Here is a 94,981-nt window from a genome sequence, read left to right on the forward strand (position 1 = left end):
TGAATTGTTGTCCAAATACGAATTCCCAGGCGACGACCTGCCTATCATTCAAGGTTCCGCCAAGTTGGCCCTCGAAGGCGACCAAGGTCCATTGGGCGAAGAAGCCATCATGAAACTGGCTGACGCTCTGGATACCTACATCCCAACACCAGAACGTGCTGTTGACGGCGCCTTCCTGTTGCCAGTAGAAGACGTATTCTCCATCTCCGGTCGCGGTACAGTCGTTACTGGCCGTATCGAACGCGGTATCGTCAAAGTAGGCGAAGAGATCGAAATCGTTGGTATCAAAGACACAGTCAAAACAACCTGCACAGGCGTTGAAATGTTCCGCAAACTGCTCGACCAAGGTCAGGCAGGCGACAACGTCGGCGTATTGCTGCGTGGTACCAAACGTGAAGATATCCAGCGTGGTCAAGTGTTGGCAAAACCAGGCTCCATCAAGCCTCACGCCCACTTCACAGGCGAGATCTATGTATTGTCCAAAGATGAAGGTGGTCGTCATACCCCATTCTTCAACAACTACCGTCCACAGTTCTACTTCCGTACAACGGACGTTACTGGTTCGATCGAGTTGCCGAAAGACAAAGAAATGGTCATGCCAGGTGATAACGTCTCTATCACAGTCAAACTGATCAACCCGATCGCGATGGAAGAAGGCTTGCGCTTCGCTATCCGTGAAGGCGGTCGTACTGTCGGTGCTGGTGTTGTAGCTAAAATCATCGAGTAATATCTGCCGTAATTTGTAGTATACTAGTTGGCTGTCGTATTAAATTTAATGCGGCAGCCAGTGTAGTTTTCGCTCTTTATTCAATATGCCACCGGTTCTGCCGTCAGTGGCTCGCTCTTTACAGGAATGAACATGTCCACACAAAATCAAAAAATCCGTATCCGTCTGAAGGCTTTCGATTACAAACTGATCGATCAGTCCGCTCTGGAAATCGTTGAAACAGCCAAGCGCACTGGCGCTGTTGTTAAAGGCCCGGTCCCTCTGCCTACACGTATCCAGCGTTTCGACGTACTGCGTTCCCCACACGTGAACAAAACTTCCCGTGATCAATTCGAAATCCGTACGCACCAGCGTTTGATGGACATCGTCGACCCAACTGACAAAACAGTTGATGCATTGATGAAGCTCGATCTGCCAGCTGGCGTTGACGTAGAAATCAAATTGCAATAATCCCAATTGATCGGGAAATACGAATGCAAATTTGTATTTCCAGATAAATACTGAAAATTCGACATACCACAATTTTTCGAAAATTCAAATAAATAGTCTTGTAAATAAAAAATTCGCAGGCTATAATCGAAGGCTTAGATGTAGGTCAGCTATTGCTGGCCTATTCGTTTAAGTTTTTTAAACATCAGCCTCACCCAATCGTAGGTGAGAATGGAGAAAACAATGAGCTTGGGCCTAGTTGGTCGCAAGGTTGGTATGATGCGCATCTTCACAGATGACGGGGATTCAATTCCGGTTACTGTTTTGGATGTGTCCAACAACCGCGTGACGCAAGTCAAAACTCCTGAAACAGACGGTTACTCCGCTGTTCAGGTAACTTTCGGTCAGCGCCGTGCATCCCGCGTAACAAAAGCGGCTGCCGGTCACCTCGCAAAAGCAGGTGTTGAAGCTGGTACTGTATTAAAAGAATTCCGTATTGATGCTGCTAAAGCTGCTGAAATGAAAGCAGGCGATGTCGTGCCTGTTGGCATGTTCGAAGCTGGTCAAAAAGTGGATGTGCAAGGCGTTTCTATTGGTAAAGGCTATGCCGGCACCATCAAGCGTCACCATTTCGCTTCCGGTCGCGCTTCCCACGGTAACTCCCGTTCGCATAATGTACCTGGTTCTATCGGTATGGCGCAGGATCCAGGTCGTGTATTCCCTGGTAAGCGCATGACTGGTCATCTGGGTGACGTTACTCGCACTGTGCAAAATCTGGAAATCGCTCGCGTTGATGCTGAGCGTCAGTTGTTGCTGGTGAAGGGTGCTGTACCGGGTGCAAAAAATGGTCAGGTAGTTGTATCTCCTGCTGTTAAAGTTAAAGCAAAGAAGGGAGCCTAATCCATGGAACTGAAGCTCCTAAACGAACAAGGTCAAGCAGCGTCGAACGTAGCCGCTCCTGATACTATCTTTGGTCGTGATTACAATGAAGCCTTGATTCATCAAGTCGTCGTTGCATTCCAAGCCAATGCTCGTAGCGGTAATCGCAAACAAAAAGATCGTGAAGAAGTCCATCACACAACCAAGAAGCCTTGGCGTCAAAAAGGTACTGGTCGTGCACGTGCTGGTATGTCTTCTTCTCCATTGTGGCGTGGCGGTGGTCGTATATTCCCGAATTCGCCTGATGAGAATTTCTCTCACAAAGTTAACAAGAAGATGTATCGCGCAGGTATCTGCTCGATCCTGTCTCAGTTGGCGCGTGAAGGTCGTTTGAATGTGGTCGACAATGTCGCTGTTGATGCACCTAAGACAAAATTGTTGTCCGAAAAGCTGAAGGCAATGGGTTGCCTGGATTCCGTCCTGATCATTACTGACGAATTCAATGAAAACCTGATGTTGGCAGCGCGTAACCTGGCAAACGTTTTGGTTGTTGAGCCACGTTATGCAGATCCAGTTTCTTTGGTGTTCTACAAGAAAGTGTTGATCACCAAGCCAGCACTGGCAAAGATTGAGGAGATGCTGGCATGAGCGCACCAGTCAAACATAGCGAAGAACGCCTGATGAAGGTGTTGCTGGCTCCTGTGATTTCTGAAAAAGCAACCATGGTTGCTGAAAAGAATGAGCAAGTGGTTTTCCTGGTTATGCCAGATGCAACCAAGCCAGAAATCAAAGCTGCCGTCGAATTGCTGTTTAAAGTACAAGTTGAATCCGTACAAGTGGCAAATCGTCAAGGTAAACAAAAACGTACCGGTAAATTTAATGGCCGCCGCAATCATACAAAACGCGCTTTTGTATGCTTGAAGCCAGGTCAGGAAATTAACTTTACTGAGGGGGCATAAGCATGGCACTCGTTAAGATGAAGCCAACCTCACCAGGTCGTCGTGGTATGGTGAAAGTAGTGACAGAAGGCCTGTACAAAGGTCGTCCGTTCGCTGCTTTGTTGGAAAAGAAATCCAAGACTGCTGGCCGTAATAATAACGGTCACATCACTACCCGTCATATCGGTGGTGGCCACAAGCAGCATTATCGTCTGGTTGACTTCAAACGCAACAAAGATGGTATCCCTGCAAAAGTAGAACGTATTGAATACGATCCTAACCGTACAGCACACATTGCTTTGTTGTGCTACGCGGATGGTGAACGTGCATACATCATTGCGCCTAAAGGTATGGTCGCCGGTGATCAGGTGATGAACGGTTCGCAAGCGCCGATCAAATCTGGTAACTGTTTGCCTATCCGTAACATCCCGGTCGGTACAACTATGCATTGCGTAGAAATGCTGCCAGGCAAAGGTGCTCAGATTGCACGTACAGCTGGTGCTGGCGTTGTGCTGATGGCGCGCGAAGGTACTTACGCTCAGGTTCGTCTGCGCTCCGGTGAAGTTCGCCGCATTCATATCGAATGCCGTGCGACAGTCGGTGAAGTAGGCAACGGCGAGCATAATCTGCGCAAAATCGGTAAAGCTGGTGCAATGCGTTGGCGTGGTGTTCGTCCTACCGTTCGCGGTGTGGTCATGAACCCGGTCGATCACCCGCACGGTGGTGGTGAAGGTAAAACTGCAGCCGGCCGTCACCCAGTATCACCATGGGGTCAGCAAACCAAGGGTAAGAAGACACGTCGCAACAAGCGCACTACTTCGATGATCGTCTCACGCCGTGGCAAGAAATAAGGGATAAAACATGACACGTTCATTGAAAAAAGGGCCGTTTTGCGACGCCCACCTGGTGAAGAAAGTCGAAACCGCGCAAGCGACTAAAGACAAAAAGCCAATCAAGACTTGGTCCCGTCGTTCGACAATTATGCCGGACTTCATCGGTTTGACCATTGCGGTTCATAACGGTAAGCAACACGTACCAGTTTATGTTTCCGAAAACATGGTTGGTCACAAGCTCGGCGAATTCGCGCTGACCCGTACGTTCAAGGGTCACGCTGCCGATAAAAAGGCTAAGAGATAAGGACCGATGATGGAAACTAAAGCAAATTTGCGCGGTGTGCGTCTGTCTGAGCAAAAAGGTCGCCTGGTGGCTGACCTGATTCGCGGTAAAAAAGTAGATCAGGCATTGAATATCCTGGCATTCAGCCCTAAAAAAGGTGCTGCGATCATCAAGAAAGTGTTGGAGTCTGCAATTGCAAACGCCGAACACAATGATGGCGCGGATATCGATGAGCTGAAAGTAAAGACTATCTATGTCGAAAAAGGTGCGATTTTGAAGCGTTTTACAGCACGCGCAAAAGGTCGTGGTGATCGTATCTCTAAACAATCCTGTCACATTTATGTGACTGTCGGTAACTAAGGAGTCACGATGGGACAGAAGATACATCCAACCGGTTTTCGCTTGGCAGTAACACGTAACTGGTCTTCTCGCTGGTATGCTGGCAATGGTAACTTTGCCAGCATGCTGATCGAAGATCTGAAGGTACGTGAATACCTGAAGAAGAAACTGAAAAACGCGTCTGTAGGCCGCATCGTTATCGAGCGCCCTGCCAAAAACGCACGCATTACTATTTATAGCTCCCGTCCAGGCGTTGTAATCGGTAAAAAAGGCGAAGACATTGAAGTATTGAAAGCTGAGTTGTCGAAATTGATGGGCGTGCCAGTGCACGTCAACATCGAAGAAATTCGCAAACCAGAAATCGATGCGCAATTGATCGCTGATTCTATCGCTCAACAGCTGGAAAAACGCATCATGTTCCGCCGCGCCATGAAACGTGCGATGCAGAATGCAATGCGCCTGGGTGCACAAGGTATCAAGATCATGTCTGGTGGTCGTTTGAACGGTATCGAAATTGCACGTAAAGAATGGTATCGCGAAGGCCGTGTGCCTCTGCATACTCTGCGTGCTGACATCGACTACGGCTTTGGCGAAGCATCCACAACTTACGGCATCATTGGCGTAAAAGTATGGGTCTACAAAGGCGATCGTTTGGCAAATGGCGATGCGCCTGTTATCGAATCGACACCGGAAGACGACAAAAAACGTCGTGGTCCACGTCGTGATGATGGCAAGCCAAATAGCCGTCCACGCGCCAAGCGTCCTGAAGGACAAACACCGACGACCGGCGCAGCAGCCCCGGCAGCCAAGCGCGTACGCGCAAAAGCTGACGCTGCAGCCCCGGCTGAGAAAGCAGGAGAATAATCATGCTGCAACCAGCACGCAGAAAATATCGCAAGGAACAGAAAGGCCGTAACAAGGGTATCTCGCATACTCGTGGTACAGCAGTTTCCTTCGGTGAGTTTGGCTTGAAAGCGGTTGGCCGTGGTCGTATCACAGCGCGTCAGATTGAAGCTGCGCGTCGTGCAATGACACGTCACATTAAACGCGGTGGTCGTATCTGGATCCGCATTTTCCCGGACAAGCCAATTTCCCAGAAGCCAGCGGAAGTCCGTATGGGTAATGGTAAAGGTAATCCTGAGTACTACGTTGCCGAGATTCAACCAGGCAAAATGTTGTACGAAATGGATGGTGTCGATGAGACGCTGGCACGCGAAGCGTTCCGCTTGGCTGCAGCTAAATTGCCGCTGTTGACTACGTTCGTCGTCCGTCAAGTCGGCCAATAATAGGAGTTGTAAATGAAAGTATCTGAACTCCAAGGTAAGGATCAGGCGGCTTTGACCAAAGAACTGAATGAATTGCTGAAGGCACAATTCAGCCTGCGTATGCAAATCGCTACGCAACAGCTGACTAACACTTCGCAGTTGAAAAAAGTTCGTCGTGACATCGCACGTGTAAAAACCGTCATGAACCAGAAGGATGCCAAATAATGAACGATCAAGTTAAAGTCGCACTGAAGCGCACATTGATTGGCAAGGTTGTCTCCGACAAGATGAACAAGACCGTAACAGTGGTCGTTGAACGTCACGTCAAGCATCCTTTGTATGGCAAGATCATCGTCCGTAGTGCAAAGTACCACGCGCACGATGAGGCAAACCAGGCAAAGGCCGGCGACACCGTTGAAATTCAAGAAGGTCGTCCTATCTCCAAGACTAAAGCTTGGACAGTGACACGTGTGGTTCAAGTCGCACAAGTAGTATAAATTTATTGCACAAATCGTTTTTTGGTGTAATAATAATGGGCTGTCATTTGCAAAGTAAGCGAGTGGCAGCCTAAATGTCTTTCGCAACGCCCTCCTGTTGTGAAAGTGGTTAAAAAATCGTCCACCTAATCAGTTGGCTCGTGCATTGTAGGTTATGTAGGGGTTAGCTGGCAGGACCAAGACTGACTACAAATTTGCATAGTGCAAGTTGTGTGGATTAAGTTGGGAAAGAGAACATTATGATTCAAACAGAAAGCCGGCTGGAAGTGGCTGACAATACTGGTGCGCGCGAAGTTTTGTGCATTAAAGTGTTGGGCGGTTCCAAGCGTCGTTATGCGGGTATTGGTGACGTAATCAAAGTCACTGTTAAGTCTGCTGCTCCGCGCGGTCGTGTAAAAAAAGGTGAAATTTACAACGCCGTTGTCGTGAGGACAGCTAAGGGTGTTCGTCGTCAAGATGGCTCGTTGGTCAAATTTGATGGCAATGCTGCGGTATTGTTGAATGCAAAACTTGAGCCTATCGGTACTCGTATTTTCGGCCCAGTAACACGCGAACTGCGTACTGAGCGCTTTATGAAAATCGTGTCCCTGGCTCCTGAAGTGCTGTAAGGGGTTGTGATGAACAAAATTCGTAAAAACGACGAAGTCATCGTCTTGACGGGTAAAGACAAAGGTAAGCGCGGTCAGGTGCAAACATGCATCGATAGCGATTACGTTGTTGTTGCTGGTGTTAATGTGGCCAAGAAGGCAGTTAAACCAAACCCAATGACTGGCGCAGTTGGTGGCATCGTGGATAAAGTGATGCCGATTCATGTGTCGAATGTTGCATTGTTTAATGCAGCGTCTGGCAAAGCAGACCGTGTAGGCTTCAAGGTAGTGGATGGCAAGAAAGTCCGTATCTACAAGTCGACTGGCGAAGTTGTGAAGGCATAACATCATGGCCCGTCTACAAGCTATATATAAAGATAAAATCGTTGGTGAATTGACTCAAAAGTACGCTTACAAGTCAATCATGGAAGTCCCACGTATCTTGAAAATCACCCTGAATATGGGTTTGTCTGAAGCAATCGCTGACAAAAAGATTATCGAGCATGCGGTTGGTGATCTCACCAAGATCGCTGGTCAAAAACCAGTAGTGACCAAAGCTCGCAAAGCGATCGCTGGTTTTAAAATCCGTGAAGGTTATCCAATTGGTTGTATGGTAACTTTGCGTGGCGCTCAGATGTATGAATTCCTGGATCGTTTCATCACTGTGGCTCTGCCACGTGTACGTGACTTCCGTGGCGTTTCTGGTCGTGCGTTTGATGGTCGTGGTAACTACAATATCGGTGTCAAGGAACAGATCATTTTCCCTGAAATCGAATACGACAAGATCGACGCGTTGCGTGGTATGAATATCAGTATCACTACGACAGCAAAGACCGACGACGAAGCGAAATCGCTCCTCGCCGCATTTAAATTTCCGTTCAGAAACTGAGGTCGCCATGGCAAAATTGGCACTGATTAATCGTGAGCAAAAGCGTGCAGACCTGGTGAAGAAATTCGCTGGTAAGCGCGCCGAATTGAAGGCCATCATTGATGACCAATCAAAGACAGAAGAAGAGCAGTACGCTGCTCGTCTGAAGTTGCAGGCTTTGCCACGTAATTCCAATCCGACCCGTCAGCGTAACCGCTGCGCTTTGACAGGTCGCCCACGTGGCACATTCCGTAAGTTTGGTTTGGGCCGTATTAAACTCCGTGAAGTCGCCATGCGTGGTGAAATCCCGGGTATGACTAAAGCCAGCTGGTAATAGGAGAATAAGCAATGAGTATGAGCGATCCTATCGCCGATATGCTGACCCGCATCCGTAACGCACAAGTTGTTCAAAAAACTGTCGTCGCGATGCCGTCTTCCAAAGTAAAGATCGCAATTGCGAACGTACTTAAAGACGAAGGTTACATTGAAGATTTCGCAGTTTCTGAAACTGCAGGTAAGTCCGAATTGAAAATCGGCTTGAAATATTACGCAGGACGTCCTGTTATTGAACGCTTGGAACGTGTATCACGTCCAGGTCTCCGTATTTACAAAGGTAAAGACGAGATCCCAAGTGTCATGAACGGTTTGGGAGTGGCGATCGTTTCCACACCAAAAGGCGTTATGACTGACCGCAAAGCGCGCGCAACCGGTGTCGGTGGCGAAGTGATTTGCTACGTCGCCTAAGGAGTGAAAGATGTCTCGAGTAGGTAAGATGCCAATCGCTTTGCCGGCAGGTGCTGAAGTCACCATTTCGACAGAGCAGATTACAATTAAAGGCCCACAGGGCGTGCTGTCCCAAGCATTGAATGGCTTGGTAACAGTTGCGAACGACAATGGTACTTTAAGTTTTTCCCCAGCTAATGATGGTCGTGAAGCCAATGCGATGAGCGGTACCTTGCGTGCCCTGGTCAACAATATGGTTAACGGCGTCACTAAAGGTTTCGAAAAGAAACTGAGCTTGGTCGGCGTTGGTTATAAAGCGCAAGCTCAAGGCGACAAATTGAATTTGTCTCTTGGTTTCTCGCACCCTGTTGTTCACGCAATGCCAGCTGGCGTTACATGTGCAACACCAACACCAACTGAAATCCTGATCAAAGGGATTGATAAGCAAAAAGTTGGTCAGGTTGCTGCTGAAGTTCGTGCATACCGCAGTCCAGAGCCTTATAAAGGCAAAGGCGTCCGCTATGTGGACGAAGTGGTTGTGATTAAAGAAACCAAGAAGAAGTAATAGGGGTTGACGATGGACAAGAAACAATCACGTCTGCGCCGCGCACGTCAAACCCGTGCCAAGATCGCAGAACTCAAAGTGAACCGCCTGGCCGTGCACCGCACAAACCTGCACATCTATGCAAACATCATTGGCCCAGACGCCAGAGTGTTGGCATCGGCTTCTACCGTAGAGGCAGAAGTACGTGCAGAGTTGGCTGGCAAGTCTGGTGCGGGTGGCAATGCTGCTGCAGCGAGCTTGGTCGGCAAACGTGTTGCGGAGAAGGCAATCAAAGCAGGGGTTACCGAAGTTGCGTTTGACCGCTCCGGTTTCCGTTACCACGGTCGCGTCAAGGCGCTTGCAGAAGCAGCCCGTGAAGCTGGCTTGAAGTTCTAAGGAAAATTTGTCATGGCAAAAATGCAAGCAAAAACAGCAGCCGACAAGCCGGATGATGGCATGCGCGAAAAAATGATCGCGATCAACCGCGTAACCAAAGTGGTTAAGGGTGGTCGTATCATGGGTTTCGCAGCGCTGACAGTCGTTGGTGACGGCGATGGCCGTATCGGTATGGGCAAGGGAAAATCGAAAGAAGTTCCGGTAGCCGTACAAAAAGCGATGGAAGAAGCACGTCGCAAGATGATTAAAGTGACTTTGAAGAACGGTACTTTGCAACACACCGTTACTGGCAAGCACGGCGCATCTTCCGTCATGATTTCTCCGGCAAAAGAAGGTACTGGCGTTATCGCTGGTGGTCCAATGCGCGCGATTTTTGAAGTAATGGGTATTGTGAACGTCGTGGCGAAATCCAACGGTTCCACTAACCCTTACAACATGGTTCGTGCAACTTTGAATGGTTTGGCCAAGATGAGTACTCCATCTGAAATCGCTGCAAAGCGTGGCAAAACTGTTGAAGAAATTCTCGGTTAAGGAGCACCTCATGTCTAAGACAGTAAAAGTGCAATTGGTTAAAGGTTTGATCGGCACACGCCAGGATCACCGTGCAACTGTACGTGGCCTGGGCCTGCGTCGCGTCAATTCAGTTTCTGAATTGGAAGACACACCAGCAGTACGTGGCATGATCAATAAAGTCTCGTATCTTGTGAAGGTTGTATCGTAAGCCGTTTGGTTTTCGATCGGAGCAAATTATGGAATTGAATACAATCCAGCCAGCTGATGGCGCAAAACACTACAAACGTCGTGTTGGTCGCGGTATCGGCTCAGGCTTAGGTAAAACAGCGGGCCGTGGCCATAAAGGTCAAAAGTCCCGTTCCGGCGGCTTTCATAAAGTCGGTTTTGAAGGCGGTCAGATGCCTCTGCAACGTCGTTTGCCAAAACGTGGTTTTAAATCACTGGCAACACCGTATAAAGCAGAAGTTCGCCTGACAGACCTGGAAAACCTGCCAGTGACAGACATCGACGTTTTGGCTTTGAAACAAGCCGGCGTAGTTTCTGAATTGGCACGTGTAGTCCGCGTCATTTTGTCTGGTGCAATTACCAAAAAAGTTTCTTTGAACGGTTTGATCGTCACTAAAGGCGCTAAAGCTGCAATCGAAGCTGCTGGTGGCACAATCGCTTAATTCAAAGCAGACAACCGGAGCATTAATTGGCAACATCTCCACAACAAAATAAAAGTGCCGCAAGCGGGTTTCCCTGGGGGCGACTCTGGTTCCTGCTGGCGGCACTGGTTGTCTACAGGATAGGTGCACATGTTCCTGTACCTGGCATTGATGCAAATGTGCTAGCTGAAATGTTTAAACAAAACCAGGGCGGTATTCTGGGTATGTTTAATATGTTTTCAGGCGGTGCGCTGCAGCGCTTTGCAATTTTTGCGCTCGGTATCACCCCGTATATTTCGGCTTCGATCATCATGCAGTTGATGTCGATCGTCTCTCCTCAACTGGAAGCCCTCAAAAAAGAAGGCGAATCCGGTCGTAGAAAGATTACGCAATATACGCGTTATGGCACCTTGTTGCTGGCAACTGTGCAAGCCTACTTTATTGCATTTGGTCTGGAAGGTCAGGCTAATCTGGTGATAGATCCGGGTCTCGCTTTCCGTTTTACGACGGTAGTGTCCCTGGTGACAGGTACGATGTTCCTGATGTGGCTCGGTGAGCAAATCACTGAACGCGGTCTGGGAAATGGTATCTCCATCATCATTTTCTCTGGTATTGCGGCAGGTTTGCCTGGTGGTTTGAGTAATCTGTTTGAATTGGTACGTAGCGGTCAGATAGGTAATTTCTCGGCATTGGTGATCTGTGTCCTGGTTCCGGCAGTAACGTTTGCAGTGGTGTATGTCGAGCGTGGTCAACGCAAGATTCTGGTGAATTACGCCAAGCGTCAAGTGGGTAATAAAGTGTATGGCGGGCAAAGCAGTCATTTGCCGCTGAAGTTGAATATGGCTGGTGTAATTCCTCCCATTTTTGCTTCTTCCATTATCTTGTTCCCGGCGACGATCACCAGCTGGTTTACCAAGGGTGCTGAGTCTTCAACGAGTGGTGTAGTTACCTTCCTGAAAGATTTGGCTGCGTCGATGGCGCCTGGTGAACCGATACACGCTTTGTTGTATGCAGTAGCGATCATATTCTTCTGCTTTTTCTATACCGCTTTGGTATTCAATAGCAAAGAAACCGCTGATAACTTGAAGAAAAGTGGTGCGTTTGTTCCGGGGATTCGTCCTGGTGACCAGACCGCTCGCTACATCGACAAGATTTTGATGCGCTTGACGCTGGCTGGTGCGATTTATATTACGCTGGTTTGTCTGTTGCCAGAATTTTTGGTTGCGAAGTGGAAAGTGCCATTCTATTTCGGCGGAACGTCTCTGCTGATTATCGTGGTGGTTACCATGGACTTTATGGCGCAGGTACAGAACTATGTGATGTCCCAGCAATATGATTCGCTTCTTCGTAAAGCAAATTTCAAGGGCGGGATTCCTTCACGGTAATCGCCCAGGGGACAGCAGATCGAATGGCAAAAGACGACGTTATACAGATGCAGGGCGAGATTCTGGAGAATCTTCCGAATGCAACATTTCGAGTTAAGTTGGAAAACGGGCATGTTGTACTTGGCCATATTTCCGGGAAGATGCGAATGAACTATATTCGTATTCTTCCAGGTGATAAGGTGACAGTGGAATTGACGCCTTATGATTTGAGCCGGGCGCGAATAGTGTTCCGTACCAAGTAAATTTAAAATGAACTAGAAGGAAAGAGGGCAAAAATGAAAGTTCTCGCATCAGTTAAGCGGATCTGCCGCAACTGCAAAATCATCAAGCGCAAGGGTGTTGTTCGTGTTATATGCACAGAACCACGCCATAAGCAGCGCCAAGGTTAATTAACGTTATTGAACGAGGAATAACGAATGGCACGTATCGCAGGGGTTAATATCCCAAATCATCAGCATACCGTAATCGGCTTGACAGCTATCTATGGTATTGGCCGTCCACGCGCACAGAAAATCTGTGACGCAACAGGTGTTTTGACCAATAAAAAGGTTAAAGATCTGGATGACAACGAACTCGAGAAGCTTCGCGACGAAATCGGTAAATTTATCGTCGAAGGCGACTTGCGTCGTGAACTGTCCATGAACATCAAACGCTTGATGGACTTGGGTTGCTACCGTGGTCTCCGTCATCGTAAAGGCTTGCCTTGCCGTGGCCAACGTACACGCACTAATGCGCGTACTCGTAAGGGTCCACGTAAAGCAGCGCAATCTTTGAAGAAATAATCCAGGCTAGCCCGGATCCAAGGAAAACATTATGGCAAAAGCTCAAAATAACGCTGCAGCAGCACGTGCGCGTAAGAAAGTTAAAAAGAACGTTGCAGAAGGTATTGCTCACGTTCACGCTTCTTTCAACAACACCATCATCACGATCACTGATCGTCAAGGCAATGCGTTGTCTTGGGCAACTGCCGGTGGTGCTGGTTTTAAAGGCTCACGTAAGTCTACTCCGTTTGCAGCGCAGGTTGCAGCAGAGGCAGCTGGTAAAGTGGCTGTTGAATGCGGTATCAAAAATCTGGAAGTTCGTATCAAAGGCCCAGGCCCAGGTCGCGAATCTTCAGTACGCGCCTTGAACAATCTGGGGATCAAGATCTCCCTGATTCAAGACGTTACTCCAGTGCCACATAACGGCTGCCGCCCTCCAAAGCGTCGTCGTATCTAAGCTGGAATACTAAGCGGGATTTATTCTCTGCTGGCGTTCTGACGGAATCTCCGTTAGAATGCAGACCCGCCATTTCGTTGGCGGGTTTTGTGTTGTGAAAATTTTAGAATTCACAAAGACACCGTCTTTGTTGTTAAGACCACCGTCTGATTGCAGGCAGATCAGACTAGCGTAGTGTAGAAAACATTACGTCATTTACAAGGAAAATATCGTGGCACGTTATATCGGACCAAAAGCAAAACTTTCCCGCCGCGAAGGCACGGATCTGTTCTTGAAGAGCGCACGTCGCTCCCTCGACTCCAAATGCAAACTGGACGCAAAACCAGGTCAACATGGTCGCACTTCCGGTGCTCGTACCTCTGACTACGGCAATCAATTGCGCGAAAAGCAAAAAGTTAAACGTATGTACGGCGTTTTGGAACGTCAGTTCCGCCGTTACTTCGCTGAAGCTGACCGTCAAAAAGGCAACACAGGCGAAACCCTGTTGAAATTGCTGGAATCCCGTCTGGACAACGTTGCTTACCGTATGGGCTTCGGCTCCACACGCGCTGAAGCACGTCAGTTGGTCAGCCACAAGGCATTCACAGTCAACGGTATCGTTGTCAACATCGCTTCTTACCAGGTTAAATCTGGTGACGTTATCGCTGTTCGTGAAAAAGCCAAGAAACAAGTTCGTATCGCTGAAGCGCTGTCCCTGGCAGAACAATCCGGCATGCCTTCCTGGGTAGCTGTTGATGCGAAGAAACTGGAAGGTACTTTCAAGTCCATGCCAGATCGTAGCGACATCGCTCACGATGTCAACGAATCCCTGATCGTTGAATTGTATTCTCGTTAATATTCAAGTTTCACCGCCTGCCTGTTTAGCGACAGGCAGGCTTTTTTCTTTAATGCCGTCAGCCTTATCGGTGTAACGAACCGAGGGTATTGAAAAGGACATTTCATGCAAAACAATCTGTTGAAGCCACGTATCATTGATGTGGAAATGCTGGGTGCCGGTCACGCTAAAGTCGTGATGGAACCGTTTGAACGTGGTTATGGCCATACACTGGGCAATGCGCTGCGTCGCGTGCTGTTGTCCACTATGGTTGGTTATGCACCGACTGAAGTAGTTATCGCTGGTGTGGTTCACGAATATTCTTCCCTCGATGGCGTGCAAGAAGACGTCGTTGACATCCTGTTGAACTTGAAAGGCGTCGTTTTCAAGTTGCATAACCGTGATGAAGTTACACTGACATTAAAAAAAGATGGCGAAGGCGCTGTATTGGCTTCCGACATCGATCTGCCGCATGACGTAGAACTGATCAACCCGGATCACGTGATCGCCAATCTGACAGCCGGCGGTAAGCTGGACATGCAGATCAAGGTAGAAAAAGGCCGTGGCTATGTGCCAGGTAACGTTCGCCGTCTGTCTGAAGATGCGAACAAAACCATCGGTCGTATGATACTGGATGCGTCTTTCTCTCCAGTACGTCGTGTTTCTTACGCAGTGGAATCTGCCCGCGTTGAACAACGTACCGATCTGGATAAACTGGTTATCAATATTGAAACCAACGGCGTCATCTCTCCCGAAGAAGCAATCCGTCAATCCGCTCGCGTGCTGGTTGATCAATTGAATGTCTTCGCTGCCCTGGAAGGTACTGAAGCTGCTGCTGAAGCCCCATCCCGTGCACCTGCAGTTGATCCTGTCCTGTTGCGTCCAGTCGATGATCTGGAACTGACAGTACGTTCAGCCAACTGCCTGAAAGCAGAAAACATTTACTACATTGGCGATCTGATCCAGCGTAGCGAAAATGAACTGTTGAAGACACCAAATCTGGGTCGCAAGTCCTTGAACGAAATCAAGGAAGTTCTGGCTTCCCGTGGTTTGTCTTTGGGCATGAAACTGGAAAACTGGCCACCAGCTGGCCTGGAAAAGTAATTTTGTCATAACGAGTGGGCTGAGACAGCCTGCTCGTTTTTTAACCGTAGTAAAAATAATTACCGGCCCGCGATAAGTTTGCTTATCGATAGAAGAGCTGGCATTTAAATCTGAAAGGAAATACCATGCGTCATCGTCACGGCTTACGTAAGCTGAATCGTACTTCTTCCCACCGTCTGGCAATGCTGCGCAACATGACAGTATCCCTGTTGCGTCACGAAGCCATCAAAACAACTTTGCCAAAAGCCAAAGAACTGCGCCGCGTTATCGAGCCGATTCTGACTTTGGGTAAAACAGACACACTGGCTAACAAGCGTCTGGCTTTCTCCCGTTTGCGCGACCGCGAAATGGTAGTCAAGCTGTTTGCTGAATTGGGCCCACGTTATGCAAATCGTAACGGCGGCTACCTGCGCATCCTGAAAATGGGTTTCCGCGTCGGCGACAATGCTCCTATGGCATACGTTGAACTGCTGGACCGTCCAGAAGGCGTCGATGCAGCTGATGCACCAGTTGCTGAGTAATCTCCAGTATTAGTCTCAAGTAATTAGTCGCAAGTAATGCACCGGTGGCAGCAATGCCCCAGTCTTGAAAAGCCGTTCAGTTTATACTGAACGGCTTTTTGCTTTTTGCCGTGTAATGCAAAGCACGTTGCGTCGACCAATAGCTGTCCACGGGATGAATGTGAACCAGTCCCAGGAAAAGGCTGGACCTGCAACTGTTATCAGAATGAAATTGGAGAGCCAACATGGATGCACAAAGCCTGATACTGGTATTCACCAATGTGCCTGACCACGAAACCGGCAAGCGCATGGCCAGCCAGATCGTCACGCAGAAATTGGCTGCCTGTGTGAACATTTCCTCTGATATATTGTCCATCTACAACTGGGATGGCCAGCAACAGGCAGAAACCGAAGTCCAGTTAATGATCAAGACGACACAAGCCCGTTATGCACAGCTGGAAGAATTAATAAAGAACGAGCACCCTTACGAATTACCTGAAATCATTGCCATCCCCCTGGTGGCCGGGCTGCCAGCCTATCTGGGGTGGGTAAGAAAAGAAACTGAAACGCCATGAACTCATTCCCGCTACAGCGATCTGCTGCCCCTTTTGTCGTGTTTGCCCAACTGCTACGCCTGAGTGCACTGGTTTTTGCGCTGCTGCTGACACCGTTCAGTATGGCCGAGGATTTCCTCGATCCGGAAGAGGCCTTCAAGGTGTCTGCCAAAATGGTGGAACCAGGCGTCGCTGAAGTCACGTTTACGATTGCGGATGGTTACTACCTGTATCGAGAACGTTTCAAATTCAGTTCAGATGACGCCAAGCTGGGCGAGGTTCAACTGCCTAAAGGCAAAGTCAAGTTTGATGAAACCTTCCAGAAAGACGTAGAAACCTACAGAAAGTCCGTGGTGGTCCGTGTGCCTGTACAGGCCACTGCGGATTTCACGCTTAAAGTGGGGCGTCAGGGTTGTGCTGATGCCGGTCTGTGTTACCCGCCAATGGAAACGCCGATTAAATTGCAGATCGCCACTACGGCAGCTGGATCTTCATCTGCCAGTGCAGCACCAGCAACTAGTACCGAAATAGTTGCAAATAAAGTGGTAACAGAGTCTTCCGATGATGAAAGCTCAGGCATCAGCAAGGCGCTCAAAGGTGGGAAGTTGCTGGTCATTTTGCCACTCGCCTTTATTCTCGGTCTTGGTCTGTCGTTGACGCCATGCGTCTTGCCTATGGTACCCATTCTTTCATTTATCATTGTCGGTGAAGGTACCAGCGTTACACGTAGCCGGGGGTTTTTGCTGTCGTTCGCTTATGTGCTAGGTACCACTGTTTTATACACGGGATTCGGTATTGCCGCTGCCCTGGCTGGTGAGAGCCTGGCAGCGCAACTGCAAAATGCCTGGGTACTGGGAACATTCTCACTGGTCTTGGTTGGTTTTGCTTTATCCATGTTCGATGTCTATCAGTTGCAAATGCCGGCAGCTTTGCAGACCAGGCTGACAAAAGTTTCTGAAGGTCAGACCCGTAATAATAGAGTCGGCAAATTGTTTGGTGTGTTTTTAATGGGCATCATCTCAGCATTGATTGTTGGCCCTTGTGTCACCGCCCCATTGCTCGGCGCTTTGGTCTATATAAGCCAGACACGTGACGTGCTGGTAGGTGGTGCAGCCATGTTCGTCATGGCAATCGGCATGGGTACCCCGCTGCTGTTATTGGGATTGTCGGCTGGAAGTTTGTTGCCGCGCGTAGGCGTCTGGATGGAAAGCATTAAGCACTTCATTGGTGTCCTGATGATAGCCCTGGCTTTATGGATGGTCAGTCCGGTTATCCCGGTCTGGACGCAAATGCTCGGTTGGGCCATCTTGCTGATAGTCTATGCCGTTTATCAATTATTTTTCCAGCGCAGCGGTATGCTGCTCAAAGCCGTATCGATCATTTTTATCCTGCTGGGGGCTGTGCAATTGATCGGTGTTACCACTGGTGGCCGTGATGTATTTTCCCCGCTTGCGCACCTCTACGGCGGTCAGACACATGGCGTAACTTTCACGCGTGTGCGCAATGTTGCCGAGCTGGATGCGGCACTGGCACAATCCAAAGGCAAAACCGCCATGCTGGATTTTTATGCTGACTGGTGTGTGTCCTGCAAGGAAATGGAAAAGCTGACTTTCACCGATCCCAAAGTCAAAGCCCGACTCGACACCATGCTCTTGCTGCAAGTGGATGTGACTGCCAATAATGCAGATGACAAAGCCCTGCTGAAACGCTTCAATCTGTTCGGGCCACCAGGCATTATTTTCTTTGATGGACAAGGCGCAGAGGTCCAGGGGAAACGTGTTATTGGTTACCAGGATGCAGAGAAATTTATTACTTCACTGCAACGCGTTGAAGGCAAATAAGCGGGCTGCCGTGCATATTCAGGGATAGGTATAAGCATTCAACAAAACTATCCTTGAATCGCGATGATACAGAGACTATATTCAAACTCTGGTTTCTTTTTGGAGAAAAATATGACTTTGCGTTTAGGTGACATCGCCCCTGATTTCGAGCAAGAATCCTCGATCGGGACATTGAAATTTCATGAGTGGGCAGGCAATTCCTGGGTTGTCCTGTTTTCACATCCGGCTGATTTCACACCAGTCTGCACCACCGAATTGGGCCTGACAGCAAAACTGAAACCTGAATTCGATAAACGCAATGTCAAAGCGATTGCCTTGTCTGTGGATAATGCCGAATCCCATGTGAAATGGATCAAGGACATCGAGGATACGCAAAACACCGTGGTCGGTTTCCCCATCGTTGCTGATGCCGACAAGAAAGTTGCTGCGCTGTATGACATGATCCACCCGAATCAGTCCGAGACGGTCACTGTGCGCTCGCTGTTCATCATTGATCCGAATAAAAAAATCCGCCTGATCATTACCTATCCTTTGACCACCGGCCGCAATTTTGACGAAGTCTTGCGCGTGATCGATGCACTGCAACTGACAGACGGTTATAGCGTCGCCACACCGGGCAACTGGCGTGACGGTGATGATGTCATCATTCCTTTGTCGATCAAGGATGAAGACGTCATCAAGCAAAAATATCCTAAGGGTTACACTGCACCACGCCCTTATCTGCGTATCACACCGCAGCCAAATAAATAAGCCAACCTAGCTATATCAGCGTAGTTGCGGATAAACAAAAAGCCACGAGATCTTTCGTGGCTTTTTCACTTTTACAAAACAGATGCGAATTAACGCGATGGCACTATCATTTCGGCATAGTCATATAAAGCACCCAGAATCTCTTCCGCAGCTTCATCCGCTGTTTCTGACAAAGTATCTATCTGGTTGAAATACATTTCCACCGTTCTGGCATTGCCTGCGCCATCCAGCAGGCGTGTAGCGCGGTGTTCTTCCCAGGCTTCTTGTTCTTCCGTGCTCAGGCTGTCGTAAAAATTACGGGCGCGGTAGCGGAACAGTAATTCAGTCAGGCGCGGGTCTTGAAATGAAGTGCTGGCTTTTGCCAGTTGTGCCGGTTTCATGCGCCGCAATTCATTCAGCAGGCGACGGTCACCACTGCCTACGAAACCCCCGTACAAGTCTTCGTCGACGTCGGCTGCAGCGGCTTCAGGCCGTGCATACACCTGTTCCCATATAGCAGCGATAGCAGGGCCTAGCGCAGCAGCTTTTTCTGCATGCTGCAGCATCAGGGGCATGTCGATATGCCATTTTGCGGCCATGCTTGCCGACAGGGTCTTCAGATTGCCGATGACAGTAGGTGACTTGTTGATATGTATGCTTTTGACCGGCAACCGTTGCACACCTTCGGGCAGGGCATCGGTCTTGCTGAACAGGCGCAACTGTATGGTGGCGACATCCAGCTCTGCCAGTTCGGACGGATCATAGGCCAGGTCCCAGGCGATGACTTCATTCTTGTTTTTCGGGTGCATGGCCAGTGGCCACATCACCGCCAGGCAACCACGGTCGGTCGGGAACATGCCCGACACGTGCAGGAAGGGCTTGTCCAGCAAGGGCATGCCGATTTCTGCCGCGGCCTTGTCTTTCTTATGCAGTGCAAAACAGAAGTCGAATAATTTGGGCTGGCGTTCGCGTATCAGGCGTGCCATGGCGATGGTTGCCCGCACGTCCGACAAGGCATCATGCGCAGATTCATGCGCAATGCCATTGGCGGCAGTCAACAGCTCAAGCCGGAAGCTGGGCTTGCCCTCATCATTCAGTGGCCAGTTGATGCCTTCCGGACGTAGCGCATAGCAGGTACGCACCATGTCCATGATATCCCAGCGCCCGCAATTGTTTTGCCATTCACGCGCATACGGATCTATCAGGTTACGCCAGAACATGAAGCGGGTAATTTCATCATCAAAACGGATGGTGTTGTAACCCACGCCTATGGTGCCGGTCTGGCTGAGCGCTTGCTCTATTCTGGCTGCAAATTCGTGTTCGGGCAGGCCACGTTCCAGGCAGGTCTGTGGTGTGATATGGGTAATCAGGCAAGACTGTGGGTCGGGTAAAAAATCATTCGCAGGCCGACAATACATCATGACAGGTTCGCCGATTTCATTCAGCTCTGCATCGGTGCGTATGGCAGCAAACTGGGCCGGGCGGTCACGGCGCGCAACAGCGCCAAATGTCTCATAGTCGTGCCAGAGGAAAGTATGTTCTTGCATGCTGTTTTATTTCTATATGTAGTTTCGTATTCAGTAAGCTGAAGCAGGGGCGCCGGTCTGCAATGTTCTTCGTCAAGCTATTCACGCCGCCGGCTGGCCTGGTCTTCCAGGTAGCGCTGGCTGCGGAAATAAATCAGCAACAGCACCACGATGACGGCCATGGCACCCATGGTGATCCAGAAGCCGGATGCATGTTTCAGCAGCGGCATGACTTCAAAGTTCATGCCAAAGATGCCGGTGATCAGGGTCAGGGGCATGAACAGGGCAGTGATCACGGTCAGGGTGCGCATGATTTCGCTGGTACGGTGGGCCATGGCCGCAAAGTGAATCTGTACGGCGGATTCCAGTGAGGCTTCCAGGCGGCGCGCATGATTGAGAACGCGGCTGATATGTTCCATGACATCATTGATGCGTACCAGTAGCAAATCCTTGGCGCGGCTGTTGCCATCATGGTTGTCGACGATATGATCGCGCAATTCCTGCATGGCATCGTGTTGTTCTTCACACAGATTGTCCAGCTTGCGCAATTCCACACGCGAATCCAGCAAGGCCATCCAGTTATTGAAAGGGCGGCGCGGGTCCAGCAAGGCATGCTGCCAGCGATCCAGTTGCTGGGTCAGTGGGTGGCGTAGTTCCAGGTATTGGTCGACCATGGCATTCAACAAGCGCAGCATTAATTCTTCCGGCGATGACGGCAGCCGGCCACCATGGGTGGTCGTGCTTTCTCCCTTGAACTTGTAGTCAAGCAGACGCTGCCTGGCCAGTTCCACGGTGCGGCTTTGGGTGGGCCTGACGGTTACCAGGACATTTTCCATCAGCAGAAAGGCCACCGGTGTTGTCGCCAGTTTGTTGAGTGCCGCAGGCATCTTGCGCTTGCTGCCGTTTTTTACTTCTGCCGGTTCTTCAGTCAGCGTCAGCTTGCGAAACACCACCATTTCGTAATCCTGCGTTGCATCGAAGTAGGATGGATGGCTCTGGTTTCTGACGTCTTTCAAATGCAGATCATAAATCTGTGTGCCGCTGATTTGTTCAACCAGATTGCGCCATTCTTCGGGATTGGCACAGACTTCGTCATGTGTTGCATCCAGCCACAAAAAACCACCAGTTTTCAGCAGTTGTGCATAGTCTTCAGGATTCAACAGTGTTTGGGTTTCGTTAATGTGAAAGATGTCCATGCGAATTCTTAGGTAAAAAAATGAAGCCCAATGCGCCGAGAGAAATAATGCAGGCAGCCGCGAGCAGCGCTTGCTCGGTCACTGACAGCGCATAAGAGTAAAACCAGTTGGCGCTCAGCATACTCATGAGAAAAATCGCGATCAGTCGCAGGCTTTCCGGTATCAGGTAAAAACGGCCTTTTTCAATCAGGCCACCCAGGCACCATAAGCTGAATATCAACCAGGCGGCGTAGACGCTGGCATTCAGGGCTGACATGGATTTGAAGGCCAGCAAGAAATAGGTCGCCGCCTGCAGCAGGGCAATAAATTGCAGCAGACAATAGCCGAGCGCTGCGTTGCTGACAAGTGGATCGAACAGGGGACGCGCAAGATCAAATGGTTTTGCCGGGGGCAGGGCACGCAAATCGGCAGGTCGCCAGCCTGGCGGTCGCAACCAGATCAGAAATTTATCTGCCCAATGACGGGTGTGCCAGGCATCCTGCAGGACGGCCTTATACACTTCCAGATTGGCCCACAAAGGATTCCAGCTGCGCAAGGGGCTGCGTGTGCCATACACGACAGGCTCGCTATCCTGTTCTTCGATAAAGCTGCCAAACAGACGGTCCCAGATGATCAGGATGCCACCGTAATTTTTGTCCAGATAGATGTCATTCACTGCGTGATGAACACGGTGATTTGATGGCGACACAAAGACCCTGTCAAACCAGCCCAGCTTGTTGATCTGTTCGGTATGCACCCAGAACTGATACAGTAAATCAATCAGGGCAATCACGACAAATACCTGCACTGGAAAACCGATAATCGCCAGAGGTAGATAAAACACCCAGCCGAACAACGGGCCGGTACTGGTTTGCCGCAATGCCGTGGTCAGGTTATAGGCTTCACTTTGGTGATGCACGACATGGGCGGCCCACAGCAGATTGGTTTCATGTCCCATCCTGTGCAGCCAGTAATATAAAAAATCATACAGCAGCAAACCGCTTATCCAGACCCAGACGCTGCCCGGGTCCAACTGCAGCAGCGCGAAATTACTGAATACCCAGGCATAGGCACCGACCGAAAACAGTTTCAAAAATACGCCGGTGATCTGGCTCATGACGCCCAGGCTGAGGCTGCTGATGGCATCATTGATGCGGTACAGATGCTTTTGCCGTTTTCGTGCAACCAGAAATTCGATGGCAATCAGCAAGAAAAAAACCGGACTGGCAAAAGTGATGATTTTTTCATGCATGATCCCGGCCTTAATCCTGATGTTGAGGGTGAGATGATTGAACCGAGCATGCAATCAGCCATAGCGCCAGGTAGTAACTGCCAAGGATCAGCAAGGGAGAATGCGGGATAGGTGTGTAGAATTTGTTATACGCCAGTATGGTATCTGATAACATGAAGCAGATGCCACCGCTCATTGCCATACGGCTATCGACAGTGCGCAGGCTGATGCCGCGACTGATAGCCTGCGCGCACATGGCCAGCAACAGGCAGACATAAGCAAGCACGGGTATGCGCATGGCAGGTGGCAAGCCTGGCCACAACACAAACAGATGGGCCGCGCCGAGTGCTGCCAGTGCAAAGAAGACCAGCGGTTTGGCAAAGAATCTGGCATCGCTGCAGAGTGCGCGTAAAAAACACAGATGGGCAAACAAAAAACTCAGCAGACCAAGCAAAAATCCCTGGGCCAGCACGCTGACAGGCAGCATCAGGAATATATCACCCAGCAGCGAAAACAGGATGCCGGCCAGGATCGCCTTGTGATAGCGCGCATTGATGGCCGGTTGCGCCCGCAGGGCAAGAAAAAAGATGCTGAGCGTGGTCAGCGGTTTGAATACATAGTGCAGGAATTGCGCGCCATCTATGGTACTACTGAATTCCGCACCCGCAATCGCGAGCACGGCAAACAGTACGATCAAGACAGAGCGCAGGCTGGAAGACATGGCAGCAGATCAGCCTGCGTGCTTGAGCAATCTGGCAACGTCGCGGGCAAAATAAGTCAGGATGCCATCGGCACCGGCACGTTTGAATGCCAGCATGGTTTCCATCATGGTCTTGTTATGATCCAGCCAGCCATTCTGGGCCGCTGCCTTGATCATCGCGTATTCGCCACTGACCTGATAGGCAAAGGTTGGTACCTTGAATTCATCCTTGACCCTGCGCACGATATCCAGATAAGGCAGGCCGGGTTTCACCATGACCATGTCGGCACCTTCAGCCAGATCGAGTGCGACTTCACGCAAGGCTTCGTCACTATTCGCCGGGTCCATCTGGTAGTTGGCCTTGTCGCTTTTACCCAGATTGGCAGATGAACCTACCGCGTCGCGGAAAGGGCCGTAGAAGGCCGACGCATATTTGGCTGAATACGCCATGATGCGGGTATGGATGAAGTCATTGGTTTCCAGCGCCTGGCGTATGGCACCGATACGGCCATCCATCATGTCGCTGGGAGCAACGATATCCACACCTGCTTCAGCCTGCACCAGAGCCTGACGCACCAGCATGTCTGTGGTTTCATCGTTGAGTACATAACCGGCTGCATTCAGCAAGCCATCCTGGCCATGGCTGGTGTAGGGGTCCAGCGCCACGTCAGTCAGGATACCCAGTTCAGGGAAACGACTTTTCAGTTCACGGACGGCACGCGGGATCAGGCCTTTGGGATTGGTGGCTTCAATGCCATCCGGTGTTTTCAGATGCGGGTTGATCGCCGGAAACAATGCCAGTACCGGTACACCAAGTGCGACGCAATCCTCAGCAACGCCCAGCAACAAGTCAACCGTTACCCGTTCAACACCGGGCATGGAAGCGACTTTTTCACGCTGGTTGACGCCATCAATCACAAATACCGGATAAATCAGGTCGGACGCAGTGACCATGTTTTCGCGCATCAGCGCGCGGGAAAATACGTCTTTGCGCATGCGGCGCATACGTATCGCAGGGAAGTGGGCAGGTTTGATGATAGACATAAATAAGCGCCATGGTTAGGCGACATAAAGAAATGAAAAGAATTTTATGCAGGTTAATGAAACTTTTTTCAACTTGCAACATCTTATTACACAGGTTGGGACCTGTCTCCAAGCCTACCGCTTTTCCCCCTGAGCGGGCACCGTGCGCCCCTATTCGTAACGGTGTTATTACCCCGGCACAGACCAGGCCAATACGCCCTGATGTGCCGGGGTTTTTTTATTCTGCGTCCGCCGGCCTGTCAGTGGCGGCTGCGTCTGGCGCAATGGTTTCGTTGATTGCATTGGCGGTATCAATGGCATCAATGGTGTCGACGGTATCGACGACAGGATCGCGGTCCAGCCCCACCAGATGTTGCACGGCGGCATCGGCTTCTTCTATGCCTATGCGTTTCAGTGCAGAAAACAATTGCAGGCTGAACGGGAACCGCGCGCCTTCATCATCCACGTAACTGTCAAGCACTGCTTTGGCTTTGCGCAAGGCATCAGTACATTCACTGCGATTGAGTTTGTCGGCCTTGGTCAATATGCAATGGATGGGCCTGCCGGTAGGGGCAAACCATTCCAGCATCTGGATATCGAGATCGGTAAACGGGCGCCGTGCATCCATGATCAATACCAGGGCGGCCAATTGAGTACGGCGCTGCACATACGCCCCCAGCAACTGATTCCAGTGGTGTTTGGCCGCGCCCGGTACTTCGGCATAGCCGTAGCCTGGCAAATCGACCAGCAGGGCGCGGATTTCATCGACCCGGGTTTCATCTTTGCGATGTTGGCCGACATGGGCGCCGCCAATTGAAAAATAGTTAATATGCTGGGTGCGGCCTGGTGTTTTAGAGGCAAAGCAGAGTTTTTTCTGATTGCACAGGGTATTAATTGCAGTCGATTTGCCTGCATTCGAGCGGCCAGCGAAGGCAATTTCCGGTACATGAGTACGCGGAAGATCACGGAGATGATTCACCGTGGTAAAGAAGCGGGCTTGCCAGAGGATAGACATAGAGGAAAGGAATAATGGAAAAATGCAACATCAGGCAGTAAAAACGCCCGAAAGCTATTGTACAATAAGGGGTTAGGTATTGGGCAGCGATAAAAACAATGATCCAATACCAGTTTTTGCCACATTCTGGTGTGCATTAACTTAGCAGCTATGCGTCGCCATTAGGGCAGATTTCCATTATTTAGTCTCAGGGTGTTTGAATGAACCGTGCTTTCCTGTCGTTGTCCAAGTCTTTCAGCGTCGCCGTCATGGCGGTGTCTTCTTTTGTTTCCGTCGCCTACGCCAACGAAGCAGCCAAGCCAGCCAAAGCTGACCCGGTCAAGGGTGAAGCACTGTATAGCAGCGGTGATGCTGCCCGTGGTATTACTGCATGCGTATCCTGCCATGGTGCAGCCGGTAACTCCACGATTGCTGCCAATCCTAAACTGGCAGCCCAGCATGATGCCTACCTGGTAAAGCAACTCAGTGAATTCAAGAGTGACACGCGCAAGAATGCAGTCATGTCGGTATTCGCCAAGGCCATGACAGAAGACGACATGAAAAATGTGGCTGCTTATCTGTCTACGCAAAAAGCCAAACCAGGCGCCGCAAAAAACAAGGATATCGTTGAACTGGGCAAGCAAATCTACCGTGGTGGTATTGCTGAAAAGAATGTTCCTGCCTGTGCTGGCTGTCATAGCCCGAACGGTGCCGGCATTCCTGCACAATTTCCGCGTATTGCTGGTCAGCATCAGGATTACACGATTGCACAGTTGACAGGTTTCCAGAACGCAACCCGTATGGATGGCGCAAAAATCACTGGTGCACGTGGCAATAGCGCACAGATGATGACAATCGCCAAGAAGATGTCAGAAGATGAAATGAAAGCCGTAGCAGATTATGTCGCTGGCTTGAAATAATTCAAAAGAATAAAGAAACATGGGAGGGGGTGGCAATTTGCCATCCCCTTTTTTCTTAGTGGATTTCAGGACGGTATGGACAACAAGATAGATAGCGAACAGCTAACGGATACGGGTGGCTTAAAGATTCAAACCCGGCAGGCATGGGTGGCGGAGACAGTGGAATTGCTGTCTTCCATGCGTTTTGCCATCAGTTTGCTGACCCTGATCGCCATTGCCTCAGTGATAGGCACGGTGCTTTTGCAAAACAAGCCGATGCCAGATTACGTCAACCAGTTTGGCCCTTTCTGGTTTGATATTTTCAATAAGCTCAGTTTGTATTCGGTGTATTCAGCATGGTGGTTTTTGCTGATCATGACTTTTCTGGTGTTATCGACATCGCTGTGCCTGATCCGTAATGCACCGAAGATGTTGAAAGACATGCGTAGCTGGCGTGACAATGTACGCGAGCAGTCGTTGCGCAACTTCCATCATCGTTCTGAATGGCATAGCAGTAATGCACGCACCCAGGTAATAAGTAGTATATTGGCCCATCTGGGCCGTGTCGGTTATCGCTACAAGGTCGTGGAAAAGGACGGTGCCAGCCTGATTGCTGCCAAACAGGGCGCGGCCAACAAATGGGGTTATATCTTTGCCCACAGTGCGATTGTGATTATCTGCGTAGGTGGTTTGCTTGATTCCGACTTGCCTATCCGGTTCCAGCAATGGTTCATGGGCAAGGTGCCATTTGAAGGCAGTGGCGTTATCGCCAAAATTCCCGAGCAACACAGGTTGTCGCTGGCGAACCCCAGCTTCCGTGGCAACACCATGATCCCTGAGGGGGCCAGCAGCAGCACCGCCATCTTGCCGCAGGCAACCGGGGTGCTGATTCAGGATTTGCCATTCACCATCAAGCTGAAGAAATTCACCATTGATTTTTATTCCACCGGCATGCCCAAGCTGTTTGCCAGTGATGTTGAGGTAACGGATCACGAGACTGGTAAATCATTTTCCTCCACCATCAAAGTCAATGATCCCTTGATTTACAAGGGTATAGCAGTCTATCAATCCAGCTTTGAAGATGGTGGCAGCCGCCTGAAGCTGAAGGCTTACCCTATGTCTGGCGCGTCGGCAGAGACCTTTGATCTCGCTGGTGAAGTCGGCGGCGCCACACCTTTGAAGATGGCCAGTGGTACGGATTATTCTATAGAGTGGTCGGGCTTTCGTCTTTTCAATGTCGAAAATATGGCGCGCAACGGTTCGGATGTGCGGGCAGTCAATGCGAATCAGGGATTTAACCAGCAATTCAGTGCTAATCTTGACAAGCACCTGGGTTCGGCGGCAAAAAATGCGAATAACAAAGACCTGAAAAATGTCGGCCCCAGCCTGCAATATAAGCTGCGCGACAAAACGGGACAGGCCAGGGAATTCCATAACTACATGCAGTCGGTACTGATCGATGGTGACTATATGATACTGGCCGGTACGCGAGATTCACCGTCAGAAGACTTCCGCTACCTGCGGATACCGGCGGATGATGAAGATACCGTCAAGGAGTGGATGCGCCTGCGTGCAGCGGTGAATAACCCTGAATTGCGTGAACTGGCTGCCCAGCGCTATGCCAAACGGGCTCTACCGCCGAACCTGGCGAATGCCGGGCAGGTGCAACTGCAATTGACCGAGTCGGCCAGGAAGAGTCTGAGCATTTTTGCCGGGGACGCTCAGCAGGCGGGTTTTGTGTCTATTTCCAAATTCCTGGAACAGATACCGGTAGCAGAGCAGACCAAGGCTGCCGATGTGTTCATGAAGATTTTGAATGGCAGCATGTGGGATCTATGGATGGTGGCACGCGAAAAAGACAGCTTGCCAGTGCTGGAACTGGATGAAAAGCATGCGCGCTTCTTGCAATCGGCGACGGCTGCGATATCTGATTCTTACTTCTATGGTGCACCGGTATTTTTGCAATTGACGGGTTTTGACGAGATCAAGGCGTCGGTCTTGCAAGTTACACGCTCGCCGGGCAAGAAAGTGGTTTACCTGGGATGTTTGTTCCTGGTGATGGGTGTGTTTTCCATGTTTTATATACGCGAGCGTCGCCTGTGGATCTGGATCAGGGATGATGGTATAGGTGCACATGTACTCATGGCCCTGAGTTCGCAAAGAAAGACCTTAGATTTTGAAAAAGAATTTGAGCAATTGAAAATACATTTGCGGCAACTGACAACGCGGTCTGGTCAAGAGACGCAAGCAGATAACCGAGCAAACGCAGCTTAATCGACTACACTATGAAGCACATGGCCTGCTGGCCTGGTCTCTGGGGAAAAATGATGGACATCACGCAGAATTACACGCCCTATCAGGGGTTTTTTAAACGGCTATCGATAGCCGACTGGCTGTATGCGGTGGCCCTGTGTATGGCATCTTTGCTTGCCCTGAGTCGTTTTGGCAGCTATATGGACGTATACGAAAAAGGTATCGTCTTGCTGGCTGCCCCTACGTTTGCCCTGCTGGGCTGGCACTGGAAATCGGTTCGTACCTTGATGGTGATTTTGACTGCATTGAGTTTGCTGGCCATACAGTTATATGGTGGTTCGCTAGAGATGGCAGACAAGAAATTTTTCCTGAAGTATCTGTTATCCAGTCAGTCCGCAATATTGTGGATGAGCACCTTGTTTGTCTTATCCACTCTGTTTTACTGGGGCGGTCTTATTGCCCGTTCTAATTTTGGCGCCTCTGTTGGTTCCATATTGTGCTGGGCTGCCGTGGTCATGGGTTTTACCGGCATGCTGGTGCGCTGGTATGAGTCTTACCTGATCGGTGCGGATGTCGGCCATATCCCGGTATCGAATTTGTATGAAGTGTTCATCTTGTTTTCGATGATCACTGCCTTGTTTTATTTGTACTATGAGCAGCAATACCGCACCCGGCAATTAGGTGCTTTTGTCATGTTGATTATTACTGCCGCAGTCGGGTTTCTGCTTTGGTATATGTTCAGCCGCGAAGCGGCAGAAATTCAGCCTTTGTTGCCTGCTCTACAAAGCTGGTGGATGAAAATCCATGTGCCAGCTAATTTTATCGGTTACGGTACGTTTGCACTGGCAGCCATGGTATCTGTTGCTTATTTGCTCAAATCCAAGGGTTATTTAGTCGACAGGCTGCCGGCGCTGGAAGTGCTGGATGATGTCATGTACAAAGCCATTGCAGTCGGCTTTGCTTTCTTTACTATTGCTACCATACTTGGTGCTTTGTGGGCGGCGGATGCCTGGGGTGGTTACTGGTCCTGGGATCCGAAAGAAACCTGGGCGCTAATTGTTTGGCTCAATTATGCGGCCTGGTTGCATATGCGCCTGATGAAGGGGCTGCGTGGCCAGGTTGCCGCCTGGTGGGCGCTGGTGGGTTTGGTAGTTACTACTTTCGCTTTCCTGGGGGTGAATATGTTCCTGTCTGGCCTGCATTCTTACGGCAAGCTGTAAGTTCTATTTTTAATTTGTAAGGATCAGCAGAATTCTGCGACTCATGAGAAACTAGGGCAGAACAGTGATGTCCAATCACTATTCTGCCAGTCTCAACCACGGAGTCCACCATGCTGATTAAACGTAGTCCCAATGGCATAGATCTGCCTTTTTCTTCCGAAATCACGCCACGTGCGGTGTTTGACTCGCGCCGCGAATTCATTCGCAAAATGGCAGTGGGCTCGATTGCCGGTACGGCGCTGTTTGAAATGGCTAACCGTGAAGCCTTTGCCCAGGCTGCCGGTGCCCAGAAACTGGCCGCAAACGCCAACCCTGCCTATGCCTTGATGGAAAAGAAAACCGCCTACAAGGACGCGACGACTTACAATAATTTCTATGAATTCGGTACCGATAAGGCCGACCCTGCGGTCATGGCGAATACGCTGAAACCGCGCCCCTGGAGTGTCAGCATAGAAGGGGAAGTCAAAAAGCCGATGGTGCTGGATCTGGACAGCCTGATGAAATTGGCACCATTGGAAGAGCGGATTTACCGCCTGCGTTGCGTGGAAGGCTGGTCCATGGTGATTCCGTGGATAGGCTATTCCTTGTCCAGCCTGATCAAAAAGGTGGAGCCTACCGGCAATGCACGTTACGTTGAATTTATCACCCTTGACGATAAAAAGCAGATGCCGGGTTTGCGTAGCCCAGTACTGGAATGGCCGTATGTGGAAGGCTTGCGCATGGATGAAGCCAATCATCCACTGGCCTTGCTGACTTTTGGCATGTATGGCGAAGTATTGCCGAATCAGAATGGGGCGCCGGTACGCATGGTGTTGCCGTGGAAATACGGTTTCAAATCGGCCAAATCTATTGTCAAAATCCGTTTTACCAAAGACCAGCCACGCACGGCATGGAACCTGGCGGCACCGAGTGAGTATGGTTTCTATTCCAACGTCAATCCGGATGTCGATCACCCACGCTGGTCGCAGGCGTCCGAGCGCCGCATAGGCGAAGACGGCTTCCTGGCACGCAAGCGCAAGACGCTGATGTTCAACGGTTATAGTGAAGTTGCATCCCTCTACACGGGCATGGATTTGAAGAAATTCTACTGATATGTTGATCACGAATAAGCAGGTCAGCTATGTCAAGACCACGCTGTTTATCCTGGCCTTGCTACCTTTCATACGTCTGGTGACTTTTGTATTTCTGGATAAGCTGGGGGCAAATCCAGTCGAGTTCATTACCCGCAATACCGGTGACTGGACCTTGTATTTCCTGTGCTTTACGCTGGCGGTGACGCCCTTGCGCAAGTTGCTGCACCTGCCATGGTTGCTACGTTGCCGTCGCATGCTGGGGCTGTATGCATTCTTTTATGCGCTGCTGCATTTCACGACATTCTTGTGGTTTGACCATTTCTTTGATGTCGAAGAAATGTGGAAAGATGTCATCAAGCGGCCATTCATCACGGTGGGTTTTATCGCTTTTGTTTTGCTGATCCCGTTGGCGCTGACCAGCACCAATGGCATGATCAAGCGCCTGGGTGGCAAGCGCTGGCAGCTCTTGCATAAGCTGGTGTATGTGATCGCGCCTTTGGGCGTGCTGCATTATTTCTGGATGAAATCGGGCAAGCATGATTTTTCCCAGCCGGTATTGTTTGGCCTGATCGTTGCCGGCATGCTGATGCTGCGATTGTGGTGGCGCTGGTTTGGACGTGATCCGGTAGTGGTGACGGGAGCCTGATTTTTCTATCGCATCGGTGTTGCAGGTGCACATGGAACTTGTTTTACATTGCCTGTTTCTTCGCTGCATAATCGCGGGGGTTTGGGGCATGGCCCTGTATGGCGTATGTAAAACATGACAGATTATTTACTTCAAAAGAAGACATTACCGGGGCTGACACAGCGTTTGGCACTAGGTATGTTAGGAATACTGGGCTGGCGCGTACGTTACCGCCCTTTGCCGGGGCCACGTGGCGTGATTGTGGTGTATCCACATACATCCAACTGGGATTTTCCTATCGGTGTACTGGCCAAACTGGCGATAGGCATGCCTTTCCATTTCATTGCCAAATCTTCCTTGTTTGAAGGCCTGACCGGTGCGAGCATAGGCCGCGTTGTGCGTTACCTGGGGGGCGAACCGGTGGAGCGTGGTGTTTCAACCGGTGCCATAGCGCGGCTGGCAGAAAAAATGCATGCTGCCGACTGGTACTGGATGGCGATTGCCCCGGAAGGAACGCGCAGCCTCAAACCTTATTGGCGCAGTGGCTTTTATCATATTGCCATGAGCGCCAAAGTGCCTTTAGGTTGTGCCTATTTTGATTTTGTAAAAAAAGAAGTGGCGCTGGTCGATTATCTGGACCTGAGCGGTGACCGCAAGCAGGACATGGCCAGCATACGGGCCGTATTTGAAGGCGTGCAGGGATGTCGCCCTGGATTTGCCAGCCCGATTACCTTGCGTCCGGATGAGGATAAGGCGGCGGACTGAGCAAGCCAGAACCATTCAATCGTCACCGTCAGCTTTGAATTTGCTTGAGTCTGCGCGAATCTGTGCGAATCTGTGTTACATCAGGATTGGCTTTGGGCGGGCTGCGGTGCCGGTTTGGCTGGCATGATCAAAGGACCTTTTTGGCCGCAGGCAGTGACTAAAGTCATTACGAAGAATAAGGGTATGAGTTTGCGCATCTTGCAATCCTGTAACACCGTATAGAATGGCGTTTTACTTTTAAAGACGCTGGAGTGTAGCATGACTGAATCCGAATTCCTGGTGCTGGCAGATACTTGTTTGCGACAAGTGGAGGAATTGTTTGAACAGGCTTATGAAAACGATGAGTACGATGTCGAATGCAGCCGCAGCGGCAATGTGCTGACCATAGAGTTTGTCGACAACGGTTCAAAAATCATCGTCAACAGCCAGGCACCCATGCAGGAAATGTGGGTTGCGGCGCGCAGTGGCGGTTTCCACTACAAGTTTAATGGGCAGCACTGGCTGAACACCCGTGACGGCTCGGAACTGTTTGCCACCTTGTCTGCAGTGGCGAAACAGCAGGGCTGATTATTGGCTGTGGTAACAGTCCCATTGCGGGACTGTTACGTGCCGGTCACACACGTGCCGGTCACACGTTGATGAATTACTCCTCGATGATAGTCACTGGGGTTGACAGGGTGGTGACGCCGACTCCTGGTGGATTTTCTGCATAGTAGTAATCGCCGTCCACCGCGATGACCCCCTTCGGAACCGGCCTTTCTTCAATCGGGAAATCTTTCAGGATTTTCTGCATATACCCTATCCAGATTGGCAGGGCCAGGCCACCGCCGGTTTCCTTGTTACCCAGGTTTCTTGGCTGATCAAAACCTATCCAGGCAATGCCCACGATCTTGGCCTGGTAGCCAGCGAACCAGGCATCGAAAGAATCATTCGTGGTACCAGTCTTGCCGGCAATGTCCGGACGTTTCAGCACCAGCGCCTTGGTGGCAGTCCCCATTTTGACGACATCCCGCATCATGCTGTCCATCAGGAAGGCATTGCGTTCATCAATCACGCGATTATTTTCATCCCCGGCCAGGTCGGGGTGGGTCTGTACCAGGATTTTGCCGTTGGTGTCGGTGATTTTCGAAATCAGGTAAGGATTGACCTTGTAGCCGCCGTTGGCAAACACAGCATAGGCACCAGCCATCTGCAAAGGTGTGACGGCACCGGCACCCAGTGCCAGCGTCAGGTAAGGGGGATTTTTTTCTGGCAGGAAACCAAAGCGGTTAGTGTATTCCTGACCATATTTCGCACCTATCCTGTGCAGGATGCGGATGGAAATCATGTTCTTGGATTTGGTCAGGCCTTTACGCATGGTCATCGGGCCCTCGTATTTACCATCGTAATTCTTGGGTTCCCACGCCTGGCCACCGGTCTGACCGGCATCAAAGCTGATCGGTTCGTCATTGATAATGGTCGATGGCGACAAGCCTTTTTCCAGGGAAGCAGAATAAATGAAAGGCTTGAAGCTGGAGCCAGGTTGACGCCAGGCCTGGGTCACGTGATTGAATTTATTGAGGTTGTAATCAAAACCACCTACCAGCGCGCGAATGGCGCCATCGGTGGTATTGGCAGCGACAAAGGCCGACTGTACTTCCGGCATTTGGGTGATGCTCCAAACCTTGCCATCCAGCATGACGCGCACCACGGCACCGCGCTGTATGCGCTTGTTGGCCGGGGTCTTGGCAGACAGTCCGCTGGCAGCGAAGCTTAAGCCGGTATCTTCTATGCGTATTTCTTCACCGGTGGCCAGCACGGCGCGCACCAGCTTGGGGGTTGCTTCCAGCACCATGGCAACTTGCAGGTCATCGCTGTTGGTATGGTCGGCCAGTTCTTTTTCTATGGCTTCTTCGGCGGCTTCTTTGCTTTCCGGGATGGTGATAATGGCTTCCGGTCCGCGATAGCCGTGGCGTTTTTCATAATCCATGACACCGCGTCGCAATGCCAGGTAGGCACTGTCCTGATCTGCCTTTGTGATAGTGGTGTAGACGTTCAGGCCGCGGGTATAGGTTTCTTCCTTGAATTGTTCATAGACTAACTGGCGTGCCATTTCCGTCACATATTCAGCATGGATACCAAATTCGCTACTGTCGGTCTTGGTTCTGAGTTCTTCGTTTTTAGCCTGTTCGTACTGGGCTTCGGTGATGTAGCCAAGGTTACGCATCCTTTGCAGGATGTATTGTTGCCTGGCCGCTGCACGCTTGGGGTTGACGACCGGGTTATAGGCAGATGGTGCTTTTGGCAGGCCAGCCAGCATGGCTGCTTCTGCGATGGTGACATCCTTTAAATCCTTGCCAAAGTAAATCTGGGCAGCAGAAGAGAAGCCATAGGCGCGCTGACCGAGGTAGATCTGGTTCATATAGACTTCTAGAATCTGGTCCTTGGTGAGGTTTTGTTCGATTTTCCAGGCCAGCAGAATTTCATAAATCTTGCGCTTGAAGGTCTGTTCGCTGGACAGGAAGAAGTTCCGTGCTACCTGCTGGGTGATAGTAGACGCCCCCTGTTTGGCACCGCCGGTCAGGTTGTGCACGGCGGCGCGGGTGATGCCCATATAGTCAACCCCGCCATGTTCGTAGAAGCGGTCGTCTTCAATCGCCAGTACCGCTTTTTTCATGATTTCAGGAATATCCTTGAAACGCACGACATTGCGCCTTTCTTCGCCGAATTCGCCTATCAACATGTTATCCGCAGAAAAAACCCGTAGCGGCATTTTGGGGCGATAGCTGGTAATCGAGTCCAGTTCTGGCAAATTGGGGTAAGCCACAGTCAGGGCAAAACCAATAATTAACACCCCAGCAACAGCCAATCCTAGTAAAAGACCGCCAGTCCCGAGTAAAATGCGGGCAAATAGCTTGCCAAAGGTGCGTTTTGGCGGCACCGGTTTATTGTCGGTTTCTTTTTTTTGATCAGGCATATGAGCTAATTGTAAATAAAGCAGCAGACATTATAGCCGCCTTCTATCGGCCTGAGATGGATGCAAATTGAAAGCAAATTTTCATAAAATCATCCACGCCGTGGATATTTGGCAACGAATATGGGTAGTGCTGCGTGGAAATTGCTTTACCAATGTCAGGCTTATTGCTAGGATTTCATGTAAGCTTGGATAATTGTCTCGTAAATAGCGGTTTTTAAAGAGAATTTACTCCAAGAAAGTGAATGATTTGCATATTTTTTTGTTGTGCAAATTGAAATAATGAAGTAATCGTGAGGGGATATTCTTGGCTTTAGATCTGGCGTCATTGCTTGGCAGAAAAAATCCGCCACTTATTGGTTTGGATATCAGTTCTCTCGATATCAAGCTTGTTGAACTTTCGGAAGGAAGTAACAAGAGTTATCGACTGGAGCGCTATGCCTCAGAACCACTGCCCAAAGGGGCCGTGCTGGATGGCAACATCGAGAATATTGAACAAGTCACGGATGCGGTACGCCGCCTCGTGAAGAAGAGTGGTACGTCGGCAAAGCATGTCGCGATGGCGATGCCGGCGTCTGCTGTGATTACCAAAAAAATCATATTGCCTGGCACCCTGTCGGAACAGGCATTGGAAGTGCAGGTAGAGTCCGAGGCCAGTCAGTACATACCGTTTTCCATGGATGAAGTCAGTCTGGATTTCTGTGTGCTGGGCCCGGCGGCGAATGCTTCTGATGATGTGGAAGTTATGCTGGCCGCTTCCAGAAAAGAAAAAATTGAAGATCGTGTTGCCGTCATTCAGGCCGCTGCCATGCAGGCCAAAGTCATGGATATTGAATCTTATGCAGCGCGGGCAGCGATTTCGCGTCTGGTATCACAACAGGCGGATGAGGGTAAGGACCAGATTTATGCCGTTTTCCAGATTGGTTCCAAACGTACGTATATTTTCATTATGCTCAATGGCGATGTCATTTATGAGCGCGAACAGCAATTTGGCGGTAGCCAACTGACCCAGGACATCGTTCGCAATTTTGGCTTGTCGTTGGACGAGGCGGAAGCCAAAAAGAAAAACGGTGATTTGCCAGACAGCTATGAGATGGAACTGCTGGAGCCCTTCCTTGAAAGCGCAGCATTAGAAGTGACACGTGCCATACAATTCTTCTTCACATCCACACCCTATACCAGGGTGGACCAGATTTTCCTGACGGGTGGTTGTGCCGTTATCCCCGGTCTGGTGGATATCATTGCGGAACGTACAAAAATCTCTACCGCCGTCATCAGCCCGTTCAAGGGTATGGAGCTGGGATCCAGTGTGAATGAAAAAACCCTGCGTACTGAAGCACCGGCCTTTATGGTTGCCTGCGGTTTGGCCTTGCGGAGATTTGGCTGATGATCAAGATTAATCTCCTGCCGCACAGGGAAGAAAAGCGGAAACAGCTTAAAAACGATTTTTATACCTTATTGCTGCTGTCTGCCATCATCGGCGGTTTGATTGTGGTCGTTGTGAGTACCTACTTTGGGCGTCTGCAAGCTGCACAGACCGAGCGCAATGAATTCATCAAGAAAGAAAACGTCAAACTGGATGAGAAGATTGCAGAAATTGCCACCTTGCGCCAGGAAATCGATGCATTGAAGGCGCGTCAGCAAGCGGTTGAGGATTTGCAGGGTGATCGCAATCAGCCGGTGTTCCTGCTGGATGAGTTGGTCAAATTTACGCCTGAAGGCGTGTACTTGCGCTCGCTGAAACAGGAAGGGCAGCGCATCGTCCTGACGGGTTATGCACAGTCTCAGGACCGGGTGGCTGAATACATTCGTGACCTGGGTGGCAGATCAGACTGGATGTACAAGCCTGACCTGGTAGGAATTCACACGACAGGCATAGGTACCGGACGGGATGCCAAGAAAGTGTACGATTTTACAATTAATGTGGGAATCAAGCGACCCAGGGAACGTGAAGAATCTGGATCGCAAGCCGCCGAAGGCGGCAATAAAGCCAAGTAGGCTTTGATAGTATTTTTTAGCAATGTTACGGAAAATTGTAAATGGCGATTAACCTGAATGAAATGGGCGAGTCTTTTGGCTCGCAGTTTCGAGATTTAAGTGGACTTCATCCTGGTCTGTGGCCGATAGCGCCCAGACTGGCGACCGCATTTGCGATTCTTGTCGTGGTGCTGGTCTTGGGCTGGTTCTTGCAATGGGATGGTCAGCTGGAGGCTATCGATGCGGGTAAGGCCGAAGAAGTTAAACTAAAGAATGATTACAAGCAAAAATTGACGCAGGCAGTGAATCTTGAAGGCTTGAAGGATCAGCGAAAACTGGTACTTCAATATGTGGCGACAATGGAAAAGCAATTACCTAGCCAAGCTGAGATGGCGGCTTTGCTGGCTGATATCAACCAGGCAGCAACTGGCCGTGGCTTGCAGTTTGAGTCGTTCACGCCCGGCAATGTATTCGTTAAGGATTACTACGCTGAACTGCCCATCGCAATCAAAATTTCTGGCAGTTACCATGATTTGGGGCAATTTGTCGCGGATATCGCCAAATTGCCAAGGATTGTTACCTTGAATAACCTGGGAATAACCACCGTGAAAGAGGGCGGACTTGCTTTGGAGGTTACCGCTAAAACTTTCCGTTATTTGAATAAAGATGAAGTCATGACGCAGGCGAGCTTGAAAAAGGGGCCTAAGAAATGATGAAAACTTCGTTTAGATTACCGCTTATATTAGCTATGCTGGCTTCGCTGTCAGCTTGTGGCGATAGCGAAGAGGTCGAGATCAGAGCCTGGATGGAGGCGGAGAGAAAAGAAATCAAGGTTGTGACACCTAAACTGAGTGAGCCCAAAGTGTATGTACCTATTTCTTATGAGGGAAAATCCAGTATCGATCCCTTTGATCCGGCCAAATTACTGGTTGTGCTGGCAAGATTAAAAGCGGAGTCAGCTAGTGGTCTCAAGCCTGACATGGAAAGGCGGCGCGAAGCGCTGGAAGGCTTCCCCCTGGACTCCCTGAAAATGGTTGGAACCATAGAGAAAAACAAGGTGGTGTATGCCTTGATTCAGGCAGATAAAACAGTTTATCAAGTTAAAGCAGGTGGTTACGTGGGACAGAATTTCGGCAAGATTACGAAAATTGATGAGGATGCCATAGACCTCAAGGAAATTGTTCAGGATGCTGCGGGTGACTGGGTGGAGCGCGAAGCTAAGCTAGAGTTGCAGGAGACCAAGAAATGAATGCGTTGATAAATACAAGTATAAGGGGCGCCACGATGATGCGATTTATTTTTTTGGTAATACTGGCGTTTTGCCAATCCGCTTTTGCGCAAATCAATTCTATCGAGTCGGTTACTGCTAATCAACAAGGCTCCAATGTCATCGTCAAAATTGGTTTTAAAAGCACTTTATTGAAAGCGCCAGTCGGTTTTTCGATTTCCAGTCCGGCCAGGATTGCGCTGGATTTTGCTGATATCACCAACAGTACCGGCAAGACCGCGTTCGACATCAATATCGCTGACCTGCGCACCATTAACCTGATTGAAGCCAGTGGCCGTTCGCGCCTGGTGTTCAACATGAACAAAGCCCTGAACTATGCAACGGTGATAGAAGGCAATGCATTGATCATCACCATTGATGGTTCTGGTGGTGTGGCAACAGCAGTCAATTCTCAGGGCTTACCAGCTACGCCTGATACCTCAATCGCGGGTAAAAAGAATCTCAGGGATATTGATTTCCGTCGTGGCGTAGGTGGTGAGGGGCGGGTCATTATTGATTTGCCGTTTAATCAGGTCGCGGTGGATATCCGCCAGCAAGGCCAGAAAATCGTCGTTGATTTCCTCAAGGTTGGTTTGCCAGAAGTACTCAGAAAGAGTGTGGATGTGGCTGACTTTGGCACGCCCGTTCAAAAAATTACGACCACCGCGGATGGCGAAAATGTGCACATGGTGATTGAGCCTAGTGGTTTGTGGGAACACAGTGCCTACCAGAGCGATACACAATTCGTGGTGGAAGTGAAGCCTATCAAGGAAGATCCGAATAAACTGACCCAGGGTACTCAGGGTTATCGTGGTGAAAGATTGTCATTCAACTTCCAGAATATCGAAGTGCGGGCGATTCTGCAAATCATTGCTGAAGTCAGTAACCTGAATATCATTGCCAGCGATACAGTCAACGGTACCATTACCCTGCGCCTCAAAGATGTGCCATGGGATCATGCACTCGATATCATCATGCAATCCAAAGGTCTGGATATGCGTAAAAACGGTTCAGTTATATGGATTGCACCGAAAGATGAATTACTGACCAAAGAAAAACTGGAACTGGAACAAAAAGCGCAAATTGCTGACCTGGAACCTTTGAAAACAGAAGCTTTCCAGTTGAATTATCAGAAAGCAGAAGCGTTCAAGCTGGTATTTGGTGCCGATGGTGCTAGCTCCAACCGTATTTTGTCCAAGCGTGGTAGCGCAGTGATAGAACCACGTACCAATCAACTGTTTGTCACTGATATCGCATCCAAACTGGAAGAAATCCGTAAATTGATACAGAAGACGGATATCGCTTCCAAACAGGTGTTGATCGAGGCAAGGATTGTTGAAGCAGATGATAAGTTCAGCAAAACCCTTGGTGCAAAATTGGGGTTCACTGATTTGCGTGGTCTACGTGGTGGTGATGCTGGTTATCAGTTGTCGGGTGATCAGCGGGCTGCCCTTACCGGTAATTACCTGGGTATTGGTGAACAGACAGGTCAGGCAAAAATAACTGATTCCAGCTATATTCCGAACTCACAGTTCGTGAGCTTGCCGGCGACCGGTATCAATGGTTTGAATCCAGGCAGCCTGGCGGTGAGTCTGTTCTCTTCCGCTGCCAACCGTTTCCTGAATCTGGAATTGTCTGCCTTGGAAGCAGATGGTAAAGGTAAGATCATCTCCAGTCCCAGGGTAGTCACTGCTGATCAGCTTAAGGCTTCGATAGAACAAGGTACAGAATTGCCTTATCAGATCGCTACATCCAGCGGCGCAACGGCAATTGTGTTCCGTACTGCCAGCCTGAGGCTGGAAGTGACACCACAAATCACGCCAGACGGTAATGTGATTTTGGATGTCAATGTTCATAAAGATAGCGTCGGTATTGAAACCAGAGCTGGCTTTGCAATCGACAAGAAAGAAGTAAAAACGATGGTTTTGGTGGAAAACGGAGGCACCGTTGTACTTGGTGGTATATTCCAGCAGAACGAACGTGATAGTGTTACGAAAGTACCATTCTTTGGCGATCTTCCATTATTTGGGAATTTATTCAAGACAACTGGCCGTACTAACGATAAAACAGAATTGCTAATATTCATTACGCCAAAAATTATTGCTGAAAAATTTAATAACAAGCAATAATTGCTAATGTGTACAGCTGCTAGTACCAATTTTACGAATTTGTTTAACTATAGGTGTTTCATGATGAAGTTTATTCGCGAAGTATTCGCATTATTACTGCTGGTCGGCTTGACGGCTTGTGGTGGTGGCGGTGGTTCACCCGGCAATACAAACGGAGGAGCCGCATTGTTTACGACGGCATCTAATGTCTTGACGATCGCGCCCGGTGAAACGCGTACCTATAGCATAGGTGGTGGCGTTCCTTCTTATACGGCAACAAGTAATTCAACTGCTGTTGCCGTCACTGTTAGCGGCACTACGCTGACTATTAAAGGTGGCGGCGGTGGCAAAGCTACTATCGCTGTCAAGGATGGAGCGGGAGCTACAGTCAGTATTGACGTGACAGTTGGTAGTGGTGTGGACTTGTTCACCTCGGCACCGGCTACAGGTATTGTTGTTGGTGTGGGTGAAAACTCAACTGCCTACACGATCGGTGGTGGTAGTCTTTTGTACACCGTTACCAGTAACAACACATCAATTGCAGTCGTTGCAGTGAGCAATAATACGTTTGTCGTCACTGGGGTTACAGGTGGCAAAACCACGGTAACTGTCAAGGATAGTGTTGGTGCCTTAGTTGATGTCCCAATTGTGGTTGGTTCGGTTGATCCTTTATTCACTACTGCAGCCGGTTCCATTAATGTAGGCGTGGGTGCTGCGGCGACCTACAAAGTCGGTGGCGGTAATGGACCGTATTCTGTAGGCAGCAGTAACAATGCCGTCGGTACTGCTTCCATCTCGGGAATAACCCTGACCATTACTGGTGCCTCAGTTGGTACGATTAATGTGGTCGTCAGAGATGCTTCTATTGGCACTGTCACTATCACCGTGACTGTTGGCTCGACAGCTGCATTATTTACTTCCGCTCCTGCAGCACTGACAGTCGGTATAGGCACATCGAGCCCTACTTTCACAATTGGTGGCGGTAGTCAGATTTACTCTGCGTCCAGTGGCAATACACAGATTGCAACCGTAGGTATCAATGGTAATAAATTTGTTATTAGCGGCGTTGCTCCTGGAAGCACCATCGTGACCATCAAAGACAGTCTGGGTATTCAAGTCAATATCGCTGTAACAGTCGGTTCGGGTGCAACTTTCTATACGACTGCGCCTACCTCGCTGACCCTTGCCGTTGGTGGCAGCAATACCTATGTTCTTGGCGGAGGCAGCGCACCATATACTGCTACCAGCAGCAATACCAGCGTGGTAACCGCCACTGTTTCAGGTACGAATGTGGTAATTAACGGTATTATCCCTGGCAGCGCAAATGTTATTTTGCGTGAAGCTGGCGGCGGTATTCTCAATGTTGCAGTGACAGTTGGTAGTGGTGCAGTGAACGGTGTGTTTACTACTGCTCCGGCAGCCGTCACAGTTGCTGTTGGTGCATCACCAACTTATCAAATTGGTGGTGGCACCGGGCCTTACACTGCGGCTAGCAGTAATGTAGCGATAGCAACTGCTTCGGTAAGCGGCACGACATTGACACTTACTGGTGTCGCAACAGGCAATGCCATTATTCAGGTCAAGGATGCATCGGGCACCCCAGTTACAATATCCGTCAATGTGGGTTCAGGTGCAGCAGTTGCGCTTTATACTTCTGCCCCGGCCAATTTGACCTTGTCGATTGGTGCAGCGCCGGTCTATACAATTGGTGGTGGTACAGGTCCTTATACCGCCGCGACCAGTGATTCCAGAATTGTCACGACCTTAGTCAGTGGTACTGCGCTGACACTGACTGGTGTTACTGCTGGTTCCGCCATTATTTCTGTGGTCGATAGTGTCGGTGCAAGAATTCCGATCAATGTCAGTGTGATTGGTACTACCAGCGCAACTCTGGCAGTGACACCAACTTCAAGTACAGGTTATGTTGGCGACTTGCTGGCTTTCCGCATTGATGGCGGCGCAGCACCTTACTCCATCACCTCAAATAACCAATCTATTGCCAGCGTGGCCAATGGTACGGTGTCAACCAGTGGTGGTATCTTTAACGTGAGTCTGGCGAAAGCTGGTGTTACTACACTGGTTGTTGCAGATGCTTCAGGTAATACCAGTTTGGTGACAATCACTGTCAATCCTGCGGTGACAACACTGTCTATCAGCCCTGTTGTGTTCAACATTAATGAAACGAATGTTGCGACGATTAGTTTGAATATTTCGGGTGGTAATGCACCGTTCCAGGTATTCACCAGCAGCGCTTTGTTGTCTTCTGTTTCAGGTAATAGTCCAGATCCATTGAATCCTTTGAGCTTCAATGGTCGGGTTATCAGTGTTGCCTTGGGTACCCAGGGGACACGCTGCGTCGCCGCGGATACACCTGTGACGATCACTGTCAAGGATTCTCAAAACGTTACGGCCACAAGCACGATGACGATCAAGGATCTTGCTGTTGGTGGTTGCTGATGATGAAATATTAGTCTGGCAAGTTTATTGTGATGTGTATGAAATAAGAAATAGTGTCGACTAATATTTTTCTAGTAGGCCTGATGGGCTCCGGCAAAACTACGGTTGGCCGGGCCCTGGCAAAAAAACTTAATAAGCGATTCATTGATTCTGATCACGAAGTAGAGGCACGTACTGGGGTCTCTATTCCTGTGATATTCGAGATCGAGGGCGAGGCCAGTTTTCGTCAGCGTGAAGCGGATGCCATACGTGATTTAACGGCACAGGAAAATATCGTTTTGGCTACAGGTGGCGGTGCCGTGTTAAATGCAGAAAGCAGGAAGTTTTTGCATGAGCGCGGCACCGTTATTTATTTGCGCGCAGGAATACAAAGCATATTGCAGCGTACCCGGCATGACAAGAACCGGCCTTTATTGCGTACCGGTGACCCCCGCAAAAAGCTGGAAGAGTTAGAATCCCAGCGTGACCCTTTATATCAGGAAGTTGCCCATCTGGTGGTTGAAACCGGACGGCCCAATGTCCAATTTTTAGTACAGTCCATACTCGATAAATTGCCGCCGCAATTCGGCAGTGAGACGGATGGTAGTACAAAGCAAACTATGTCTCCCGAAAATAATTCCTCAAGCACGGTCTTGAATGTCGATTTAGGTGAGCGCAGCTATCCCATTTCCATCGGTCCTTCTCTGTTGTCTGATAGCCAGTTCCTGCAATCCCAGATCAAGGGCAAGCGCATTGTCATCGTAACGAATACCGTTGTCGCCCCCATTTATCTGGCCGCACTGGAAGCAAGTCTGCGCGCCGCTGGCAAGGATGTGGTCTCCGTTGTGTTACCTGATGGTGAAGAACAGAAAAACTGGGCCAGCCTGATGCTTATTTTTGATGCCCTGCTGGAACAGAAATGTGACAGAAAAACCACCTTGCTGGCGCTGGGCGGTGGTGTGATTGGTGACATGACCGGCTTCGCCGCTTCTGCCTACATGCGTGGTGTACCGTTTATCCAGGTGCCGACTACTTTGTTGTCACAAGTCGATTCTTCTGTCGGCGGCAAGACGGGTATCAATCACCCGCTGGGCAAGAATATGATAGGCGCGTTTTACCAGCCGCAGGCAGTGATTGCCGATATTGCTACCCTGCAAACCCTGCCGGACAAGGAGTTGTCGGCCGGTCTGGCGGAAGTGATCAAGCACGGTGCGATTATCGATGCTGCCTTTTTTGACTGGATAGAAGCCAATATGGCCGCCTTGCGTGCCAAAGACGCCGAGGCTTTGACGTATGCCATTTTGCGCTCATGTGAAATCAAGGCCGATGTCGTACGCCAGGATGAACGCGAAGGCGGATTGCGCGCTATTTTGAATTTTGGTCATACCTTTGGGCATGCCATAGAGTCTGGTCTGGGATATGGCAAATGGTTGCATGGCGAAGCCGTAGGCTGCGGCATGGTGATGGCCGCAGACTTGTCCTGCCGCCTTGGATATATGGACTACGTCAGCAAGACCCGCATCAAGCAACTGGTAGAAGCAGCAGGTTTGCCTGTTGTTGCCCCAGATCTGGGAGAAGAACGCTGGCTGGAATTGATGGAAGTGGACAAGAAAAACGAAGGCGGCAAGATCAAGTTCATCTTGTTGAAACCCTTGGGGCAGGCTGTGATTACGACCGTTCCTCAGGATATCCTGCTACAAACCCTGCGTAGCTGTATTTCTCACTGACGAACATGCTCTCTGACGCTCACCTCGCTCCCTATGCAGCACAATCTGCCAGCACGCGAGGCCGGCGTCACGCTGAAGAGGCGTCCTCTTCACGCAGTGAATATCAGCGTGACCGTGATCGCATCATCCATTGCACCGCCTTTCGCCGTCTTGAGTACAAGACCCAGGTCTTCGTCAATCATGAAGGCGATTTATTTCGCAACCGCCTGACCCACAGCCTGGAAGTAGCCCAGATAGGACGTTCCATTGCCCGCAATCTGCGCCTGAACGAAGATCTGGTCGAAGCCATTTCGCTGGCGCATGATCTGGGGCATACCCCTTTCGGACATGCGGGCCAGGATGCCCTGAATGCCTGCATGAAGGCATTTGGCGGGTTTGAACATAATCTGCAAAGCCTGCGTGTGGTCGATCAACTGGAAGAGCGCTATGGCGCATTTGATGGCTTGAATCTGACTTTCGAGACCCGTGAGGGCATACTCAAGCATTGCTCCGTCACCAATGCCAGATTGCTGGGCGAAGTCGGCCTGCGTTTTATCGAAAAGAAAAGACCCAGCCTGGAAGCACAGGTAACCAACCTGGCCGATGCCATCGCCTATAATAATCATGACATCGACGATGGTTTGCGCTCCGGTTTGCTGCAGGAAACGCAATTGATGGACCTGGACATTTATGCCCGCCACCGTGCGGTTGTGGATGCCAGCTACCCCGGCATTAATGGACGGCGGGCGATTGCTGAAACCATACGGCGCATGATCAATACCCTCATCGTCGACCTGATACAGACCTCAGCGCAAAAAATCCGTGAATGTGCACCGGCCAGTATCGATGCGGTGCGTGAGATGGAAAGAATGATTGCGTTTTCCGAACCCATGTACCAGGAAGCACAGGCACTCAAGCAATTCCTGTTTGAAAACCTGTACCGGCATTATCAGGTTAATCGCATGACTTTCAAGGCCAGACGGACTATCAGTGAATTGTTTGGAGCCTTGTTCCAGGAACCGAATCTGTTGCCGCCTGATTATCAGGTAAAACAGATACAGCCTGAAGAAGAACACCTGCCATTACAGGTAAGAAAAATTGCAGACTATATTGCTGGCATGACAGATCGTTATGCCATGCGCGAGCACCGCCGTTTGTTCATGGTGGATGAAATTTGAATCTGAAACCGGGCTATCATAGCCCCCTTTTTTAGTTTGGAAAAAACATGCCCTCCCTCTCTTCCTTGTGTGCCCGTCTTGTATTCACCATTGCTGTAGCCGGTAGTGCCGGGGCGGCTTACGCGCTGTCATTGGCAGATTTAAGTAATCAGGATGCCAGTACCGGCCTGAAAGCTGCGCTGGACAAAGGCTCGGCGGCGGCAGTCAGCAAGCTGGGTGTGGAAAACGGTTTTCTGAACAATGACAAAGTCAAAATTCAATTGCCTTCGATATTGGAAAAAGCCCGCCCCATCTTGCAGATGACAGGCAAGGGACAACAACTCGATGAACTGGTGGTATCCATGAACCGTGCTGCCGAAGCCGCCGTGCCTATGGCCAAACCCTTGCTCGTGAACGCAGTCAAGTCCATGTCGCTGACTGACGCTAAAAATATCCTGACTGGTGGCGAGACTTCCGTGACAGATTTTTTCAAGGAAAAAACCGCGGCCCCTCTGAGTGCCCAATTTTTGCCCATGGTCAAAGGGGTGACGGACAAGGCAGGCTTGTCGGCCAAATACAATAGCATCATGGGACAGGCACAGAAATTCGGTGCTGTTTCCCAGCAAGAAGCAACGGTAGAAGGCTATGTCACCCAGAAAGCCATGGATGGCCTGTTCCTGATGATTGCCGAAGAAGAAAAAGCCATACGCAAGGACCCGATTGGTGCTGGCAGCAAGGCGATCAGCAAAGTGTTCAGTTTGCTCAAGTAATCGACTGCTGATGTTGCTTAGGCATATGTTGCTTACGCAATAGACATGCAATGAATGGATGAAAGAAATTCACCGGACGCATGAAAAAAATTCTTTGACCATGAATTTTTTCACGAAAGAAAATCGTTCAAAAAATGCAACATCGCCCGGCAAGCCTTGCTACGTAAGGCTCGCCGGGGAATGCTGGATTTTATTCCGCAGTGACTGGCGGTTTGATGCCCGGATGTTGCGTAGTTTTACTTAAGTAGCGTAATTTTCAACATGTTGATCACTTCCTGCTAACTTGGCACGGTAATTCATTAATTCCATTTTTGAACTACCAACCAAAAAATAATTCAGGAGACCAGCATGTCCTATAAAATCCAATCCCTAGTTGCGTCCGCATTGTTGAGCTGGGTGGCTGTTGCCCATGCCGCTGAACCGATCAAAATCGGTGTTGCCGGCCCGTTTACCGGTGGCTCTGCACCAATGGGTGTATCGATGCGTGACGGCGTCAGACTGGCCGTCAGCGAAATTAATGCCAAAGGCGGTATCCTGGGCCGTCAGTTGCAATTGATAGAGCGCGATGACGAAGCAAAAAATGAGCGTGGTGTACAGGTTGCACAAGAGCTTATCAATAAAGAAAAAGTATCTGCTACTGTCGGCTATATCAACACCGGTGTGGCACTAGCTTCCCAGCGTTTTTACCAGGAAGCCAAAATTCCGGTGATGAATAATGTGGCGACAGGTAGTGTAGTCACCAAGCAATTCCTCGCGCCGGAACACAAAGATAATTACATTTTCCGTACAGCTGCCAGTGACACCATACAGTCAGCAATGATTGTTGATGAAGCCGTTACCAAGGGCAAATTCACCAAAGTCGCCATCCTGGCCGATTCGACCAATTATGGTCAGCTTGGGCGTGAGGATCTGGAAAAAGTATTGAACGCAAAAGGCATCAAGCCAGTCGCAGTAGAAAAATTCAATGTCAAAGATGTGGATATGACAGCCCAGTTGCTGAAGGCCAAACAAGGCGGTGCGCAAGTCATCCTGACCTATGGTATCGGCCCTGAACTGGCGCAGATTGCCAACGGTATGGAAAAACTCGGCTGGAAAGTGCCGATGATAGGTAGCTGGACACTGTCCATGGGTAACTTCCTCGACAATGCCGGTAAGAATGGCGATGGTGCAATGATGCCGCAAACTTTTATTCAAGACCCGAATACACCTAAGCGTAAAGCCTTTATCGAAGCTTACCAAAAGGCATATAAATTGGAACGCATGCCGTCGGCCGTTTCTGCAGCGCAGGGCTATGATTCCATTTATCTGCTGGCAGCGGCATTCAAACAGGCTGGCAGTACAGATGGCGTGAAAGTGCGTGAAGCACTGGAAAACCTGAATGAAAAAGTCGAAGGCGTGGTTACCACTTACAACAAGCCTTTCACGCACGATGATCATGAAGCCATCAAGCCAGGCATTCCTGTCATGGGTGAAGCCAAGGGTGGTCATATTGTTCTTGCCAAATAAGGCTTAGGCACACTCTGTAGCCAACTGGTCAGCTCCACTCCGGGGCTGACCTTTTTTTCAGTCTGTCAGTTTGTTCACTGGCCCGGGTTGATCCCGGGCCGGTTGATGAACTGCACTCCATTGGATGGAAAAAATGGAAATCTTACTTCAACTTGTTTTCAGCGGTATTGCCCTGGGCATGATCTACGCGGTCATCGCCTTTGGCTACCAACTGACATTTGCCACATCAGGCACGCTCAATTTCGGTCAGGGTGAAGCGCTGATGCTGGGGGCCCTGGTTGGTCTCAGCGTAGTCGGCAATGTGCACGGTGGGCCGTATATGAATTACTGGCTGATGATACCCATCGTCATCGTTTTTGGTGCCTTGCAGGGCATGTTTGTGGAATGGATAGGCGTACGCCCGGCCATCAAGATCAAATCCGAATTTGGCTGGATCATGTCTACTATTGCACTTGCCATTATTTTTAAAAATGTCGCAGAAAATATCTGGGGCAAGGATGATCTGACCTTTCCTTCGCCGCTGTCGGCAGCGCCATTCCAGATATTCGGTGCTAATGTACAGCCCATGCAAGTAGTGGTGGTACTGGGGGCGCTGGCAATGATGCTGGCAGTAGAGTTTTTCAACCGCAAATCCATTTACGGCAAGGCAGTGGTCGCTACCTCGAATGACAGGGATGCGGCTGGCCTGATGGGCATCAATACCAGCATGGTCATTACTTTTTCCTATGCATTGTCATCGGCTACCGCGGCGATTGCCGGCGTGCTGGTCGCACCGCTGACACTGACTGGTGCCACCATGGGTTCCGCCCTTGGCCTGAAGGCATTTGCGGTGGCGATTATCGGTGGTTTGACGTCTGGTGTTGGCGCCATCGTTGGTGGACTGATATTGGGCATTTCGGAAACCACGACTGGTTACTATATCTCGACTGGTTACAAGGAAGTGCCTGGCCTGGTATTGCTGTTGCTGGTATTGGCGATCAAACCGGCGGGTCTGTTCGGCAAAGCTGCCATCAAGAAAGTATGAGGCCGTATCATGAATAAAAAGACCTTGCTCATTGCTATTGTCGGAATTGCTGCACTGGGCCTGTTCCCGGTTGTCATGCACAATCCTTATTATCTGCACCTGGTTGAAACCATACTCATCTATGCCATTTTGTTGTTTGGTCTCGATATTGTGGTTGGCTATACCGGCCAAGTATCACTCGGCCATGCCGGCCTGTTTGGCATAGGTTCCTATACTACCGGCGTGCTGGTGTTTAAACTGGGTTTGCCATTCCTGGTGGCTGTGCCCTGCAGTATCGCCGTGGCAGCGTTGTTTGGTGCCTTGCTGGCCCTGCCTGCATTGCGCGTGACCGGCCCTTACCTGGCCATGGTGACATTGGCGTTTGGTACCATCATCACCATCCTGATCAATGAGATGACTTTCCTGACGGAAGGCCCCATGGGTATCAAGCTGACCAAGCCTGTGGTGTTCGGCCACAAATTCACCGAGGTGGAGTATTACTACGTCGTCGCGGCGATGATGGTGCTGGCGCTGATTGTGGTCCATCGTATTTTGCGCTCGCACCTGGGCCGGGCATTTCAGGCTTTGCGTGATAGTCCGATTGCTTCTGACTGTATGGGGGTGTCGGTGTATCGCTATAAGGTGATTGCCTTCGTCATCAGCGCTGCTCTTGCGGGGCTGGCGGGTAGTTTGTATGCGTATTCAGAAGAATATATTTCACCGAATACCTACAACTTTGAACTGACCATCATGTTCTTGCTGGCAGTTATCATGGGGGGGCGTAAAACCCGTAGCGGTGCCTTGCTGGGTGCCCTGATCGTGGTCATGCTGCCGTCGCTGCTGGCTGATATAGAACTGTTCCGTAAAATTGCCAGTGTGGCAGCTGTCATTGCGGTGCTTGCAGGTGGTGCAGCGATAGCCAAGCAGCGCAAGACCGTACGTGAAATGCTGGTGCCGGTAGGTGCAACGGTGGCCATGGCCCTGTTTTCCTACAAGCTGGAAAACATTACAGACTGGCGTTTGACCATCTTTGGTTTGATGACCCTGTTCGTCGTGTATTACCTGCAGGATGGCATCGTCGGGTTTGCCAACAGCCTGCTCGGGAAAGGCGCACGCCATGTGGAACTGGATGCCGCCACAGTCAAAGCCAGTCACGATCTGGCCATCATGAAGGCCAGTGAAGCCAGGGTAGGTGTGTTGCTGACCGCCAGAAAAGTGTTGATGCAGTTTGGTGGCTTGAAGGCATTGAACCAGGTTGACCTGCAAATTACCAAAGGCACGGTGCATGGCTTGATTGGCCCGAACGGTTCTGGCAAGAGCACCATGATGAATGTGCTGACCGGGATCTATCAACCCACCGACGGTGTGGTGGAATTTGGTGGCCATGTCATATCCGGCAATACTCCATCGGCAATTGCTCTTGGCGGCGTGGCCCGTACTTTCCAGAACGTGCAGTTGTTTGGTGAAATGACCGCGACTGAAAATATCCTGGTTGGTCTGCACAATACCTTCCGCAGCAACGTACTGGATGTCATGTTGAATACGCCGCGTTATCAGCGTGAAGAACGCCAGGCCCGCGAGCGCTCTGCCAGCCTGCTGCATTTTGTCGGCCTTGCTGACCTGGCAAATGAAGAGGCGCGCAATCTGCCGTATGGCAAACAGCGTTTGCTGGAAATAGGACGTGCTCTTGGTTTGAATCCGCAATTGTTATTGCTGGATGAACCTGCGGCCGGCCTGACCGCGCCTGATATCAAGGAACTGATAGCCATCATTCACAAGATACGTGAACACGGCATTACCATCATCCTGATTGAACATCATATGGATGTGGTCATGTCGATCTGCGACATCGTGACCGTGCTTGATTTCGGCCAGAAAATCGCCGAAGGCAAACCGGCTGCCGTACAGGCTGACCCCAAAGTGATAGAAGCCTATCTTGGTGGCAGTGTGTCCGATACCGCCGACATCGTCGCTGCATAAGGAGAACATCATGTTGAGCATTTCAAATTTACATGCAGCCTATGGCAAGGTCGAAGTCTTGCATGGCATTTCTCTGGAAGTACCTAAGGGAAAAGTGGTGACACTGATAGGATCAAACGGCGCCGGAAAAACCACGACCATGCGCGCCATTTCTGGCATGCTGAAACCGAAAGAAGGTTCTGTCGTGTTGGCCGGCAAGGATGTGACAGGGATGGATTCACACAAGATCGCGCGCGCTGGCCTGGCCCATTCACCGGAAGGCCGGCGCGTATTTGCCACCATGTCGGTGACGGACAATCTGTTGCTGGGTGCCTTCCCGCGTTTTACCCGTAGCCGCCCGCGTGGCGACATAGAAACTGACTTGCAAAAAGCCATGGACTTGTTCCCGCGTTTGAAAGAGCGTCGTAATCAGTTGGCCGGCACCCTGTCTGGTGGTGAACAGCAGATGCTGGCGATGGCCAGGGCAGTGATGCTGAATCCAGATGTCGTCCTGCTGGATGAACCTTCCATGGGGCTGGCACCGATACTGGTGGATGAAGTCTTTCGCATCATCGTGCGACTGAAAGAGCAGGGCATTACCATGCTGCTGGTGGAACAATTTGCTGCGGCCGCTTTGGCTGTGGCAGATTATGGTTATGTGCTGGAAAATGGTCGTATCTCTGTGCATGGACTGGCTGCCAATCTGCAAAATGATCCGGCTGTGAAAGCGGCTTATCTGGGTGGTGGCGCGCATCATTGATTCATGCTGTGCGATTGTATAAAAATGGAGAGCTTGCTCTCCATTTTTTTGTCTTTTCTTGAGCAAGCCTGTATTGTTTATGTTATTTTGCATGGAATTGGCACCCGTCAGAAAAGATCGGGAATATTGAAAACTTCAAAAATTGTGCATCACTATGGCTTCGATTTTCTCGCGTCTTTGCAAAGCGTTTCTGATGTCGGCGACTTTCTTCTGTGTATCGAGCATGGCAGCACCCGTGTTACAAGAACACCATACCGAAATTGATGGGAAGCAAAGACGGTATTACCATTTTTTTGACCCCTTGGCGCTGCATCCGGGGCAAGTCATACTTCTGGTCAGCGGTTCTGGTTGCAATGATTTTTCGCTGCGCCTTCCCCTTTTTTTTGAACGGTATACAGAGCCGGTCAATGTCTATTATCTTGAAAAAACGCGTGTTGAAAAACAAGCTGACGGTAGCAAGTGTTCGCCAGAATTTCAGGCAACAGACAAATTTGAGATACGCCTTGCCGATCATTTGAAGTTTATGGAGCAGGAACCTGATCTCAAGAAAATGCCCGCGCGTTCCATCGCTGTGCTGGGTTTTTCTGAGGGCGGAGCCATTGCTCCCTATATCGCCAGGGACAGCAAGAAAGTCGGCTGGCTGGCGACTGCAGGTAGCGGTGGTTTGAAGCAGAGTGAAGAATTTTTGATTTTTGCAGATCGTGGTATCGAGCCTTATGCAAAACCTTTTTCAAGAGACTATTTTTTGCAGATGTATGACGATATCAGGCGTGATGGCAATAATCTTGAAAAAGAATTTTTTGGTCATTCATATGCTTACTGGTCCGGGTATTTGTTTTCTGATCCCTTGATCGTGTATGCACAACTGGATATCCCCATGGTGGCGGCGATGGGAGAGAAAGATGACAGTGTGCCTATAGAGTCAGGGCGTGCCTTAAGGGATTATTTCTTGAAGCATCCTGAAAAGGATTTTCAGTTTGTGGAGTTCCCCGGTGCCAGTCATGGATTGAAGACGGCTGATAGGAATGGGGCACAGGAGTTTATTGCGAGTTTGGCGGCGTGGTTTAAGGGGGATAAGAGAGCGTTTGAATTGAAGTAATTGGTGTCAGTAACGAGCGGATACAAATTTCAAATAAGGTATTTTTATTGACTCGTTCCAGCGTGGTTTTGGCACACTATTGCGTGAGCTAATTTCAGATTGTTAGTGCTTTGAACAATCTGATTTTCAATGCCAATAGACGTTAATTTTCGAATGCAGGCCGGCGGTAGACCGGTGGCTACCTAGCTTTTTGCTTCGCCAAAAAGGTAGGCCAAAAAGACCACCCAGGCGTCTTATCCACTGCGCCGCTTGCAAGCGGCTTAGATATTTGCAGCGCAAAGCATGCTTTGCGAAACCCTGCCAATATCCCCTGCGGGGTTCCCTTTGCTGCAAGTCAAAAAATGGGAAGGTCCGAAACTCGCCTGCGGCCTTGCTTTGGGAACATGCGCTTGCAAGCGCATGCCGTTGCACAGGTGAGGTGCATGCACCTCGAAACCCCTGCTACACCTCAAACATCGGCCCTTCTTTTTCCATTTTCTGTCTCGCATCAAAGGCTTCGACACATCGGAACTGCAGAAATTCAAAAGCAATCCCAACTTCAAAACCAACGACAATTCGACCTCTAGTTAAATTGCTTTGGCGGAAGTAATTTATCCCTGCAAAAAGCGCAGCGGATGTGCATGAGTAGGCCACACCTCTGAAAAGAATCCGGACACTTGCTCTGCCGTCACCTCTGCCAGCGTGGCGGGTGACCAGCGTGGTGTGTTGTCTTTGTCCACCACTAAGGCACGCACTCCTTCCAGCACTTCGCCGTGCTTGAAGCAGTGGCGCACCATGTTTCTTTCCATGCGCAGGCAATCGGATACCGTCATGCTGGCGCTGCGTCGTAGTTGCTCCAGTGTGACGGACATCAAAAGTGGGGAACGTTTTTGCATGATGGAAAATGCCTGCTGTGCAAATTCAGATGTGTCTTGCTGCAAGTGTTTGCTGATCTCGATAGCACTGTTTCCGCTGAACAGGGCATCAATGCCTGATCTGTTTGCTGCCAGTTTGCTGTTGCCGGGCAGTGCCTGATCTGCAAAAGGAGCCGCAAATTCGCGGATCGCCGCTCGCACATCCGTGGCGGTATTTTGCTCCAGAAGATGCATCAAGGCGGGCAGTTCTGATGTCGGTATAAATACATCAGCCAGCCCTGCATACAATGCATCTGCTGCGTTGATGATTTCACCGGTCAAGCCCATGTAGGTACCGATTTGCCCCGGTGCACGCGACAGGAAATAACCTCCCCCCACATCCGGGAACAGGCCGATATTCACTTCCGGCATCGCCATCTTGGTACGTTCCGTGACAATGCGCAGGCGGCAGTCATTGCCGGCCTGGGCAATGCCCATGCCACCACCCATGACTACTCCATTCATCAGCGCGATATAGGGCTTGGGGTAAAAATGGATTAAATGATTTAGTGCATATTCTTCAGTAAAAAAGTCTTCCAACAGGGCAGAGTCTCCCATGGGGGTTGCAGTACCCACGTCATAAAAGAAACGTATATCGCCCCCTGCACAAAAAGCCTTTTCGCTACTGCCGTGAATGAACACCGCACGCACATTGGCATCGTCTTGCCAATCCAGCAAAATCGTGGTGAGCGCGCGCACCATCTCCAGCGACAATGAGTTCAGCGCCTTGGGCCGGTCCAGGGTGATATAGCCTATGTTGTTCTTGACAGAAGTGAGGACAAATTCGCTCATGGTCATTGGCTATGCAGTAGAGAATGAAGCTGCTATTTTAGCTTTGTCAGCGATGCGCGTCACGGGATGTATAAGTATATGAGGAAACAGTGCAAGTAAAGCATGCTCCTTGCAGTTGCAGTTGCAGTTGCAGTTGCAGTTGCAGTTGCAGTTGCAGTTGCAGTTGCAGTTGGGTTTGACTTTGGGGTTGTTTTTGAATTTAGCAATTCCGATGTGTCGACGCCGTTTGTGCGGTACAGAAAATGGAAATAGAAGAGCCGATGTTTGAGCGTAGCGAGTTTCGGATCTTCCCATTTTTTGTACCGCACAAACGGGAACCCCGCAGGGGCGACGACGCCTCGGTCGCCTTCTTTTGCTTCCTTTTCTTGGCGAAGCAAGAAAAGGGAGTAGCTGCCGGGCTACCCCCGGCTGGCAATCTTAAATACTGTGGGTAAGTACATAAAAGCTAAACACGTAAAACAATGCCGACCTGACATTAAATCAGACCGTGGTATGCCAAACGTTGCTAGATCGCCGGCCCGCTATATTCCTGCCTACGTAGGAAGGGAAGTAATACCTGTACAGCTTGTCAGAGGGCAATCCATTTAGTGATTTGAATATATGATTTATTTCAAACCATTCACCCAACAAAAAAGGACGCTTTTCGCGTCCTTGTTTTGGATACCCGCAACCCGAAGGCAGGGGTGGTGAGTCTTATGAAGCCGATGCCGGATCAGGTATGTGCTTGATGGCGTCGTGCTGATGGTTTTGTATCTTGTCTTTGTGCTTGATGACCTGGCGATCCAGTTTGTCTACCAGCGTATCGATCGCAGCATACAGATCATGCGCCAGACTTTCTACATGAATATCTTTGCCACTGATATGCAGATTAATGTCGGCTTTGTGTCGTTTTTCCTTTTCCCGGAGCTTGTCCACCGTCAGGATGACGGCGATATCAATGACCTGGTCGAAATGTCGCCTGATACGTTCTAGTTTGGTATGTACATATTCACGAATTGCAGGAGTTACTTCGACGTGATGTCCACTGATGGTGAGATTCATACTGTGCTCCTATAGTGATGTTGCTTGCTGTAACGATAAGCTCATTGCTGTCTTATTGCCTTGAGCTAAATCATATATAGCAATTCAAACTGTGATTACAAGGACTTGCTTACAAAGATTTACGCAAACTCACTGGGGGGATTTTTAGGGCTTCACGGTATTTGGCAACTGTCCGTCGGGCAATTACCATGCCCTGTTCACCCAGCATGTCTGCAATTTTGCTATCAGAGAGTGGGCTTTTCTGGTCTTCTGCTCCTATCAACTGCTTGATGAGTGCGCGTATCGCGGTGGAAGATGCTTCTCCCCCTGTTTCCGTCGCGACATGGCTGCCGAAAAAGTATTTCAACTCAAACATGCCGTGAGGGGTCAGCATGTATTTTTGAGTTGTTACACGTGAGATAGTGCTCTCGTGTAATCCTAGTGTATCAGCAATTTCGCGCAAAACAAGGGGGCGCATGGCGACAGCACCATGTGTGAAAAAATTGCGTTGTCTTTCAACTATTGCTTGTGCAACGCGCAAAATGGTGTCGAAACGTTGCCGCATGTTCTTGATGAGCCAGCGCGCCTCTTGTAGCTGTGAGCCGAGTCCGCCTTCCCCCCGATTTTGCTTCATGATGTTGGCATACATGCTACTGACCCGCAATTTGGGCATGACATCCTGATTCAGCGTGACTTGCCAGCCATTGCCTGATTTTTTGACGATGACGTCTGGTACCACATAATCCGATTCATCGACTGCAAAGTCGATACCCGGACGGGGTTTGCACAGTCTGATGACAGTTTGTGCGTCGCGCAAATCTTCGTCGTCGCAGTCGAGAATTTTCTTGAGTTTGGTGAAGTCTCTTTGTGCAAATAAAGTCAGTTGCGTTTCGACAATCTGCAAGGCCAGCCTGCGTGTCACGAAAGCAATGTTAGGCAGGCGTTTGATTTGCAGGGCCAGGCATTCAGAAGGTGTGCGAGCGCCCACACCGGCCGGGTCGAAGCTCTGCAGCATGTTCAGGGCAAATGCCAGCTCTTCTGGCTCCACGCACAACTCCAGTGGCAGGCTGGCATGGATTTCATCCAGGGTTTCTGTCAGGTAGCCATTGTTGTCAATGGCATCAATCATCAACTCGACCAGGGCGCGGTCACGCAGCTCGCGCAGGTTAAGGCGCATTTGTTCCTGCAGATGTTCACGCAGGGTGATGTGGGCAGCACCCAGTTGCGGGCGGCCATCTTCGTCATCGCTGCTTTTGCTGCCATGATGCACATCATCAAAACTCCAGTCCTCTTCACTGGCGCTGGTGGCTTCGTTGCTGACGGCGCTATCGGCATCACCCTGAACTTCCGTGGTGCTGTTGCTTTCTTCGCGGGATGCAGGGGCTTCCATCCCTGCATCGGCGGCGGTGCTACTGGTATTGATGGCGCCATCGGCCAACAGCCGCACGGCATGGTCCAGTGGATCATCCACACGCTCCAGCATGGGATTTTCGATGAGCAGGGTTTCCAGCTCCTGGTGCAATTCCAATGTGGACAATTGCAGCAAGCGTATAGATTGCTGCAATTGAGGCGTCAATGCCAGATGCTGGGATGTGCGTAGTTGCAGGCTTTGTTTCATGATGATTCCCGTCACATCCGGAAATGTTCTCCCAGATAGACGCGACGCACGGATTCATTTTGTATGATGTCGTCTGGCTTGCCGCTGGCCAGTACAGCGCCCTGATTGATGATGTAGGCATGATCGCAGATGCCCAGGGTTTCACGCACGTTGTGGTCGGTAATCAGCACGCCGATACCGCGCTCCTTGAGGAAGCGCACAATACGCTGGATTTCAATCACGGCTATCGGGTCAACACCGGCAAAGGGTTCATCCAGCAAGACGAAGCGCGGATTAGTGGCGAGGGCGCGGGCAATTTCTACCCGCCGGCGTTCACCGCCTGATAGTGACAGCGCCTGGTTTTCCCTGATCTTTTCAATCTGCAAATCGGCCAGCAAGGCGTTGAGTCTTTTGACAATGGATTTTTCTGAAAGAAATTTTCCATTGGCATCTTTTTGCAATTCCAGTACGGCGCGGATATTGTCTTCTACCGTCAGCTTGCGAAATACAGATGCTTCCTGCGGCAGGTAAGACAAACCCAGCACGGCTCTCTGGTGTATCGGCAGTTGTGAGATATTGACGGCATCGATCGTGATGTCGCCGGCGTCGGATGGTACCAGGCCAACGATCATGTAGAAAGAAGTGGTTTTGCCAGCGCCGTTCGGGCCCAGCAAGCCAACCACTTCGCCGCTTTTCACTTCCAGTGAGACGTCGCGCACCACTTGGCGCGCACCGTAGCGTTTTTGCAATCCCTTGACGAGCAAGGTACTAGGCGTGGCAGTCATTTAATTGGTCTGTTTGGGTTGCAGGGTGATTTTGACGCGGCTAGGACCATCTACATGCTGGCCCGTGGTTGAATTGGTACCGACCGCGATATCATTTTTACTGTCATAGGACAGGTATTCCCCCTCCTGTTCCTGGGTGACTTTCTTGCCTTCCAGGTAGCGAACTTTGGCTTTGGAGATGAACTTGACGATTTCTGTCGTCTGATTGTATTCAGCACGTTCGGCTTCTCCTTCTACCCACAGATCCGTGCCGCCATCACGTTTTTGCCGGAAGCTTATTTTTTTGTTGGCACCGCCAGTCAGCACGACAAATTCATCACCGTTTGGGGCTTCGGTGACGACGGCTTTTTCTGAATTGACGATCAGGGTGCCGCGCACCAGTTGCACGCCTTTGGAGAGGACACGTACGCTGTTTTTTCCGTCTATTTCAGAATAGCCGGCTTCTATTACTGTTTCTTTGAAACTGTCAGCTTTTTCTGCACTTGCAGGCGTGTGTACTAAAGCAAAACAGGCCAGTCCCAGGCATGGGCCAAGGGAGCGTGTCAATTTCATATTTTTCATTGGCAAATATCGCTTTCTCTATTTGGATGGTGTGGAGGGCGCAGATTCACGTTTCTTCAAGTGAATTCGCACCTTGCTCAGCAGGGCCAGATGCTGGGTGGAATTGTTGGCCTCCATGCCGATGGCTGTGGTGTCCACTTTTCCTGTTTTGACGGTGACGTGTTTGTCGGTTTTGACAATATCATCGTCGGGTAATAACAATAGATAATCGGTTTCCAGTCGCATGAATTGCGAGCTGAGGCCTTCTGGCCTTTCCATACTGACATTGTCATACAGGCGCACTTCATCGTGTTCACGCTTGGGTGTGATCACCATGGATTTTTGTGATACCACGGCCAGGTCAGCCAGCAAATGCAAAGGTGGGCGATCAACATCAAAGCTATTGATTTGCGGACGCTGAATTTCTATATTGTCATTGCGTGGCAGATGTATCAGGCGCTCGCCAGTGATATGGTAATTCGCCTTGCCATTATTCGACAAACGGATGAAATTGAATTTTTCTACATAGTAATCCGGTGCCGAGCGTGCCGATGTACGGTTTTGTTCATCATTCGCATTGCGGCGTATGACTTCCATCACCCAGATAGTACCCAGGGTAATGACGCCCAGCAGTATTACTGCCAGCCAGATGCGAAAGCGGTCTATGGTCATATGATGTTTCATGACAGGTAGGCCTCGATTGCCTGTTCATATCTGCCCTGAGCGCGCAGGATGAAGTCGCAGACTTCGCGCGCTGCTCCCTTGCCACCGCTGGCAGTGGTGACGTAGTGCACTCTCTGCCTGACTTCGGCGTGGGCATTCGGTACGCTGGCAGAAAAGCCGCAGCGTGTCAGTATCGGCAAATCAATGATGTCGTCACCGATGAAGCCGCAGACATCAGCAGACAGACCCAGTTCGGTGATCAGTTGCAGGAAGGCCGATTTTTTGTCGTGTATGCCCTGGCGCACGTGGGTGATGCCAAGGTCGCTGGCGCGCTTGCTGACGATCGCCGATTGCCTGGCGCTGATGATGGCCGTGGCTATACCTGCCTGTTGCAACAGTTTGATGCCCTGGCCGTCCAGTACATTGAAGGTTTTCATCATTTCGCCTTCAGGGCCGAAATGCAGGCTGCCATCGGTAAGAATGCCATCCACGTCAAATATCATGAGCTGGATATTGCCTGCATTCTGGGCTGCAGTTTGTTTCGCCATTTCCATCAGATTACCTTGGCCCGTGTCAGGTCATGAATATGCAGGGCACCGACCAGTTTTCCCTGGTCGTCAGCCACCAGCAACTGGTTGATGCGATAAGTTTCCATAATTTCCACCGCTTCTACGGCCAGTTGTTCTGGCCGTATACGGCGCGGACTGCCGTGCATGACTTCGGCAATCTGCAACTGGGTAAAGTCGCGTGTGCCATCCATCAGGCGGCGCAGATCACCGTCAGTGAAGATGCCGACAATATACTGGTCTTTATCCACCACGGCGGTCATCGCCATACCTTTTTTGGTGATTTCCAGCAGCGCGGTTTTCAGCCTGGTATCAGGGGTCACTTGCGGGATGGCGTCGCCGGTGCGCATAACATCCCTGACATGGGTCAGCAGGCGACGGCCAAGCGAACCGCCAGGGTGGGAGCGGGCAAAGTCTTCTTCGCGAAAGCCGCGTGCATCCAGCACGGCAACTGCCAGCGCATCACCCAGTGCCAGTGTCACCGTGGTACTGGCAGTGGGTGCCAGGTTCAGCGGGCAGGCTTCTTTTGCTACATGCAGGTTCAGGTGCACATCTGCCAGTTTGCCCAGGCTGGATTCCGGGTTGCCGGTCATGGCGATCAGTTTGACCCCCAGGCGCTTGATGATGGGCAGGATGGACATCAGTTCAGATGCTTCACCAGAATAGGAAATGGCAATAAATACATCTTGCGATGTCACCATGCCAAGATCGCCATGTGCAGCTTCGGCCGGGTGGACGAAAAAGGAAGGGGTGCCGGTAGAGGCAAAAGTGGCCGCAATTTTGCGGGCGATATGGCCAGACTTGCCTATGCCAGAGACGACCACGCGTCCGTGGCAAGCTAACAACATATACACGGCTTCCGAGAAGCCGGCGGCGTCACCGTTACCCAGGCGTTTTTGCAATGCAAGCAGGGCATCGGCTTCGATTTGCAGGGTTTCGCATGCCAGTTTCAAGGCACGCTGCGTGGCTTCAGCCGTACGCACAGGTGCAGCATGGCCGTGGGAAGATAGGGCATTGAATTCGTTCATGCCCGCAGTATAAACGAAATCTGCAAAGCAAGAACTCTGCCAGTTGTAACGTAGTGAATATTGTTTGCCTTAAGGCAGGTTTCAGACGCGATAAATCGGCAATAATAGGAGACATGACAGGTCTAGACACTACATTATTATTGCTGGCAGCCGCCGTAATGGGCGTGGTCGGTTTCCGCATGCTGCAACTGCCGCCCATGCTGGGTTACCTGGTAGTTGGTATTTTAATTGGCCCATATGGCCTGGGTGTGGCGGAAGAAAGTGCCGTCACCCATGAGTTGGCCGAATTCGGCGTGGTTTTCCTGATGTTTTCCATAGGACTGGAATTTTCCCTGTCCAAACTCATGGCCATGCGCAAGGCGGTATTTGGCCTGGGCATGGCGCAGGTGCTGGTGACCATATTGACCAGCATGCTGTTTGGCTGGATCGCCAGCCGCTGGCTACCTCCCTTATTCAGGATCAGTTGGGAAGCTTCGTTTGCTCTTGGTGGTGCGCTGGCCATGTCTTCCACCGCGATTGTGTCCAAAATGCTCACGGAGCGGCTGGAGTTGGAAAGCCTGCATGGGCGGCAAATCATCAGCGTTTTGTTATTTCAGGATCTGGCTGTTGTCCCCTTGTTAATCCTGGTGCCAGCGCTGGCATCAAAGTCACCTGACCTGGTAAAAACCCTGGCGCTGGCCAGTGGTAAAGCCGTGGTGGTCTTGGTATTGCTGCTGGTGGTCGGGCAAAAAATCATGCGTACCTGGTTCAGCATTGTCGTCAAACGGCGTTCGCAAGAACTGTTCATGCTGAATCTGTTGCTGATTACCCTGGGTGCCGCCTGGCTGACAGAGAAGGCCGGCTTGTCAATGGCGCTGGGTGCGTTTGTGGCAGGCATGCTGATTTCAGAAACCGAATACCGGCATCAGGTGGAAGAAGATATCAAACCCTTTCGCGACGTGTTGCTGGGGCTGTTTTTCATCACCATCGGCATGCTGCTGAATGTGCGTCTGGTGATCGAACATTTCTGGCTGGTCCTGTTGTTATTGACTGGCCCGGTCTTATTGAAACTGATACTCATTGCTGCATTGGCCAGAATATTTGGCAATTCCACCAGTGTTGCCTTACGTACCGGCCTGGGTTTGGCGCAGGCAGGCGAATTCGGTTTTGTATTGCTGAACCAGGCCGGAGGCTTGCAACTGGTTGACCCCTTGCTGGTGCAATTGATACTGGCATCGATGGTGATTTCCATGCTGGCCTCACCTTTTATCCTGGCCAAGTCGGACGTCATCGTCATGAAATTCTCGGCCAATGAATGGATGATGCAATCCCTGGCCCTGACCCAGATTGCGGCCCGCACCATGACTACCAAGAAGCATGTGATCATTGCCGGCTTTGGTCGTAGTGGCCAGAGCCTGGCGCGTATCCTGGCGGAAGAAAATATTGATTATCATGCACTTGATCTGGACCCCGACCGTATCCGCGAAGCCCAGGCTGCCGGTGCCAACGTGTCCTATGGCGATGCGGCACGGCGCGAGAGTTTGCTGGCGGCCGGTGTCAACCGTGCAGCGGCATTGGTGGTGACGTATACCAGCACGGCATCAGCCTTGAAGATCTTGCATTTCGTGAATGAAATGAATCCTAGTTTGCCGGTCATCGTGCGTAGCCATGATGATGTCGATCTGGAAAAACTCAGGGCGGCCGGTGCCACCGAAGTGGTGCCGGAATTGATGGAGGGTAGCCTGATGCTGGCCTCCCATGCGCTGGTCATGCTGGGTGTACCCCTGCGTCGCGTGGTGCACAGGGTGCAGGCAGCCCGCGAGGCGCGGTATGAATCCCTGCGCGGTTTTTTCCATGGCGCCAGTGATGCGGCTGACAGCCCGGAAAACATGCAGATACGTTTGCACACCATATTCCTGACCGAACGTGCCAAGGCCCTGGGGCAACATCTGGCAGACTTGAAGCTGGGTGAACTGGGGGTGGACATCCAGGCCATACGGCGCGGCAAGACCAGGCTGGATCACGAGGATGCAATCGTTTTACAGAATGGCGACGTGGTGGTGGTCAGAGGAACTTCCGAAGCAGTCGCAAGAGCAGAGCAGCGGCTGTTAAAATAGCGGGTTATTTTTCAATTTGAAGGACATGCTTGATGTTTAATCCATCAGAGTACATAAAAGAACATATCCGCACTGTGGAAAACTGGCCACAGGAAGGCGTGATGTTCCGCGACATTACCCCCCTGTTGCAAAACCCCAAAGTATTTCGTGTGCTGATTGATATGTTTGTGCATCGCTACATGGACGAAAAGCTAGACGTCGTGGCTGGCCTGGACGCGCGCGGTTTCATTATCGGCTCTGTGCTGGCGTATGAACTGAACCTGGGTTTTGTGCCTATCCGCAAGAAGGGCAAGCTGCCTTTCCATACTGTTTCCGAACAATATGAGCTGGAATACGGTAGTGCCACGGTGGAATTGCATTCTGACGCCTGTAAAAAAGGCGACCGCGTGGTCCTCATTGATGACCTGATCGCTACCGGTGGCACCATGATGGCCGGCAAGAAATTGCTGGAACGCCTGGGGGCAACCGTGGTGGAAGGCGCAGTCATCGTTGATCTGCCCGAACTGGGCGGTTCAAAAATTATCCGTGACAGCGGCTTGCCCCTGTATACGGTGTGCAATTTTGATGGCCACTAAGTACTGAGCGTTTGCCAACATGCGTTTGTTTCATATTGAAGTAGCTGACCCGGCCTTGCCCGAGGCTGAGGTCTTGCTGGAAGAATTATCTGCCAGCCTGGCCAGTATCACGGGTGACAGTGGCCGCACTTCCTTTGATGTACAGGATGTGCGCGTACCCGGGGCCCTGTTTGTGCTGGCACGCGATGCCAGTGGCGTGGCGCTGGCTTGCGGTGCCTTTCGTCCCATGGACGAGGGCGTGGCTGAAGTCAAACGCATGTATGCGCGGGCAAACACGCTGGGTCTGGGTTCGGCGGTACTCGTCCATCTGGAAACTGCCGCAAGGCAATATGGTTACCGTCATTTGCGGCTGGAAACGCGCCTCATCAATCAGCGGGCCATCGCTTTTTACGAAAAACACGGCTATCAGCGCATTCCTAATTTTGGTAAATATGCAGGCAAACCGGAGGCAGTTTGTTTTGAGAAAAAGCTGGCGTAAGCAAGCCGATGTCATTTCTCACAAAACCGCTCTGGTGAAGTACGGTCGTCGGCGCAAGAAATCAGCAAAAAAGCCATAGCTGCGCTATACTTCAAGTCTTCCAAGGAGCGTTGCGACGAAACCCCAGGGTTTTTGCCAGGCTTGGAATACCCACAACTGCGCTCACGTTACTTTTTTCATAAGAAAGGAGGGCGTGATGAACGCCGTCGTTACAAGTACATCAAACACCACATCCCAGGATTTTTACGTTGCTGATCTCAGTCTGGCTGACTGGGGCCGTAAAGAAATTCGCATCGCCGAAACAGAAATGCCTGGCCTGATGGCTATCCGTGAAGAATTCGCTGCTACCCAGCCCCTGAAGGGTGCCCGTATCACCGGTTCCCTGCACATGACCATTCAGACTGCCGTGCTGATCGAAACCCTGCTGGCCCTTGGGGCAGAAGTGCGCTGGGCATCTTGCAATATCTATTCGACACAAGATCATGCAGCCGCAGCAATTGCTGCCGGCGGCACGCCAGTATTTGCTTTCAAAGGTGAAAACCTGGATGAATACTGGGATTTCACCCACCGCATTTTCGAATGGAAAGACGGCGGCTTTTCCAACATGATTCTGGATGATGGCGGCGATGCAACTCTGTTGCTGCATCTGGGCACACGTGCGGAATCTGATATTTCTGTTTTGGCCAATCCAGGCTCGGAAGAAGAAATCTGCCTGTTCAATGCCATCAAAACACACCTGGCCATTGATGGTACCTGGTATTCCAAACGTCTGGCTGCCATCAAGGGCGTGACCGAAGAAACCACCACTGGTGTACATCGCCTGTACCAGATGCATAAAGATGGCAAGCTGGCTTTCCCAGCCATCAACGTCAATGATTCCGTCACCAAGTCCAAGTTCGACAACCTGTATGGCTGCCGCGAATCCCTGGTCGATGGCATCAAACGTGCAACTGACGTCATGATCGCGGGCAAGGTTGCCGTGATTGCCGGTTACGGTGATGTAGGCAAGGGCTCTGCCCAGGCCATGCGTGCCTTGTCGGCTCAGGTTTGGGTAACAGAAATCGACCCTATCTGCGCATTGCAGGCAGCAATGGAAGGTTATCGCGTAGTGACCATGGAATATGCGGCTGAACATGGCGACATTTTCGTGACCACAACAGGCAACTACCACGTCATCAGCCATGCCCACATGCTGAAGATGAAGGACCAGGCCATCGTTTGCAACATAGGTCACTTCGATAATGAAATCGATGTTGCAGCGTTGAAGAAATACACCTGGGAAAACATCAAGCCACAAGTTGATCACGTGATTTTCCCTGACGGCAAGCGCATCATCTTGCTGGCAGAAGGTCGCCTGGTGAACCTGGGTTGCGGTACGGGTCACCCTTCGTATGTCATGAGTTCTTCTTTCGCCAACCAGACTATCGCGCAAATCGAACTGTTTGCCAATACAGCGAAATATCCAGTGGGCGTCTACACTTTGCCTAAACACCTGGACGAAAAAGTCGCCCGTCTGCAATTGAAAAAACTCAATGCACAACTGAGCGTGCTGACAGATGAACAGGCTACGTATATCGGTGTTAAAAAAGACGGCCCTTACAAGCCTGATCACTACCGTTATTAATCACCTTGAGCATCTATCCGGGTTTGCCAAAGGCAAGTCCGGATAGCTGCAATGAAGCTGTATCTGTGGCTACAGCTTCATCTATCTACAGACAGGAGCATGTATGCGTTTATTGGCAACCTGGTTGGTCAATGCGCTGGCTTTGCTGGCGATCCCTTATCTGATGTCGTCGGTGCAAATCGACAGCTTTGGCACTGCACTGGTGGTGGCCGTGGTACTGGGTCTGGTGAACACCATCATCCGCCCCGTGGTATTGATACTCACGCTGCCGGCCACGGTATTAAGCCTGGGTCTGTTTATCTTTGTCATCAACGGCCTGATGTTCTGGGGTGTGGCAAATGTGATAGATGGCTTCCACGTTACCGGCTTTTGGGCTGCAGTGGGAGGTGCCTTGTTGTACAGCGTGATTTCCTGGACACTCTCGACCTTATTGTTGCAACAGAAAAAAGATGAAAACGCCTGATTTCAGCATAGAATTTTTTCCGCCCAAGACAGCGGAAGGCACAGAAAAGCTGCGTGCAACACGGGCCAAGCTGGCCGAACTTAAACCTAAATATTTCTCTGTCACTTTCGGTGCCGGTGGTACGACGCAGCAAGGTACGCTCGACACCGTGACCGAAATCCGCCGTGAAGGCCATGATGCGGCACCGCATCTGTCCTGCGTTGGTGGCACTCGCGAATCGATACGCGCTATCCTTGACGAATTCAAGGCCAATGACATCCGCCGCCTGGTCGCCTTGCGCGGTGATTTACCCAGCGGTTATGGCATGGGTGGTGAATTCCGCTATGCCAATGAGCTGGTGGAATTTATTCGTGCCGAGACTGGTGACTGGTTCCATATCGAAGTGGCAGCGTATCCCGAAATGCATCCGCAGGCACGCTCACCGCAAGACGATCTGAATAGTTTTGTGCGCAAGATGAATGCTGGTGCAAATGCCGCCATCACTCAGTATTTTTACAATGCTGACGCTTACTTCCGCTTCGTCGAAGAAGCACGCAAGGCCGGTGTCACCGCCCCTATCGTGGCTGGTATCATGCCTATTACCAATAGCACACAGCTACAGCGTTTTTCTGAAATGTGCGGCGCAGAAATCCCGCGCTGGATACGCCTGAAACTGGCCAGCTATGGCGATGACACCGCCTCCATCAAAGCCTTTGGCCTGGATGTGGTGACTGCCATGTGTGAACGTCTGCTGGCAGGGGGCGCACCGGGTCTGCATTTCTATTCGCTGAATCAGGCGGCTGCGACTACTGCGATCTGGCAAAGACTGGTGTAGTACGGAAAAAATCAGTACTGAAAAAATCAGGGTAAGAGATTGCAAAATTATCTCTGATAAAAAATCCCCGGAAGATCTTATCTTTCGGGGATTTTTTATTGAAGAAAAAGTGAGTGCAAGCCCAGCCACAAATCAAAAAGACCAAACCCAAAGGCGCACACAGCATTGCAGCTTTATTACTAGCTAGGGCGACGGTGGCAAGCGGGCAGGATTCCTGCTGACTGGCCTTCTCTTGATCCAGCTCAAGAGACGCATTGCCAGCCTTACTACAATAGCAGCTTACACTATGGTGCTGGCGGGGATCAATTGGCAATAGAACTTTTTAATGATGGCAAACACATCTGCGTGATGTTTAATGACCTGCTGGATGACACGGCAGATCATGCTGTCCAGGCCAATCAATTCCTTGTCGTTTCTGAAGGTGAGGGGGCCTTGATTGATCCTTCCGGCAACCTGACGTATAACGCGCTATTGCTGGCAATACATAAGTATGTGCCGAAGAAAAATCTCAAATACCTGTTTGCCTCGCATCAGGACCCAGACATCATCGGCGCGCTCGACAAATGGTTAATGGGTACCGATTGCGATCTGTATGTGTCGAAACTGTGGTCACGTTTCGTGCCGCATTTTTGCAATCTGAACCGGGCGGAAGGGCGTATCGTCGGCATCCCGGATGAAGGCATGCCGGTGCGTTTGCGCGATACCATTATCTATGCCGTGCCTGCGCATTTCTTGCATGCAGAAGGTAATTTCCAGTTTTACGACAGCAAGTCAAAGATCCTGTTTTCCGGAGACGTTGGCGCTTCCATGGTGGATGCGCACGACATTGTAATGCCGATCACCACCAAGGCCCAGTTTTTAGAACATGTGCACACCATGGCCGGTTTTCATAAACGCTATATGGTATCCAACAAAGTGTGCCGGTTGTGGGTCAACATGGTCAGGCAAATGGATGTCGACATGCTGGTGCCGCAGCATGGCCGGTATTTCAAAGGCAGGGAAGCCATCACAGCGTTTCTTGACTGGATAGAAAACCTGCAATGCGGCATAGATTTGTTTACGCAAGAGCATTACCGCTTTCGTGCTTAGCGGTGACTTGCTGGTGAAAGGCAGCTTCTATTTTTCAGGACCTGGCAGTTTTCAATACGGCATAGTTGAGAGGCAGTGCGGTGGTGTTCTTGATGACTTCCATGACGAAGCTGGAACTGACATCTTGCAAGTCGGCCACTTTCACCAGCTTCTTGTATACCTGATCAAAGCCCGCCATGTCGGGTACGTGTACCTTCAACAAATAATCAATCTCACCGCTCATGCGGAAGATTTCGACGATTTCGGGAATGGCACCGACACCGGCGATAAAACGCTGCATCCACTTGTCATTATGCTGGGCAGCCTTCAGTGCCACCATCACCGTCAAACCCAGATTCAACTTGACCGGATCGCACAGCGTCACCTGTTGCAGTATGACGCCATCTTCCTGCAATTTTTGCACACGCCGCCAGCAGGGGGTGACAGACAGATGCACGGCCTGGGCCAGGTCGGTCAGTGCAATAGACGCATCTTTTTGCAAGATATTTAAAATTTCTAGATCTATTTTATCCATTTTTAATAAAAATTAGAAAATATTCCTAAAAATAGCATGAATTGGTCAAGTATTTGGTAAAAATTTTCTACCGGTGCTTGCTACGATGTTGTCATGCAGTGTGCCGGGTTGTCTTGGTATTGCCTTGATACGCAAGCCGGTGCGGGAATCAAACATGAAGAAATGGAACCGCTATGAATATCGTAGAGCCAGAATTGCAAACAGCAACCCGTCTTACCCATGCCGGGCGCAAAGGCAAGGCGCATTGTGGCCCGGTAAATCCGGCTTTGGTGCGGGCATCGACCATCCTGTTTCCGGATGTAGCGGCACTGAAAAATGCCTGCGGTACCCGACGTGCCTATGGCCGCCACGGCAATGAAACCACGCAGGCGCTGGAACAGGCCCTGTGTGCCGCTGAAGGCGCGGCTGCCTGCATGCTGACTTCCTCTGGCCTGTCTGCTGTGACCACCACGCTGCTGGCCTTGCTGCAGCCCGGTGACCATTTGCTGATGGTGGATACCGTGTATGACCCGACCCGTGATTTCTGTGATGGCCTGTTAAAGCGGATGAATATCAGCACGACGTATTACGACCCGCTGATAGGTCGCGACATCGCCGGGCTGATACAGGCGAATACCAAGGTCGTCTTTGTCGAATCGCCGGGCTCGCTGACCTTTGAAATCCAGGATATTCCGGCAATTGCTGCCCAGGCCCATGCACGTGGTGCCGTGGTGGTGTCTGACAGCACCTGGGCAACGCCGATAGGTTGGAATTCTTTTGATCTGGGGATTGATGTATCGATCCATGCCGCCACCAAATACATCGTCGGGCATTCGGATGCGCTGATGGGGGCCATTCTGACCACGGCAGCCCTGCACGAACCCATACGCAGCACTTACCGCCAGCTTGGCATGTCCATCGGTGCCGATGACGCAGCGCTGGCCCTGCGTGGCTTGCGCACCATGGCGGCGCGCCTGGCAGTACACCGTGAAAGTGCCAGGGTCGTCGCGCAATGGTTGCAGCAACAACCAGAAGTGGCTGAAGTGCTGTACCCGCCGCTTCCAGGTTGTGCGGGCCATGATTTATGGAAGCGTGATTTCAAATCTGAATATGCATGTGGCCTGATGGGCGCGGTGTTTCAGGCCGGTATCAGCGAACAGCAGGTGGCAGCCCTGATCGATAGAACCCGCCTGTTTGGCATAGGTTTTAGCTGGGGTGGTTTCGAGAGCCTGTTGCTACCGACCAGTCCGGCTGCTTATCGCACCGTGAATGCGGATAAATGGACTGCACCCATGCTGCGTCTGCATGTGGGCCTGGAAGATGTTGATGATTTGCTCAACGATCTTGCACATGGCTTTGAGGCTTTGCGCACTACAGCTGCAGTCCCGCAAGAGCGTTACCAGTTGAAGGCAGTGGTTTGATTTTCGCATACAGCCGGGAGCCTGAAAGAATCCCGGTTTTAGCTCAGCCTGCTACCCATTCATAGGCTTTTCTGAACAGGCTGGCGGGTGGCTGGCTGAATTCTTCAGCATGGTCTGCGCCAGGCTCATCCGGTTCCAGATGGCGCATCATGCTCAGGGTTTGCTGTTGGCGGATCAAGCCCTGGCGATTGATCAGGGCGATGGTGTGGGCAATTTTTTCTGCTGCCGCATCCAGATCCAGGTCATAGAAATCCTGGCCGCGTTTGCCCCGGCGATGATGCTGGAATTGTTTCAGGATTTCGTCGAGTGCCTGCCCGCAGTCTTTGGTATGCAGTTCAAAAACGCATTCGTAAGTACCAGGGATTAATTGTTGCAGATCACGATTCAGTTCCATCGCCTTGGAAACACCGGAGCGACGGGTGGCACCGATTTTATACAGGCCACTGCGCAGGCCATCGTTTTGCAAAATGTAGATGGTACCAGGAGTGCCATGCATGAATTGTGGTTCACGCGGCAGTGTCCTTTGTGTACGGTAAGAAGTAGTCATCTTGAAACCTGACATTCTGTAAAGGGATGTAGACGAGTCTACAAAATGTCGCCGGGGTTCAAGAGCCGGAATAAGAGGGTGCTTTGTGCTCTGTTCGTGGATTCGCTGTGAATCTGCTGTGAATTTGTAAGATCGTAAACACGTTCTAACAAGTTCTCCCCCTATCCTGAACCCTTCATCAGCTCAGGATTTTAGCCCGCATGCTCCCGTGCGGGCTTTTTTTTGAGGATGCTGGTGCGCAGACTTACGGTCCTGGCCGTTTGTCATAGCAATGTCATCTTCCAGCGCTACCATGCGGCCATCCTGAAAGTTTTTCCTCCAAAGGTCGGGATCTTTGCCCGCAGAATAATCTGCGGGCTTTTTTCTATTGCGCTGGTACCGGTGCTTGCGCTGGCGGTGGGCTTTCCGTCATGTCCAGGGTACGCACGCTGGCCCCGTTCAGGAATTCATTGAACATCCAGTCTCCGTCGGCATTGCTGATACCTTCAGGGACGGCGCGTTGCCCTTCGGGTTTGCCAGCCAGTGCTACCCGCATGGTATCTATCCAGATAGGCAGGGCCAGGGTGGAACCAAATTCACGCCCACCCAGTGATTTGGGGTCGTCATATCCCATCCAGGCGACTGCCACGACGTTGCCAGCATAGCCAGCAAACCAGCCATCGACGGCATCGCTGGTCGTACCGGTTTTTCCTGCCAGATCATGCCTGCCCAATTTGACAGAAGCGCTGGCACCGGTACCACTGCGTACCACTTCGCGCAACATGCTGTCGGTGATATAGGCATTGCGGGCATCGATGACCCGTGCTTCTTCCTGGGCCACGGCAGGTGGTTTGTTTTCAAACAAGACTTTACCCTTGCCATCGACCACCTTGCGGATCAACCAGGGGCTGACTGTATAGCCGCCATTGGCAAAGACGGCATAGGCTGAAACCAGTTGCAGTGGTGTTACCGAACCGGTACCCAATGCCATGGTCAGATTGGCCTGGTGCTTGTCTTTGTCAAAGCCAAAGCGTGGCAGCCAGTTTCTGGCAGTGTCCACGCCTATGGATTTTAATATCCTGACCGATACCACGTTTTTGGATTGGGCCAGGGCGGTGCGCATGCTGACGGGGCCATCATATTTGCCGTCGTCATTGCGCGGGTCCCAGCGCAAGGCATCTTCTGACGTCGCTGATAATTGAACATCATTGATCAGGGTGCCAGGATAAAACCCTTTTTCCAGTGCCGCAGAATAAATGAAGGGCTTGATACTGGAACCTGGCTGGCGCCAGGCACTGGTCACATGGTTGAATTTTTTGCGGTTGAAATCGAAACCACCCACCATGGCACGAAAGGAACCATCTTCTGCATTCAGGGCAACAAATGCACCTTCGACTTCAGGTAACTGGGTAACTGACCAATGTTTTTTGTTGTCCTTTTTGTTGTCTTGTATCACCCGGATGACCGCACCCGGACGTATCTTGAAGCCCGCTTTGGCCTTGTCTGCCAGTGCGGCTGCGGCAAAGCGCAAACCTTCGCCGGTGATTTCCACACTCTCGCCGGATTGCAATTCTGCCTTGATGATTTTGGTGGATGCCTGGGTCACCACGGCTGACAGCAATTTGTCATTGTCCGGGTACTTGCGCAAGATCTGGTCCATGACATCGTCACGCTCATCTTCATCCGCAGGCAGTTCGACAAATGTTTCCGGCCCGCGATAGCCATGCCGCTGGTCATAAGTCATCACGTTGCGACGCACTGCATCATAGGCAGCATCCTGTTCCGCCTTGTTGATGGTGGTGTAGACCCTGATACCCTTGGTGTAGGTATCTTCCTTGTATTGCGCAAAAATGCTCTGGCGTACCATCTCGGCGATATAGTCGCCTTGCGTTTCGAATTGCTGGCCTTTGACTACTTTGATATCTTCCTTGGCAGCGGCTTCCATTTGTGCCTCGGTAATGAAGCCATTTCTGACCATGCTCTTCAAGACCAGCAATTGCCTTTGTTTGGTTTTTTCAAAGTTGACGGCCGGATTATGCCTGACCGGATTTTGTGGCACACCAGCCAGCATGGCGGCTTCTGCCAGGCTGAGCTGGTCCAGTGATTTACCAAAATAAGTTCTTGCTGCGGCAGAAAAACCATGGCTGCGTTTACCCAGGAAAATCTGGTTCATATACAGTTCCAGGATCTGGTCTTTGCTGAGGGCATCTTCGATGCGGTAAGTCAGCAGAATTTCCTTGAGCTTGCGCGGTATGGATTTTTCGTTTGTCAGGAAAAAATTCCGCGCTACCTGCATGGTGATGGTGGATGCACCCTGATGAAACCCACCCCGCAAGTCAGCCAGTATGGCCCGTCCTGCACCTATGAAAGAGATGCCGCCGTGTTCATAAAAACGCGCATCTTCTATCGACAGCAGGGCATTTTTCATGACCGCCGGGATTTGTTTGATAGGTACAAAATCCCTGTGTTCTTCACCAAATTCACCGATTAATGCATTGTCTGCGGTATAGATGCGCAGCGGGATTTTTGGCTGGTAATCAGTCACCGCTTCCAGTGTCGGCAAATCGGGTACTACTACCAGATACACATAGGCTATGGTTGACAGTAAGACGGTGACGCTGGCACTGATGACAATCGTGATCCACTTCTTCATGGCTTTCCTTATTCTTCCAGGGTTTGCAACAGGTAAAGGCGTTGATAGATCCCCTGTTCCACTTGCATTAATTCTTGGTGATTACCTTGTTCCGCCAGCTTGCCGTGATTCAGCACAATGATGCGGTCGGCATCACGGATGGTGGACAGACGATGGGCGATGGCAATAATGCTGACTTTGCCACGCAATTCCGTGAGTGCGGTTTGTACTACCTGTTCAGTTTCGCTATCGATATGCGAAGTCGCCTCGTCCAGGAACAGGACGCATGGCTTGCCAGCCAGGGCACGGGCGATGGCCAGCAATTGTTTTTGTCCGGTAGACAGGCGGGCACCACCTTCACCCAGTGGGGTATCGTAGCCATTTTCCAGTTGCAGGATAAAGTCGTGCACGTGGGCCGCCCTGGCGGCAGCGATGATATCGGCTTCGCTGATGTCACGTCCCATGGCGATGTTTTCACGTGCATTTGCAGCCAGCAAAAATGGTTCTTGTGGTACCAGCCCTACCTTGTCACGAAAATGCGCATCGCTGATGCTGGCCAGTGCTTGGTCATCTATGCTGATGTGGCCAGACTGTGCCGTGTAAAAACGCAGCAAGAGACTGAGCAGCGTGGATTTACCACTGCCGGTATGACCGACGATACCGTAAAAACTGCCCGCTGGTATCTCAAGACTGAAATCATGCAAGACCGGGCGTGCCGGGTCATAACCGAAACTGACCTGTTCCAGCTTCAGCTTGCCATCGACGATGCGGGCGTCGCTGCTGGCTATCGGAACCTGGTGTTCATTGAGCAAGGTGTTGACGCGTGCTGCGGATACCACCGCCTGCTGTATCTGGCCAAACTGCAGGGTGATCTGTATCAGCGGCTCCACCACCCGCGCGATGTAGCTGACAAACGCATACAGTATACCTATCTCAACGCCAGAGAAACTGCGCTGGCTGAAACTGAAAATCACCACCACCAGCAAGATTGAATTCATCAGGTCCAGCGCCGGGCGCAGCAACCAGGCATTCGCACGCAATTCATCCAGCCGGGCTGCATAGTGCAATTGATTGGTGCTCGCAAAGCGTTCGCCAAAGCGGCGTTCGGCATTGCTGGCTTGCAGCGTACTCATGCCATTGATACTCTCTGCAACCTGGGCATTGATTTCACTGCGCAACTGACGTGCGCGGCTGACGGCAGGTGCACTCCAGCGCTGGTAAAACCAGACGATGATGATGACTGCAGGTATCAGCATGATGACGATCAGCATCAGGCGCCATTCCAGCCAGGCCATGGCGGCCAGTGCACCAATGACGACGATGGAACTGTCGAGCATCACGAACAGCACTTGTACATATAGGCTCTTGACGGCTTCGGTATCGTTGGTCACGCGGCTGACGAGCTGCCCGGTAATGGCCTTGTCAAAGAAAGCCATGGGCAGGCGCAACACATGCGCATACACTTGCTCACGCAGGCGACGCACAGAGCGCATGGCGACACCGGCCAGCCGCGTCAGTTGCAGATAGCGCAGCCAGGTCGCGCCCCAGCCGGTCAGCACATAGGCCGCCAGCAGGCCGACGACCATGCCGTTATCCAATTTGTGCGGCAACAGGTAACGGTCTATGAATGCCTTGCCCAGCAAGGGGCCGACTGCTTCCAGGCCAGCCGCCACAAACAGAAAGAATATACCTAGCCAGACATGGTGTTTTTCAGTGCTGGCGGCCTGCAGCAGCAGGCGCACTGCCTGTTTTTTCTCTGACATGGCGGCTGTTTTCTTGTTGATATCAGGCTGCATCCAGGCTTGCTTCCAGTTGTTGATAACGCCATTGCGTTGCATACCAGCCATCCAGGTCCAGCAAGGCCTGGTGATTGCCTTGTTCGACGATTTTGCCTTCGCGCAAAACCAGGATGTGACTGGCTTCCAGCACCGCACTCAGGCGATGGCTGACAATGACGGCACTGCGTTCAGGATGTTGCTGCCTCAGTTCTGCCAGGTGCTGCAGGATATGCGTCTCGGTTTGTGTATCCACCGCAGACAGGGCGTCGTCGAGCAATAGCAGGGGGCTGGCCATCAACAGGGCACGGGCGATGGCGACGCGCTGTTTTTGTCCGCCTGACAGGGTGACACCACGCTCACCTACCAGCGTGTCATAAGCGTGCGGGAAGCGTTGTATGTCATCGTCCACCGATGCCAGCCTGGCGGCCTGCATGATGTCTGCCCGGCTGGCAGCCGGGTTGCTGAGACCAATATTGTCGGCAATCGAGGCCGAGAACAAAAAAGGTTCTTGCGCCACCCAGTTGATGGACTGGCGCAAGGCCTGCAAGCGATACTCCGCCAGCGCATGCCCACCCCAGGTGACCTGGCCTTGTCCGGCTTCTATCTGACGCAGCAATAAACGGATGATGCTGGATTTGCCTGAACCTGTGGGACCGACTATACCTACCGTCTGCCCCGGCGCAATCGTCAGGCTGATGTGTTGCAGGGCAGGCCTGGCTTGTCCCGGATAGGCAAAGCTGACCTGGTCGACACGCAGATGACCCGTTGGTGGTGTCGTCAGGCTACCTTCATCATTGACGCTGAGTTCTTGTGTCAGCACCGGTTCCAGTCTGGCCCAGGCTGCCTTGCCGCGTTCCAGCAGGGACAAGACCCAGCCAGCGGCAAACATCGGCCAGATCAACTGCCCCAGATACATGGAAAAACTGGTCAGTGCGCCTATGCTCATTTCGCCATGCCAGACCAGATAACCGCCCACACCCAGGGTCAGTGCCCCGGCTGCCGTCAGGCTGATACCGACTGCCGGTTCATAGGCGGCTTCCCAGCGCTGTGCTGACAGGCTGGCGGCAGCTGCCTGTTCGGCCATGTCGGCAAACTGGGCTGCACTGCGTTGCTCCAGGCCCAGGGCACGCAGGGTACGCACGCCGGCCAGGGTTTCCTGTACATGGTCATTCAGTTTGCTGAAGCGTTCCAGCGAATCGCGCGAAGCATCGTGGATATGATGGGTAATCCGTTTGAAGGCCCAGGCCATGAAAGGGAAGGGCAGCAAGGCCGCCAGCGCCAGTCGCCAGTCCACACCCAGCAGCATCATACCTATTACCAGGGCAAAGGTCAGGCTGCCATCAAAACCGGCCAGGGCGGCTTCACCGGCCGCCAGTTCGATGGCATCGGCATCATTGGTGCCCAGGGCCATCAGGTCACCGGTTCTTTGTTGCTGGAAAAAACGCGAGCCCTGTACACTCAGTCTTTGGTAAAGCCGGGTACGTAATTGCATGCCCAGTTGATAGGACGCCGTGAATAACTGGGTGCGCCAGCCTACCCGCAAGAAATAGATGGCCAGACCCATGCCTATCAGCCATGACAATTCCCACAGCAGGCCAGTGTTGTCAAAACGACCTGCCACCATGCCATCAATGATCATGCCGACACGCCGTGGTATCAGGACAGTCATTACGGCAACGGCGAACAACATGGCACCGGCACCAAGGTAATGGCGCCAGTGCTGGCGGATAAACTGAGCAAGAAGCTGGTACAAACTCATATGTGGTTCAGACCTGAAATCAGGAAATTGGTTGCATGTACTCTGCCTGTGAGGGCGCGCGAGCATGAGCGGCAAAGCGGGAAATGATACAGCATTCGCAAATTCCATCCCCCATTCAGTCTGTCGAACTGTTATTGCGCCAGCGCAAGCATCTTTGCGCTGGCACATTAATTCATCAATACGGTGATAGTAAAAACAAGAAATAAGATAACAGTTTGCCTCATAGAAAGATTCTATAATGCCGTCTTTGTGTCAAAAATGACAATAAGGACCTTGTATGAAAAGTTGTTCACCAAACCGCTACAGCCAAATGGCGTCGCCTTGGCCTTTCCCATGGGAATTTTGTTGCGCGAAACCATGCGCTACCCGTCTGACATAGTGATAACGCGAATGGACAGGCATTAATTTAGCGTCATGATCCAAAAACAAAAGGCAGTCGGGGATGAGCGCTAGCCCAAAGCCGACTGCCTCTTATTTTTCAAACCGATTTCAAACCGATTTCAAACTGCTGCCTTTGCTGGCCGCAGCCCTGGCTTGATTAATGCACCTGATTGGCCAGGTTGTCACGCTTGAGCATATCCCACAAGAAGGTATAGATAATCGCATCCATATCGGCACGTTGAGCATTATTTGCCGCGCCACCATGGCCGCCTTCTATGTTTTCGTAGTACCAGACGTTCTTGTGGCCCTGATCCATCATCTTGGCTGCCATTTTGCGCGCATGACCAGGGTGGACACGGTCATCGCGGGTAGAGGTGATGAACAGTACATTCGGATAGGTCACGCCTGCCTTGACGTTCTGGTACGGTGAATATTTGGAGATGTAATCCCATTCCGCAGGCACATCCGGGTTGCCATATTCACCCATCCAGGAAGCACCGGCCAGCAACTGATTGAAGCGGCGCATATCCAGCAAAGGTACCTGGCTGACGACGGCATTAAACAACTCAGGGTGCTGGGTCAGGGCGACACCTGCCAGCAGGCCGCCATTACTGCCACCTCTGGCACCCAGATGTTTGGGGCTGGTGATCTTGCTGGCGATGAGGTCTTTTGCAACGGCTGCAAAATCATCATAGGCACGCTGACGGTTTTCTTTCAGGGCCAGTTGATGCCAGCGCGGGCCGAATTCGCCACCGCCACGGATATTCGCAACCACGTATACGCCACCTTTTTCCAGCCAGCTTTTACCCAGGCCGCCGGAATACAAGGGTGTCATGGAAATCTGGAAACCACCATAGCCATACAACAGGGTAGGATTGTTGCTGTCGTATTTGATATTTTTGTTGCGTATGATGAAGTAAGGAACTTTGGTGCCATCTTTGGATGTCGCAAATTTTTGCACAGTTTCATAGGCCGACGCATCGAAGAAACTGGGGGCAGATTTGAGTAATTCGCGCTTGTCATTACCTGCGTGGGCCAGCATGTACACACTGGGGGTCAGGTAGTCAGAATAACTGAGCAGGTAATCATCGGAATTTTCTGCGTCGATACCCTCGACACCGACCGTACCCAGGGTCGGTAATGTGACCTGGCGTGCAGACCATTTACCGCTATCGAATTTCCATTCCTTCAGGTTACTCTTGACGTTGTCCAGGCTTTGCAGCAGCAGGTAATTACGGGTGATGGTGGCACCGGTATAAGATGTGGTATCGCTGGGTTCAAACAAGACTGTGAATGCGCGATTGCCTTTCATGAAGGCCTCAAAGTCGATGGCCAGCACACTGCCGGATGCATACGTCTTGCCACCCACAGTCCATGCTTCACGTGGTGTGATGACGGCTTGTTTATCAAAAAAATACAGATTACTCTTGGCCGGTATATCCAGCTTGATCAGCTTCTCGCCATCTTTCAGATATTGTTCTGATGTGTAAAAAGTGATCTGGCGACTGACCAGTTCTCTGTGTACACCTTTATGTTCGCTGGAATTGGCTGCTACGGACATGTCATTTTTCTGGCCTTCGAACAAGGTCCTGGCGGTTGATAATTCTGTACCGCGCTTCCATTCCTTGACCACGCGTGCATAGCCGGAATCAGTCAGTGTGCCTGTGCCAAAATCCGTGGCAACAAACAGGGTATCTTTATCGACCCAGTCCAGGTTCATTTTTGCCTCTGGCAGGCTGAAGCCATCTTTGACAAAGGATTTGCTGGCGAGGTCGAATTCACGCGTGACAACCGCATCAGCACCGCCGCGCGACAATTCGATCAGGCAGCGGTCATAGACGGGTTCGCGGCACAGGCTGTTCTTGAAGACCCAGTTTTCGTTTTCTGTTTTGGCCAGGGCATCGACATCCAGCACCACTTCCCATTTCGGGAGGGCTTTTTTGTATTCTTCCAGACTGGTTTTACGCCAGACACCGCGCGGGTGTTCTGCATCCATCCAGAAATTGTAGACGGCGTCCCCCATTTTACGTATGGCCGGAATGCGGTCTTTGGAATCCAGCACGACTTGCAAGTCGGCCCTGAGTTTGTTGAAACCGGCATCGTTGTCGAGCTTGCTGCGCGTCAGCTTGTTCTGATCCTTGACCCAGATCAGGGGTTTTTCACCCAGAACATCTTCCAGCCACTGGAATTTGTCTTCAGCCTGGGCCAGCGCCAGACTGCTTGCACCTGCCATGCATAGCGCAGCGATCAGTTTCATTTGTGGTTTCATTGTTTTCCCTGTTGTTGGCCAGGCAGGAGTATTCGCCTGGATTGACCAGGTACCTCTATCCTGTTTCTTTGTCCTGCCTTGATCAGGCATTTTAATTCGGGATATTCCGATAGTGCGATGTGATTTTTATCACAATGCAAAACTAAGTTTTGCTTTTGATGAAAAAACTGCCGCTCACATCAGCTTGGTGTAATTTTGACTATTTTGTAGTGAGCGACCAGTGCGTCACTATTCGTCACCATTCGTCACTATTCAAGGGATGCTTTGATGTGATTGGCAAACTGCGTCATCTCTGTGCTATTCATGTCTGATACCGCTACGTAATGTACGCCAGCTACGCTCCAATGCATGAGCTGGTACCCTCGGCTTGAGCCTGTGGTTAGCGTAACCGGGGTTTTGCTGGTAGCGGTAGTATCGGTACTATCGGGATAGACATACAGATTCACGATATGCTTGCCATGCTGGTAAGCCATGGCTGCGACCTGCCTGCCCGCCAGATAATCCAGCCTGCCCCCCAGCAAAGGATAGCCTTGCGCTGTCAGGTCCACCACGGGAGGTGAGAAATCGAGCTTGCCTGCATACCAGGGCTTGACTGTATGGTGGTCGGAAGAGACGACATCAAGCAGATGCCCCGGTGCCAGCGAGCGGAAATGACTGGCAAGTACTTCGTCATTAAAAATTTGCGTTGCCGACGGCTGGTTTAAATAGAGCACAAGGGTGACGGCAAATGCCGCCGTGCTTACACCACTTAAACCCAGGTTAATCCAGGCCCAGGACCAGGTACGGAAGCGGGAAGGACGCTGGTGCGCTAAATCAGCCACGATGCGTGCGCGCAGTTTTGCAGGGGCGGTATGGTAGGTGGCATACTGCTTGACACTTGCGCTCAGTTCTTCTGCATGCGTCAGTGCGGTGCGACATGCCTCACAGCTCGCCAGGTGTTCACCCATGCCAAGGGCTGGCCCGGCATCCAGTTCCTGATCGAGATAGGCAGACATCAACTGCCTGGCCTGATTACATTCCATGTCCATCTCCCTGCTGTTCAGTCCTTAAAAATCCCAGTAACAATTTCCTGGCTCTTGCCAGTCTCGACATGACTGTTCCTATAGGGATACCAGCGACATCGGCGATTTCTTTATAGGAAAAATCATCCATCTCTTTCAATACCAGCACTTCCCTGAACACTTGTGGCAGTTTTCCCAGGGCGCGATTGACGATGTCGCGCTGGTCGCGATTTTCCAGTGCCTGCGCAGGGTCTTTGTTGAAGGCATAGGCAGAGTCTTCATTGGCGGCTTCGGCATCGCCATGTATCTCTTCATCAAAGCCAATGTCTGCGCTCATCGCCTTGCCGTCACGCAAACTGGTGTAATAGGTATTGCGGACTATGGTCATGAGCCAGACTCTGGCGTCGCCACCCCGATAACTGTCACGGAAACGGAAAGCCCGCAGATAAGCGTTCTGCACCAGATCTTCCGCATCATGGTCATTGCGCGTCAGCCAGCGCGCCAGATTGTATGCCGAGTCCAGATGCGCCAGGACGAGGGTTTCAAATTCTTTGGCAGCACGGTCTTCTCTCAAAAAAACACCCATTTTATTGATCCTTGCTATGAAGACTCAATATCAGCCAGATTTATTCCCGCTAAAAAATAAAATTCCTACAAAAAAATATCAGATTTTGGGAATAAATCCCTGTTCTTACGAGTATTTGCCTGTGTGAGGATTTTCGCAACAAGCATAAGGCTTATGAGATGAATAGTCGAACATATTTACTAATACTGGCAGTGAGTTTGGCCGGGGCGCTTGCAGCGCACACCGCACACGCGGCAGGTGATGCCAGCGTCGGACAGTTGCTATACCAGGCGAAATGTGCTGCTTGTCATTCGATTCAATACAACGGCGTTGGCCCAGCGCATCTTGGTGTTGTTGGACGCAAAGCTGGTAGCGCTGAAGCTTATACCTATTCGGCCGCGCTTAACAAATCAGACATTGTCTGGAATGAGAAGTTGCTTGACGCATGGCTGCGCAATCCCGAAAAGTTGGTGCCAGGTCAAAAAATGGGTCTGTCCATCCCTTCTGCCCACGAGCGTGCAGACCTGATTGCCTATTTAAAGACCATGAAAGCTGATCACTAATCCTCGTTTATCCCCTCTGGCATTGTTCTTCTTTTTCATCCCGATCAAGACGCACTGCCCTTTTCAGTAAAGGAAATATCATGATAGATCGTAGAAGTTTCTTGAAACTTGGTGCCGTCGGTGGTGGCGCAGTATTCATGTCGGGTTTGCATGCTTCTGTACAGGCAAATACAGAAGCAGATTTTTATTTTGTGCAATTGTCGGACATACACTGGGGCTATACCGGCGATGCCAATCCGGAAGCGAAGAACACCTTGCGCAAGGCGATAGAAAGTGTCAATGCCTTGCCACATCAACCTGACTTCATTATTTTTACCGGCGATTTGACACATACAACAGATGACCCGGTTGAACGCCGCAGGCGCATGGCAGAATTTAAAGAAATCATTGCTGGCTTGAAGGTCAGGAACATCCGTTTCATCCCTGGTGAACACGATGCCTCACTTGATTCTGGTGCTGCCTTCAAAGAATACTTTGGTGCGACCAGCTATTCCTTTGATCATAAGGGCGTGCATTTCATTGCCCTTGATAATGTGTCTGACGCGGGAGCTCGCATAGGCGAAAAACAACTGGCCTGGCTGGAGGCAGATCTGGCCGGACAGGCAAAAGACGCTCCTGTCGTGCTATTTACTCACAGGCCTTTATTTGATCTGGTACCCAAATGGGATTGGGCCACCCGCGACGGTGCGCAGGCAGTCAGCCTGTTAATGCCCTATACCAATATCACCGTGTTTTATGGCCACATTCATCAAGAGCACCATCACATGACTGGCCATATTCCGCATCATGCTGCCAAATCCCTGATATTCCCGCTGCCTGCCCCTGGTTCACAAGACAAGCGCACTCCTTTGCCATGGAAACCGGAAGCACCTTTCCAAGGGTTGGGGTTCAGGGAAGTTGACGTAGAAGGCAAGGTCGCCAGTGTGACTGAATTTCCGGTGATAAAGGCATGACGATGAATACATCAAGACGTTTTTTTTGTACGGGTATGTCGCTAACGGTTATCGGTGCGATTACCAGCATGACCCTGAGTCAAATAGCCCAGGCACAGGGAAATGTCAAAAAACGCGTTATTCCAGTCAAGGTACAAAAATTTTCTTTCGTACCCAATCGCATTGAAGCCACACCGGGGGAAATTATTGTGCTGGCATTGAGTGCGCTGGACTTTCCGCACGGTTTCAACATGCCTGATTTTAATCTTCGCATGGACCTGATGCCAGGCAAAATCATCAACGTTGAACTGAAGCCAGACAAGCCTGGCGAGTATGACTTCTTATGCGATAATTTTTGTGGCGAAGGGCACGAAGGTATGAGCGGGAAGCTCATCGTAAAATTCCAGGACTAACGTAAAGTTAGTCTTGTTTTTTTGCGATACTGTAGCTCGTCATCGGCCAAAAAAACGATGTTCCAAATTTGAACGCCTGCATCTGGCCGGGTGTCGGGCGGGTTTGATTTTGCGCAGTCATTAACAATTGCCTCTTTGCAGACTGAGTATGAAGTTTACGCCATCAGCGACATTCTGTACGTTGATGGTGCCGCCCATTTTTGCCATATAGGTTTTGGCGACAAACAGGCCCTGGCCGCGGTTGCCGTTGGCGCCTGAATCCTGCTGGTCTGATACGCCGTATTCAAAAATCTTGTCGATCAAATCGTCGGCGATGTGTGGGCCGTTATTGTGTATGGTGATAGTGGCAGCGGTTTCACTGATTTGCAGTTTGATGCTGATCGTTGTGTCGGTCTGGCGATAACGTTCTGCATTGCGCAAGACATGGGTGACGACATCTTCAAGTGAATACTCGTCTGCCTTGACCATGATGGCATCATCAGTACCCTGGTAGGCCACATTGGGTATGCCTACCAGTGGCGCATTGCTGGCGACATTTTTCAGGAAGAGCGTGATGTCGATTTCACTGACCTGCAAGACGGTGGATTGAAATGCTTCGCTGGGTGAAGCACTGCCATACAGTATGCGTATGGCTTGCTGCATGCGGCTGATGTAGCGGTTGCTTTGGTCATCCGGGCTGCCATGCAAAACCATCAGAGACTGTAAAGGCGACATGATTTCATGGCCAACAGCATGCCACATTTCTTTTTCCTGTTCCGTGCGTATGGTTTCGCGTTCTACATCTTCCTTCACCCGCCGCAGCAAATCGTGCAGGCAACTGGCGAGTACCCCCAGTTCATCCGGGCTACGCAAATCGCTGATATCGAATTGTTCCAGCTCGCCCGCACCCTTCATGGTTTTCGACAGTGATACTGCGCGTTTGGTGAGCAAGGTAATGCGTCGTATGATACTGATTTCGATCAATAGCCAGGCCAGCGTCAGCGCCAGCAACATGGCACCGACAAACCAGGATACGCGGCTGGCGACCACGCTCAGGCTTTTGCTGACGCTGCGTACGTCGCCCTTCAGCAAGACTTCATAATTCGCTAGCGGGGTATTGATGGTTTCGCGGCTTTCCAGCGGGATATCGTATTCATCTACCGGCAGGCGACGTATCAGGCGGGTGATGATGTTCCATGATTCATCGCTTTGTTCAACCGCACCGGTCAGGTTCACCAGGTCATCCTTACTGTCCTGCACATCGCGCTTGCGTATGCGCAGGGTTTCGCCAGGCAACAGATTGCCTTGCAAATCCCTGAGTGAAAACGGCGTGGCCGTTGGCGCATTCTTGCTGTCGAGCAGGGCGGTGTCAGAGTCGGGTGGCAGTACCGCCAGGCTGACTTCCATCTTGTCCAGGTCTTGCGGTGGCCAGACCGGGCGTTTCTTTTCAAACAGGGCTTCTTGCAAGACGGGTATGGGCAGGCGCAATGAGAAGAAAGTATTCTTTTGGCAGTTGGCGTCCTTGTCGTCCTGATCAGCCTGGTTGCAGATTGCCTGTTGCCAGGCCCAGCCACGAAAATCTCTGACGGGGCGCGCATTTGGTTTATTTGCTTCGCTTTCATTGAAACCTGTCCAGCGCCCACGCACGCCCTGGTTTTGCCGGGCTGGCGCGACTTCTTCCTCGAAAGGTGCGATCCAGCGATAGGTTTGGCCACGCAGGCTGACGCTGACTTTTAGCCTGTGTGCCTGTGACAGGCTGTCATTGCCACGCTTGTGCGAGACCAGTTGTGTGCTATTGAAATTGCCTGCCACATAGATGAAGCCACCGGCCCAGGGGTTATTGCCTATGCCGCTGCAAAGCGCCCCGTTATTGCCATATTGCACCAGGCAACCCGACATGGCGATGGCTTGCTGTACCTTGTTCTGGTCATCAAAATCAATCGCGGAATACGGCAGCAACAAGGGCCGTAAAGAGGCCGGCTGCTTGTCTGCCGGTGGATTGAGTAAAGCCAGTTGCCCGGCAGGATGACGCAGGGTGGCCGAAATCTGCAAACGGGTTTTATTGAAATTGCTTTGGTAATTATTGTAGCTGAGCTGTTTTTCCTGCTGTAGTACCGATAGTGCCAAGCCCACAGTTGCCAGCGCCAGCAACAGGAAGACGCCACGAAATAAAATCCGCAGCCGGTAAGTCGCCAGCAAGAACTTGCTCATCTCAGTTTCTGCCTGCGTCGTCATCTACCCATCTGAAACCACGCATGGGAACGTTTTCTATGCATTCAAAATCCGCATCAATTTCGCGGAAGGCATCGCGTATGGTAGAGACATGCTTGCGGATATTGTCGCGGTTGCGCCCGCTCTTGACGACTTCATACAAGTCTTCATACGATACCACCTGGCCACGGCGGGCAAACAGGGCCGCCAGTATGCGCTGGGCTGTCAGCGGCAGGTTGATGCGCTGGCCGCGCCAGATGGGGGTGCGCTGCCGCAAGGGATCCATGCTGAGCTGGTCGGCGACCGGTGTTTTTGCGGCTTCCTTGTAGGCTGCATTCTGGTTGCCATGCTGCTTGCGTTCTTTTACCGAGCGCAAGATTTCCAGGAAGGTTTCTATGAAGTCGGCTTCTTCAAAAGTGGCCTTTTGCAGGTAATCCCAGGCGTCCAGCGCTTTCATGATGCTGCGGTAAATAGTCGCCGGCATGGCCGATACCACCAGCACGGGCGTCGCATGCTGCTTGTTGATGGCATTGATGATGGCAACGCCGGCATGGCGCTCGCGGCCCAGTTCTATGTCCAGCACCACCAGATCATAATTCTCGCGCGCAATCGCCGCTTCGGCATCGTCGCGGCTGAACCACTGGTCTATGTGGATGCCGGGCTTTGCCGCTTCTATCCAGCTTTTTAACTGATTGCTGGTGGGCAGATCGTCTTCGATGACAGCTACTTTTACCACGTTACACTCCGGCATTTAATACGATATCAGCAGTATCCACGGTTTTTCGGCAAAAGTCATAAAGCGGCTGTGAGTTTTTCTTCACACGCGGCAAGGCTTACTCCCGGATGGGAAAAAATAGCTTGCAACAGTGATATTTCTGCCCCTGCCACAGCATTGTATGCTCCGTGAAGGGCAGCGCATGATGCGTATCAGGGAAGCAGGGCAAACGCCACTGCAAGGAACCCTGGAAAAACACCATCATTGGAGAGTTATCATGTCTGACCGTATCAAATCCCTGGTACAAGCCGTACGATCCACCCTGTCTTCCGTCTTCAGCAAAAGCGCTTCGGGACTCAAAGCCGGGGCCAGGGTTACTGCGGGGTCTGGCGTTTTTAGCAAAAGCACTTTCAACCGGCTGGTGGTGTTGAGCCTGGTGGGTGGTGCCGTGTATGCCATTAGTACCCACCCGCCGATGCAGCGTATCCCGCGTGGTGAAGTCGGTGTGCGCATCAATCAACTGACCGGCAGTGCCGAACAGGTACGTGACGGTGCCGTCATCGTTGTGCCTGGCCTGCATGAACTGCGTTTGTTCAATCTGCAAGATCAATTGTACCGCCCTACACGCAGCAGCCGTGCTGATGGCGAAGCACCTTTCCAGTCAGTAGAAGGTTTGTCACTGGGGGTGGACCTGAGCATACGGTATGCGTTTGACCCCGCCAAACTGGCGACCATGTCCAAGAACCTGCCGGAAAACATCAATGCAGAAATCGTCGAGCCGGCAGTGCAGGGCGTGATTTACAAGGCATTTACCCGCTATACGGTAAGGGAAATCTTTTCCAGCAAACGGGCAGAAATCCAGCAAATGATAGAAGCCGAATTGAAACCCAAACTGGCCGCTGACGGCATCCTTTTACGTAGCGTCATGATGGGCAAGGTGGACTTGCCGGCCGACTATAAGCGTGGCATGGAAAAACTGCTGGCGGAAGAACTGGAAAGCGAAAAAATGCGTTATACCCTGGAATTGAAAGACAAGCAGGTCAAGCAAACCGCGCTGGAGGCAGATGCCGACAAGATCAGGCGCGAGAAAGCCGCCGAAGCTGCCGGTAATGAGCAAATCATTGCTGCCAAGGCGCAGGAAGAAGCCATGAAGCATGTCCTGCCCTTCAAACAGAAGCAGATAGAGCAGCGCCAGTTTGAAGCCGAGGCAGAAAAAGTTTCGCGCATCAAGACCTCGGAAGGTACGGCCCAGGCCCGCATCATCGAAGCCCAGGGTGAAGCAGATTCTCGTCGCAAGCTGGCTGATGCAGAAGCCTACCGGCAAGACCTGGTCGGCAAGGTCGCCAGTTCACAACTGGAACGTGACGGTGCCTTGCTGACCAAGCACCCCTTGCTGATACAAAAAACCATGGCTGACAAATTGTCGGACAAGATATCGGTCATCATCGCCCCGCCACCGGCTGATGGCGGCTTCATTGGTTCGGCCTTGCTGGGTGCTGGCAAGAATGGTCGTGCCACGCAGCAAAAAGTAGCGGCTGAAGCCGAAGCAATCAATGACAACAAGGAAAGCCAATAATCATGTTTGCCACTTTAGCTGCTGTCGCCGTACTCGCCGTCGTTACCCAGGACCAGGCACAATTGCGCGCCGCCCCTAAGGATGGCGCGCAACAACAGGCCATCCTGTGGCAGGGCGACAGCCTGGAAATTCGCGGTGAGAAGCTCGACTACCTGCAAGTGTATGACCACAGACGCGAACGCGCCGGTTATATCAAGGCATCGCAGGTGCGCCTGGTATCCATGCAGCCGGATGATGCACCCGATGCCTTTGCCGTTATTCGCTTTCTGCGTGATACCCCGGGGGCAGAAGCTCTGGGTATCAGCTATACCGCTGCTTACCTGAAGGCGGCACCAGCGAATGCTATCGGTGCTGAAGCCTTTGATGCACTTGGCACCATGGCAGAACGCCTGGCCAGGCGCGCTTCCAGCAAACAGCCCAAGCAAAATGAAGCGACCATCGCAGCGCACCTGGAAGTGGTCGCCAATTACGGTATCAGCATCAAGGGTTACGAGCGTGAAGGCCGCATGCAGCTTTGCTATGACGGTGAAGCCTTTCGTCGCGTGCTGGCCATGAATGCCACGCCTGATCAAAAAGCCCGCGCCGCCCTGGCGTTGACACGCCAGGATTGCATAGACCCGACCATGCGCCCGACTGAACGTTTTGCCCTCGACCAGTGGCGTGCCGATGTGCTGGACCGCGTCAACACCACCAGCCTGCCCGAGTATCTGAAAAATCGTGTGCGCATGCGCAAGGCCAGCGTCTGGTCCAGCATCGCCTTCCAGCGTGCACGCAAAGGCGAAAAGGTGGAAGAAGCCGCTAACCGTGCATTGACCGAACTGGCCGCCGTCAACAAGGAGGAATTTGCCGATGAAGATGTGTATGCCTATGCAGAAGCCGGTGTGCGGGTAGGCACAACACGCTGGGCCGCAGAGCCCGCAGTCATCCCAAGGCCTGGCCTGAACATCATCACCGCTGCTGGCCAGCCAGGCGAAACCTGCGTCATGCTGACGGATGCCAAACATGATGTTAAAAGCCCGTTGGCAAAGCGTTGTACCTATAGCGTGGTGTGGGCGGCATCAGCGCGTGCCAATGCGCACAGCACAGCATTGACGCTGGCGGTACAACCGATGGAAAACTGGCGTGAACTCTGGCTGTTCCACCAGACCAGCCAGGGCTGGATCATCGATATCCTGCCACCGGCCAACAGTGATCCTGACCTGGGTTATGCCGAATTTGCCGGTTGGGTACCCGGCACCAACAAGATGCTGGTGGCACGTGAAGCCAAGGTCGAAGGCAGATTCAAGAAAAGTTTTGAAGTCGTCAGCATGGATAGCCTGCAAGTCGAAAACGGTGCCGACAAGCCGGGGTCTTTGAGTGTGTTCTACAAGTGGCAAGACCCGGCGTGGAAGAGACAGACGATCAGTCTGAGGTGAAAGGAGTCCACTGAGTTCAGGGGCAGTGAACAAGTCAAAGTCAGCCACGTCCTGTTCACACTCAGCAATACAAGCAAAACAAGCGTTTCCAGCACATTTATATCATTACCAGGAGTTTTCCATGAATTTCAAATCTGCGTCCATCGTTCTGTTATTTATCAATAGCATCGCTTTTGCCCAGGAGGTGACGCCCAAGATGCAATTGCCTGACTGGGCAAGCAAGCAGCTTGATGGCTTGTCTCAGCAAGAGTCACTCGAGGTGAACAGCCGTATCAATCCCTTTGTCTGGCGTGGCAATTTTTTGGGTACTGGCAAAGGAGATCTGGCGGTATTGGTCAAGGACAGCAAGAGCAAAAAAGAGGGTATCGTCTTTTTGTCTCATGGCAAAACCAAGCCAGTTATCGTCGGCGCAGGGCATGCAATTGGTAATGTTGGCAAGGGCGGTGATGATTTTTCCTGGCTGGAACTTTGGTATGTCGAAGATAAGGGATCGCGGCCGCATAGCTATCACGACAAGTCTGCCAGACTGCAGAACGATGGCATCGTGGTAGCGAAAGAAGGCTCCGCCAGCGCCTTGATTTATTTGAAGGCCGGCAAGGCGATTTGGCAGCAGCAAGGGGACTGATTTTTAAACACACATGGTGGGACTGGATTTTAAAAAGAATGCCCGGGCATCAGATCAATGTCCAGAGTATGAATGAAAGCTTTTATAGCGAATGAAATAATTCGTAACTACTTGGGATGAAGAATATGAGTACGCATTCCTAATTGTTGGCTGTCTTCAATGGTGCCGCCACATTCTGCCTTATCCAGTTTTGCATGTCTTGCCAGATACGCTGCACTTCAGTGTCTGGTGGCATCTGGGTGGCGTTGGGTAATTCTATAGTGACCACGGGGATATCTTTGTGCAGGCCGCTGTAATTGCCCAGTGAGCCTGGATAGACGCCGACGCGGTTGTAGATGAGGCGGCCAAAGCGATTCGGCGGTGTTGTGGGGCCGTCAAAGTCGAGTACACCAAAAGGTGCATGCACCGAAATGATGACATCGGGCTTGTATTTTTCTATGGTTTCATAGACCCAGCGGCTTTCGGGTTCGGAAATCGGTGCCTTGCCCGGGTAACGGCGCGGGTCGCTACGGGTGACGCGAGCCCAGTAACTGGGCGCTTCTTTTTGCCAGTTGGGGGTAGGGAAGTTGCGGTTCAGGTCTATGCCGCGGGCATTCACACGGCGTGGCTTGGGAGCCAGCAAGCCGTCGGGATTGACCACTGGGGCAATTTTCCAGTTGAATTCCAGCGGGTTTTTTTGCATGGTCTCTATCCATTTAAAGACAATGGAAGAAGCCGTCTGTTCATCACCATGTATGCCACCCAGCAACAGCACGCGTATGGCTTGCGGATGTTTGGCATCGGCTTTGATATCCCGGAACAATACCGGAAAACCATTGAGTGAATGCGCGCCTGTCGGGCTGAGCTTACTGTTCTTGCAGTCGTTCAGGCTGACTTTGGGCAGGCGTGCCACCAGTGGAGTGCACCAGTCGGTGACAGCTTTGGGTTTGGCAGGGGATGGGGCAGACAGGCTGTTTGCAGATGGCATGGACAACAGGCCAGCCATCGCAAACAAAGCACCGAGTTTTTTGCAGCGAAATGCAGTGAACTTACTTCTGAAAAAACTTACCGGCATTCTTGCTTCTACTCCCAGTGCTGCAAATGACGCATTACGACAATATGGACGATAAATTACAAACCTGCAGCAGCGCGCAAAATCGCTGACTTGTCGGTACGTTCCCAGGTGAATTCCGGTTCTTCACGACCAAAGTGGCCATAGGCTGCAGTCTTGGAATAGATAGGACGTAGCAAGTCCAGCATCTGGATGATACCTTTTGGACGCAAGTCAAAATGTTCATTCACCAGCGCGGCGATCTGGTCATCAGGGATAATGCCTGTGCCTTCAGTGTAGACCGTGACGTTCATCGGGCGTGCCACGCCAATCGCGTACGCAACCTGAATCTGGCATTGACGGGCCAGGCCGGCCGCCACGATGTTCTTGGCAACATAGCGTGCCGCATACGCTGCAGAACGGTCAACCTTGGTCGGATCTTTACCTGAGAAAGCACCGCCACCATGCGGGCAGGCACCGCCGTAGGTATCGACAATGATTTTACGGCCGGTCAGACCACAGTCGCCTTGCGGGCCGCCGATTACAAAACGGCCAGTCGGGTTGATGAGGAACTTGGTATCTTTCAGCCATTCTTTCGGCAACACCGGTTTGATGATTTCTTCGATCACGGCATCGATGAAAGACTGCTTCATCTTGGTTGCTGTTTCGCTTTGATCGGGACTATGCTGGGTGGACAGCACGACCGTGTCTATGCTGTGTGGCTTGCCATCAACATAGCGCATGGTGACCTGGCTTTTTGCATCCGGACGCAGGAAAGGCAGGCGCCCATCCTTGCGCAGTTGTGCCTGGCGCTCTACCAGCCTGTGGGCATAGTAAATCGGCGCTGGCATCAGTTCCGGCGTTTCATCGCAGGCGTAGCCAAACATCAGACCCTGGTCACCGGCACCGGTGTTCAGATGGTCGTCAGATGCCTGGTCAACACCCTGGGCGATGTCGTTGGATTGTTTGTCATAGGCAACCAGGACTGCGCAGCCCTTGTAATCGATACCGTATTCGGTATTGTCATAACCTATGCGCTTGATGGTGTCACGTGCCACCTGGATGTAATCGACATGGGCATTGGTGGTGATTTCACCGGCCAGCACGACCAGACCAGTGTTGGTCAGGGTTTCGGCGGCAACGCGGGAACGGGGGTCTTGCTCAAAAATTGCATCCAGGATTGCGTCGGAAATCTGATCAGCGACTTTGTCCGGGTGTCCCTCGGAAACTGATTCAGAAGTAAAAAGAAAATCATTTGCCATCGCAGGCTCCTATAAAAATTGACCGTAAAGATTTTGCCGCAGTCGGAAAGAGATCCTGCGACGCTTTAGCGAATTTTATTAACCGCCTCGCAAGTTGTCTGTTAACTCGGCGGTGGCTTGCTTCTTATGCGCTGTCCTACGCGCTGTCCTGCGGTTAAGCAGGTCAAAGCTAGCCAATGTGTGATATTTTACGCTCGTTCTGCTTTATCTGTCGAATATCCCCTATTTTTTCAACTGTTACTTAACTGTTATTTGAGCGGCGTCATGCTTGTCACATTGTTTCGTCTTCTTTCCATTTTTCCCTTGTCGGTCTTGCATTTTGCCGGGGCTGTACTGGGCTGGGCGGTATATTTGTTATCAGGATCATATCGTCGTCGCCTGAAAGAAAATATCGCCAGGGCCGGTTTTACCGGGCATTTGCATGAGGCCATACGCGAGGCTGGCAAGAATATCCTGGAACTGCCCTTTATCTGGTGCGCCAAGCCGGACAGAGTGTTAAAGACTGCCAGCATAGAGAACTGGGAACTGGTACAGACTGCTCTGGACGGTAAAAAAGGGGTGATTTTTCTGACGCCGCATCTTGGCTGTTTTGAGATTGTTGCCCAAAGCATTGCCGTGCGTACTCGCCTGACGGTCTTATATCGGCCTCCGCGCCAGGCTGCACTCAAGCCGCTGATCGAGGGTGCACGGGCACGTGATAATTTGTTGCTGGCACCGGCCAACCTGTCCGGCGTGCGCATCATGGCCAAGGCCCTTAAGAAGGGCGAGGCCATAGGCTTGCTGCCCGATCAGGTACCGCAAGAAGGTGAAGGTGTCTGGGCCAAGTTTTTTGAAAAACGCGCCTATACCATGACCCTGTCTGCCAAGCTGCACGGCATGACGGGCTCGCCCATCATTTTGACTTATGCAGAAAGGCTGCCATTCGGACGTGGCTACGTGATCCGTTTTGTGCCATTTGAAGAAGAACTCGGTACAGACCCGGTAGACCAGGCAAGCGCGATCAACCGTGCCATGGAAAAACTGATTGCCCGTTCGCCAGCCCAGTATTTCTGGAGTTATAACCGCTATAAAAAACCAGACGGTGTGGATGGCCCGGAATCGCGCTTCGGGCAGGGGCAGGCATGAGAGCTGTGCTGGTCTTGATGTGGCTATTGCACTGGTTGCCTTTGCCGGTATTAGGTCGTCTGGGTGAGGCCGTAGGCAGCATGCTGTTTGTCGTGATACGCAAACGCCGCCACATCACCCTGAAAAACCTGTCCCTTTGCTTGCCGCATCTCAGTGAAGCTGAAAGAGTGGCGATGGCCAGACGGCATTTCCAGGTCTATGCGCGCAGCGTGCTGGAGCGCGGCATACTCTGGTGGGCATCAGAAGCACGCCTGAAGCGATTGATACGGATCGACCCCGCCGTACCCATGGCGGCGATAACGGCTGGCCCGACCATACTGATGTGCCCGCATTTTGTCAGCCTGGATGTGGCAGGCGTGGCGGTGATGCTGGAATCCTCCCTGTGTTCCATCTATACCCGCCAACGCAGCAAGGTATTTGATGCCGCCCTGCGCAAGGGCCGCTCGCGTTTTCGTCCGGTGAAACTGTTTTCGCGTGCCGAAGGGGTCAAGCCCATCATTCGTGCCATGCGCGAAGGCCTGCCTTTCTTCATGTTGCCGGACATGGATTTTGGTGCCAAGGATGCCGAATTCGTGTCTTTCTTTGGCGTGCCTGCTGCGACACTGACGGCGGTGCCAAGGATAGCCGCGACCACTGGTGCCAAGGTCATTCCCGTTATCGCCACCATATTGCCGGATTACCAGGGCTGGAAAGTGACTTTCCATGCGCCATGGCAAAACTATCCGGGCGACGATATGGTGGCGGCCACACGTTATATGAACGCCTTCATTGAGCAAGAGATATTGAAAGCGCCCGCTGAATATTTCTGGGCACACAAGCGCTTTAAAACCAGGCCTGCCGGCGAACCTGGTTTTTATTGATGAAGACTTGTGACGGCCTGCGCCGTCACTTCAAATTCCTGCTGTAAGCAATCCAGAAACGCCAGGCGGCGCTTGTCCTCGCCAAATTCCACCTCCATCTTCCGGCATATTGGCCGATATGAGAGACACGGTTGACGAAGTCTGGATGCGCGCCTACAATTGTGGCACAGGTGCTAAGGGGCGCCTGCCCGCACAAGAGGCTCTCACCCTCAGAGACTGTTACAAAATTAACCTGGCGTTGTTGCATCGCCTTGCCGTACTGAAGTACTGTCTGCGGCGATGGCGCCTAGCCATCTTAATTTTGTAACAGCCTCTAGATATGCACATCCAGATTAATGTGATAATTGCCATGTTTCGTTTGACGTCAGCGGGTCGTCGATAAGCGAACTGGAGTTCATCATGTTATCGTCGTACTACTCATCCTTGTTCATCGCGCAACAGCTCACCTTTAGTGGAGCTGCAGCATGAACGCACTTACTACTGAAATCAAAACCCGCGCCCGGTTATTGCAAAAACTGCTGGAGACGCGCAATACCGCAGCCAGCAAACGCGCCCTGATCTTAAGCCGGCAGCGCAACTGGGAAATTCCCGACAACTGGCAACTCAAGCACTGCATGAACCTGGCCGCGGCCGATGCCGGTTTCCAGAACTGGGAACATGCGCGTGTCATCCTTGGTGGCCAGGCACAGGCTGGTGAAGATATGGGTGACTTTTGGCATGGTGCTGAAGTCACCTCGTTCTTTAATCACTGGTATGCCAGCTATGCCGAAGCACAGGAGCAATTACGTGCCACTGAGGCGGCTTATTTGCTGCCTTACCGGCGTCAGTATCTGGTCGTTACCAGCGATTATTTGCAGGCGATGGGTGTCAGCGCTGCACCAGAATTTTGGGATGCTATTGGGCGTGATCTGGTTTTGGGATATGGCAGCGTGAGCTGGCTGAGCCTGGCACAGCAACGTCTGCAAGCCAGCCGGACCGAGCGTTTCAAGGCCAACTGGGATGCGTCCCAAATCATGCTGGACTTGCAGTCAACCGAAGTTGAGGTTGAGCGGGTAATGAAGTCGTTCATCAAGAATGGCCGTCTGGTGAGTATTCCTGAGCAACGCAAAAAACGTCTGGTGATCTTGCGCTGGCTGGTGGAGCAATTGCAGTTTGAACGACGCTATGTGGAGGCTGACATCAATACGTTTTTGCTGCAGTTTCATTCGGATTTTGCGACCTTGCGGCGGGAGTTTATTATGAATGGGTTGATGGAGAGGGCGGAGGGGGAGTATTGGAGGGTGTGATTGGCATGCTTGTATTTTCATGCAAATGAAATGCGCAGTTTTGATATACCTACCTAGCTATTAAACCTTCAATTTGACGTTAATTGAGTTAACGTCATTCCTGCGTAGGCAGGAATCCAGCGGCGTTCGTTGCATACTTGTGTTGTGTGTAAAGCGATTGCTCTCCGTAGACACAAGCCGGGTCTCGGCCCGGCGGCCGAGATACTTTCTTTTGCTTCGGTGTGTGTCAAGGTAGTTGTCGCCTCAATTTAAATTAAGCAGCCTTCATGTACGCCTTTTCTTCTACACGAGCCTTCTCTGGATTGAGATAGACGCTGTCCCCCAGTGACCAGTTCCGTGTTTC

At 51.2% G+C, this 94,981-nt stretch carries 100 protein-coding genes and 1 riboswitch; of the genes, 72 read left to right on the forward strand and 28 right to left on the reverse strand.

All coding sequences use genetic code 11. The annotated features are described in order from the left end of the window. The 33 genes from ACO0K9_RS23815 to ACO0K9_RS23975 all read left to right on the forward strand — a co-directional run. On the forward strand, positions 1 to 727 hold a 727-nt coding region (locus ACO0K9_RS23815; RefSeq protein WP_422987774.1), incomplete at its 5' end, for an EF-Tu/IF-2/RF-3 family GTPase. A gap of 132 nt (positions 728 to 859) precedes the next feature. Continuing rightward, positions 860 to 1,177 carry a 30S ribosomal protein S10 gene (gene rpsJ / locus ACO0K9_RS23820; protein WP_110255911.1) on the forward strand — a complete coding sequence of 106 codons (318 nt, stop codon included), beginning with the start codon at positions 860 to 862 and terminating at the stop codon, positions 1,175 to 1,177. 222 nt (positions 1,178 to 1,399) lie between these two features. After that, the gene (rplC, locus tag ACO0K9_RS23825; protein WP_422989130.1) at positions 1,400 to 2,056 is read left to right on the forward strand and encodes a 50S ribosomal protein L3; all 657 of its coding nucleotides are present in this window, start codon (positions 1,400 to 1,402) and stop codon (positions 2,054 to 2,056) included. A gap of 3 nt (positions 2,057 to 2,059) precedes the next feature. Then, the gene (gene rplD, locus ACO0K9_RS23830) at positions 2,060 to 2,683 is read left to right on the forward strand and encodes a 50S ribosomal protein L4 (protein WP_186950515.1); all 624 of its coding nucleotides are present in this window, start codon (positions 2,060 to 2,062) and stop codon (positions 2,681 to 2,683) included. After that, complete coding sequence (rplW, locus tag ACO0K9_RS23835; RefSeq protein ID WP_422989131.1) at positions 2,680 to 2,994, forward strand: 50S ribosomal protein L23; 315 nt, start codon at positions 2,680 to 2,682, stop codon at positions 2,992 to 2,994. Before rplD ends, rplW begins: the two co-directional genes overlap by 4 nt. Before the next feature lie 2 nt (positions 2,995 to 2,996). Next, entirely contained in the window at positions 2,997 to 3,824 is an 828-nt protein-coding gene (rplB, locus tag ACO0K9_RS23840) for a 50S ribosomal protein L2 (RefSeq protein WP_422989133.1), read from the forward strand. A 10-nt stretch (positions 3,825 to 3,834) separates the two neighbouring features. Further along, complete coding sequence (rpsS, locus tag ACO0K9_RS23845; protein WP_110255916.1) at positions 3,835 to 4,110, forward strand: 30S ribosomal protein S19; 276 nt, start codon at positions 3,835 to 3,837, stop codon at positions 4,108 to 4,110. A 6-nt stretch (positions 4,111 to 4,116) separates the two neighbouring features. Next, positions 4,117 to 4,449, forward strand: coding sequence for a 50S ribosomal protein L22 (gene rplV / locus ACO0K9_RS23850; protein WP_174244915.1), 333 nt, complete (start codon positions 4,117 to 4,119; stop codon positions 4,447 to 4,449). A 9-nt stretch (positions 4,450 to 4,458) separates the two neighbouring features. Continuing rightward, a complete protein-coding gene (rpsC, locus tag ACO0K9_RS23855) occupies positions 4,459 to 5,292 on the forward strand; it encodes a 30S ribosomal protein S3 (protein WP_422948928.1) in 834 nt (277 codons plus the stop codon). A 2-nt stretch (positions 5,293 to 5,294) separates the two neighbouring features. Continuing rightward, on the forward strand, positions 5,295 to 5,714 hold the full coding sequence (rplP, locus tag ACO0K9_RS23860; protein WP_110255918.1) for a 50S ribosomal protein L16: 420 nt from the start codon (positions 5,295 to 5,297) through the stop codon (positions 5,712 to 5,714). 12 nt (positions 5,715 to 5,726) lie between these two features. After that, complete coding sequence (gene rpmC / locus ACO0K9_RS23865) at positions 5,727 to 5,918, forward strand: 50S ribosomal protein L29 (protein ID WP_110255919.1); 192 nt, start codon at positions 5,727 to 5,729, stop codon at positions 5,916 to 5,918. Further along, positions 5,918 to 6,190: a 30S ribosomal protein S17 gene (rpsQ, locus tag ACO0K9_RS23870; RefSeq protein WP_422989136.1), complete on the forward strand. Its 273-nt coding sequence runs from the start codon at positions 5,918 to 5,920 to the stop codon at positions 6,188 to 6,190. Before rpmC ends, rpsQ begins: the two co-directional genes overlap by 1 nt. Before the next feature lie 239 nt (positions 6,191 to 6,429). After that, on the forward strand, positions 6,430 to 6,798 hold the full coding sequence (rplN, locus tag ACO0K9_RS23875) for a 50S ribosomal protein L14 (protein WP_006464924.1): 369 nt from the start codon (positions 6,430 to 6,432) through the stop codon (positions 6,796 to 6,798). Between the two features lie 9 nt (positions 6,799 to 6,807). After that, the gene (rplX, locus tag ACO0K9_RS23880) at positions 6,808 to 7,122 is read left to right on the forward strand and encodes a 50S ribosomal protein L24 (RefSeq protein WP_186950507.1); all 315 of its coding nucleotides are present in this window, start codon (positions 6,808 to 6,810) and stop codon (positions 7,120 to 7,122) included. 4 nt (positions 7,123 to 7,126) lie between these two features. Further along, positions 7,127 to 7,666: a 50S ribosomal protein L5 gene (gene rplE, locus ACO0K9_RS23885; protein ID WP_422989138.1), complete on the forward strand. Its 540-nt coding sequence runs from the start codon at positions 7,127 to 7,129 to the stop codon at positions 7,664 to 7,666. 7 nt (positions 7,667 to 7,673) lie between these two features. Continuing rightward, a complete protein-coding gene (gene rpsN, locus ACO0K9_RS23890; protein WP_110255923.1) occupies positions 7,674 to 7,979 on the forward strand; it encodes a 30S ribosomal protein S14 in 306 nt (101 codons plus the stop codon). Positions 7,980 to 7,993: 14 nt separating this feature from the next. Continuing rightward, a complete protein-coding gene (rpsH, locus tag ACO0K9_RS23895) occupies positions 7,994 to 8,389 on the forward strand; it encodes a 30S ribosomal protein S8 (RefSeq protein WP_162039557.1) in 396 nt (131 codons plus the stop codon). A 10-nt stretch (positions 8,390 to 8,399) separates the two neighbouring features. Then, positions 8,400 to 8,933, forward strand: coding sequence for a 50S ribosomal protein L6 (gene rplF, locus ACO0K9_RS23900; RefSeq protein ID WP_422989139.1), 534 nt, complete (start codon positions 8,400 to 8,402; stop codon positions 8,931 to 8,933). A gap of 12 nt (positions 8,934 to 8,945) precedes the next feature. Continuing rightward, positions 8,946 to 9,308 carry a 50S ribosomal protein L18 gene (gene rplR / locus ACO0K9_RS23905; protein WP_422989141.1) on the forward strand — a complete coding sequence of 121 codons (363 nt, stop codon included), beginning with the start codon at positions 8,946 to 8,948 and terminating at the stop codon, positions 9,306 to 9,308. 12 nt (positions 9,309 to 9,320) lie between these two features. Beyond that, entirely contained in the window at positions 9,321 to 9,839 is a 519-nt protein-coding gene (rpsE, locus tag ACO0K9_RS23910) for a 30S ribosomal protein S5 (protein ID WP_110255927.1), read from the forward strand. Between the two features lie 10 nt (positions 9,840 to 9,849). Beyond that, positions 9,850 to 10,029, forward strand: coding sequence for a 50S ribosomal protein L30 (gene rpmD / locus ACO0K9_RS23915; protein ID WP_162039560.1), 180 nt, complete (start codon positions 9,850 to 9,852; stop codon positions 10,027 to 10,029). A 28-nt stretch (positions 10,030 to 10,057) separates the two neighbouring features. Then, the gene (gene rplO, locus ACO0K9_RS23920; protein ID WP_186950503.1) at positions 10,058 to 10,489 is read left to right on the forward strand and encodes a 50S ribosomal protein L15; all 432 of its coding nucleotides are present in this window, start codon (positions 10,058 to 10,060) and stop codon (positions 10,487 to 10,489) included. Positions 10,490 to 10,515: 26 nt separating this feature from the next. Beyond that, a complete protein-coding gene (gene secY / locus ACO0K9_RS23925) occupies positions 10,516 to 11,853 on the forward strand; it encodes a preprotein translocase subunit SecY (RefSeq protein WP_422989143.1) in 1,338 nt (445 codons plus the stop codon). Between the two features lie 23 nt (positions 11,854 to 11,876). Beyond that, positions 11,877 to 12,095, forward strand: a complete 219-nt coding sequence (infA, locus tag ACO0K9_RS23930; protein WP_005663428.1) for a translation initiation factor IF-1 — start codon at positions 11,877 to 11,879, stop codon at positions 12,093 to 12,095. A 33-nt stretch (positions 12,096 to 12,128) separates the two neighbouring features. Continuing rightward, a complete protein-coding gene (rpmJ, locus tag ACO0K9_RS23935; RefSeq protein ID WP_014004415.1) occupies positions 12,129 to 12,242 on the forward strand; it encodes a 50S ribosomal protein L36 in 114 nt (37 codons plus the stop codon). A gap of 27 nt (positions 12,243 to 12,269) precedes the next feature. After that, complete coding sequence (gene rpsM / locus ACO0K9_RS23940) at positions 12,270 to 12,635, forward strand: 30S ribosomal protein S13 (protein WP_186950499.1); 366 nt, start codon at positions 12,270 to 12,272, stop codon at positions 12,633 to 12,635. Positions 12,636 to 12,666: 31 nt separating this feature from the next. Next, positions 12,667 to 13,071: a 30S ribosomal protein S11 gene (gene rpsK, locus ACO0K9_RS23945; RefSeq protein WP_110255932.1), complete on the forward strand. Its 405-nt coding sequence runs from the start codon at positions 12,667 to 12,669 to the stop codon at positions 13,069 to 13,071. Between the two features lie 211 nt (positions 13,072 to 13,282). Further along, positions 13,283 to 13,906 carry a 30S ribosomal protein S4 gene (gene rpsD, locus ACO0K9_RS23950; protein WP_422989145.1) on the forward strand — a complete coding sequence of 208 codons (624 nt, stop codon included), beginning with the start codon at positions 13,283 to 13,285 and terminating at the stop codon, positions 13,904 to 13,906. A gap of 105 nt (positions 13,907 to 14,011) precedes the next feature. After that, on the forward strand, positions 14,012 to 14,989 hold the full coding sequence (locus tag ACO0K9_RS23955) for a DNA-directed RNA polymerase subunit alpha (protein WP_110255934.1): 978 nt from the start codon (positions 14,012 to 14,014) through the stop codon (positions 14,987 to 14,989). A gap of 125 nt (positions 14,990 to 15,114) precedes the next feature. After that, on the forward strand, positions 15,115 to 15,510 hold the full coding sequence (rplQ, locus tag ACO0K9_RS23960) for a 50S ribosomal protein L17 (protein WP_110255935.1): 396 nt from the start codon (positions 15,115 to 15,117) through the stop codon (positions 15,508 to 15,510). Between the two features lie 224 nt (positions 15,511 to 15,734). Then, positions 15,735 to 16,064 carry a divalent-cation tolerance protein CutA gene (gene cutA, locus ACO0K9_RS23965; RefSeq protein WP_422989147.1) on the forward strand — a complete coding sequence of 110 codons (330 nt, stop codon included), beginning with the start codon at positions 15,735 to 15,737 and terminating at the stop codon, positions 16,062 to 16,064. Next, positions 16,061 to 17,884 carry a protein-disulfide reductase DsbD gene (dsbD, locus tag ACO0K9_RS23970; RefSeq protein WP_422989149.1) on the forward strand — a complete coding sequence of 608 codons (1,824 nt, stop codon included), beginning with the start codon at positions 16,061 to 16,063 and terminating at the stop codon, positions 17,882 to 17,884. Before cutA ends, dsbD begins: the two co-directional genes overlap by 4 nt. Positions 17,885 to 17,995: 111 nt before the next feature. Further along, positions 17,996 to 18,634: a peroxiredoxin gene (locus tag ACO0K9_RS23975; protein WP_422989151.1), complete on the forward strand. Its 639-nt coding sequence runs from the start codon at positions 17,996 to 17,998 to the stop codon at positions 18,632 to 18,634. Between the two features lie 89 nt (positions 18,635 to 18,723). Here ACO0K9_RS23975 and sbcB read toward each other — a convergent pair whose 3' ends face one another. From sbcB to yihA, 6 genes are all read right to left on the reverse strand, one after another. Continuing rightward, positions 18,724 to 20,160 carry an exodeoxyribonuclease I gene (gene sbcB / locus ACO0K9_RS23980; RefSeq protein ID WP_422989153.1) on the reverse strand — a complete coding sequence of 479 codons (1,437 nt, stop codon included), beginning with the start codon at positions 20,158 to 20,160 and terminating at the stop codon, positions 18,724 to 18,726. Positions 20,161 to 20,237: 77 nt separating this feature from the next. Next, positions 20,238 to 21,335, reverse strand: coding sequence for a magnesium transporter CorA family protein (locus ACO0K9_RS23985; protein ID WP_422989155.1), 1,098 nt, complete (start codon positions 21,333 to 21,335; stop codon positions 20,238 to 20,240). Next, positions 21,316 to 22,566 (reverse strand): sterol desaturase family protein, encoded by a 1,251-nt coding sequence (locus ACO0K9_RS23990; RefSeq protein ID WP_422989157.1) that lies wholly within the window; start codon positions 22,564 to 22,566, stop codon positions 21,316 to 21,318. Before ACO0K9_RS23990 ends, ACO0K9_RS23985 begins: the two co-directional genes overlap by 20 nt. Positions 22,567 to 22,576: 10 nt before the next feature. Further along, complete coding sequence (locus ACO0K9_RS23995) at positions 22,577 to 23,266, reverse strand: lysoplasmalogenase (protein ID WP_422989159.1); 690 nt, start codon at positions 23,264 to 23,266, stop codon at positions 22,577 to 22,579. 9 nt (positions 23,267 to 23,275) lie between these two features. Beyond that, a complete protein-coding gene (hemB, locus tag ACO0K9_RS24000; RefSeq protein ID WP_422989161.1) occupies positions 23,276 to 24,289 on the reverse strand; it encodes a porphobilinogen synthase in 1,014 nt (337 codons plus the stop codon). A 217-nt stretch (positions 24,290 to 24,506) separates the two neighbouring features. Next, positions 24,507 to 25,283: a ribosome biogenesis GTP-binding protein YihA/YsxC gene (yihA, locus tag ACO0K9_RS24005; protein ID WP_422989163.1), complete on the reverse strand. Its 777-nt coding sequence runs from the start codon at positions 25,281 to 25,283 to the stop codon at positions 24,507 to 24,509. Positions 25,284 to 25,483: 200 nt separating this feature from the next. Between yihA and ACO0K9_RS24010 the strand changes: the two genes are divergently transcribed. From ACO0K9_RS24010 to ACO0K9_RS24035, 6 genes are all read left to right on the forward strand, one after another. Further along, positions 25,484 to 26,182 (forward strand): c-type cytochrome, encoded by a 699-nt coding sequence (locus ACO0K9_RS24010; RefSeq protein ID WP_422989165.1) that lies wholly within the window; start codon positions 25,484 to 25,486, stop codon positions 26,180 to 26,182. Positions 26,183 to 26,257: 75 nt separating this feature from the next. Then, on the forward strand, positions 26,258 to 28,435 hold the full coding sequence (locus ACO0K9_RS24015; protein ID WP_422989167.1) for a cytochrome c biogenesis protein ResB: 2,178 nt from the start codon (positions 26,258 to 26,260) through the stop codon (positions 28,433 to 28,435). 53 nt (positions 28,436 to 28,488) lie between these two features. Beyond that, on the forward strand, positions 28,489 to 29,634 hold the full coding sequence (ccsB, locus tag ACO0K9_RS24020) for a c-type cytochrome biogenesis protein CcsB (protein WP_422989169.1): 1,146 nt from the start codon (positions 28,489 to 28,491) through the stop codon (positions 29,632 to 29,634). A gap of 110 nt (positions 29,635 to 29,744) precedes the next feature. Beyond that, on the forward strand, positions 29,745 to 30,725 hold the full coding sequence (msrP, locus tag ACO0K9_RS24025) for a protein-methionine-sulfoxide reductase catalytic subunit MsrP (protein WP_422989171.1): 981 nt from the start codon (positions 29,745 to 29,747) through the stop codon (positions 30,723 to 30,725). A 1-nt stretch (position 30,726) separates the two neighbouring features. Beyond that, positions 30,727 to 31,353 carry a sulfite oxidase heme-binding subunit YedZ gene (locus tag ACO0K9_RS24030; protein WP_422989173.1) on the forward strand — a complete coding sequence of 209 codons (627 nt, stop codon included), beginning with the start codon at positions 30,727 to 30,729 and terminating at the stop codon, positions 31,351 to 31,353. 177 nt (positions 31,354 to 31,530) lie between these two features. Further along, positions 31,531 to 32,097 carry a 1-acyl-sn-glycerol-3-phosphate acyltransferase gene (locus ACO0K9_RS24035; protein WP_422989175.1) on the forward strand — a complete coding sequence of 189 codons (567 nt, stop codon included), beginning with the start codon at positions 31,531 to 31,533 and terminating at the stop codon, positions 32,095 to 32,097. An 80-nt stretch (positions 32,098 to 32,177) separates the two neighbouring features. Here ACO0K9_RS24035 and lptM read toward each other — a convergent pair whose 3' ends face one another. Continuing rightward, a complete protein-coding gene (gene lptM / locus ACO0K9_RS24040; protein WP_422989177.1) occupies positions 32,178 to 32,357 on the reverse strand; it encodes an LPS translocon maturation chaperone LptM in 180 nt (59 codons plus the stop codon). Between lptM and cyaY the strand changes: the two genes are divergently transcribed. Further along, on the forward strand, positions 32,356 to 32,664 hold the full coding sequence (cyaY, locus tag ACO0K9_RS24045; RefSeq protein WP_422989179.1) for an iron donor protein CyaY: 309 nt from the start codon (positions 32,356 to 32,358) through the stop codon (positions 32,662 to 32,664). The two genes, lptM and cyaY, sit on opposite strands and share 2 nt — an antisense overlap. A gap of 76 nt (positions 32,665 to 32,740) precedes the next feature. Here the strand turns inward: cyaY and ACO0K9_RS24050 are convergent, their stop codons facing one another. After that, complete coding sequence (locus ACO0K9_RS24050; RefSeq protein WP_422989181.1) at positions 32,741 to 35,053, reverse strand: penicillin-binding protein 1A; 2,313 nt, start codon at positions 35,051 to 35,053, stop codon at positions 32,741 to 32,743. A gap of 304 nt (positions 35,054 to 35,357) precedes the next feature. On the opposite strand from ACO0K9_RS24050, the gene ACO0K9_RS24055 reads away from it, so the two are divergent. The 14 genes from ACO0K9_RS24055 to ACO0K9_RS24120 all read left to right on the forward strand — a co-directional run bounded on the left by ACO0K9_RS24055 (position 35,358) and on the right by ACO0K9_RS24120 (position 52,798). Further along, a complete protein-coding gene (locus ACO0K9_RS24055) occupies positions 35,358 to 36,437 on the forward strand; it encodes a pilus assembly protein PilM (protein ID WP_422989183.1) in 1,080 nt (359 codons plus the stop codon). Beyond that, positions 36,437 to 37,048: a PilN domain-containing protein gene (locus tag ACO0K9_RS24060; protein ID WP_422989185.1), complete on the forward strand. Its 612-nt coding sequence runs from the start codon at positions 36,437 to 36,439 to the stop codon at positions 37,046 to 37,048. Before ACO0K9_RS24055 ends, ACO0K9_RS24060 begins: the two co-directional genes overlap by 1 nt. Before the next feature lie 41 nt (positions 37,049 to 37,089). Continuing rightward, positions 37,090 to 37,740 (forward strand): type 4a pilus biogenesis protein PilO, encoded by a 651-nt coding sequence (locus ACO0K9_RS24065; RefSeq protein WP_422989187.1) that lies wholly within the window; start codon positions 37,090 to 37,092, stop codon positions 37,738 to 37,740. Further along, positions 37,740 to 38,276, forward strand: a complete 537-nt coding sequence (locus ACO0K9_RS24070) for a pilus assembly protein PilP (protein WP_422989189.1) — start codon at positions 37,740 to 37,742, stop codon at positions 38,274 to 38,276. The genes ACO0K9_RS24065 and ACO0K9_RS24070 overlap by 1 nt, the downstream gene beginning before the upstream one ends. A 35-nt stretch (positions 38,277 to 38,311) precedes the next feature. Further along, the gene (gene pilQ / locus ACO0K9_RS24075) at positions 38,312 to 40,423 is read left to right on the forward strand and encodes a type IV pilus secretin PilQ (RefSeq protein WP_422989191.1); all 2,112 of its coding nucleotides are present in this window, start codon (positions 38,312 to 38,314) and stop codon (positions 40,421 to 40,423) included. Between the two features lie 63 nt (positions 40,424 to 40,486). Then, the gene (locus ACO0K9_RS24080; protein WP_422989193.1) at positions 40,487 to 42,859 is read left to right on the forward strand and encodes a beta strand repeat-containing protein; all 2,373 of its coding nucleotides are present in this window, start codon (positions 40,487 to 40,489) and stop codon (positions 42,857 to 42,859) included. Positions 42,860 to 42,942: 83 nt separating this feature from the next. Further along, the gene (gene aroKB, locus ACO0K9_RS24085) at positions 42,943 to 44,565 is read left to right on the forward strand and encodes a bifunctional shikimate kinase/3-dehydroquinate synthase AroKB (RefSeq protein ID WP_422989281.1); all 1,623 of its coding nucleotides are present in this window, start codon (positions 42,943 to 42,945) and stop codon (positions 44,563 to 44,565) included. 5 nt (positions 44,566 to 44,570) lie between these two features. Next, on the forward strand, positions 44,571 to 45,722 hold the full coding sequence (locus tag ACO0K9_RS24090) for a deoxyguanosinetriphosphate triphosphohydrolase (protein ID WP_422989195.1): 1,152 nt from the start codon (positions 44,571 to 44,573) through the stop codon (positions 45,720 to 45,722). A gap of 47 nt (positions 45,723 to 45,769) precedes the next feature. Beyond that, positions 45,770 to 46,471: a DUF4197 domain-containing protein gene (locus ACO0K9_RS24095; protein ID WP_422989197.1), complete on the forward strand. Its 702-nt coding sequence runs from the start codon at positions 45,770 to 45,772 to the stop codon at positions 46,469 to 46,471. A 348-nt stretch (positions 46,472 to 46,819) separates the two neighbouring features. After that, positions 46,820 to 47,977, forward strand: a complete 1,158-nt coding sequence (locus tag ACO0K9_RS24100; RefSeq protein WP_422989199.1) for an ABC transporter substrate-binding protein — start codon at positions 46,820 to 46,822, stop codon at positions 47,975 to 47,977. A gap of 133 nt (positions 47,978 to 48,110) precedes the next feature. Next, positions 48,111 to 49,001 (forward strand): branched-chain amino acid ABC transporter permease, encoded by an 891-nt coding sequence (locus ACO0K9_RS24105; RefSeq protein ID WP_422989201.1) that lies wholly within the window; start codon positions 48,111 to 48,113, stop codon positions 48,999 to 49,001. Between the two features lie 9 nt (positions 49,002 to 49,010). Next, positions 49,011 to 50,960 (forward strand): ABC transporter permease subunit, encoded by a 1,950-nt coding sequence (locus tag ACO0K9_RS24110; RefSeq protein ID WP_422989203.1) that lies wholly within the window; start codon positions 49,011 to 49,013, stop codon positions 50,958 to 50,960. 10 nt (positions 50,961 to 50,970) lie between these two features. Then, positions 50,971 to 51,699, forward strand: coding sequence for an ABC transporter ATP-binding protein (locus ACO0K9_RS24115; protein ID WP_422989205.1), 729 nt, complete (start codon positions 50,971 to 50,973; stop codon positions 51,697 to 51,699). A 154-nt stretch (positions 51,700 to 51,853) separates the two neighbouring features. Further along, positions 51,854 to 52,798, forward strand: coding sequence for an alpha/beta hydrolase family protein (locus tag ACO0K9_RS24120; protein ID WP_422989207.1), 945 nt, complete (start codon positions 51,854 to 51,856; stop codon positions 52,796 to 52,798). 590 nt (positions 52,799 to 53,388) lie between these two features. Here ACO0K9_RS24120 and ACO0K9_RS24125 read toward each other — a convergent pair. Then, positions 53,389 to 54,483 carry an enoyl-CoA hydratase/isomerase family protein gene (locus ACO0K9_RS24125; RefSeq protein WP_422989209.1) on the reverse strand — a complete coding sequence of 365 codons (1,095 nt, stop codon included), beginning with the start codon at positions 54,481 to 54,483 and terminating at the stop codon, positions 53,389 to 53,391. A 102-nt stretch (positions 54,484 to 54,585) separates the two neighbouring features. Between ACO0K9_RS24125 and ACO0K9_RS24130 the strand changes: the two genes are divergently transcribed. Then, a complete protein-coding gene (locus ACO0K9_RS24130; RefSeq protein ID WP_422989211.1) occupies positions 54,586 to 54,735 on the forward strand; it encodes a hypothetical protein in 150 nt (49 codons plus the stop codon). Between the two features lie 441 nt (positions 54,736 to 55,176). On the opposite strand, the gene hpf is transcribed toward ACO0K9_RS24130, so the two are convergent. From hpf to ACO0K9_RS24165, 7 genes are all read right to left on the reverse strand, one after another. After that, positions 55,177 to 55,524 (reverse strand): ribosome hibernation-promoting factor, HPF/YfiA family, encoded by a 348-nt coding sequence (gene hpf, locus ACO0K9_RS24135; RefSeq protein ID WP_422989213.1) that lies wholly within the window; start codon positions 55,522 to 55,524, stop codon positions 55,177 to 55,179. 109 nt (positions 55,525 to 55,633) lie between these two features. After that, positions 55,634 to 57,121 carry an RNA polymerase factor sigma-54 gene (locus tag ACO0K9_RS24140; RefSeq protein WP_422989215.1) on the reverse strand — a complete coding sequence of 496 codons (1,488 nt, stop codon included), beginning with the start codon at positions 57,119 to 57,121 and terminating at the stop codon, positions 55,634 to 55,636. Between the two features lie 11 nt (positions 57,122 to 57,132). Continuing rightward, a complete protein-coding gene (gene lptB, locus ACO0K9_RS24145; RefSeq protein WP_422989217.1) occupies positions 57,133 to 57,885 on the reverse strand; it encodes an LPS export ABC transporter ATP-binding protein in 753 nt (250 codons plus the stop codon). After that, positions 57,886 to 58,437: a lipopolysaccharide transport periplasmic protein LptA gene (gene lptA / locus ACO0K9_RS24150; protein ID WP_422989219.1), complete on the reverse strand. Its 552-nt coding sequence runs from the start codon at positions 58,435 to 58,437 to the stop codon at positions 57,886 to 57,888. A 27-nt stretch (positions 58,438 to 58,464) separates the two neighbouring features. Next, the gene (gene lptC / locus ACO0K9_RS24155; protein ID WP_422989221.1) at positions 58,465 to 59,109 is read right to left on the reverse strand and encodes an LPS export ABC transporter periplasmic protein LptC; all 645 of its coding nucleotides are present in this window, start codon (positions 59,107 to 59,109) and stop codon (positions 58,465 to 58,467) included. Next, complete coding sequence (locus tag ACO0K9_RS24160; protein WP_422989223.1) at positions 59,106 to 59,636, reverse strand: KdsC family phosphatase; 531 nt, start codon at positions 59,634 to 59,636, stop codon at positions 59,106 to 59,108. Before ACO0K9_RS24160 ends, lptC begins: the two co-directional genes overlap by 4 nt. A 5-nt stretch (positions 59,637 to 59,641) precedes the next feature. Then, entirely contained in the window at positions 59,642 to 60,682 is a 1,041-nt protein-coding gene (locus tag ACO0K9_RS24165) for a KpsF/GutQ family sugar-phosphate isomerase (protein ID WP_422989225.1), read from the reverse strand. Between the two features lie 113 nt (positions 60,683 to 60,795). Between ACO0K9_RS24165 and ACO0K9_RS24170 the strand changes: the two genes are divergently transcribed. The 7 genes from ACO0K9_RS24170 to ACO0K9_RS24200 all read left to right on the forward strand — a co-directional run bounded on the left by ACO0K9_RS24170 (position 60,796) and on the right by ACO0K9_RS24200 (position 67,821). Further along, the gene (locus tag ACO0K9_RS24170) at positions 60,796 to 62,778 is read left to right on the forward strand and encodes a monovalent cation:proton antiporter-2 (CPA2) family protein (RefSeq protein WP_422989227.1); all 1,983 of its coding nucleotides are present in this window, start codon (positions 60,796 to 60,798) and stop codon (positions 62,776 to 62,778) included. 32 nt (positions 62,779 to 62,810) lie between these two features. Further along, positions 62,811 to 63,353, forward strand: coding sequence for an adenine phosphoribosyltransferase (locus ACO0K9_RS24175; RefSeq protein WP_422989229.1), 543 nt, complete (start codon positions 62,811 to 62,813; stop codon positions 63,351 to 63,353). Positions 63,354 to 63,372: 19 nt separating this feature from the next. Beyond that, positions 63,373 to 63,831, forward strand: coding sequence for a GNAT family N-acetyltransferase (locus tag ACO0K9_RS24180; RefSeq protein ID WP_422989231.1), 459 nt, complete (start codon positions 63,373 to 63,375; stop codon positions 63,829 to 63,831). Positions 63,832 to 63,927: 96 nt separating this feature from the next. Next, a riboswitch (S-adenosyl-L-homocysteine riboswitch) is annotated at positions 63,928 to 64,002 on the forward strand. 25 nt (positions 64,003 to 64,027) lie between these two features. Beyond that, on the forward strand, positions 64,028 to 65,455 hold the full coding sequence (gene ahcY, locus ACO0K9_RS24185; RefSeq protein ID WP_422989233.1) for an adenosylhomocysteinase: 1,428 nt from the start codon (positions 64,028 to 64,030) through the stop codon (positions 65,453 to 65,455). Between the two features lie 103 nt (positions 65,456 to 65,558). Beyond that, positions 65,559 to 65,918 (forward strand): phage holin family protein, encoded by a 360-nt coding sequence (locus ACO0K9_RS24190; protein WP_422989235.1) that lies wholly within the window; start codon positions 65,559 to 65,561, stop codon positions 65,916 to 65,918. After that, the gene (gene metF, locus ACO0K9_RS24195) at positions 65,905 to 66,732 is read left to right on the forward strand and encodes a methylenetetrahydrofolate reductase [NAD(P)H] (RefSeq protein WP_422989237.1); all 828 of its coding nucleotides are present in this window, start codon (positions 65,905 to 65,907) and stop codon (positions 66,730 to 66,732) included. Before ACO0K9_RS24190 ends, metF begins: the two co-directional genes overlap by 14 nt. 306 nt (positions 66,733 to 67,038) lie before the next feature. Next, the gene (locus ACO0K9_RS24200; RefSeq protein WP_422989239.1) at positions 67,039 to 67,821 is read left to right on the forward strand and encodes an MBL fold metallo-hydrolase; all 783 of its coding nucleotides are present in this window, start codon (positions 67,039 to 67,041) and stop codon (positions 67,819 to 67,821) included. 34 nt (positions 67,822 to 67,855) lie between these two features. On the opposite strand, the gene ACO0K9_RS24205 is transcribed toward ACO0K9_RS24200, so the two are convergent. Then, on the reverse strand, positions 67,856 to 68,335 hold the full coding sequence (locus ACO0K9_RS24205) for an Lrp/AsnC family transcriptional regulator (RefSeq protein WP_422989241.1): 480 nt from the start codon (positions 68,333 to 68,335) through the stop codon (positions 67,856 to 67,858). Between the two features lie 173 nt (positions 68,336 to 68,508). Between ACO0K9_RS24205 and metC the strand changes: the two genes are divergently transcribed. Beyond that, entirely contained in the window at positions 68,509 to 69,735 is a 1,227-nt protein-coding gene (gene metC, locus ACO0K9_RS24210) for a cystathionine beta-lyase (protein ID WP_422989243.1), read from the forward strand. 43 nt (positions 69,736 to 69,778) lie between these two features. On the opposite strand, the gene ACO0K9_RS24215 is transcribed toward metC, so the two are convergent. The 7 genes from ACO0K9_RS24215 to ACO0K9_RS24245 form a co-directional block, all read right to left on the reverse strand. Beyond that, entirely contained in the window at positions 69,779 to 70,282 is a 504-nt protein-coding gene (locus ACO0K9_RS24215) for a hypothetical protein (protein WP_422989245.1), read from the reverse strand. Between the two features lie 364 nt (positions 70,283 to 70,646). After that, entirely contained in the window at positions 70,647 to 72,914 is a 2,268-nt protein-coding gene (locus ACO0K9_RS24220) for a penicillin-binding protein 1A (RefSeq protein ID WP_422989247.1), read from the reverse strand. An 8-nt stretch (positions 72,915 to 72,922) separates the two neighbouring features. After that, positions 72,923 to 74,689, reverse strand: a complete 1,767-nt coding sequence (locus tag ACO0K9_RS24225) for an ABC transporter ATP-binding protein (RefSeq protein ID WP_422989283.1) — start codon at positions 74,687 to 74,689, stop codon at positions 72,923 to 72,925. Further along, positions 74,679 to 76,430: an ABC transporter ATP-binding protein gene (locus tag ACO0K9_RS24230; RefSeq protein ID WP_422989248.1), complete on the reverse strand. Its 1,752-nt coding sequence runs from the start codon at positions 76,428 to 76,430 to the stop codon at positions 74,679 to 74,681. The genes ACO0K9_RS24225 and ACO0K9_RS24230 overlap by 11 nt, the downstream gene beginning before the upstream one ends. Positions 76,431 to 76,968: 538 nt before the next feature. Then, positions 76,969 to 79,080 carry a prolyl oligopeptidase family serine peptidase gene (locus tag ACO0K9_RS24235; protein ID WP_422989249.1) on the reverse strand — a complete coding sequence of 704 codons (2,112 nt, stop codon included), beginning with the start codon at positions 79,078 to 79,080 and terminating at the stop codon, positions 76,969 to 76,971. 248 nt (positions 79,081 to 79,328) lie between these two features. Beyond that, positions 79,329 to 80,102, reverse strand: coding sequence for an anti-sigma factor family protein (locus ACO0K9_RS24240; protein WP_422989251.1), 774 nt, complete (start codon positions 80,100 to 80,102; stop codon positions 79,329 to 79,331). Next, complete coding sequence (locus ACO0K9_RS24245; protein ID WP_422989253.1) at positions 80,092 to 80,667, reverse strand: sigma-70 family RNA polymerase sigma factor; 576 nt, start codon at positions 80,665 to 80,667, stop codon at positions 80,092 to 80,094. Before ACO0K9_RS24245 ends, ACO0K9_RS24240 begins: the two co-directional genes overlap by 11 nt. Before the next feature lie 158 nt (positions 80,668 to 80,825). On the opposite strand from ACO0K9_RS24245, the gene ACO0K9_RS24250 reads away from it, so the two are divergent. The 3 genes from ACO0K9_RS24250 (at position 80,826) to ACO0K9_RS24260 (ending at position 82,554) form a co-directional block, all read left to right on the forward strand. After that, positions 80,826 to 81,209: a c-type cytochrome gene (locus tag ACO0K9_RS24250; RefSeq protein ID WP_422989255.1), complete on the forward strand. Its 384-nt coding sequence runs from the start codon at positions 80,826 to 80,828 to the stop codon at positions 81,207 to 81,209. A gap of 80 nt (positions 81,210 to 81,289) precedes the next feature. Next, on the forward strand, positions 81,290 to 82,162 hold the full coding sequence (locus ACO0K9_RS24255) for a metallophosphoesterase family protein (RefSeq protein ID WP_422989257.1): 873 nt from the start codon (positions 81,290 to 81,292) through the stop codon (positions 82,160 to 82,162). 2 nt (positions 82,163 to 82,164) lie between these two features. After that, entirely contained in the window at positions 82,165 to 82,554 is a 390-nt protein-coding gene (locus ACO0K9_RS24260) for a cupredoxin domain-containing protein (RefSeq protein WP_422989259.1), read from the forward strand. A gap of 120 nt (positions 82,555 to 82,674) precedes the next feature. Here the strand turns inward: ACO0K9_RS24260 and ACO0K9_RS24265 are convergent, their stop codons facing one another. Beyond that, a complete protein-coding gene (locus ACO0K9_RS24265; protein ID WP_422989261.1) occupies positions 82,675 to 84,744 on the reverse strand; it encodes a sensor histidine kinase in 2,070 nt (689 codons plus the stop codon). Between the two features lies 1 nt (position 84,745). Beyond that, complete coding sequence (locus ACO0K9_RS24270) at positions 84,746 to 85,480, reverse strand: response regulator transcription factor (RefSeq protein ID WP_422989263.1); 735 nt, start codon at positions 85,478 to 85,480, stop codon at positions 84,746 to 84,748. Positions 85,481 to 85,736: 256 nt separating this feature from the next. Between ACO0K9_RS24270 and ACO0K9_RS24275 the strand changes: the two genes are divergently transcribed. From ACO0K9_RS24275 to ACO0K9_RS24285, 3 genes are all read left to right on the forward strand, one after another. Continuing rightward, positions 85,737 to 87,035: an SPFH domain-containing protein gene (locus ACO0K9_RS24275; RefSeq protein WP_422989265.1), complete on the forward strand. Its 1,299-nt coding sequence runs from the start codon at positions 85,737 to 85,739 to the stop codon at positions 87,033 to 87,035. 2 nt (positions 87,036 to 87,037) lie between these two features. Beyond that, entirely contained in the window at positions 87,038 to 88,450 is a 1,413-nt protein-coding gene (locus ACO0K9_RS24280; protein WP_422989267.1) for a hypothetical protein, read from the forward strand. Positions 88,451 to 88,571: 121 nt separating this feature from the next. After that, positions 88,572 to 89,075 carry a hypothetical protein gene (locus tag ACO0K9_RS24285; RefSeq protein WP_422989269.1) on the forward strand — a complete coding sequence of 168 codons (504 nt, stop codon included), beginning with the start codon at positions 88,572 to 88,574 and terminating at the stop codon, positions 89,073 to 89,075. A 139-nt stretch (positions 89,076 to 89,214) separates the two neighbouring features. Here ACO0K9_RS24285 and ACO0K9_RS24290 read toward each other — a convergent pair whose 3' ends face one another. Beyond that, a complete protein-coding gene (locus ACO0K9_RS24290) occupies positions 89,215 to 90,129 on the reverse strand; it encodes a M14 family zinc carboxypeptidase (protein ID WP_422989271.1) in 915 nt (304 codons plus the stop codon). A gap of 56 nt (positions 90,130 to 90,185) precedes the next feature. Beyond that, complete coding sequence (gene metK, locus ACO0K9_RS24295; protein WP_422989273.1) at positions 90,186 to 91,367, reverse strand: methionine adenosyltransferase; 1,182 nt, start codon at positions 91,365 to 91,367, stop codon at positions 90,186 to 90,188. Positions 91,368 to 91,631: 264 nt separating this feature from the next. Between metK and ACO0K9_RS24300 the strand changes: the two genes are divergently transcribed. The 3 genes from ACO0K9_RS24300 (at position 91,632) to ACO0K9_RS24310 (ending at position 94,638) form a co-directional block, all read left to right on the forward strand. Continuing rightward, a complete protein-coding gene (locus ACO0K9_RS24300) occupies positions 91,632 to 92,492 on the forward strand; it encodes a lysophospholipid acyltransferase family protein (protein WP_422989275.1) in 861 nt (286 codons plus the stop codon). Further along, positions 92,489 to 93,352: a lipid A biosynthesis acyltransferase gene (locus ACO0K9_RS24305; RefSeq protein WP_422989277.1), complete on the forward strand. Its 864-nt coding sequence runs from the start codon at positions 92,489 to 92,491 to the stop codon at positions 93,350 to 93,352. Before ACO0K9_RS24300 ends, ACO0K9_RS24305 begins: the two co-directional genes overlap by 4 nt. Positions 93,353 to 93,816: 464 nt before the next feature. Beyond that, positions 93,817 to 94,638 (forward strand): DUF2087 domain-containing protein, encoded by an 822-nt coding sequence (locus ACO0K9_RS24310; protein ID WP_422989279.1) that lies wholly within the window; start codon positions 93,817 to 93,819, stop codon positions 94,636 to 94,638. The last annotated feature ends 343 nt before the right edge of the window (positions 94,639 to 94,981 follow it).

Source organism: Undibacterium sp. Ji50W (assembly GCF_049340445.1).
In the GTDB taxonomy this organism is placed as follows: Bacteria; Pseudomonadota; Gammaproteobacteria; order Burkholderiales; family Burkholderiaceae_D; genus Undibacterium.

Excerpts from the sequence above, each read along its gene's own strand:
- rpsJ (WP_110255911.1), top strand. The coding sequence starts at position 860 with ATGTCCACACAAAATCAAAAAATCCGTATCCGTCTGAAGGCTTTCGAT.
- rplC (WP_422989130.1), top strand. The coding sequence starts at position 1,400 with ATGAGCTTGGGCCTAGTTGGTCGCAAGGTTGGTATGATGCGCATCTTC.
- rplD (WP_186950515.1), top strand. The coding sequence starts at position 2,060 with ATGGAACTGAAGCTCCTAAACGAACAAGGTCAAGCAGCGTCGAACGTA.
- rplW (WP_422989131.1), top strand. The coding sequence starts at position 2,680 with ATGAGCGCACCAGTCAAACATAGCGAAGAACGCCTGATGAAGGTGTTG.
- rplB (WP_422989133.1), top strand. The coding sequence starts at position 2,997 with ATGGCACTCGTTAAGATGAAGCCAACCTCACCAGGTCGTCGTGGTATG.
- rpsS (WP_110255916.1), top strand. The coding sequence starts at position 3,835 with ATGACACGTTCATTGAAAAAAGGGCCGTTTTGCGACGCCCACCTGGTG.
- rplV (WP_174244915.1), top strand. The coding sequence starts at position 4,117 with ATGATGGAAACTAAAGCAAATTTGCGCGGTGTGCGTCTGTCTGAGCAA.
- rpsC (WP_422948928.1), top strand. The coding sequence starts at position 4,459 with ATGGGACAGAAGATACATCCAACCGGTTTTCGCTTGGCAGTAACACGT.
- rplP (WP_110255918.1), top strand. The coding sequence starts at position 5,295 with ATGCTGCAACCAGCACGCAGAAAATATCGCAAGGAACAGAAAGGCCGT.
- rpmC (WP_110255919.1), top strand. The coding sequence starts at position 5,727 with ATGAAAGTATCTGAACTCCAAGGTAAGGATCAGGCGGCTTTGACCAAA.
- rpsQ (WP_422989136.1), top strand. The coding sequence starts at position 5,918 with ATGAACGATCAAGTTAAAGTCGCACTGAAGCGCACATTGATTGGCAAG.
- rplN (WP_006464924.1), top strand. The coding sequence starts at position 6,430 with ATGATTCAAACAGAAAGCCGGCTGGAAGTGGCTGACAATACTGGTGCG.
- rplX (WP_186950507.1), top strand. The coding sequence starts at position 6,808 with ATGAACAAAATTCGTAAAAACGACGAAGTCATCGTCTTGACGGGTAAA.
- rplE (WP_422989138.1), top strand. The coding sequence starts at position 7,127 with ATGGCCCGTCTACAAGCTATATATAAAGATAAAATCGTTGGTGAATTG.
- rpsN (WP_110255923.1), top strand. The coding sequence starts at position 7,674 with ATGGCAAAATTGGCACTGATTAATCGTGAGCAAAAGCGTGCAGACCTG.
- rpsH (WP_162039557.1), top strand. The coding sequence starts at position 7,994 with ATGAGTATGAGCGATCCTATCGCCGATATGCTGACCCGCATCCGTAAC.
- rplF (WP_422989139.1), top strand. The coding sequence starts at position 8,400 with ATGTCTCGAGTAGGTAAGATGCCAATCGCTTTGCCGGCAGGTGCTGAA.
- rplR (WP_422989141.1), top strand. The coding sequence starts at position 8,946 with ATGGACAAGAAACAATCACGTCTGCGCCGCGCACGTCAAACCCGTGCC.
- rpsE (WP_110255927.1), top strand. The coding sequence starts at position 9,321 with ATGGCAAAAATGCAAGCAAAAACAGCAGCCGACAAGCCGGATGATGGC.
- rpmD (WP_162039560.1), top strand. The coding sequence starts at position 9,850 with ATGTCTAAGACAGTAAAAGTGCAATTGGTTAAAGGTTTGATCGGCACA.
- rplO (WP_186950503.1), top strand. The coding sequence starts at position 10,058 with ATGGAATTGAATACAATCCAGCCAGCTGATGGCGCAAAACACTACAAA.
- infA (WP_005663428.1), top strand. The coding sequence starts at position 11,877 with ATGGCAAAAGACGACGTTATACAGATGCAGGGCGAGATTCTGGAGAAT.
- rpmJ (WP_014004415.1), top strand. The coding sequence starts at position 12,129 with ATGAAAGTTCTCGCATCAGTTAAGCGGATCTGCCGCAACTGCAAAATC.
- rpsM (WP_186950499.1), top strand. The coding sequence starts at position 12,270 with ATGGCACGTATCGCAGGGGTTAATATCCCAAATCATCAGCATACCGTA.
- rpsK (WP_110255932.1), top strand. The coding sequence starts at position 12,667 with ATGGCAAAAGCTCAAAATAACGCTGCAGCAGCACGTGCGCGTAAGAAA.
- ACO0K9_RS23955 (WP_110255934.1), top strand. The coding sequence starts at position 14,012 with ATGCAAAACAATCTGTTGAAGCCACGTATCATTGATGTGGAAATGCTG.
- rplQ (WP_110255935.1), top strand. The coding sequence starts at position 15,115 with ATGCGTCATCGTCACGGCTTACGTAAGCTGAATCGTACTTCTTCCCAC.
- cutA (WP_422989147.1), top strand. The coding sequence starts at position 15,735 with ATGGATGCACAAAGCCTGATACTGGTATTCACCAATGTGCCTGACCAC.
- dsbD (WP_422989149.1), top strand. The coding sequence starts at position 16,061 with ATGAACTCATTCCCGCTACAGCGATCTGCTGCCCCTTTTGTCGTGTTT.
- ACO0K9_RS23975 (WP_422989151.1), top strand. The coding sequence starts at position 17,996 with ATGACTTTGCGTTTAGGTGACATCGCCCCTGATTTCGAGCAAGAATCC.
- sbcB (WP_422989153.1), bottom strand. The coding sequence starts at position 20,160 with ATGCAAGAACATACTTTCCTCTGGCACGACTATGAGACATTTGGCGCT.
- ACO0K9_RS23985 (WP_422989155.1), bottom strand. The coding sequence starts at position 21,335 with ATGGACATCTTTCACATTAACGAAACCCAAACACTGTTGAATCCTGAA.
- ACO0K9_RS23990 (WP_422989157.1), bottom strand. The coding sequence starts at position 22,566 with ATGCATGAAAAAATCATCACTTTTGCCAGTCCGGTTTTTTTCTTGCTG.
- ACO0K9_RS23995 (WP_422989159.1), bottom strand. The coding sequence starts at position 23,266 with ATGTCTTCCAGCCTGCGCTCTGTCTTGATCGTACTGTTTGCCGTGCTC.
- hemB (WP_422989161.1), bottom strand. The coding sequence starts at position 24,289 with ATGTCTATCATCAAACCTGCCCACTTCCCTGCGATACGTATGCGCCGC.
- yihA (WP_422989163.1), bottom strand. The coding sequence starts at position 25,283 with ATGTCTATCCTCTGGCAAGCCCGCTTCTTTACCACGGTGAATCATCTC.
- ACO0K9_RS24010 (WP_422989165.1), top strand. The coding sequence starts at position 25,484 with ATGAACCGTGCTTTCCTGTCGTTGTCCAAGTCTTTCAGCGTCGCCGTC.
- ACO0K9_RS24015 (WP_422989167.1), top strand. The coding sequence starts at position 26,258 with ATGGACAACAAGATAGATAGCGAACAGCTAACGGATACGGGTGGCTTA.
- ccsB (WP_422989169.1), top strand. The coding sequence starts at position 28,489 with ATGGACATCACGCAGAATTACACGCCCTATCAGGGGTTTTTTAAACGG.
- msrP (WP_422989171.1), top strand. The coding sequence starts at position 29,745 with ATGCTGATTAAACGTAGTCCCAATGGCATAGATCTGCCTTTTTCTTCC.
- ACO0K9_RS24030 (WP_422989173.1), top strand. The coding sequence starts at position 30,727 with ATGTTGATCACGAATAAGCAGGTCAGCTATGTCAAGACCACGCTGTTT.
- ACO0K9_RS24035 (WP_422989175.1), top strand. The coding sequence starts at position 31,531 with ATGTTAGGAATACTGGGCTGGCGCGTACGTTACCGCCCTTTGCCGGGG.
- cyaY (WP_422989179.1), top strand. The coding sequence starts at position 32,356 with ATGACTGAATCCGAATTCCTGGTGCTGGCAGATACTTGTTTGCGACAA.
- lptM (WP_422989177.1), bottom strand. The coding sequence starts at position 32,357 with ATGCTACACTCCAGCGTCTTTAAAAGTAAAACGCCATTCTATACGGTG.
- ACO0K9_RS24050 (WP_422989181.1), bottom strand. The coding sequence starts at position 35,053 with ATGCCTGATCAAAAAAAAGAAACCGACAATAAACCGGTGCCGCCAAAA.
- ACO0K9_RS24060 (WP_422989185.1), top strand. The coding sequence starts at position 36,437 with ATGATCAAGATTAATCTCCTGCCGCACAGGGAAGAAAAGCGGAAACAG.
- ACO0K9_RS24065 (WP_422989187.1), top strand. The coding sequence starts at position 37,090 with ATGGCGATTAACCTGAATGAAATGGGCGAGTCTTTTGGCTCGCAGTTT.
- ACO0K9_RS24070 (WP_422989189.1), top strand. The coding sequence starts at position 37,740 with ATGAAAACTTCGTTTAGATTACCGCTTATATTAGCTATGCTGGCTTCG.
- pilQ (WP_422989191.1), top strand. The coding sequence starts at position 38,312 with ATGATGCGATTTATTTTTTTGGTAATACTGGCGTTTTGCCAATCCGCT.
- ACO0K9_RS24080 (WP_422989193.1), top strand. The coding sequence starts at position 40,487 with ATGAAGTTTATTCGCGAAGTATTCGCATTATTACTGCTGGTCGGCTTG.
- aroKB (WP_422989281.1), top strand. The coding sequence starts at position 42,943 with ATGGGCTCCGGCAAAACTACGGTTGGCCGGGCCCTGGCAAAAAAACTT.
- ACO0K9_RS24090 (WP_422989195.1), top strand. The coding sequence starts at position 44,571 with ATGCTCTCTGACGCTCACCTCGCTCCCTATGCAGCACAATCTGCCAGC.
- ACO0K9_RS24095 (WP_422989197.1), top strand. The coding sequence starts at position 45,770 with ATGCCCTCCCTCTCTTCCTTGTGTGCCCGTCTTGTATTCACCATTGCT.
- ACO0K9_RS24100 (WP_422989199.1), top strand. The coding sequence starts at position 46,820 with ATGTCCTATAAAATCCAATCCCTAGTTGCGTCCGCATTGTTGAGCTGG.
- ACO0K9_RS24105 (WP_422989201.1), top strand. The coding sequence starts at position 48,111 with ATGGAAATCTTACTTCAACTTGTTTTCAGCGGTATTGCCCTGGGCATG.
- ACO0K9_RS24110 (WP_422989203.1), top strand. The coding sequence starts at position 49,011 with ATGAATAAAAAGACCTTGCTCATTGCTATTGTCGGAATTGCTGCACTG.
- ACO0K9_RS24115 (WP_422989205.1), top strand. The coding sequence starts at position 50,971 with ATGTTGAGCATTTCAAATTTACATGCAGCCTATGGCAAGGTCGAAGTC.
- ACO0K9_RS24120 (WP_422989207.1), top strand. The coding sequence starts at position 51,854 with ATGGCTTCGATTTTCTCGCGTCTTTGCAAAGCGTTTCTGATGTCGGCG.
- ACO0K9_RS24125 (WP_422989209.1), bottom strand. The coding sequence starts at position 54,483 with ATGAGCGAATTTGTCCTCACTTCTGTCAAGAACAACATAGGCTATATC.
- ACO0K9_RS24130 (WP_422989211.1), top strand. The coding sequence starts at position 54,586 with ATGCTCCTTGCAGTTGCAGTTGCAGTTGCAGTTGCAGTTGCAGTTGCA.
- hpf (WP_422989213.1), bottom strand. The coding sequence starts at position 55,524 with ATGAATCTCACCATCAGTGGACATCACGTCGAAGTAACTCCTGCAATT.
- ACO0K9_RS24140 (WP_422989215.1), bottom strand. The coding sequence starts at position 57,121 with ATGAAACAAAGCCTGCAACTACGCACATCCCAGCATCTGGCATTGACG.
- lptB (WP_422989217.1), bottom strand. The coding sequence starts at position 57,885 with ATGACTGCCACGCCTAGTACCTTGCTCGTCAAGGGATTGCAAAAACGC.
- lptA (WP_422989219.1), bottom strand. The coding sequence starts at position 58,437 with ATGAAATTGACACGCTCCCTTGGCCCATGCCTGGGACTGGCCTGTTTT.
- lptC (WP_422989221.1), bottom strand. The coding sequence starts at position 59,109 with ATGAAACATCATATGACCATAGACCGCTTTCGCATCTGGCTGGCAGTA.
- ACO0K9_RS24160 (WP_422989223.1), bottom strand. The coding sequence starts at position 59,636 with ATGGCGAAACAAACTGCAGCCCAGAATGCAGGCAATATCCAGCTCATG.
- ACO0K9_RS24165 (WP_422989225.1), bottom strand. The coding sequence starts at position 60,682 with ATGAACGAATTCAATGCCCTATCTTCCCACGGCCATGCTGCACCTGTG.
- ACO0K9_RS24170 (WP_422989227.1), top strand. The coding sequence starts at position 60,796 with ATGACAGGTCTAGACACTACATTATTATTGCTGGCAGCCGCCGTAATG.
- ACO0K9_RS24175 (WP_422989229.1), top strand. The coding sequence starts at position 62,811 with ATGTTTAATCCATCAGAGTACATAAAAGAACATATCCGCACTGTGGAA.
- ACO0K9_RS24180 (WP_422989231.1), top strand. The coding sequence starts at position 63,373 with ATGCGTTTGTTTCATATTGAAGTAGCTGACCCGGCCTTGCCCGAGGCT.
- ahcY (WP_422989233.1), top strand. The coding sequence starts at position 64,028 with ATGAACGCCGTCGTTACAAGTACATCAAACACCACATCCCAGGATTTT.
- ACO0K9_RS24190 (WP_422989235.1), top strand. The coding sequence starts at position 65,559 with ATGCGTTTATTGGCAACCTGGTTGGTCAATGCGCTGGCTTTGCTGGCG.
- metF (WP_422989237.1), top strand. The coding sequence starts at position 65,905 with ATGAAAACGCCTGATTTCAGCATAGAATTTTTTCCGCCCAAGACAGCG.
- ACO0K9_RS24205 (WP_422989241.1), bottom strand. The coding sequence starts at position 68,335 with ATGGATAAAATAGATCTAGAAATTTTAAATATCTTGCAAAAAGATGCG.
- metC (WP_422989243.1), top strand. The coding sequence starts at position 68,509 with ATGAATATCGTAGAGCCAGAATTGCAAACAGCAACCCGTCTTACCCAT.
- ACO0K9_RS24215 (WP_422989245.1), bottom strand. The coding sequence starts at position 70,282 with ATGACTACTTCTTACCGTACACAAAGGACACTGCCGCGTGAACCACAA.
- ACO0K9_RS24220 (WP_422989247.1), bottom strand. The coding sequence starts at position 72,914 with ATGAAGAAGTGGATCACGATTGTCATCAGTGCCAGCGTCACCGTCTTA.
- ACO0K9_RS24225 (WP_422989283.1), bottom strand. The coding sequence starts at position 74,689 with ATGCAGCCTGATATCAACAAGAAAACAGCCGCCATGTCAGAGAAAAAA.
- ACO0K9_RS24230 (WP_422989248.1), bottom strand. The coding sequence starts at position 76,430 with ATGAGTTTGTACCAGCTTCTTGCTCAGTTTATCCGCCAGCACTGGCGC.
- ACO0K9_RS24235 (WP_422989249.1), bottom strand. The coding sequence starts at position 79,080 with ATGAAACCACAAATGAAACTGATCGCTGCGCTATGCATGGCAGGTGCA.
- ACO0K9_RS24240 (WP_422989251.1), bottom strand. The coding sequence starts at position 80,102 with ATGGAATGTAATCAGGCCAGGCAGTTGATGTCTGCCTATCTCGATCAG.
- ACO0K9_RS24245 (WP_422989253.1), bottom strand. The coding sequence starts at position 80,667 with ATGGGTGTTTTTTTGAGAGAAGACCGTGCTGCCAAAGAATTTGAAACC.
- ACO0K9_RS24250 (WP_422989255.1), top strand. The coding sequence starts at position 80,826 with ATGAATAGTCGAACATATTTACTAATACTGGCAGTGAGTTTGGCCGGG.
- ACO0K9_RS24255 (WP_422989257.1), top strand. The coding sequence starts at position 81,290 with ATGATAGATCGTAGAAGTTTCTTGAAACTTGGTGCCGTCGGTGGTGGC.
- ACO0K9_RS24260 (WP_422989259.1), top strand. The coding sequence starts at position 82,165 with ATGAATACATCAAGACGTTTTTTTTGTACGGGTATGTCGCTAACGGTT.
- ACO0K9_RS24265 (WP_422989261.1), bottom strand. The coding sequence starts at position 84,744 with ATGAGCAAGTTCTTGCTGGCGACTTACCGGCTGCGGATTTTATTTCGT.
- ACO0K9_RS24275 (WP_422989265.1), top strand. The coding sequence starts at position 85,737 with ATGTCTGACCGTATCAAATCCCTGGTACAAGCCGTACGATCCACCCTG.
- ACO0K9_RS24280 (WP_422989267.1), top strand. The coding sequence starts at position 87,038 with ATGTTTGCCACTTTAGCTGCTGTCGCCGTACTCGCCGTCGTTACCCAG.
- ACO0K9_RS24285 (WP_422989269.1), top strand. The coding sequence starts at position 88,572 with ATGAATTTCAAATCTGCGTCCATCGTTCTGTTATTTATCAATAGCATC.
- ACO0K9_RS24290 (WP_422989271.1), bottom strand. The coding sequence starts at position 90,129 with ATGCCGGTAAGTTTTTTCAGAAGTAAGTTCACTGCATTTCGCTGCAAA.
- metK (WP_422989273.1), bottom strand. The coding sequence starts at position 91,367 with ATGGCAAATGATTTTCTTTTTACTTCTGAATCAGTTTCCGAGGGACAC.
- ACO0K9_RS24300 (WP_422989275.1), top strand. The coding sequence starts at position 91,632 with ATGCTTGTCACATTGTTTCGTCTTCTTTCCATTTTTCCCTTGTCGGTC.
- ACO0K9_RS24305 (WP_422989277.1), top strand. The coding sequence starts at position 92,489 with ATGAGAGCTGTGCTGGTCTTGATGTGGCTATTGCACTGGTTGCCTTTG.
- ACO0K9_RS24310 (WP_422989279.1), top strand. The coding sequence starts at position 93,817 with ATGAACGCACTTACTACTGAAATCAAAACCCGCGCCCGGTTATTGCAA.